The following is a 115,343-nucleotide window of genomic DNA, read 5'->3' on the forward strand; positions in this document are numbered from 1 at the left end:
TCGTCGAACACGCCCACGTCGCCCGTCTTGAGCCAGCCGTCCTCCGTGAACAGCTCGGCCGTCTCGTCGGGCATGTGCAGGTAGCCCTTCGTGTTGAGCTTGCCCTGCACCTGGATCTCGCCTTCGTCCGAGATGCGGATGTCCGCGCAGCCGAGCGGGCGACCCACCGTGCCGAAGCGCGGCCGCAGCGGATCGGTGAGCGTGCAGAGGCCGCTCGTCTCACTCAGCCCGTATGCCTCGTGGATGCCGATGCCGAGCGACGCGAAGAAGCGCTGCGTGTTCACCGCGATGGGGGCGGAGCCCGTGATGGCGACCTGCAGGCGGTCGAGCCCCAGCGCCGTCTTGACCTTGTCGACCACCAGCTTGCGGGCCGCGAAGCGCCGCGGGGTCATGTGGCTGCGCAGTCCCCGCGCCACCTGCGTGTCGAAGGCCGCGAGCTCGGACGCCATCCCGAAGTCCACCAAGCGCTTGGCGAAGCCCGTCTTTTGGCCGAGGTTGGCGCGCAGCGCGGCCTCGAACTTCTCCCACACCCGCGGCACCCCGAGGAAGACCGTGGGACGGACGTCGGTGAGGTACTCCTTGATGTGCGCCAGGTCGGGGCAGAAGTAGACCTGCCCGCCCACCATCAAGGTGGCGACGTTGGTGATGAGCTGCTCCGCCTGGTGGCACAGGGGCAGGTAGCTGATGCAGTGGTACGCGTCGGGCTCCGACATGAACGGCGCCCACGCGAGGATGCTGCTGCCCACCGCGAGCTGACCCTCGTGGCTGAGCTCCACGGCCTTGGGCACGCCCGTGGTGCCGGACGTGTAGATGAGCATGCAGGTCGCCGCCGGGTCGATAGCCGCGATGCGCGCGTCGATACGCGCTCGGGTGGCCGCCCGCCCGTCGCCGAGCAGCTGGTCGAACGAGCGCAGGCGACCCTTGGCGCGCGGATGTAGCGCCGCGTCGAGCAGGTCGAAGGTGATGATGTGCTCGAGCTCGGGGAACGCCCCCTCGGCCTCGGCCGCGAGCAGCTTGTCCACCTGCTCGGCGCCGTCGGCGACCAAGATGCGCGCCCGGCTGTGCTTGACGATGTAGGCGGCCTGCGCGCTGGTGTTGGTGACGTAGATGGGCGCGGGGATGCCCTGCGCGGCCTGGATCGCGAACTGGCACTGCACCCACTCGGGCCGGTTGGCGCCCACGATGGCGACGCACTCTCCCGGTTTGTGACCGAGCTCGATCAAGGCCGCGCCGAGGGCTCGCACGCGCTCGTGGTACTGCGACCAGGACAGGGCCTGCCACCGACCGGCACGCTTCTCGTGCAGCGCCGGGGCGTCGGGGGTGGTGTGCGCCCAGTGAGCGAGTCGGTCGACGAGGGTGCTCGGTGCCGTCATGGGCCTGCAACGTGGCACGCGCGCCCTGTCCAGTCGACCGCGCGAGGCTGCGATCGACGAGGGAAAACGCACGTCAGTAGTGCTGCATCTGGTCGCAATACAGGTTCTGCCCCGTGGTGGTCCCGAGCATGTTGGTGAAGCGCTGGTAGAAGGCCACGCGGTCCTCCACCTTGGTGTTGGTCGGCTGCTGACACTCGAGCCCGCCGTTGATGATGTTGATCGTCATGCCGAAGCCAGGCGCCCGCCCTGCGCTCACGTCGCCGGCCGTCGGCGTCCAGCCGCCCGTCATCACGTCGTGGGCCGAAGGCTTGGGCGCCTGCGGTGTCATCCAGAACCAGAGCGCGGTGCGGAAGGCGACGACACCGTCGGAGGTCACGAGCCCAGGGTTGTTCAGCAGGTCGAGCCCCAGCACCGCGCCGACCTGCCCATAGTTGTAGTTCCAGGAGAGCTGGATGGGGCCGCGCCCGTGGTACGTGCGCCCTGGCGCGCAGGGGTACTGCGCGTTCCCGGCGTCACAGTAGCCCGTGCACGCGCCCCCCTCGCAGCCGACCTCCTCGATGAAGTAGAGCCCCCACGCCTGTGGACCGCCGGGGGCCGTGGGCCAGCCCCCCGTGGTCTCGTGCGCGATGTTGGCGAGGAAGGCAGCGAGCTCTTGGCGTCGCTGCGCAGCACTCCCCGTGCTGGCAAACGCGGGATAGTAGGCAGCCGCAGCGACCAGCGCGGCCCGCGTGTAGAGCGCGTTCGCGTTGGGGAACATCGCGTCCCAGTCCGCCGCGCTCAGCAGCTCGGCCACGCCGCTCCCGCTGGGCGTTCCCTCATCCGTGGTCGTCTGCCCCTGGTCGGTGAGCAACCCGGCGTCGCCGACGTGACCAGCATCACCGTGCGTGCCGTGGTCCACGTCGATGCCCTCGTCGACGCCCACCCCCTGGTCTCCTCGAGGCAGCGACCCGTCGCGAGCAACGGACGCGTCACCGACTTGGCCGCTGGGGTCGTCCTCGCAGCCGAGGGTGACGCACGGGAGAGAGCTCAGACAGAGAGCGAGGAGCACGTTCGGGAGGCGCATGCCCAGATAGAGGGAGGCCGCCGGGGAAACGGGTCAGCGGCGCACACCATTTTTCCTGCGTGGCCACGCGCGCGACCGGAACCGCCGCCACGCGCGGGGACGGCGTGCCCTCCGCTGGCCGCGCTCAGGTCGCCGCGCTCATCTTGGCCATCTTCGACTTCATCAGGCACTCCATGATGATCGGCTGCGCCAGGATGAGCCCGTTGATGCGGTCGTCGAGAGCCGTGAAGACCCCCGCCAGCAGCCCGAACATGCGGCCGTACAGGATGATGTCTTGCGGGATGGTCACGTTCTCGATGCGCCCCACGACGCCCTGCACGTCCGCCTTGATCTTGTCGAAGTCCAGCTGCTTCGCGTCGGCCGGGGACATCTCGAAGTACTTGTCGAAGAACTCGACGATCAGCGGCTTGGCCTGGCTCATGTCGCGCTCGCTCATCACGCCCATGTCGACCACGGCGCGCATGAAGCCCTCCACGTCGCGCACCATGTAGGCGAAGGACGCGGTCAGCATCTTGTCCTGGAACGCGGCCGGGAGCTCCTTCACCTGGCCGAAGTCCAGGATGCACACCTCGGGCTGCCCCCCCTCCCCGCGGAACAGGATGTTGCCCGGGTGGGGGTCGCTCTGGAACACGCCGTCCACGAAGACCATGTGCGTGAAGGCGTGTGTGATGCGGCGCATCAGCTCGTGGATGTCCACGCCCAGCTCGTCCACCTTGGCGCGGTCCGTGATCTTGTGGCCTTCGAACCACGTGGTGCAGATGACGTTGCGCGTGGTGTACTCGGGCAGCACGCGCGGGATGACCACGTTGGGCAGGCCCACCAAGTTTCTGTGGATGGTCTGCGTGAAGCGCGCCTCCTGCTCGTAGTCGAGCTCGGCGGTCAGCGCCTTGCTCATCTCGTCCGCGATGACGCGCAGGCCCACCTTGGGCACGAAGATGTTGAAGAGCGGCACCACGCGGCGCATCAGGCCGAGGTCCACCGCCAGCTGTCGCTCCACGTCGGCGTACTTGACCTTGAGCGCGACGTCCTGCCCGTCCTTGGTGCGTGCGCGATGCACCTGTCCGAAGCTCGCGGCGTTGCGCGCCTCGTGCTCGATGGTCGCGAACAGCTCGTCCGGCGGCGTGCCCAGCTCGGACGTGAGCCGACCCTCGACGTCACTCCACGGCAGCGGGTCGACCTTGTCCTGCAGCTTGGACAGCGTGCGGGTCCACTCCACCGGGGCCACGTCCACGCGCACGCTGATGAGCTGCCCGATCTTGATGAGGCCACCGCGCATGCGTACCGCCAAGCGGTAGAAGCGGTCGGCGCTCCACTGGTGCACGCGCGACCACGTGGCGCGACGCGCAGGCACGCGCAGCTTGCCGCGCAGCCAGAGGTAGAAGTACGCCACGTAGATGGGGAAGAGGGCGGCGGCGACGCGGGCGCCGCGCCCGACGGCCAAGAAGAAGCTGCGCATGCTCGGTGATAGATCCAACTGTGGAGAGAGCAAGCAGGCGCGGCGGGCCGCCCTGCCTGGGTGAGTGCTCGACTAGGCGCTCACGGCCTTGGCCGGGATGTAGGACATGGCCCGCTCGGCGAGCGCGGCGATGGTGAGCGAGGGGTTGACGCCAGGGTTGGCGGACACGGCCGCGCCGTCGACGACGTACAGCCCGGGGTAGCCGTGTACCTCGTGCTTGTGGTCGATGACCCCCTCGGCGGCATTCTTGCCCATGCACGCGCCGCCCAAGATGTGCGCGGTGGTGGGCGTGGCGCTGAGGGTCTCGGTGATGGTGCCGAGCGGGAGGCCGCGCACCTTCTCGGCAAAGCGCCAGGCGATGTCCGTGGCCTCCGGCAGGAAGGCGAGCGGCCTGGGCTGCCCGGGCGCGAGCTTGGTCACGAGCCCCTTGCGGAAGCCGTTCATCACGCTGCGCCCGAGGCGCAGGCTGATGCTCCCCTCGAGGGTCTTCATGTACAGCATGATGGTCGTCTGCGCGGCGGCGTCCTTGGCACGGCCGATCTTCCAGTAGCGCCGCGGGTGCTTCAGCAGGAAGCGCCCCGTCTCGACCACGCGCGCGAGCAGCGTGTCCCCGGGCGCGTGGGGCACGCCGAGGAAGTTCTGGAAGTTGGACCCCGCGCCGTTGCGCACGATCTCGAAGTGGCTGTCCTCGTCGGTGTGCACGATGGACGAGATGGAGATGCCCTTCGAGTAATCGATGGCGTCATCCTCCGCGCACACCCCGATGATGGACTCGCTGTTGGTGCGCACGAAGTCCCCCACCCGCGGCGAGAGACGCGGAAGGCCCCGTGGGTCCTCCTTGAGCGCCAGCAGCAGCGGCACCGTGCCCAGCACGCCACCCGCGAACACCACGTTGTCGGCCGTGAAGCGGCGCTCGCCCCCGTTCCGGGTGGAGCACGTGGTCTCCACCACGTAGCGGGCCCCGACCCCGCCCGCAGCCTCGCGCACGGCCCGCACCTCGGTCTCGGGGAGCACCTCGCAGCCGCGCCGCTCGGCCAGGTACAGGTAGTTGAGGTCCAGCGTGTTCTTCGCCCCCACGCGGCAGCCCGTGCCGCACGCGCCGCACTCCGTGCACCCCGCCCGCGAAGGTCCTTCACCGCCAAAGTACGGATCGGGCACTTCCTTGGCCGGCTCGCCGAAGAAGATGGCCACGCGCGTCTTCTCGTAGTGCGCCTCGCGCCCGATGTCGGCCGCAATCTCCCGCACGATACGGTCGCCCACCTTCTCGCTGGGATTCGGCTCGGTGGCCCCCAGCATGCGCGACGCCGTCGCGTAGTGCGGCTGGAGCTCGCGCTTCCAGTCCGCCAGGTGCGCCCAGGAAGAGGCCTCGAAGAAGCCGTCCTTCGGCGTGGGGTGCGTGCAGCAATACACCAGCGACCCCCCGCCCACCCCGACGCCATGGAGCACCGTGACGTGGTCGAAGAAGCTCATCTGGAAGATGCCCTTCGCGCCGATGGCGGGCATCCAGTACCACTTCTTGAACTCCATGTTGGTCTTGGGGAAGTCCTCGCGCCCGAAGCGCAGCCCCTTCTCGAGGACCAAGACGCGGTAGCCCTTCTCGGTCAGGCGCAGCGCCGACACGCTGCCGCCGAAGCCGGAGCCGACGATGATGAAGTCGTAGTGGGCGGTCGCCATGTGCGCTGAGCTTAGGAGCACCCGTGAAACAATCAAGCCGATATTGTATCATCGGCCCATGACGGACCTTACGCTTCCCCCCCGTGATGCCCTCGCGACCCTCACCCGCCAGATGGCGGACGCCACGACCTACGACGAGTGGCTCGCGCTGGCCCGTGACCACGACGCCCTCAGCGGGGCGGCGGACTGGCGCGCACGCGAGGGCTCCTCGCTCTACGACTACCGGGCCATCCAGAGTCGGCTCGCTCGCCTCCGCGCGGTGCTGGACGAGGAGCACTGCCACGAGCTGCTGTACACGCTGAACGAAGGCGTGCACGGCAACATGGGCGGCATGGGTCGCCCGGTGCTCTACGGACGCGCGCGGAGCGGCACGAAGCACCTGATCGACGACTACGTGGCCGCCATCGCCGAGGGGCTCGAGAGCATCGCGCGCGCCCCGGACGCGCAGATCAGCCACGCCGACAAGCTCGACTTCTTCCGGCGCGCCAGCCACTGCTACGGGCGCTCGGCCCTACTCCTCTCGGGCGGTGCGGGGCTCATCTACTTCCACCACGGCGTGGTGCAGGAGCTGCTCGAGCACGGGCTGCTCCCGAACGTCATCTCCGGCTCCAGCGCCGGCTCGGCGGTGGCGGCTCAGCTCGGCATCTACAGCGACGAGGAGCTGGCGCACGGACACTTCCGCGAGAAGCGCTACGTGGCCGTGCAAGAGGTACGCATCGCCGACGTGCTGCGCGACGGGCTCAGCGCCAGCTTCGTGAAACAGGCGCGGGAGCGGGCCCTGGACGAGATCATCCCGCGCGACATCACGTTCGGCGAGGCCTACGAGAAGACCGGGCGCTACATCAACATCTCCATCTCGCCAGCCGAGAAGCATCAGTCGTCGCGGCTGATGAACGCCATCACCTCGCCCAACGTGTACATCCGCTCGGCGGCCGCGGCCTCGTCGTCCATCCCCGGCGTGGCGCCCCCCGTCCGCCTCTACGCCAAGGGCTTCGACGGAAAACCGCGTCCCTACCTACGGAACCGCCGGTGGGTCGATGGTTCGTTCTCGCACGACCTGCCGGTGCAGCGCCTGACCCGGCTCTACGGGGTGAACCACTTCATCGTGAGCCTGATCAACCCGGCCGTGATCCCGTTCATCGAAGACGTGACCACACAAAAGAGCGCGGGACTCAAGGCGGCGACCGCGACGGGGGCCATCCGCGTCACGAACGAGCTGCTGAGCGCCACCGAGCGGCTGCTGTCGCGGGCAGGCGGTCTGCGCGGACGCGTCGCGGTGCCCCTGGCGCTCTTGGTGGCGCTCCTGGACCAGAGCTATCTCGGCGACATCAACGTCCTCATGCAGAAGAGCGACTTCCGCTGGCGCCAGATCTTCTTCGAGTTCGAACCAGGCGAGATCGACGAGATGGTGCGGGCCGGTCAGCGTAGGACGTGGCCGAAGATCGCGCAGGTGCGCAACGCCGCGCTCATCTCGCGCACGCTGGACCGCATCCTCGAGGAGCTCAGCCAAGATGGCCTCACACGGGCGCAGCGGACCAAGCACCATCAGTACGTGTGAACGTCCGACAGACCACGCCTGGCCGGGTCCTGGGCAGCACGCAAACGACGGCCGCAGGGGAGGTGCCGAGATCTCGCGCGCACGCACGGTTCCCCTTGATGGGGTATCGTCAACCCCACAAAGGGCGCGCTAGATGGCTGACAGAAGGGCTCGGGTTCAGAGGGTCATCACACGGGGCGCACCGCGAACACCTCGACGTCGACGCCCGGAGAGTAGTGCACGTGGTCGGGCGGGCGCGTCCCGACGGGCGGCAGGCCTGCCGCGCCGATGAGCTCGTCACGCACGGACAGCGCCTCCGCCGAGTGCGCCGGATACGGGACATGGTGGACCTGCCCGCGGTGCAGGCGCCCTCCCCGCACGTTGTAGAGGTAGTAGCGCTCCAGTAGAAAGTGTTCGAGCGTGCCGAGCGCTGGGGCCGAGAGCGGCTGCCCGACTCGGCAGCGCGCCTGGAACGTCACCGCACCTGCGTGACGCGTGCTCTCGTAGGTCAGCTCGGCGCCCGGCACGACGCGCCCCTCGTTGTCTGCGCCGGTCATGCGCGCGTGGTGGTAGGGCAGGCCCCAGCCCTTGCGTGCCGCCTGCACCGCGAGCCAGCTGCTGGCCTCGAGGGAGAAGAAGTAGACCCCCGGGTCGTCCCCCGCGCGCTGCACATAAGTACGTAGGTTGGTCTCGTAGAAGTCGAACGCGGGGCCCGGCCACCACGAAGGGCGGATCCCGCGCATCAAGAAGGGCACGACACCGACGAACGCACGGCCCTCGAACAGGTCCAGCTCGAGCGCGGTGGGGACGAGCGGGCGCAGCACCGAAGGGTCCACCTCCCAGTGCAGGAAGAGCAGGTCTCGCCAACGCTGCGTACCGGCGTTGCGTCCGGGCGGTCGAATAGAGGGGGCCAAACGATCCATCGCGACAGCATGCCCCAGCACCCCGCTCGCGCGCCGGCCTTTCCGACGAACGCGCGGCCCGCGCCCTACGGCGCTTCCACGATGGACCGCACTCGGTCGAGCTGCGCCCGCGTGTACAGCCGCCCCACCAACGCGTCGCGGGCCCTGGTGGCGACCGCGTCCCAGGCCGCGCGGTAGGGCTCCATGTCCACCACCTCCATGCGGCGGAAGAGCGTCTGAGAAGCGCGCTCGTCCAGACGTCGCCCGGCCCTGCGGAACGCGCTCTGCTGGCTGCGCCCCTGCGCCAGCATGTGATCGCGGATGGCGGCGGGCACCTGCGCCAGGCGGTCGCTGCGCACCACCACACCGCCCACGATGACGCCGCTCGCCTGCTGGCTGATGGTGCGCAGACGCCCATGCCACTGCATGCCGATGGCGCTCACGCTCGAGGTGATGACCGTGTCGACCATGCCCGTCGAGAGCGCGGGGAGCACCTCGTTCACGCTCAGGGAGACCCCCGTGGCCCCCGTCGCGCTGACGAACGCCCCCATGGTGGGCGAGTCGCGCCAGACCCACGGACGCATGCTGCGCATGTCCCCCGGGCGCTCGATGCGCCGTGTCGAGAAGAGGCGGATGCGCCCGGCGTCGCCCCAGCCCAAGATGGTGAACCCCTCGCGCTCGAAGGCGCGCGCGAGCTCGGCCTGCAGACGCCCGCGGACGCGATCGAGCTCCTCGTACGACGTGATGAGCCCCGGCGCTTGCAGCACCAACACCTCGCGCGCGATGGCGCCGAGGCCGACGGACGTGAGCGCGGCGCCATCGAGCTGCCCATCGCGCAGCTTGCGCACGATGGTGCGTTCGTCCCCCGCCGCGCCGCCCCCGAACAGACGCACGCGCACCGCACCCGAGGAGCGGTCGGAGAGGTCACGGTCCATGTCCGTGAAGCCGCGACCCAGCGGTGAATCGACGGGCGCCAGCGTGGCGAAGCGCAGCTCGACGGGCCCCGCGGCCTGCGCGGCCGACGGCGCGGTATCGGGCACGGCTCCCAGCATGAGCGCGAAGGCCAAGGCCAGCGCCCGGGGCCCTCGGCGAGGACGCGTCACCCTCCCCCGTAGCGGGCCAGCACCAGGTCGAGCAGCGGCGCGATGCCGTCCACCTCGTCGATGCCCACGCAGTGCGTGCCCGTGCTGCGCAGCATCTCCAGCACCGACCGACCATAGGTCGTGTCATCCCCCCAGACCACGCGCAGCGCGTTGTCGGGCAGCTCCTTCATGCACTTGGCCAGCAGCTCGTCGTCCATGGCGGGCGCGGCCGTTCCGTCCACCACCACGAGCAGCGGCTGCACCGTGAACACGCTCTTGCGCAGCTCACGCTCGTCCATCGCCGACGTCACGTAGACGCGCTCGTCGCCCAGGGAGGCCACCAGACGCTCGGCAAAGCGGAACTTCGACGACACGACCAGGACGCTGACGGGGGCCGCGAACACGATGGGCATCATGGCCGTGACGTTCACGTCGTCGTCGAGGTCGACATCGATCTCGAGCGGGACTTCGGTGCCCGTGCGATCCCCGCGCACCAGCACCTGCTCGATGCGCGCCAGCACCTCCTCGGTCACGTCGACCCCCACTTTCGCGGTCAGCGCCTCAGCCAGGGGCCCACGACACAGGGCGAGCACGGAGGGAGTGTCACGTGGCAGCTCGTCCACCTCGCGGAGGGCACGGAAGATCATCACGGTGGCCAGCTCGGGAGGCAGCGCCCCCTCGAGCACCTCCCGTACCACGTGCACCTCTTGCTGGATCTCCATCGCCCACCAGCATACCCGAACCGGCCCCGCGGGTGTGCGGGTACCTTTGGGCGTGCGAGGAGGAGCCGAACTTGCTAGATCCCGGGCCCCCTGAACCCTCCCCACCTACGGAGCGCGCTGTGACCGTCTCGAACGAAACCCTGCACCAGGGCCTCAAGGCCACCCTCGATGAGACCGATCTGGACGTCCTCGGCGAAAAGTACGAGGGCAAGGTCCGCGACAACTACACGCGCGACGGCAAGCGCTACATCGTGGTGACCGACCGCATCAGCGCGTTCGATCGCGTGCTGGGGACGCTCCCGTTCAAGGGGCAGGTGCTGAACGGCCTCGCCGCGTGGTGGTTCGAGCAGACCAAGGATCTCGTCCCCAACCACGTGCTGGACGTGCCCGACCCCAACGTGATGGTGGGCATCGAGTGTGAGCCGCTGCCCGTCGAGATGATCATGCGCGGGTACATCACCGGCGTGACCTCCACCAGCATCTGGACGCACTACGCGGCCGGCTCGCGCTCCTTCTGCGGCCACGAGCTGCCCGAGGGGCTGAAGAAGCACCAGAAGCTGCCCGAGGCGCTGCTGACCCCGTCCACCAAGGCGCCGAAGGGCGACCACGACGTCAGCGCGTCGCGCGAGGAGATCCTGGCCATGGGGCGCATGTCGGCCCGTGACTTCGACGAGGCCGCCGAGTACGCGCGCGCGCTCTTCGCGGCCGGTCAGAAGCACTGCGCAGAGCGCGGGCTGATCCTGGTCGACACCAAGTACGAGTTCGGCAAGACGCCGGACGGCCGCATCGTGGTCATCGACGAGATCCACACGCCCGACTCGTCACGCTTCTGGTACCAGAGCACCTACGGCGCACGCTTCGAGGCGGGCGAGGACCCGGAGTCGTTCGACAAGGAGTACGTCCGCCGCTGGCTCAAGGCCGAGGGCTACTCGGGCGACGGCCCGGCGCCGACCATCCCGGACGACGTGCGGGTGGAGGCGTCTCGCCGCTACATCGAGGCCTGCGACCAGGTGCGCGGCGACGCCTTCGTGCCGGACACGCAGGCCCCGCTCGCCCGCATCCGCAAGAACCTCGGGCTCTGAGCCGCGGGGCTCCACATCCGTGGCGCCGGCCGTAGACCCGCGCCGTCCGCCTCAGGCACCCACGCCCGTGAGGAACGCCTCGAGGCTCCGCACGAGCCGCGCACGGTACGCAGGGTCGACGCACAGATCTTGCCGCACCTCGAGCTCCACCGCTCTCCGCCTGTGGCGTAGCGAGTGGGTGTCGGCCGAGTGCATGAAGCCGTCCTTGCCCGAGTAGGGCTCGTTGGCTAGCGCGCGGTAGCCGTCGGAGACGAGGTGGGCGTGCAGCGCGAGCCCGAGCGCGTCCTCGTGGTTGTAGAGCACCCCGAGCTCCATGGCCCGCGGCTGACCTTCGTACTCGTCCGTGAACGAGTGCACGGAGAACAGCACGGGCGCGAGGCTCGCTTGGACCGTGGCGTCGAGCGCGGCGTGGTAGGGCCGGTAGAACTCCGCGAGGCGCTGCACACGGTCCTCCTCGCGCAAGCTCACGTTCAGCTCCACGGGCAGGCCCTCGGCCACGTCTCGGAAGAGCGTGGGAGAGTCCTCGGGGCGGTTGGGGTCCACCAAGAGGCGACTGAAGCGCGCCAGGACGGCCGGCGCGCCGAGCCTGTCCGCGAGCTCGCGCGTCAGGTCCGCCGCGCCGAGGTCGAATGCCCAGTGCGTGCCCGCGAGGCGCGCGTCGCTCGGAGACCAGCGCCACCGTCCCGGGAGGCGCTCAGAGGCGTGCTCACAGCACAAGACCACCGAGACGTCGGCGCGGCCGCCGATGACCTCGGCCGCGTCGCCGAGCGTGGAGAGGATGGGTGCCATGGACCCCATTGTTGGGGAGCGCGACGTGCGAGCAAGGCGGCGCGCCGCGCCCGCGACACCACGACGTAGGCGATGCGTGTGTTGGCGCGTACAGGAGCGTTCGACCCGTCAGGTGGGCAGCGTGGCCACGAACCGTTCGAGGATCACGGCCGTGTCGGCCGCGCGCTCGACCAACGGGTAGTGTCCGCACCCCGGCAGGTGCTCGCGGCGCGCGCCCTCGATGCGAGACGTGACGGTGGCATCCAGGAGGTCGGGCGGCAGGAACGGATCGTCCGTGGACACGACCAGCGTGGGAGCGCGGATGTCGGCGAGGCGAGACGTGAAGCCCCCGGCGGTCCAGACGCCGAGCATGGCCCGGATGGTTTCAGGAGCGATGGACAGCGCCACGTCGAGCAGCCGCGCGCGGTCGGCCGCCGTCAGGGCCGTGCAGGCCATGTCCAATATGGTGCCGAGCTTCGTCGCGTCCCCTCCAGCGCTCGAGAACAGCGCGAGCGCGTCGGGAGGCAACGGGAGGCCCGACGCGGGCACCGGGTTGAGCAGCACCAAACCCGAGAACGCGGACGGATGCTCCGCGGCGATCCGCTGGGCGAGCTGTCCCCCCATGCTGTGTCCCACCAGTATCGGGCGGTCCAGGCCAGCAGCCCGCGCGACGCGCCACACATCGGCAGCGTACGTGTCGAGGTCGTGCGGCCCGCTCACCGCCGCGCTGAGCCCGACCCCGCGGAGGTCTGGGACGACGCAGCCGAGCGCGCCGAGGTCGAGCCCCTGGAGCAGCGGATCCCACACGGCCCCCGTCGTCATCCACCCGTGCAGCAGCAGCACCCCGCGGCCGCCCCGCCCGCGCGCGACCCACCCAAGCTCGTTCTCGACCACGTTCGACTCGCTCATCGTCCGTACCTTCAGCGCTCATGCCCCTGGGCGACGATATCACGCCCAGCAGCCCGCAAGGCGGCGCGCACCTGGCGAGCGAGCTGCTCGCGCGTGGCAGGTTTCTGCACGAAGTACGCGTCCCCAGCCTCCACCCGTTCACGCAGCTCGGGGAGGTCCAGGTGCGCCGACATGAAGATCACAGGGAGGCCGGGATGGGTCTGGTGGAGCTCCAGCGCGAGCCCAGGCCCGTCGAGCCGCGGCATGGAGAGGTCCGTGAGCACCAGCGCCACGTCGGGGTTCGCCGCTAGCGTCGAGAGCGCTTCGAGTCCGTCGCAAGCGGTGGTGCAGCGATAGCCGTACGAGGCCAACATCTGGGCCGTGACGAGGCGCACGACGACCTCGTCCTCGACGATCAGCAGGAGCTCGTCGCCGCGCAGCAGGTCCTCGGTCACAGGAGCATCCGCACCCGTCGCAGACACGCTCTCGTCCACGAGCGGAAAAGTGACGCGGAAGCACGTCCCCTCACCGAGGCGACTCTCCACGTCGATCGACCCGCCGCTCTGCTGCACGATGCCATAGACGCTCGCCAGACCCAGCCCCGTCCCATCTTCCTTCGTCGTGAAGAACGGGTCGAACACGTTCGGGAGGACCTCCGGTGAGATCCCAGCCCCCGTGTCGCGTACCTCGAGCAGCACCTCGCTGCCCAGGCGTCCATCCGCCTGTGGTCGCGCCTGCCGGCTCGCGCGGACCGAGAACGAGCCACCCCGCGGCATGGCGGCGCGCGCGTTGACCGCCAGGTTCACGAGGAGCTGATCGAACTGGTTGGCGTCCACGCGCACCGGGAGGCGGGCCTCGCCCGGCACGACGCCGACCGACAATGTCACCTCCTCGCCGAGGACACTGCGCAGCAGCGCGCTCGTGTTGGTGAGCAGCTGTCCGACGTCGCGCACCTCGGGCCGAAGCACCTGCTTCCGGCTGAAGGCGAGCAGCTGGGCGGTGAGCTTCCGCGCGCGGTCCGCGCACGCCACGATGTTCCGCAGCCCCTGCTGCATGGCCTCGCGGTCCATGCCGGGCCGCAGCAGGAGGAGCTCGCTCGCCCCGAGGATGACCGTCAGCATGTTGTTGAAGTCGTGCGCGACACCGCCCGCCAGGCGCCCGACGGCTTCCATCGTCTGCGCGTGTCGGACGCGCTCCTCGAGCTTGCGGCGCTCGCTCAGGTCTTCCAGCAACGCGAGCGCGCCGACCACGTCACCGTGCAGGTCGCGCATCGGCGCGGTGTGGATGCGCAGATCCAGCAGCCGACCGTCCTTGTGCGCGCGTCGGCCTTCGACGCCCGTGAAGCCCTCCCCGCCGATGGCGCGCCGGAAGAGCGCCACGAACTCCTCCCACTCGGCGGCAGGCACAAGCGGGTACGGCTTGCCGAGCACCTCGTCTCGGGTCCAACCGAACATCTGCTCGGTCGCCGGGTTCCAGCGGCTCACGCACATGTCGGGGTCCAGCGTGACGATGCCGACGGGGCTGGCGTCGACCAGCGAACGGAGGTTGTCGTCGGCCAGCCGCAGTGCTGCTTCGAGCTCGCGCAGCGGACCTCGGTCCTCGATCACGACCACCGCGTGGACCGGCGCCAGCTCACCTGGTGTGGGAGTCCAGGTGAGCCGAAGTGACCTGCCGGACGAGACCCCCTCGCACGTGCCCTCCTGCGCGAACGACGCGGGTGCGAAGGGGAGGCTCGCGACGAGGCGACCGCCCACGCGCAGGCCCTCTGCCAGCTGGAGCGCGCGCCCGTCGTGAAACAGCAGCGTCCCGTCGACCGCGATCAGGCACGTGCCCGGCGTGTCGCGCGCGAAGTCGTCGCCTCGAGGTTCGGCTACCACGATGGCGTGAGGATACACACACCCGGCCCCCCGCGCGCGCTCCCCTCGCGTGGCTGCCGCGCGAGTCGACGTCGCGCGGACGCGGCGCGCGCGGGTTGACGTCGCGCACCCTTCGCAGCCACCGTGCGAGCCCATGGCCGCCCTCGCCGCCCTCGTGGTCCTCGCATGCTTCGCGCTCGCGTATCGTGTGTATGCTCGCTTTCTCGGCGAACGTGTGTTCGATGACGAAGAGCGCCTCGTCACGCCCGCCCACGCTCTGGCCGACGGGCACGACTTCGTCGCGACCCCGATGCACCTGCTCCAAGGACACCACTTCACGTCCATCGCCGGCGCGGCGCCCATCATCGGCCCCTGTGTGGCCGCCTACTGGGGCTGGGCACCGGCGCTCGCATGGGTGGTGCTGGGCACGGTCTTCATGGGCGCGGCGCACGACTTCGGCGCGCTGGTGGTCAGCGCGCGGGAGCGCGGGCGCTCCATCGCGGACATCGCGGGCAGCGTCATCGGGAGACGCGCGCGGCTGCTGTTCCTGTGCTTCGTGATCATCATCGTGTGGCTGGTGTTGGCGGTGTTCGCCATGGCCATCGCCGGCCTGTTCGTCGCACAGCCGACCAGCGTCATCCCCATCAACGTCGAGATCCTCGTAGCCGCGGCGGTCGGCTACTGGATCTACCGCGTCCGCGGCGGCGCCCTGTGGCCTTCTCTGCTCGCGCTCGCGGTGCTGTACGGCGCCGTGTTCGTGGGTGTCGCGGTGCCGGTCGACTTCGTGTCCGCGGGGGTCTCGCGCAGCGTGGCGCTGCGCGGTTGGATGCTCTTCCTGTTCGGCTACTCCGCGCTTGCCAGCCTGCTGCCGGTGTGGCTGCTCCTGCAGCCGCGCGACCTGATCAACTCCCACCAACTCGCCGTGGGGTTGGTGCTGCTGTTCGCTGGACTGCTGGTGGCGCACCCCGACTTCGACGCACCGCCGGTGCGCACCGCGGGCGAGGGGGCCCCGCCCATCTTCCCGGTGCTCTTCGTCACCATCGCGTGCGGCGCCATCAGCGGGTTCCACGGACTCGTCTCCTCGGGCACGACGAGCAAGCAGCTCGACCGGCTGCGCGACGCGAGACCCATCGGCTACGGGAGCATGCTCGGCGAGGGCACCCTGGCGCTGCTCGCCACCCTCGCCGCCGTCGCGGGCATTGGTCTCGTGGACCACTGCACGCTGCCCGGCCAGGGCGCCGTGGCCGACCTCAGCTGGGGCGTCTACTACGAGAGCTGGGCACACGCGTCCGCCAACAACGCGTCAGCCTTCGTGCTGGGGGGAGGCGCGTTCCTGGAGGCCATCGGGCTGCCCACGGAGGTCGCGCGCACACTCATGGCTGTGCTCGTCATCTCGTTCGCCGCGACCACCCTGGACACCGCGACGCGCATCCAGCGCTTCATCTTCGCCGAGCTGGGGACCGCGCTCTCGTTGCGACCGCTCGAGAACGCGTACGTGGGGACGGCCCTCGCCGTGCTCCCGGCCATGGCGCTGGCGTTTGCCGAGACCACGGACCCCGTCAGCGGCCAGAGCCGCGCGCTGGGCTGGGTGCTGTGGCCCATCTTCGGGGCGAGCAACCAGCTTCTGGCAGCGCTCACGCTGATGGTCGTGGCGCTGTACGTACACCGCCGCGGGAGGCCGACGTGGCCGCTCTCGATCCCCATGGCGCTGGTAACCGTCATCGCCTCGCTCGCGTTGATGGGGGACATCGCCACGTTCTTCGCGCAGGGCAACACGGTGCTGGCCGTGGTTGCGCTGGGCCTGCTCGTCCTCCTCGGCGCGATGCTGGTGCTCGGCGCGCGCGCTGCGCGACGGGGCCCGCCGGAGGGCGAAGCGTGACGGTTGCTCGGGCTCCCACTCGATTCGCCGCCACCGCGGACCGCAGCGACGTCGACAACGGCGAGCCGCCCGTGTACGGTCGCGCGGTGCGACGAGAGCCTCGCGTGAAGCCCTCCTACTCGGTCCAGAGATGACCGCACGAACCGGCGAGAGCCGCGCGGACCGCGTCTGGCTCGGAGTAGCCCTCCTCGTCCACACGGGCCTCTGGTACCTCGGGACGAGCGACGCGGCGCTCGACGTCGACGTGCCGAACCTCTGCTGCGGGATGGTGGAGTTCGACGTCACGCGACACTGCCCCCACCCTCCCGGGTACCTGGTCTACACGCTCCTGCTCAGGGCGTTGCATGCGCTGCGTCTGGGCGCGGACGCTCCCGTGGCGCGCATCCACACGGCGCAGCTCCTCTCGTTGTCGTTCGCCCTGGGCACCATCGCGCTCACGTACGTCTCGGCCCGCCGCGTCTTCACCCGCCCGTCCGCAGCGGGATGGGCGGCCCTTTTGGTGGCGCTCCATCCGCTGCTCCTCTTCCACAGCGTCGATGCACAGTCGCACACGTCGGAGGCGTTCGCCGCGGCGGCGTTGGGCCTCGTGTCGCTGAGCTACGTCGCAGCGCCGAGCTATCGACGCGCCAGCGCGCTGGGCATCTTGCTCGCGCTCGGAGCCTCGTTTCGGCCATCGTTCATCGTGTTCGGGGTCCCCTTCGTCGCATCCCTGATGGGGGTACGACGCTTCAACCACCTCGTCGTGACGGGTGCGGTGAGCGTCGTCGGTGCCGCTGCATGGCTGCTCCCGACGTTCGCGCTGGCGGGGGGCTACGAGGTGTGGTCCCAAGCCACCAACGCGCTGGTCCGCGACGGCTTCCTGGCGCTCACCAGCCCGCTGTCGACGACATCCGACGAGGTCATCACAGGGGCGAACCTGATGGCGCTCGGGGTCGCCGCGGCGCAGCTCCTCGCACCACCTGCAGTCGCGTGGCTGTTGTGGCGGCTGGGCGGCCGCGCCAAGGGCGAACTAGCCGTCCCTCTTGGGCCGTTTGCGCGAGCCGCAGCCATCGCGGCGGCTTGCACGTTCGCCTACTACTCGGTGACGTTCTTCTCGGAGCCGGGCTACGTCTTGGCGCTGCTGCCGGCCTGCGCGATCGCCAGCGCTGCGACCGTCGAGGGTCCGCGCGTGGGCCTCCCGGCGTTGGTGGCGCTGCTCGTCACGCTGACCGCCGCGTTGCTGGCTCCACAAACGGGCACGCTGAAGATGGCGACGCTGGACAGCTGGCAGGTGCGACACGCGATGGTCCACCTGCAGCAGCACGTCTTCGACGAGGCGCTGGCGACGGTCCCGCCGGACTCGCGCGTGCTCTACGTGACGGACAGCACCGACATCACGCTCGCTCGTCAGATGCCTCTCCTCCGCGAGGACATGGACGTGCTGCTGATCCAGAACCGACGTCACGGGTGGTCACCACGCTCGCGCCTGAACTACGTCACGCGGACGACGGTTCATCCTGTGCCGACCGACTACGTCCTCGGCGACACAGGCGCGACGTCGGTCGTCGCCGAGCGCCCCTACGACTTCGTCCTGGTCGACAATCGCGTCAGCACGTCGGCTCTGCAGATCATCGCCGAGCAGCTACGGTGCCCGCTCGGCCGCCTGGACGACGCACACCTCTACCAGCTCATCCCTGTCGCGTGCTTCCGCGAGCCGAAGGTCCAGTTCGACGGTCTGGCCTTGGAGCTGCTGGCCCCCAACGCCCCCCGCTGACGGCCGGCCGTGCTGCGGGTGAGCCGGCTCAGCCGTGCAGCATGAAGTAGATGACCACCCCGGTGACCGAGACGTACAGCCAGAGGGGTAGCACCACCCGGGCCACGCGGCGGTGACGTAGGAACGCGCCGCGATACGCGAACCAGAAGATGGTGAGCGCGCCAGGCACGATGGCCAGCGAGAGAAGGATGTGCGAGCCCAGGATGGCGAGGTACACCCCGCGCAGGCTCCCCTCGTAGTGCGTGTCGCCGTGCACGGAGTGGTAGAGCACGTAGCCCACCAGGAACACCGCGCTGGACGCAAAGGCGCCCACCATGAGGCGCTTGTGGAGCTCGCGCCGACCGCTTCGGATGGCCAGCAACCCCGCGGTGAGCAGGACGGCCGAGAGCGCGTTGAGGGACGCGTTGACGCCAGGCACGAAGGACAGGTCCACGTCGAGCCCCGCCACGCCGTTCTGGATCAAGGTGAGCCAGATGAGGAACGCGAACGCGGCGCTGGAGACGACGGCGTTGAACACGAAGAAGCGGCGGTCGGGGCTGAGGCTCATGGTCATGACGTTCGGCAGTCGGCGAGGGCCGCGCGCGCAGCGTCGAGCACACCCGGGATCTCGCGCGCGTGATTGTAGAAGTGAGGGGAGAAGCGCAGCACCCCATCCGGCAGGCCGCACACCACGGATCGGGCACCGAGCGCCGCGTGGAGGCGTATGGGGTCGACCCCCGACGGGGGCAAGAGCGACAGGATGGTCGAGCGCCCGGAGCGCGCGGCGGAACGCAGCGAGCGAAAGCCCAGGCCCACGAGCCCCGCTTCCAGCTCGTCCAGATACGCATTGACGTGGCCGTGGATGGCCGCGACGCCGAGCACCTCGGCCGGGATGATGCCGGCGCCCAGCGCTTCGTAGCCGAGCAAGTTCAGCGTACCGGGCTCGAAGACCTCGGCGTCCGTTCTCAGCGGCGCGTCGTAGTGGAGGTGGCCTGGGCCGCGCGTGAGGAAGTCGAACGCGTGTTCGTGGCCGAGCCAGCCTGCCAGCCGTGGCTCGAGCGTGGCCATGCGCTCCCGGCGAACGTAGAGCAACCCCGCTCCCTCCACACCCATGAGCCACTTGTGCCCCCCGGCGGCGAGGTAGTCGAAGCCCATGTCCACGTGCAGCGGCGTGCCGCCGAGCGCCTGGATACCGTCCACGAACAGCTCCGCGCCGTGCGCGTGGCAGCGCTCGGCCATCGCACGGAGCGGCATGGCGAGCCCACTGCGAAATTGCACCGCGCTGACAGCCACCAAGCGGACGCCACGCGTCAGCTCGTGCTCGAGGGCTGACAGTCCCTCGTCGAGGTTCCGCTCGAACGCTTCGAGAGGGACCCACGCGAGCGCGAGGTCGTACTGCTTCGCCGCCAGCTGCCACGGGGTGGTGTTGGCAGGGAACTCGCCGTGGAAGAGCACCACCCGGTCCCCCGGGCGCCAGCGGATCGACTGCGCGATCGTGATGACGCCGGCGGTCGTGTTGGGCACGAAGGCCACCTCGTCGGCGCCACCCCCGACGAGCCCTGCCAGGCGCCCACGCAGGGCGTTCCGGCGCGCGAGCGTGGCGCCGAAGCCGCCGATGCCTTCCGCTGCATACGCGCCCATGCCGGCGTTCACCGCGACCCGCAGGGGCGCGCTGTGCGGGCTGACCGCGGCGTGGTTCAGGTAGGCGAAGGGGCGCAAGTCCTCGAACCAACCCGCACGCGAGCCGAGCTGCGGGGCGGGCGGGGTCGGGTCGGCTGCGCTCATCCCCCTACTCTTCCATCGGCGCGAGCTCGTCGCCACCCAGGATGAAGAAGGCCTCGCCGTAGATTTTCAGCAGCTCGAGGGCCTTGTCCATGTCCTCGTAGGTGTGTCCGCGGGTGACGTTCAGGCGCAGGCGCTCCTCGCCCTTCTTCACGCCCGGGTACGTGATGGGCACCATCATCACGCCGCTCTCCATCATGGCCACGTGCGTGAACAGCGCCTTGCGCTCGTCGCGGCACATCACGGGCATGATGTGCGTGTTGCTCAGACCCAGGTCGAAGCCCAGGTCCGTCAGGTTCTTGCGCATGTACGCGGCCTTGGTGTGCAGCTCGCTCACCAGCTCCTCGCCGTGGTCCTCGAGCATGTCGAGGATGGTGGCGGCGGCCGCGACGATGGGCACGGGCAGCGACGCGCTGAACAAGAACGAGCGCGCGTAGTGCTTGATGTGGTCCACCACGTCCTTCTGGCCGAGCAGGATGCCCCCGATGCCGCCGAAGGTCTTGCTGAACGTGCTGACGATGACGGGCAGCTCCGCGCGCAGGTCGTACTTCTCGAAGATGCCGCGCCCGCCCTTCCCCAGCGTACCCGTGCCGTGCGCGTCGTCGCACACGATGACCGTGTTCTCGAACTCGCCCGCGGCCTTGCAGAGCTCCTCGATGGTGGCCTCGTCGCCGTCCAGCGAGTAGATGCCCTCGAGCAGCACCAGCGCGTTCTTGCGCTCACGCGTCTTCAGGATGCGCGTCAGCGAGCGGGCGCTGTTGTGGTTGAAGAAGCGCACCTCGGGCGCCATGCGCGGCGTCCCGGCGGCAAGGAAGGTGCCGTCGAGGATGCAGGCGTGGCTGAGGTTGTCGAGCACCAGCGTGGTGTCTTGATCGGCCAGGGCCATGATGGTGCCCACCATGGCCTGGTAGCCCGTGGTGAACAGCAGGCAGCTCTCGTAGCCGTACCAGGCGGCGAGGCGCTCCTCGAGCTCCACGTGGGCCGTGGTGGTGGCCTGCACGCGGCTGCTGCTGAGCCCGCAGCTGAAGCGCTTGACGGCCTCGATGGAAGCCTCCTTGACCTTCGGGTGCGTGGTCAGCCCCAGGTAGTCGTTGGAGCTGAAGTTGACGATGGGCTGCCCGTTGATGGTGCTGTGCAGACCGCCCGACTCGAAGGGCTTGAAGTAGGGGTAGACCTGCTTCTCCTTCGCCTCTCGGATACGCGCCAGCTCTCTGTACGACTTGTCGACGATCCAGCTCATGCTCACTCTTTCGTGACAACGACCGCGCTGACGTTGCCGTAGTAGCCGACGGAGACCACGACGACGGTCGCGACCTCGCCCGGCTTGGGTCCGGCCACGCGCGGCTCGGGCTTGTGGCCCTGCATCCACGCGAGCGCCATGATCATGCCGAAGGCGCCCGCCGCGCCGAAGTTCTCGCCGGTGAGCTGCTTGGGGGCGACGACGCACACGTCGTGCCCGAACACGGCGCGGATGCCGTGCAGCTCGGCGTCGTCGATGCTCGGCAGGCCGCAGCGCGCGGAGGCCACCACGTCGACCTCCTCCGCGTCGATGTCCGCCTCGTCGAGCGCCATCTGGATGGCCGCCTGCACGGCGTCGCTGCTGGCGTGCACGAGCACGGCTTCGCTCTGGGGCGCGTCGAACGCCGTGCCATAGCCGCGGATGACGCCCAAGACGCTGGCGCTGCGCTCCCACGCCCGGGCCTCGTCCTCGACCAGCAGGAACGCCGCACCCTCGCCGACACTGATGCCGAGGCCGTCGTTGCGCATGTCCGCGAGCACGCCGAGCTTCGCGAGCGCGACGTACAGGGACTCGCACACGATCTCGCCCCCCCCCACGAGCATCGCGTCGGCGCGTCCGAACGCGAGGTGCGTGTGCGCGCTGAGCACCGCGTCGAGGCCACCGCAGTTGCCGTCGACGATGGTGGTGTTGGGGGCCATCAGGCCCTCCCAGATGCTCACGTAGCCGGCCGCCGCGTTGATGACGGTGTTGGGGAACCGCTGCGGGTTGATGTACCGCGGGTCCTCCAGCTCGGCCACGCGGTTGAGCTCGCCGATGGCGTCGAGCGAGCCGTAGGCCGTGGCCGAGGAGATGCCGACACGCTCGCCCGAGTAGCGCAGGAACACGCCCTCGTCGTCCTTGATGCCCGCGTCGATCAGCGCGAGCTTGGCGGCCGTGATGAGGTACTTGGTGAGCTGGTCGTTGTTGCGGTGACCCTTGTCGCCCAAGTACGCCTTCGGGTCCCAGTCCCACACCTCCGCGGTGTTCGCGTCCGGGAACGCCTCGAGCAGATCGCTCGCGCCGCGAAAGGCCTTCGCGCGCGCCGCTGCCACGTCGGCCAGGGCATGGACGAACGCCTCCCGGCCGACACCGAGCCCGCTCACCACACCGACGCCCGTGATCGCCAGCTCCATCAGGGTGCCTCCTGCACGGCCACGTCCACTCCGGCGTAGGGCTCGGGCAGACGGCCTGGCTTCGCGAACGTGACCACAGCGTCGTAGCCCCCGAACGCGAGCGAGTTGTTGAGCACGATGTCCACGGGTCGCTCGGTGGCCTCGGTCACGACGTCGACGTCGCACACCGGGTCCAGCGTCTCGAAGTTGATGGTGGGCGGGATGACGCCGTGCGCGATGCTCAGCACGCAGCTGACTGCCTCGATGGCGCTGGCCGCGCCCATGCAGTGCCCGATGCCGCCCTTGAGGCTGGTCAGGGGCACGCGATGGTCACCGAAGATGTCCCGCACGACGCGGCTCTCGACCGTGTCGTTGGTGGGCGTGGCCGTCCCATGAGCGTTGACGAAGGTCACGTCGCGCGGCGTGATGCCGCTGGCCCGGATGGCTTCGCGCATGGCGCGCGCGCTGCCCGCGCCGCTGGGCTCCGGGCGCGTGATGTGGTGCGCGTCGCACGCGAGCCCGTAGCCGCCGACCTCCGCCAGCAGCGTCGCCCCGCGTGCCGCCGCGTGCCGCTCGGACTCCAGCACCAACGCGCCAGCCCCCTCGCCCACCAGGAGCCCGCCGCGGTCCTTGTCGAACGGCCGCGCGCGGTCGGGGGCCATGGCCCCGAGGCGCACGAAGCCCGCGTACTGGAGCTTCTCGATGACCTCGGCCGCGCCGCAGATGACGACGTCCGCGCGCCCGAGCCGGATCTGGTCGGCGGCGTAGCCGATGGCGTAGTTGCCCGCCGCGCAGGCCGCCGGGAGCGTCTGCACCATGCCCGCCGCGCCGAACGCGCGCGCGACGTGGATGGGCAGGAGCGTGGTGCCGTAGGCCGGCAGGCGGGCGAGCGAGACGGCCTGCTCGCCCTCGTGGATCCACTTGCGGTCGAGCTGACCGAGCAGGTTCGCCTCGCCCATGGTCGTGCCGAAGATGACCGCCGTGCGCCTGCCCGCGAGCTGCTCCTCGGTGAGCCCCGCGTCTTGCACGGCCATGCGCGACGCCACCAGCGCGAACTGCGAGCAGCGCCCCGTACGACGCGTCTCTGCGGCCGTGAGGAAGTCACGCGGGCGGAAGTCGTGCACCTCGCACGCGATGTGGCGATCCATCCCGCTGGTGTCGAAGAGCGCCACCTCGCGCGCGGCGGAGCGGCCCGCCACGGTCGCCTCCAGGAACGCCTCACGGCCATACCCGAGGGAGCTGACGACTCCAACGCCGGTGACGAAGACGCGCTGCATGGCGGGGGCTATAGCCCGCGCGAGCGACCCCGCGCAACCCCGTCGACCCGGCCACGCGGTCGGTTTTCGTCTGGCCGATCGGCCTTTTTTTCAGGCACTTCCTGCGTCCGGAGCGTGGGCACGCTCCGCTTGACAGCCCGCGCGGCGGCACCCTATGACGCCCCCACGATGCAGCTCGACGAAACGCTCACGCTGGTCAGCACGCTGGCCCGCCTCCCGCGAGGCGAGGGCCGCGGCTTCACGTTCATCGGTCGCGACCGGACGGAGCGCTACTACCCCTACGAGGCCATGGAGGCCGAAGCTCAGCGCCGCGCCGCGAAGCTGGCCGAGCTTGGGCTCGTCAAAGGGCAGCGCGTGGCGCTCGTCCTCCCCGAGCCGCACGAGTTCGTGCTGACGTTCCTGGGCGCGGTGTTCGCGGGGGTCGTGCCGGTGCCCATCTTCCCTCGCGCCAGCTTCAAGAACGCCGACGCCTACGTCGACATCCTCGCGCACATCATCGCCACCTCCGGCTCGCGCGTGGTGTTCTGCATGGAGGCCAACCAGAGCGTGGTCGAGCGCGTGCGCGAGCACGACTGCGGGGTCGAGCAGATCCTGGACGTGACGCACGCCTTCGAGGCCGACCCCGTGCCGCCGCCGGGCTGGTCGCTGCCCACCGTCACGCACGACGACACGTGCTTCCTGCAATTCACCAGCGGCTCCACGAACAAGCCCAAGGGCGTGGTGGTGACCCACCGCAACCTGGTGGCCAACACGCAGTCGTTCATGAACGAGCACGGCCTGAAGCGGAACGACCAGGACAAGGCCGTCAGCTGGCTGCCGCTCTACCACGACATGGGCTTGATCGGCTTCGTGCTGGCGACCCTGCTGTTCGACATCCCACCCACCATCCTGCCCACCGAGCTCTTCGCCCGCGCACCCGGGCTGTGGCTCGAGACCATCAGCCGCATCGGCGGCACCATCACCTACGCGCCGAACTTCGCGTTCGACCTGGTGGTGAAACGCGTGAAGGACAAGGACCTGGCCGCGCTGGACCTGAGCCGCCTCCGCGTGGTCGGGAGCGGCGCGGAGCCCATCCGCCCCAAGACCCTGCGCGCCTTCGCCGAGCGCTTCGCCCCCGCTGGGTTCCGCGCCAACGCCTTCCTGCCGAGCTACGGCATGGCCGAGAGCACACTGGCCATCACGTTCCATCCGTGCGGGACCGACATGGTCACCGACCTGGTGGACGCCGCCGCGATGCGCGAGGGGCGCGCCACACCAGCGGCTCCCGGCGCGAACCCGGACGACCCGGCCGTGCTCGAGCTGATGAGCTGCGGCGTGCCGTTCCCCGGGCACGAGCTGCGCATCGTGGACGAGGCGGGCAACCCGCTCCCCGAACGACAGGTAGGCCAGGTGGTGACACGCGGCCCCAGCGTGACGCCCGGCTACTTCGAGAACGAGGACGCGACACGGGAGGCGCTGATCGACGGGTGGCTCCAGACCGGAGACCTCGGGTACATCGCCGAGGGGAACCTCTACATCTGCGGCCGCCTGAAGGACCTGATCATCATCCGCGGGGCGAACCACTACCCGCAGGACATCGAGTGGTCCGTGGGCGAGCTGCCCGGCATCCGCCGCGGCAATGTCTTCGCGTTCTCCGTGGACATGGACGGGCAGGAGGCCCTGGTGGTGGCCGCCGAGGCCAACCGCGCGGACGCGGCCGAGCTCAAGGAGCAGATCAAGCGCCGCGTGTCGGAGGAGTTCGGGCTGGTGCCGGGACACATCGCGATCGTGCCGCTGGGCGAGCTGCCCAAGACGAGCAGTGGCAAGGCGCAGCGCCGCAAGACGAAGCAGCTGTTCGAAGCTGGCCAGCTGCCCGAGCACCCCGCAGAATGACCGCGCCCGCCGCTGCGGCGCCGTGAGACCCCGAGAGACCAGGAAAGCGAACGAACCATGTCCCAGGAACTCAAAGATGCCCTCCGTGAGATCGTCGCCGAGGTGGCCGAGATCGACGACGTGCCGGACGACGCCAAGTTCGCCGACCTCGGCATCGACAGCATGATGGCCATCGAGATCGTCGCGGACGTGGAGCGCAAGTACGGCATCAGCATGCCCGAAGAGGAGCTCCAGGACCTGGTCACGCTCAACGCGGTCTACGAGAAGGTCCGCGCGAAGCTCGCCGCCTGATGAGCGCGTCCACATCGCCGTCCGCGGCGCCGCACGTCTACCGCCTGCGCACCGGGTACGGCGACACCGACCAGAGCGGCGTCATCCACCACGCGGTGTACATGCGTTACCTCGAGGACGCGCGCGCGGACTACCTCCGGCAGCGTGGCCTGGACTTCGCGGCGCTCGAGCATGGTCAGCGCATCGGCATGGCCGTCGCACGCGCGACCATGCGCTTCTTGCGGCCCGCACGCTTCGACGACTTGCTGGACATCGAAGTGCGCGTCGAGACGCAGCGCGCCACGATGCTGTTCGACTACCGGGTGCTGTGCGGTGACGTGTTGCTGCTGGAGGCGCAGCTCACGCTGGCGTGCATCGACCTCGAGAAGATGCGGGCCATCCGGCTGCCCCCCGAGGTCGCGCTCGCCTGTCGGCCCTGAGCCAGACCTTCGACCCCCGAGCCGCGTCGAGCGCCAGGCGCCGGGGGCGTGGCGTGCGTCAGCCGCCGAACGTCAGCTGGAATTGGCAGCTCACCCCGGTCGACGCGGCCACTACCGCCCTGCGCACACAGTCGGCGCCGGCCCCGGTCACGGAGACGGCGCGCAGCTGGCCACCCTCGAAGGAGGCGGCCACCGTCACCCCAGCGCGGTCGGCGCAACTCGCCGTCGCGCCCGCGATGACCTGCACGACGGGCATCATCGCGAACATCCCGCAGGTCGCAGACACATCACGCACCGTCACGCCGTCGACCGTCAGCTCGCCCAGCGTGGTGTTCCACGACGCAGGCGGTACCGGCTCGGGGAGGGCGTCCGTCGGGGTAGGCGCTGTCGCCGTGCCCCCACCCAGCGCTGGAGGCACCGTGGCCGGGACGGTCGCTGGCGCCGAGGGGGCGCCGGACGACGCCTCGGGGGTGGAATCGCTCCCGCAGCCCACGAGCCCCGCGCTCGGCAACACGCACAGAACGCTCGCGAGCAGCGCGGCGCCATGGCCTGGTACGCGAGCGCGGACACCGCATGGAGCTTGACGCATCGGGAGGGGCATGAATTTCCGTCTCATCCGCGCAGCCTAGCGCAATCGCCGGCTCCACCTCCACCCGCGTGTATCGCGGCCGCCGATGGGCTGCGTTACTCCGCGGCGCGCTCGAAGTCGGGGTGCGGCCGTACGGAGACGCGGTCGCGGAGCGTGCGCACCCAGCGCGCGACGGCCCCTTCGAGGCGCGCCTGCATGATGTAGGCGCGCAGCGGCTCACGCACGTCTTCGAGCGCCAGGTCCACGAACGGATGCTGGCCGGTGGCGTACACACGCTCGACCTCCGCCTCCGAAGGGACGCTTGCGTCCAGGTTCGCCACGAGGAAAACCGCGACGCTCGCGCGACGCACGGCCGCCTCCTCGATCTCGGCGGGGTCGGCGCCCAGAGCCGCCAGCAGCTGTCCAAGGCGCTGTGGCCCACCCGAGAGCGTCGTGAGCCGCGCACGTTCCCGCGCGATGTCTCGCTCGGTGGGCGCCCCGATCTGCACGCGCGCCGCCTCCATGGCGATCAGCGTCTCCCCGACGAGCTCGTCGAGCGTCGCGACCAGCAACTCCTGGGGCAAGGGGCCGAGGGGCAGCGTGTCGTCGTCCCGGCTGCCCGCGAGGTGCATGCGGGCACGCAGGTCCACGTCGCTGCGCAGGATAATCGTCTGCGTGGCGCCAGTGTCACCGACCACTGCGGCGATGCCTTCGACGCGGTGGGCGGTCTGTGCGCGGACGCCCGTCGCAGCGCCGAACGTCGGGATCAGCACCCCGAGCGCGACGACCAGGCAGCGGCGGCGCACCCCCGCGCGCACTCACTCGTCTCCCGCGCCCGCCTGCGCCCGCGGCCGGCGCGAGATGAGGAACGCCGCGAACGCGAGCACCATGTCGCTCTCGCTGGGCGTGAGGGAGGCGATGACGGAAGACACGGTCCGCCCCCCCCCTGCCGCATCGGCGCTCACGTCGCCAAGCTCGATTGGAGCCCCATCCAACGCGACCGTCGAGCCCTCGGGGACGCGCCACGCGGGGCGCTCGGCGGCGGTGATCCCGTGCGTCGTGAGCCACGCCTCCATGCAAGCGCGCAGCCTCTCCGAGCGGAACGTGAACCAGCGCTCGCGATCCACGGGGTGCCCCATGAGCGCGTCCTTGAAGCGACGAAACGCGCCCTTGCCGTCGATGGCGGCGAGTAGATTGTGGCGCAGATCGAGGTCGTCCACCGTGGCGATGAAGCGCTCCATCCAGCGGTATTGCTCGCGGGACGAGACGGGGTCGATGCGGAGATAGAGCGGGTCCGCGATGACACGGGCGTGCATGGCCGGATCGGCCACTCCGTCGACGATGCGGAGCACCTCGCCCGACTCCAGCTGCAGATAGCTGTGCACCTCCGGCGAGTTGTTCTCGAACGCATCCTCGAGCGCCTCCCAGGCGACGGGCACGACCGGCGGGTTGGTCTGCTCGACGCTCACGACGCACCTCGATCGCTGCGAGCGCGGAGCACCGCTCCCTGCCAACGCGCGTCACGGGCTGCGCGTTCGTCCGCTGCCATCGCCGGGTCGAAGCTTCGGTCGATGGCGTGCGCGGCCCGGATGTCGTCGAGGCTCTCGAAGAGCCCCACGCCCAGCCCCGCGAGGTAGGCCGCGCCGAGCGCGGTGGTGTCGGTCATGACCGGGCGATCGACGGGCGCATCGAGCATGTCGGACTGGAACTGCATGAGTAGGTCGTTGTTGCACGCTCCGCCGTCGACGCGCAGGCGCGCCAGGCTCTTGCCCGCGTCCTGCTCCATGGCGCGGACCAAGTCCATGATCTGGTACGCGATTCCGTCGAGCGTGGCCCGGCACAGGTGCGCGACGTTGGTGTCCCGCGTGAGTCCGTAGATGAGACCTCGCGCGTGAGGATCCCAGTGCGGCGCACCGAGGCCCGCGAGGGCGGGAACGAAGACCACGTCACCCGCGCTCTCCACCTCGCGCGCGCGCGCCTCGATGTCCGCAGCGCTCGCGATGACGCCCAGGCCATCACGCAGCCACTGCACCGCAGCCCCCGCGATGAACGCGCTGCCTTCGAGGGCGTAGAAGGTCTCGTCGCCCAGACGCCACGCGACCGTAGTGAGCAGGCCGTGCTCCGAGGGCACCGCCGTCTTGCCCGTGTTCATGAGGATGAAGGCGCCTGTGCCGTAGGTGCACTTGGCGTCCCCCACGTCGAAGCACGTCTGACCGAAGAGCGCTGCCTGCTGGTCGCCGGCCATGCCCGCGATGGGGATGCCATCCGCCATGGCGGGCACGCCCTTGGTCACGCCATACACCTCGGAGCAAGAGCGCACCTCGGGCAACATCGACATGGGCACACGCAGGAGGCCCGCCAGCTCTTGGTCCCAGACACCGCGGTGGATGTCGAAGAGCAGCGTGCGCGACGCGTTGGTAGCGTCGGTCACGTGGACCGCGCCACCCGTGAGCCGATGAACCAGCCACGAGTCGATCGTGCCGAACGCCAGCTCCCCGGCCTCCGCGCGCGCTCGCGCCCCAGGGACGGAGTCGAGGATGTGCGCCACCTTGGTGCCGCTGAAGTATGGGTCCAGCACCAAGCCTGTCCGCGCGCGGAAGAGCGGGAGGTGACCTGCGTCACGCAGCGCCTCGCACGCAGGCGCCGTGCGCCGGTCCTGCCAGACGATGGCGCGATGGATGGGCTGCCCGGTCGCGCGATCCCACACCACCGTGGTCTCCCGCTGGTTGGTAATACCGATGGCGAGACACTGGTGGCCCTGCACCTCCGCGCGCGCGAGGGCCTCGGCGGACGCCTCGGTCACGCTGCGCCAGATCTCGGCGAGGTCGTGCTCCACCCAGCCCGGCTGAGGATAGTGTTGGGAGAATTCACGGTTCGCCCGTCCGAGAACGCGCGCGTCCTCGGACAATACGACGACCGTCGAACCAGTCGTACCCTGGTCGATCGACAAGATGAAGCCCGGCATATAGGCCGATAGCCTAGCAGGCCGGGAGCGATTGCGGAACCGCTCTCGGCGCTGTGTATCTGCGGCTGCCGGCTTGGGTCAGGACTCGCCGAGCTCGGCCAGGAAGTCGCTCGCCGCTTGCAGGTCGGGGTCCTCGGACTTCGCCTTGCGCGCCCACAACAGCGCGCGACGCGCCTCGCCTCGGTCGTGTGCGATGCGCGCCTGATAGAGGAACGCCATGGCGCGAGACATCTCGCCCTGCGTCTTGGCCAGCGTCACCGCCCGCAGCGCGCTGAGGGCGGTGTCGAGGTCACCCAACTCCATGGACAACATGGACAGCTCGGACGCGATCTGACCATTGTTCTTGTCGCTCTCGATGGCGGCCTGCAGCCACTGCATCGCGAGGACGCGCTCCTCCGCCGCGATGGCCAGCTTCGCCATCCGGTGTTGGAGCTCGGCGAGCTCCGGCGTACGGCGCCGGGTCTGGCGCGCGATGGCGGCCTCGAGCAACGCCCCAGCGTCTGCCTGGCGGTCGTGCGACATGTAGGCGTCGGCCAGGAAGAGCGTCGTCTCGTGGTCGTCGGGCCGGATGTGCGCAGCCGCCTCGAGCGCCGGGATGGCCGCGTGGGCGTCCCCGAGTCCGTCGATCAGCAGTCGCCCAGCGCGGCGGAACAGCTCGAAGCGCTCGTCCTCGGGCGCGCCCTCGGCGTCGACCAGCAGCATGTCGGCCAGCTCGCGGTAGGCACCGATGGCCTCGTACAGCGCACGCAGGCGCTCCACCAGGGCGGGGATGCCCGGCTGTACGCTGCACACGTACTCGAGCCCCTCCTTGGCGTACTGCGGCACGCCCGCGCGCTCGGACGAGTCCGCGAGGAGCAACGCAGCGTCGACCTGCTCCTGCCCCTCGGTCACTCCGAGCAGCCGCGCACAGTCGTGAGCCACGCCGTCCCAACGCTCGCTCGCGACGTCCATGTCGCGCAGGCGGAGCAGCGCTTCACGGTCGGTCGCGTCATGCTCGACCCAGGCGGCGAGCTCTTCCCGCGCCGCTGGGGCGTCGACGGGCGCGTAGAGCTCCACCAAGCGCAGCGTCGCGGCGCGGCGTGTGGCGTCGTCGCCACGGCCGACGGACTCGTCGCGAGCCGTCACGAGCGCGCCGACGAGCGCCGTCTGGACCTCTGCGGCCAGCTCGGCTTCGTGGAGGTCCTGGCTGGCCGTGAGCGCCGCCTCCAGGTCGTCCACGGCCGCAGCCGCGTCGTTGCGCGACAGGCTGAGGGTGGCGCGCATACGCAGCAGCGCCACGAGCTTGGCGTCGCGCTGCTCGCTCTCCTGGTGCCGCTCCAGCGCTCCCGCCACCTCGCGCACGGCGCCATCCACGTCACCGGCCGCCTCGAGGCTCTGCACGAGCTCCCGCAAGATGGCGAGCGATCGCGAGGCCGCATAGGCCACGCGCAGCACGTCGACCGCTCCAGCCGGGTTGCCGAGTTGGTCACGCTGGATGGACGCGGCCTCGAGCAGCAACGCCCGCGAGGTCTCGGGGTCGTCCTCGACGCGCGCGGCCTCCGCCGCCAGGTAGTTCGCGAGACCCTCGTACTCGCCGCGCTCGCGATACCAGTGCTCGAGCTCCATGCGAATGGAGCCGTCGCCCGGGTTCCCGCGATACCCGCCCTCCAGCGCGCGACGCATGCCCGCCTCGTCCCCGAGCGCCTGCCACTCGGCGTAGACCTGACGCGCCAGGGCGGAGGCCGCCGCGCCGGTCTCGGTGGCGAGCAAGCGCTCACGGAGCTCCGTGAGCTCGCGGGGGTCGTCGTTCTCGCCGTGCAAGCGCAACAGCGCCTCGATGATGGGGCGCTCACTCGGCACCCACTCGAGAGCGCGGCGATACACCTCCATCGCGTCGACGCGTTCGACCTTCTCCAACAGGCCGCCCAGCTTCAGGCTGGCGTTGGCGATGACCTCCGTGTCGCCGTTGTCGCGCGCGACGTCGAGCTGTCGGTGCAGCAGCTCCACCAGGTCCTCGTCGTAGCCCGAGCGCTCGTACAGCGTGGTGAGGAGGGTCGCGGCCTCGCTGTGGTCGGGCTCTTCGTCGAGCACGTTGCGGAGCACGTCCACGGCGTCGTACTCACGCCCCTCGAGTCGCGCGAGGTAGCGCCCCTTGATCATGCGCGCGCGGTTGCGCAGCTGCGGCGAAAGGAGGCCGTCGATCAGCGAGCTGACGCGGTCGTTCAGCCGGTCGGCTTCGTCGAGCTGAGCGTACACCTCGAGCAGCGGCTCCCACAGGGTGACCTCCATCGGATCGTCCACGAGGAGCTGCTCGTAGGCCTCGGCGGCCAGCCGGAGATCCCCGCCGTCTTGCCGAGCCGCGGTCGCGACGCGCAGCCGCAGGTCGCGAGCCTCGTCTCCCTCGGCCGACGCTGCGGCTTCCTTGAGGCTCTCGAGCGCGCCACGCACATCGCCGCGAGCCTGACGACGGTCGGCTGTCGACAGGAGCGCCCAGCGCACGGCCGCGCTGTCCTCCGACGCTCGCGCGATGGCGACGGCGCGTGCCAGGAAGGCCTCGAGTCGCTCCACGTCTTCGGCGTTCGTAGCCCGCTCGACCCCCTCGCGGACCTGCGCGAGCGTCGCGTCGGGGAGCGTCGCGCGCAGGCTCAGGAACTCGAGCACCGCCTGCTCGTCCCCCGACCCGCGGGCCACCTCTTCATAGAAGCTCATGACGCCGTGGACGGCAGGATCCCGTCGTGCCGCCGTCGAGAGCAGCGTGACCGCCTGATCGTACCGGGGATCGAGCGAGAACGCGCGACGCAGGTTCACGACACCACCCTCGGCGTCGCCGTCGTCCCCGAGCTCGATCGCCGCGAGGCGGTACAGCGCGTCCACGCGGTCCACCTGCGGGACCGACTCGGCCTCGACGAGCGCCTCGAGCACCCTCGTCTGCTCCCTCAGATCGCCCGCGCCATCCTCGAGTCGCGCCAAGGCCAACCAGGCTCGTGTCGGGTCCGTCAACGCCTCCTCGGCGCGGCGGAACGTCTCTGCGGCGCTCGCAGGCTGGCCCAGGTCCTCGGCCATCACGCGTCCGAGCCGCAGCAACAGGTCGCCCGAGTGCTCCGCATCCTCCGCCCGACGGCACGCGTCCACGCTGCTCTCCAGCGCGGCGACGTAGAGGTCGGTCTTGCCCAGATCGCGCGCGAGCACACGCGTCTTCTTGTGTAGCGCCGCCGCGCCGGAGTCGGCAGCCAGCGCGCGCAGGTACTCGGAGAGGGCCTCCTCGCCGCGCCCGAGCGGGCCGGCCAGGACGTCGCCGAGAGCCGCCCGGAGGGCAGCGACGCTGGCAGCGCTACCCTCCCCTTCATCGACGGTCGCGCTGCGTCGCCGCAGGCCCTCGAGCGCCAACGTGGCGTCGCCGCGCGCCACGAGCGCCTCGCCGAAGCGCAGCGCCTCGGCGTCGCTGCTTGCGGCCGCTTCCAACGCGCTGTCGCGCAGCTCGAGCGCCTGCGTCTCGTCCGAGCGGGCCGCCGCGATGGCGTGGAGCTCGAACAGGACCTCGCCGACCCCGACATCGACGACCTCGTCCGCTCCGCGGCGACGGACCGCCATGAGCAGCGTCCGATACGCCTTCTCCGCTCGGTCGAGATCGCCAGCCTCGCGTGCCAGGTCGCCGAGCGTCTGCAAGATGGGCGCGCTGGCCATCGCCATCTTGGTGGCCAGCTCCAGCTGCTCGATGGCTGCGGGCAGGTCCCCCTGCTCGCGGGCGACGAGGCCGAGGCGATGGTGAACGGCCGCGCGCTCCGCGCTGCGGCGGCGACCATAGGACTCGACCAACGCCTCGAGCGTGGCGCGAGCGGCGTCCAGCTGCCCCGCCTCCCGCAGCCCATCGGCCAGCTTCAGAGCGAGGTCCTTGTCTTCGGGGTCCAGCTCCACACCCCGCGTGAGCACGGCGATCGCCGCCGCGGGAGTGCCCAGACGGTCACAGAACAGCTCCGCCGCCTCGCGCACGTAGACGAGCGCAGCTGCGGTGTCCTGGGTCCCGAGGGCCGCGTCGGAGATGAGGCGCGCCAACGGCTCCAGCGCGTCTGCCTTGCGGTAGTGGTTCGCCAGCAGCACGTGGATCTCCGCGTTCTGGGGAGCCTGAGCGCGAGCCGCCTCGAGCACCTCGGCCGCCCGTTCGTCGCGCCCAGCGTGGAACAGGGCCTTCGCCAAGCGCAGGCTGATGGCGGCCTTCTCGGCGTCGGACGCCAGCCCCAGGCGGCGCTCCAGCCAGCGGGCAGCGGCCGCATACTCTTCGCGGCCCTCATGGATGCGGGAGAGGGCGTCCAGCGCCTCCGGCGACGGCGAGAGCTCCACCACCCGTCGGTAGTTCTCGAGCGCTCGCTCGTCGTCGTGCAGCTGCTGCTCCGCGATGCGCGCGGCGCGTTCGAAGAGCCCGCGCGCGCGCTCGCTGTCGGCCTGATTGGCTTGCGCGGCGAGCATGTCGGCCAGATCCTCGTGACGGCCCTGAGCTTCGTAGACGGACGCAAGCATCGCGATGGACGCCTCGTGCCCCGGGACCTCTTCGAGGTTCTTGCGGAGAGCCTCGAGGCGCCCGCCGCTCGCTTCGATGGCCGCCACGAGGCGCGCGATCTCGAGGCGCAGGTGAAGGCGACGCGCCTGATCCTGCGTCGTCCCGAGCTCCTCCTGGCATAGCTCCAGCAACTCGGGGTGGCGCTTCGCGTCGGTCAGCAACGCGCTGAGGGCGTCGGTGGTCTGGGTGTCTGCGGGCGCCGCGGCGTGCACGAGCCGGTACTGCTCGATCGCGGTGTCCCGGTCACCGCTCTCGGCCGCCAGCGCCGCTGCGTCGCGCCGATACTGGAGGCGGGTCGCCTCGTCCAAGGGCAGCTTGGCCGCCTCGAGCTGGATGGCGATCTGCTCGCCAGTGGCGGACGCGTCGCGGTACAGGGCGACGAGCCGCTCGATGGCGGTCGACGCCGCCGCGACGGCGTCCGCCGCTCCCGCGGAGCCCGCACGGCGCACGAGCCCGACCGAGCGCTCGTACAGCGCCTCGTACGTGCTGCGCGCGAGGGCAGCGTCCGCGAGCGTCTCGTCCGCCAAGCGCGCCGCCTCGAGGAGCACGGAGAGGTCGGCCGCGTCGCGCTCCGCGAGCCTCATCAGCGTGTCGAAGAGGGGCCTTCCAGGCGCACGCCGCTGCAACCCCGCGAGCAGGCGGAGGTGGCCCGTGGGGGGCTCACCCTCGCACACCGCCTGCAAGGCCAGCTCGACGACGTCCTCGGAGCCTTCGCCTGCGAGCGGCCCGAGCCGCACGACGGCGTCCGCATACGCCGCGCTGCGCGGCATGGCCGACAGCGCGCCCGTATACGCGCCCAGCGCGGCGGCGTGATCGCCCATCGACTCGAACAACGCCGCGGCCTGCTCGAGGAGCGCGGCGCGGCGGTCTGGGTCCTCGTCGACGCGCTGCGCCGCCGCTTCGAACGCGGTCGCCGCCGCGAGCGGCGCTTCCGCCTCGGTGGAGAGTCGCCGTACCTCTGCCTCGACGCGGCGGTCGAAGGGCCGAAGCTCGAGGACGCGACACATGGAACTCAACGCAGCCGCCTTTGCGCCAGCGCGCTGCTCCTGCAGGGTCGCAGCCTCCGTCAGCAACTCGACCACCTGGTCGTCTCCGCTCGCCAGCGCCAAGCGCTGATCCAGCAGCGCGAGCAGCGGCTCCCACTCGTCCGCCAGCTCATAGGAGCGCGCGAGCCCGCGCACGGCGTCGGCCTTGACGGTCGGGTCCTCGGAGAGCATGGCGAGCCCGCGGCGCGCGCTCTCGTTGATGGGGTCGGCCAGCAGCGCGCGTCGGTAGGCGGCGAGCGCCAGCGGAGCGTCGCCCAGCTGGGTGAAGTAGGTCTCGCCCAGGCGACACCGCACGGCGGCGAGGTGCGCGTCCTCGCGCTCGGCGGCCCGGCTCAAGAGCTCGGCGAGGGCGGAGTGAGCCTCCGTGCGCGTGTAGAGCTCGGAGAGCGCATCCACCACGTCGGCGGACTCGCCGTAGGTCTCGCTGACCTCTTTCCAAGTCGCGATGGCGTCTGCGGGCGCGTCCAAGTGGGTGGCCTGGATGTCTGCGATCCGCACGAGGTCCTGGCGCTGTTGCCAGCCCGTGCCACCTGCGCTCCGGCGGCGCAGCGCGGACACCAGCTCGGGCCAACGCTCCTGCGCCGACAGGACGTCCACGATGGCTGCGAGCGCCTGGGCGTCCGACGGATCGAGCGCCAGCGCCGCTTCGTACGCCCGCAGCGCGCGGTCGGGCGCCCCCTGCGTCTCCGCGACCCTGGCGACCTCGCCCCACACCTTCCGCTGGGCAGCGGGTTCGGTCTCGAGGCCGGCCAGGCGCTCCAGTGCGGTCAGGTGTTCCTCGTCACGTCCCGCGAGCGCGTACAGCGCGCTGAGGTTGCGCGCGCAGGTGAGCGCCGTGGACGGCTCGAGGGCGGGCTCGACCAGCACCGCCTCCAGCAGCGCGGTCGCACCGCCCACGTCTCCTGCCGCGCGCAGCAGCTCTGCCGACTCGACGCGCAGCGCGGTGCGGAGGGTGGCGTCCTCCGTACTCTCGGCCACCTCGGACAACACGGCGACTACGCGCGGCACGGCGCCGAGCTGCTCGCCGAACGCGCGCAGCTTCTCGCGCGCGACCGCGTCCTTGGGGGCCAGCAGGACGGCGTCGGCGTAGTGAGCGAGTGCCTCGTCGTTCCGCCCCTGCGCCTCTAGCCTCTGGCCCGCCTCCTTGTGCAACGCTGCGCGGTCGTCTTCGGCGGCGAGCGCGAGAGCCAGGTCCAGGGTGCGCACGACGTCCGCGGTGAGCCCTTCGGCCGTGTAGTGGTCCTTCAGGCTCTGGAGCGCCTCGCGGCGAACCTCGGTGTCCCCGGAGTCGTCGGCGACGACGCGCTCGAGCGTCGCGACGGCAGGGCTGGCGTCCGACGGTTCGTCCGCGAGCAGCGCCTTGATCTCGCGCAGGGCGCCGGCGGCGTCGGCCAGCTTGTCGAGGTAGGTGCTCGCAATACGCATGCGCAGCGCGTGAGCGTCGTCCCGGGTACGAGCCGAAAGGGTGGCGCGCCAGAACTCGATCAGGTCCGCCCAGCGCTCCGCGCGCTCCAGCAGGCGCTCGAGGTTCGCGGCGACGCCCGCGTCGTCGGGCCGGAGGGCACGCAGCTGCCGCAAGAAGTCCACCGCCCGATCGGAGCGGCCGGCGAAGTCCTTCGCGGTCTGCGCGGCCTCCTCCAACAGCACCGCCTTACGGTCGTCACCGCTGGCGGCGATGGCGCGGTCGTACAAGGTGAACAGCTCATCCCAGCGCTCCGCGCCCGTGTAGATGACCGTCAGCCGCTGGAACGCCCAATCCGAAGCGTCGGGGTCGACGACCATGGCGCGCTCGAGCACCTCGATGATCTGGGGCGCGTCCTCCCCGAACCACTCCTCGTGGAAGTTGAGCGCGCGCTGCGCGAGCGGCCCCCCAACGGCGGCGCTCGTGACCTCGTTGAGCGCAGCGCGGTAGAGGGCGCTCACGTCGTCTGGGCGCTGCGTCGCGCCGGCCCAGTCCTCGAGGGTGTCCCAGGCGGCGTCGTCCGACGGGTTCGCACGCGCGGCCACGCTGGCCTCGACGAAAGTGGGGTCGTTGCTGGCTGATTCGTCGAACGTCTCTTCAGTCGCCATGAGTCCTCTTCGGGGCACGCGCAGTCGCTTGGGGGGACGTGATGGTACCAACGTCGAAACAAAACCGAACTGCAAATTACGAAGCGCTCATCCCGCAACGCGCGTTCAGTGCTTGGCTCACCGTCGACGACGGGCGCTTCATTTCTGCTAGAAGGCGGTGCATGAACCTCACGGACCTGAAGATCATCGTCACCGGCGCCGCCCGGGGAATGGGCGCGCACTTCGCGCGACGCTTGCACGAGCTAGGGGCGCAGGTCGCCGCTGGCGACGTGGACGAAGCCGGCCTCGCCGAGCTCCCCGAGGGCGTCCACCGGCGACGCCTCGACGTCTCGAGCGACGCAGACGTCGCAGCGTTCGTCGCCTGGGCCGCGGAGTCCATGGGCGGTGTCAACGCGCTCGTCAACAACGCGGGCATCATCCGCGACGCGCTGCTCGTCCGAAAGAACCGCGAGGGCGTGGTCGAGCGCATGTCCCGCAAAGACTGGGACAGTGTCCTGGCGGTCAACCTCAGCGGCGCGACGATGATGGCCCAGGAGGTCGTGGCGTACATGCTGGAGCACGACGTCACGCCGGGCGTGATCGTCAACATCTCGTCCATCGCGCGACATGGCAGCCGCGGGCAGAGCAACTACGTGGCCGCCAAGGCCGCGCTGGCGGCGAACACGAGCACCTGGATGCGCGAGTTCTCTCGCTACGGCATCCGCGTGGGCGCCGTCGCCCCCGGCCTGATCGAGACGCCCATGACGGCCGGCATGAACGAGAAGGCGCTCGAACGCCTGCGCGCCGCGGTACCGCTCGGGCGCATCGGGAAGCCAGAGGACATCTTCATGGCGGTGAAGTTCATCCTCGAGTGTGACTTCTTCACCGGCCAAACCATCGACGTGGACGGCGGCGGCGTCATGGGGTGAGGTGAGGCACGCTCGGGTGCCCGGGCGCGTCCGACCAGGAGGACGGCAGCCCTCACCGCAAGCGGGCGCGTGGGCTCAATGCGTGGACAGCGCCGCCGCGTCGTCCGGGCGCGCCAGCACCTGGTAGCAGGCGGACAGCGTCTTCAACGCGGCCGCCTCGCCGCGGGCGTCGGCGTCGGCCCTGGCCGCCTGCAAGGCGCGCAGCGACTCTCGCACCGCCGCCTTGGTGTCGCCCTCCTGCAGCAGCAAGAGCGCGTGGGTCAGCGCCGCGCGAGCGCGCTCGCCCGGCCGGTCCCCGCCGCCGCGTTGCAGCATGTGCTCGTACGCCACACGCGCTGCATCCGTCGTGCCCCGCAGGACGGCCAGGGCCACCCGCATGCGATCGGCTGCGACCAGGCTGCGGCCCTGAGCGATGCCCATCTCCACGTACCGCTCCGCGCGCTCGTAGTCGCGCGCCTGGATGGCGTCGATGGCCCGCACCGTCGCGGCCGCGCCGACCACCGTGCTGACCTCCATGCTCTCGCCCGCGAACGACGTTCGCGCTGGGTTCGCCTCGCGCTCGCGGCGTTTGATGGTCTGGGAGACGTGCGCGGCCACCCGCCGCGTGTCGTCGTCCGGCAGGAATTGCACCGCCGCAGCCGCAAGGCGCAGCGCACCGCGTAGGTGCTGGGTGTCCGCCGCGGCGACGGCCGCGGTCAGGAGCCCACGCGCGCCAGCCTCCACGTCGCCGCCCTCCGCTTGGAAGTAGGCGAGGCTCACGCCAGCGAAGACGCCCGCGCGCACACCCGCGGCAGCCTCGGCGGCGAACCGGTACAGCTCCGCGCGTCGCGCGGGCGGCATGGCACCGAGGACCACGTGGCGCAGCTGCTCCGAGGTAGTACGCCACTCGGTCCGGCGCTCGAGCAACCAGGCCGCTGCGAGGTCGGCGACCGCACCCTCCAGCTCATCGGCCGCGACGCCGTCGAGCGCGACGATGGCCGCGAGCGCCCGGTCTCCCGCCCCCTGCGGCAGCAACGAGACCGTCTCGAGCACGCGGTACGCCGTGGGGTCGACGCTGCGGAGGCGGTCGGCGAGGAGCCGCTCCAGGGGCACGGCCCCGTCCACCGTCGGCGGTGACAGCCGGAAACGGAAGCGACCACGCTCGTGGATCAGGTCGCCGGCCGCGACCAGCGAGCGGGCAGCCTCGATGACCCCGAGCGGCGTGTCCCCGCCGATGGCGGCCACGCGCGCCGCGAGCCCACTCCCCTCGGGCTCGCCGAGCACCTGCGCCGCCAGCGTGCGAGCCAGAGACGGGCTGAACCGCGGCAACGTGGACTCGATCACGCCTCGGGCGGAGATCGCGGCGGGGACGCGGCCCTCCTCGGACAGCCGCACGACGACCACGGCGGCGGCGCCGGGCTGGTCGATGGCCTCGTTCAACAGCTTCACCGTGGAAGGGTCGATGCCGCCCACCGGATCGAGGAGGATGACCGGCTTGCCCCCCTCTGCGCCAACCAGCGCGAGCATGCGGCCGAAGAGGGTGGTGGCGTCGACGAGGCTGACGACCTCACCCTCGGTGAGGGCCCGGAGCGCCTCTCGGTCCACGGGCGTCAGACCCGCGAAACGCGAGAGGACGGCGTCTCCCGTACCGAACGCGTGCAGCAGGGCGTAGCGGAGACTGCCGAGCGGCTCGAGCCCTCCCGGCACTCCCGAAACGTGCAGAGAGAGAGGAGCCGACAGCGCTTCGATCAGCCGCGCGCACAGCCGTCGCGCGCCAGCGCCGCTTGGCCCTCGCAGCACGAGGCGCAGACTCCCTGGCTTCTCTGCGCTGGCGATGATGGACCGCGAAGCGTGCTCGATCGGCGCCAGCAGGCCCGGCTGACGCAAGTGCATGAGCCCGGCGCGGCAATCCGCCAGGAAGGGGTGCTCGCGGTCGATGGCGTCACCACGCAGACCAGCCGATCCCGTGTTGACCGTGCGCGCGAACAAGAACGCATCCCGCGCAACGGCGTGGCAGGCGGGATCGAGCACCAGCTCGCCAAAACGCGCTCGGTTTGCGAGCAGCTGCGCGCGATCGAAGGCTGCCCCCGAGAGCCCGTTCTCGCGCTGCTCCACCTCGCCCACGGCGACCCCGAGCGCCACGCGCAAACCGGCCATGCTCGGGTCGAGGGCGTCGGCGCGCCGCAGCGTCTCGAGCCCCCAGCTGAGGGCCGAGTGCGCGTCATGCATCTCGAACAGCACGGCCAGCGTGGAACCAACGCGCAGCACCACGCGGCCCCCGGCGTCCTCTGCGCGCGCGGCAAGGTCGTCGGTCCACGCGTCGTGCGCGCCGCTCTCCTCCTGCTCGTCGAGCACCGGGATGGCGCGATGCCACAGGACCAGACACTCCATGCGTCGGCTCAGTCGCGCAGGCGCGCCTTGAGCGCCTCGAGTTCGTCTTCGATGGCCCCATCCCCGCCCGCCCGCTCGAGGCGCCGGAACTTGGCGTCCACCTCGGCCCGGGAAGGGTCTTCGAGCACGGCGTGGGCCTCCACCTCCGCGTCCAGCTGCGCGATGCGCCCGCTCATGCGCTCCAGCTCGTCGAACGTGCCTCCACCGAGGCGTGAGGAGGCGCTGTCCCCCGGCACCTCCCGAGCCCGCCGCACCTGCTGGGCGAGGGTCGCCTTGCGCGCCTTGAGGTCTTCGATCTGGCGCTCGACGCGCTCGAGGGTGTCGCGCATCTCGTCGGCCGCCACGAGCTGCTGGTTCGCGCGGGCGGAAGCCTCGCCGGCCTTCTTGGTGAGGCGCGCCTTCTGCTTCAGCGCCTCACGCGCGAGCGCGTCGTCCCCGTTGCGCAGCGCGAGCACGGCGCGGTCCTCCCATACCGCCACCTCCTTCTGGATCTCCTCTCGCTCCTTCTCGATGCGCTTCGACGCGCCGAGCGTGGAGATGAGCTCCCGCTTCGCGCGCTTCACCTCGGCCTCCATCTCCACCACGGTCTGCGAGATGAGCTTGTCCGGGTCCTCCGCGTTGTCCAGCATGGAATTGAGGTTGGATTTGATGACTTGATTGAGTCGGGAGAAGATCCCCATGGTGCTCCGCCGGTCGAGAGGTTCGTGCTGTCGGAATCGTTCCATGATGCGCGACGCCTGTAAATGGTCGCGGAGGCTCGCTGATCCGTGCACACCGCGTTACAACGAGGCGCCATGTCCGATGCCATAGCCGCGCTGTGCGCGCTGGTCCCCGCCACCACCCGAGCCCTCAGCGCGTATCGCGTGCCCGCCGCGCCGCCGCCCGTGAAGCTGGACGCCAACGAGAGCCCTTGGCCGCTCCCGCAGGCCGCGCGCGAGCGGCTGTCCGAGGCGCTCGCGAACGTGGAGCTGCACCGCTACCCGGACGGACGCGCGCAGGGGGTGCGGGACGCGTTGGCGCGCAAGCTCGGCGGGCAGCCGGACGACTACGTGCTCGGCTGTGGTAGCGACGAAGTCATCGCCATGCTCATGACGGCCTGCTCGCAGCCGCGCGCAGGAGCCACGCAGGCCAAGGTCCTCTACCCGGTCCCGACGTTCGTCATGTACGGCATCACGTCCCGCGCGCTGGGCCTCGATCCGGTCGAGGTGCCGCTGACGGACGACTTCGAGCTGGACGAGGCCGCGCTCCACGCCGCGTTCGAGCGAGAGCGGCCGAACCTCGCCTTCTACGCGACCCCGAACAACCCGACGGGGAACCGCTTCGACGACGGCATCCTCGAGCGTTTGGTGCGAGCGTTCCCCGAGACCCTGCACATCGTGGACGAGGCCTACGGGCCGTTCGCGTCCACGTCGCTCTACGGGTGGTGCGATCGCTACCCCCAGGTCGGCCTGCTCGGCACCCTCAGCAAAATCGGCGTCGCCGCAGCGCGCGTGGGCTGGGTGCGCCTGCACTCGGAGCTCTCGGCCGAGGTGGAGAAGGTGCGTCAGCCCTTCAACCTGAACGCCCTCGGGCAGCTCACCGCCGAGCTGGCCCTCACCGAGCTCGCCCCTCTCCTCGACGAGCAGGTCGCGGCCATCGTCGCGGAGCGCGACATGCTGGTCGCCGGGCTGCGCGACGACCCACGCCTCACCCCCTACCCCACCGAGGCCAACTTCGTGCTGGTGCGCGTCGCCGACGGTGACAGCCAGGGCCTCGCGGAAGACCTCCTCGCCCGCGGCGTCGCCGTGCGCAGCTTCCACAAGTACGGAGGACGCCTCGCTGGCCTGATCCGGATCACCGTGGGCACCCCCGACGAGAACCAAGCCCTCCTCCGAGCGCTCCGAGCCTCCCGCTGAGCCCCACACTCAGGTGGACCTCCCGCGGCAAAGCGGACCTCGCGCGTCCACCGCACTCCGTCGCGCGCCATAGGCAAGGACACGTCACCGAGGGAGGGGGAGCTCCGGGCACGGGTGTCGGGGGGCCCCATTGCAAGCGCCCTGGCGCGCCGCAATGGGGGAGGCACCGCAGGGAGCGCCTGCGCGACCGAGCCCGTGCCCGGAGCTCCCCCCTCCCGTTCGCGACCAAGTCCCTCGCCTGCGACGCATCCGAGCCCAGCCAGACGCGTGAGACCGGCGCCCCGCCGCGCGGCTTGCACCATGAGGCGTAGGCTCTATGTTCACCGACCCCCGTGCCCCGACCCTCCGTGACACCGCCGGCAGCCGAGAGCTCCATGTCCCCCAAGAACGCGAACGCCCACGCCACCGACGTTGACCCCGCGTGGCAGCAGCGCGCCACGGAGGCGCTGCGCTGGGCGGAGTCCACCTGTGCGCGTCCGGACACCACGTCGGCTGACCCGCAGAGCCCCGCCGTCGGACGCGCCAGCGGGGACGACTCACATGGCGACGACGCGGCCGCGCCGTACGAGGGCTTCGACGACGACACACCGCAAGGCGCGCCCGAGCTCGCGGAGGCGGCACCGGAGAAGCTCCCGCCCGAAGCCTTTCGGGCTCTCCCCCTCGTCACCGTGCGGCGCAGCTTCGACGCCATCCTCCTCTCGCGTCAGCCTGACGTCGGCCTGGACGCGCTGCTCGCGGTCGGGGCGCTCGACGCCATCCTCCCGGAGGTCTCCGCCATGGTCGGCTTCGGAGACGGGGAGTGGAAGCACAAGGACGTCTGGCTGCACACCAAGCAGGTGGTCAAGCAGTCGGTCCCGCGCCTCGAGGTGCGTTGGGGCGCGCTGCTGCACGACATCGGCAAGCTGCGCACGCGGCGCATCGACGAGAGCGGCGCCGTGACCTTCTACGGCCACAGCGAGGTGGGCGCGCGCATGTTCGAGCGCAAGGTGGCCGCGCGCCTCGGGTTCGAGGGCGAGCTGCGCGAGCGCGTGCACTTCCTCATCCTGCACCACCTGCGTCCTGGTCAGTACAAGGAGTCCTGGACGGACGCGGCCGTGCGCCGCTTCTACAAGCAGATGGACGACGGGCTGACCGACCTGCTGGATCTCGGGCGCGCCGACATCACCACCAAGCGCCCCGAGCGTCGGCGCCGGGGTGTACGCCAGATCAGCTTGCTCAAGAAGCGCATCGAGGGCATCCGCGCAGAAGACAACAAGCTCCCGCCGCTGCCGAAGGGCCTCGGGACGCGGCTGATCGCCGACCTGGGCATCCCCGCCAGCCGTGAGCTCGGTGACCTGGTGAAGGCCCTCGAGGCCGAGGTCGCAGAGGGCCTGATCGAGGCCCGGCAGGACGCGGACTACTACGTCGCGCACGTGCGCGAGAACGCCGCGCGCCTGGGCGTCACGCTGCCCAGCGCACCGGGCGAAGATCCGACCGAAGGCTGAGCCCGGGCGACACCCGGCACGTCGAGCCCGGCGCAGAGCGCGGTCGAGCGGAGCCGACCTTCTACGGAGCGCTCAGCCCCAGGTAGTCGAACGCCGCGACCCAAGCAGGCTCCGAGATGGCCGTCGGGGTGGACACGAAGTCGTTGAGCAGCACGGCCACGCACACGCCGCTCTCGAGGTCGATGAACACCTCGCCCCGAAAGCCCATCGTGCTCCCCGTGTGACCGACTACTGGCCGCCCCCCGCGCGTGCGCAGCTGGGTGCCGTAGCCATAGGCGTCGCCTGCGCTGATCGACTCCGCGCTCGCGACCACCAGCTGCGCACGGGCGTCGGCGCCCAGCACGTCGCCCAGGTACAGCGCGTCCAGCCAGCGACACAGGTCGACGCCGCTGCCCACGAGACCCCCCGCAGCCCACGTCCAGCTCATGTCGATGTCGTCCGTGGACGCGGCGCCCGTCACCACGTAGCCCTCGCTCATCGCGCAGTCGCGCCCCTCGTGCTGCTCTTCGCTCATGTCGTCCAGCGCGAGCGGGTCCAGGAGACGCCGCCGCACCTCACGGTGGAACGGGCGGCCGCTCAGCTCCTCGATGGCGAGCCCGAGCACGAAGAAGCCCGTGTTCGAGTAGAGGTACTGGGCGCCCGGGTCCCCGACGGCTCCGTGGTCGAGCGACCAGGAGACGATCTCGACCGGCGTCCAGGGGTCGCGGCTGAGACCCAGGAACCCCACGTCGTCGGTGTAGTTGAACAAGCCGGCGCGGTGGCCCAGCACCTGCGCGAACGTCACGGTCGGATCGAGCGACAACCCGAGCGCGGCAAGAACCTCCGCCGGGTGGTCATCGAGGGAGACGGCCCCCTCCGCCACCAGCTGGAAGAAGACCGCCGTCGTGAAGGTCTTCGTCACGCTCCCCACCCGCAGGCGGGTGCGCGGCTCCATGGGCAGCTCGCCGAGCACGTCGCGAAAGCCTGCAGCTCCTGCGAAGGTGCCCTCCCCGGGGATGTGCACGGTCAACGTGGCGCCGGGAGCGCTCGACGAAGGCAGCCTGTCCGTCACCATGGCCTGTAGCGCTCCAGCGAGCGTCGGGTCGAACGTGTCGGGTAGCTCGTACGTCCCATCGCAGCGCCCGCCTTCGCCGGACTCACTGCACGCGGCGCACAGCAGGGTGAGGAGCACGAGGAGTGAGCGCGGGTGATGCGAGCGACGTAGACGGGGCGACATGACGATGACCTCACGGTCAGCATACACGCGAAGGAGACGGACGACGAAGGCCCGCCGAAGCGGGCCTTGCCGGAACGAAGGAACCTGGAGGACGCCTCAGTCGCGGGTCGCGGCGGGCGTGCTGCGGCGCATGTAGGCCGGGATGTCGAGCACGGCCTCGTCGTGCAGCGCGCTGGCCCCGAAGGCGCGCGTCGGGACGGGCGGCGCCGGCGGCACCGACGCCTGGCGAGGAGCCTCGTTGGGGCGACGCGAGGGACGCGAACTGGTGATGGCGTCGCGGAAGCCCGGCGAGCTGGGACGGGACCCGCGCGCCGCCGGCATGCTGTAGCGGCCGGGCTGGCTCAGCTGCGCCTGCACCGCGCTCTGCACGCCGTGCGCCTCGCTCGACGCGCGGGCGTCGTCCTCGAACCCGGTCGCGATGACGGTCACCTTCACGGTGTCGTTCATGTCGGGGTCGGTCACGACGCCGAAGATGATCTCCACGTCCTCGTGCGCAGCGGCCTGCACCAGCGACGCCGCCTCATTGATCTCACGCAGGCGGATGTCCGGCCCGGCCGTGAAGCTGAGCAGGATGCCCTTGGCGCCGTCGATGCTGATGTCGTCGAGCAGCGGCGAGTTGATGGCGTACTGCGCGGCGTTGAGCGCGCGGTGGTCGCCCTTGGCGTAGCCCGTGCCCATCAGCGCGCGGCCCGTGTAGCTCATGATGGTCTTCACGTCGGCGAAGTCGACGTTGATCATGCCGTGGTTGATGATCAGATCGCTGATGCCCTGCACGGCCTGCAGCAGCACGTCGTCCGCGCGCTGGAACGCGTCCAGCATGGAGAGGTCGTCGTCGCCGAGCAGCAGCAGCTTCTCGTTCGGGATGGTGATGATGCTGTCCACCGAGTCGACCAGCTCACGCACGCCGTAGAGCGCGTTCTTGCCGCGCCGGTTGCCTTCGAACGCGAACGGCTTGGTGACCACACCGACCGTCAGCGCGCCGGCGTCACGGGCCACCTGCGCCACGATCGGGGCCGCGCCCGTGCCGGTGCCACCGCCCATGCCGGCCGTGACGAACACCATGTCGGCGCCCGCGAGCACCTCGGCCAGACGCTGAACGTCCTCGAGCGCCGCCTTGCGACCGATCTCGGGGTTGCCACCCGCGCCGAGGCCCTTGGTCAGCATGGGCCCGAGCTGGATCTTCGTGGGCGCGAGGTTGCTCTCGAGCGCCTGCGCGTCCGTGTTGGCGGCGATGAACTCGACGCCCTCGAGACCGCTCGCGATCATCGTGTTGAGGGCGTTGCCGCCGCTCCCGCCCACGCCCACTACCTTGATACGCGCCTGGAGGTCCGCGTCGTCTGCAAACTCAATCGAGATGGCCATTGTTTTCCTCCCGGCGCTGTTCGCCGGCTCCACCAATTTCGGTGTCACGAGTTCGCCCACCCGCGGTCACCGTACTGTTCCGTCGTTCGTTCTCGAGAGACGCGGGCCCGCCCGCATCCGTCAGCTGTTCAGAAGACCTCGCGGAACCAGGCGCTGATGCGCCCGCCGAGGCCCGTCCCCTGCGGGACGTGGATGATCTCTTCCTCGACCGGCAGCGTCTGCAGCCGGTTCACGCCGTACTTCACGAGGCCCACCCCCGTCGAGTACGCAGGGCTCTTCACGACGTCGATCAACCCACCGATGCCGATGGGCGCGGCGCGGCGCACCGGCAGCCCCAGCACCTGCTCGGCAAGCTCGGGCATGCCGTCCAGCAGCGTGGTGCCGCCGGTGATGATCGCGCCGGACGCCAGCATGTCCGCGTAGCCGGTCTCCGCGATGACGTGGCGGCACGCGACGAAGATCTCCTCGACGCGTGGCTCGATGATGTCGCACAGCGCGCGACGCGACAGCGTGCGGGGCGCGCGGCCACCCACGGACGGCACTTCGATCACCTCGTCCTCGTCGATCATGAAGGTCGCGGCGCAGCCGTACTTGATCTTGATGCGCTCGGCCTCCGCCATCGGTGTCCGCAGGCCCGTGGCGACGTCGTTCGTGAGGTTGATGCCGCCGATGGGGATGGAGCTGGTGTGCACCACCGCGCCGTCGACGTAGACGATGATGTCGCTCGTGCCGCCGCCGATGTCGATCAGCACGGCGCCGATCTCCTTCTCGTCGTCGCTCAGCACAGCGTGCGCGCTGGCGAGCGGCTGGAGCACCACCTCGGCCACGTGCAGGCCGCAGCGCTCCGCGCACTTCACGATGTTGGCGACGCAGCTGCTGGCCGCGGTGACCATGTGCACGCGCGCCTCGAGGCGCACGCCGGCCATCCCGACGGGCTCCTTGATGCCATCTTGCGCGTCCACGATGTACTCCTGCGGGAGCACGTGGATGACCTCGCGGTCGCCGGGCAGCGGCACCGCTTTGGCCTGGATGAGCACGCGGTCGACGTCGTCCTGCGTGACCTCGCGGCTGCCGATGGCGGCCACGCCCTCTTCGTTCATGCCACTGACGTGGCTGCCGGCGATGCCCGCGAAGACCGTGTTGATCTCGACGCCGGCCATGGCCTCGGCCTGCTCGACGGCGGCGCGGATGGCTTGGACGGTCGACTCGATGTTGACGACGACGCCCTTCTTGAGCCCCTTCGCGGGGACGGATCCGATGCCGATGACATCGAGGCCGTCGTCCGTCAGCTCGGCGACGATCACGGTGACCTTCGTGGTCCCCAGATCAAGTCCTGCAATGATTTCGCTCGCGGCCATTTGTTCTTACTCCGAGGGCTCGGCCCTGACCGAGCGATACATGAGTGCGAACCCGCTGCCAAAAAAGTTGCAGCCAAAAAACGCGCGCTCAGTTCGCGCCCTGCGAGGCCACCAGCGCGCGCTCTTCGCGGAGGCGCACCGTCACCCGATCGGGGCGGCGGACGTTGTCCGCGTAGATGTACGCGGCGCGCGTCTCGCGAGCGTCGAGGGCGTCGAACACGCGACGGATCTTCTGCAGCTTGTCGCGGAACGGCCCGCGCCCGAGGCGCACGTAGGTGGCGTCCTCGCCGACGTACAGGCTGAGCGAGTCGTCCGCCTCCACGTGCACCTCGGCGATGGGCTCGCGGCGCCACAGCCCGACGCCGCGGTAGTCGTGCATGAGCGCGACGATCTCGAGCAGCACGCTGGCGCGATAGGCGCGGTCACGCACGAAGCGCTCACGCGGGATGCCGACGATGACGGGCAGGTCGACCAGATCTTCCTCGCCGAGCTGCTTGAACACGGTGCCGTCCTCGCCCACCAGGTACAGCTGCTCGAGCGCCAAGATGGCGACCGCCCGGCGCTCGCGCACGTCGATGGTGAACGTCCCGGGGAGGCGCCGCTGCACCTCCACGCTGGCGATCCACGGGTGCCGTCCGAGGCGGTCGCGCACGTCCTCCGGAGCCAGATCGAAGACGTTCTGGCCGATGGCGAGGCCGCTCGTGCGCAGCAGCTCCGCCTCCTCGAGCTGCTCGTGCCCCGAAAAGGTGATGGAGCGGATCGCAAACGCCGGGGACGTGCGCACATGACGCTCGATCAGGCGGCCGACCGCGACGGTACCGACCACGCACGCGGCGAGCACAATCAGCTTCCCCACCACCCGAACGGGACCTCGGACGCGGAGCCAGCCACGCGCGGCGCCTTCGCGCAGGGCAGCCTTCACCGCGACGAGACGAGCCGCCATGACGCGCGGTGACGGCTTCTCGCGGGCCGCAGAGACATCGCGCGCAGGCTCGGGCTCCGGAATGCTCGGTCGCGTGCGGACGTTGCGCCGTGGTCCCGGGGGAGGCGCGGAGGGAGCCTCCGCGACGCGCTTGGACGCACGGCGCCGGGCCGGCGGCGAAGGCTGCCCGCTGTCACCCTCCGACTCCGCGGGGGGCTTCCGTCGTCTGTTGGTGGCGACCATTCGAAGCGTACTCGAGGGGCGTGCGGCCAGTGCGCGGCGCCCCTCGGGACTTCTCCCGCGGACGTCCCGCGTTGGTCAAGAAAGCTGGGATGAGCGCGCCGCCCAGCGGGAGCACGCCGCCCGTGTCAGCGCGCTTCGAGGGCGGCCAGCAGCTCACGCCCAGTCTTCGTGATGTCCCCCGCGCCCAGCGTCAGCACGACGTCGCCGGGCCGCAGGCGCGCACGCAACGCATCCACCAGGTCCGCCCGGTCGGGCACCAAGGCCACGTCCCGGTGACCATGTGCGCGGATCGCCTCCACCAGCGCCGCCGAGTCCGCCCCTTGGATCGGCTCCTCGCCCGCAGCGTACACATCGGTCAGCAGCAGCACGTCGGCGCGGTTGAAACAGCGCGTCAGGTCGAGGAAGCAGTCGCGCGTGCGCGTGTAGCGGTGCGGCTGAAACGCGACCACGAGGCGTCGACCGTACGCGCGCTGCGCGGCGTCGAGGGTCACCTGCACCTCGGCTGGGTGGTGCCCATAGTCGTCGACGATGGTGACCCCCTCGTGCTCGCCCACGATGGTGAAGCGCCGCTGCACACCACCGAACGTCCGCAGGGCCTCACGCACGCGCTCGTGGGGCACCGCCAGCTCGTCGGCCACCGCGATGGTGGCGAGCGCGTTGAGCACGTTGTGGATGCCGGGCATGCGCACCTCGAACTCGCCCAGCGGCTCGCCACGACGCACGACCGAGAACGTCATGGCCAGGCCTGAGAAGCGGGGGTTGAGCGCGCGGTAGTCGGCCTGCGCCGCGAGCCCGTAGGTCACGATGCGCTTGTCGATCGCGGGCAGGATGTCCTGCACGTTGGGGTGATCGAGGCAGGCCACCACGAGGCCGTAGAAGGGCACCCGGTTGGCGAACCCGACGAACGCGTCCTTCACCGCCGCGAGCGTGCCGTAGTGGTCGAGGTGCTCGGGGTCGATGTTGGTGATGACCGCGATGCCGGGCGTGAGGTGCAGGAACGATCCGTCCGACTCGTCGGCCTCGGCCACCAGCAGGTCGCCCGCGCCGCTCGCCGCGCCGCTGCCGAGCGCGTTGAGCTTGCCGCCGATCACGACCGTGGGGTCGAGCCCGGCGTCGCGCAGCACGGTCGCCACGAGCGAGGTCGTGGTCGTCTTGCCGTGCGAGCCCGCGATGGCGATGCCGTCCTTCAGGCGCATCAGCTCGCCGAGCATCTCGGCGCGCGGGATGACGGGCACGCCACGGCGCTTGGCCTCCACCACCTCGGGGTTCTTGGGGGAGACGGCAGACGAGAAGACCACCACGTCCGACGTGGCCACGTTGGCGGCCGCGTGTCCCGTGGCGACCTTGGCGCCCTTCTCGATCAGGCGCGCCGCGTAGTCGTTGATGCGCAGATCGGAGCCGGTCACCTCGAAGCCGTAGTCGAGCAGCACCTCGGCGATGCCGCTCATGCCGACGCCCCCGATACCGATGAAGTGAATGGACCGAATCTTGCCGCGAAACATGCTGTGTTGCTCTCGTGAGGTCGCGCGCGGCCGGCGTCTACTCCCAGCTCGCGTCGCCCACCGTCAGCCGTCGACGCAGCGCGGGGGAAGGAGCGGAGAGCACGGCGCGGGCGTCTCGCACGCGGGGGATGTAGGGGCGAGCCCCGCGCAGCGACTGTGAGACACGCTCGGCCTCTTGGCCAGCGGCCGACGCGGGGTCGTCGTGCTCCTCGGTCTCGTCACCCTCGGCCAGCTCACCGGGCTCGGTCACTTCGCCGCTGCCACCACCCCGCACGTCGTCCCAGCCGAGCCAGTCGCAGACGTCGTCGACGATGGCGGCCGCCGCGTCGGGTCGCCCCAAGCCGCGCGCCGCGTCCGACATGGCGCGTCGCCGCGGAGCGTCCGCCAAGAGGTCACGCACGAGCGCGCCGAGGCCTTCGGGGGTCAGTCCCTCCTCGCGCACGCACACCGCCGCGCCGGCCGCCTGCAGCGCCTCGGCGTTCTTGCCCTGGTGGTCGTCGGCCGCGAAGGGGAACGGGATCAGCACGGCAGGGCGCCCCACAGCGCAGATCTCCGCGAGCGTGGTGGCCCCCGCACGGCCCACGATGATGGCGGCGTTGGCGTAGGCCCGCGCCATGTCGTCGATGAAGGTCTTCACCTCGGCGTTCACGCCCAGCTCACGGTAGCGCTGCTCGACCTCGTCGCGCATTGCAGCCCCCGACTGGTGCACCACGCGCACGGTGCCTCCCGCGAGGCCCGCCTTCGCCAACGCCGCGGGCACGGTCTGGTTCAGCGCGCGCGCGCCCTGCGAACCCCCGAGCACGAGGATGTCCGTGGCGCGCGCCTCGAAGCCGACAGGGTCCGTCACGGCGCGCTGTGCGGCGCTCACGAAGTCCCGACGCACGGGGTTGCCCACCAGGCGCGCGCGCTGCTCACCGAAGCGGGCGAACGTCTCCTGGAACGTGACGTAGGCGCGCCCCACGCGGCCCGCCAGCAAGCGGTTGGTGAGCCCGACGTGAGCGTTCTGCTCCAGCAGCGCCGTCGGGACCCCGAGGCGCGACGCCGCGAGCAGCAACGGCCCCGACGCGTAGCCACCCACACCGAGGACCAGGTCCGGCCCGAAGTCGCGCACCAACGCGGAGGCGCGACCGAGAGCCCCAGGGAGCCGCGCGACGCTCTTCATCAGCGCAATGGGGCTCTGTCCCTTGAGCGGCGTCACCTCCATGGTCTCGAGGCGCTCGCCCCTCGGCGGAAGCACACGCGCCTCGATGCCACGCTCGGTGCCCACGAAGAGGATCTCCACCTGGGGGTCACGGCGCCGGAGCTCCTCGACCACCGCCAACCCGGGGAACAGATGGCCGCCCGTCCCGCCGCCCGCCACGATGACTTTTCGACTCATACCGAACTCCCTCGCGCGCGCCCGCCCGACGAACGTGGCGCGCGCCCGCGCTTCCCCGTCCCGTCGGCGGGTCGCCCGCCGCCCGCTGCTTCCTTGGTGTTCCGAACGCTGGGCTTCGCCCCCCAGCGCGACGTCTTCTCTTCCGGCGTTCCCACCGCCTCTCGCTCGACCTTGCCGTTGCGGTTTGCCTGCCGCTCGGCCGCCTCCGCTGCCTCGCGCAAGAGCGCGCTCACGTCCCGCGGCCGCGACACGTTCAGCAGCAGACCCACGGCCGCGCAGTTCACCAAGAGCGACGACCCACCGTAGGACACGAACGGGAGCGTGAGCCCCTTGGTCGGCAGCAAACCCAGCGCGACCGAGAGGTTGGTGAAGGCCTGCAGCCCGACGAACAGCGTGACGCCGGTCGCTAGGTAGGTGCCGTAGTCGTCGGCCGCGTTGAGCGCCGCGCGCAGGCCGCGGTAGACGACCAGCACGAAGCCGAGCAGCAGCAGGGTGACACCCACCAGGCCCAGCTCTTCGCCGACGATGGCGCTGATGAAGTCCGTGTGCGCCTCGGGGAGGAAGGCGTGCTTCTGGCGGCTGTCCCCAATGCCCACGCCGAACGCGCCGCCCTGGGCGAAGCTGATCAGCGACTCGGCGATTTGGTAGCCGACGCCCGCGCGATCCTGGAACGGGTTCACGAAGGCCTCGATACGCCGCATGCGGTACTCGGAGCCCGTGATGAGCAGGTAGACCATGGGCAGCGCGATGGCCGCGGCGCCGAGGATGTAGTTGATGCGCGTGCCGGCGGTGAACAAGAGCACCACCGTGAGCAGGCCGATCATGACCGCGCTGCCGAAGTCTGGCTGCTTCAGGCACAGCACCATGAACACGCCCGCCACGAGCACGTGCGGCAGGAAGCCGATCTTGAAGTCGCGCAGCTGGTCGCGCTTCTTCGAGAGCGAGTACGACAGATAGAAGATGATCGCGAGCTTGGCGATCTCTGCGGGCTGCACGCGCACGACCTTGAGGTCGATCCAGCGCGCGGCGCCGCCGACCGTCCGGCCGCCTCCGAGCGCGACGACCACGAGCAGCGCGAAGGCCGCCATGAGGATGGGATAGGTGACGTACGACGCCTGGTAGCGGTGGTAGTCGATGCGCGCGAGGACCACCATCAGGCCCAGCCCAGCGACCGCGTAGATGCTCTGGCGGACGAGGTAGTGGTACCCGTCGTGGAACGTGCGGGCCGCGAGGGAGGCGCTCGCGCTGTACACCATGACCACGCCGAAGAAGACGATGGCGATGATCGTCGCGGCGAGCACGACGTCAGCCGTGCCAGTCACGGGCGGAAAGCGCGTGGTCTTTCGAGGTGACGCTGGCGCCGTGGTGGGCGCGGGGGCGTCGGCCGCCGCAGGCCGCAGGGAGACGTTGCGCACGTTCACGACCCGCCTCCCTGGGCGAGCGCCCGCACGGCGCGCTGGAAGTCTCGTCCCCGCTCGGCGTACCCGCCGTACCAGTCGAAGCTGCTGCACGCTGGCGCCAGCACCACCACGTCGCCTGGCTCGGCCAAGTCCGCGGCCGCGCGCACCGCGGCGTCCATGTCGCGGGCCTCGACGCGGGGCAAGGGCTCGCCAGCGAAGGCGTCGCGCAGCAGGGGCGTAGCGTCCCCGATCAGGACGGCCCCGCGGCCACGCGCGCGCATGGCCTCCACCAGCGGCTGGTAGCTGCCGCCCTTGTCGCGCCCGCCCGCGATGAGCACCACGCGTCCGCCGTGCGCGTCGAGGTCCGCGAGCCCGTCGAGGGCGGCGACGGCCGCGCCGACGTTGGTGGCCTTGGAGTCGTCGTAGTACGTCACCCCTTGGCGCTCGAGCACGTGCTGCATGCGGTGCCCGAGCCCACCGAAGTCGCGTAGCACCGCTTCGACGACGCTCGCAGGGACGCCCAGCAGACCGCACGCGAGCGCCGCGGCGCAGGCGTTGTCCACGTTGTGCCCGCCGCGCAGCTTGAGGGCGCTCGTGGGCAGCGAGAGCCCGGTGCGCGCGTCCGTCAGCACCCCGTCTGCGGCGTACACGCCGTCCGCGCCTGGCTCGGTCACGCGCCCGAAGTAGCGTGCCGCGGCTACGGCCCCCTGCTCCTCGAAGGCCCGCCGGCAGCGTGCGTCGCCCGCGGGGAGCACGGCGAAGTCCGCTGCCTGCTGACGCTCGAAGATGCGCGCCTTCGCCGCCACGTACGCGTCGAAGTCGGCGTAACGGTCGAGGTGATCGTCGGTCACGTTGAGCAGTAGGGCCACGTGCACGCGCAGGCGCGTGACGCGCTCCAGCTGGAAGCTGCTGAGCTCCACCACCACGACGCCGTTGGGCCCCGCCGCGTCGGTCCCCACCACCTCCACCAGCGGCCGCCCGAGGTTGCCGCCCACGAACGTCGGCAAGCCCGCGCGCTCGCACATCTGCCCGACGAGCGTCGTCACGGTGCTCTTGCCGTTGGTGCCCGTGATGCCGACGATGCGCCCGGCGACGAACCAGGACGCCAGCTCGATCTCGCTCGAGATGGGCACGCCCGCCCGCTCGGCGTCGTCCAGCGCCGGCAGCGGCGGAACGCCCGGGGACACGACGATGTGGTCGACGCTGGTGAAGAGCGCGCTCGGGTGCTCGCCGCACACCAGCTCCATGCCCAGCGCGCGCACCTCGGCCGCGCGTTCGCCGAGCTCCGCCTCGGAGCGCACGTCGTTGACGCTCACCCTCGCCCCGCGCTCGCACAGCAACTTCGCCGCGGCGAGGCCGCTCGCGCCGAGCCCCACCACGAGGAAGCGCTGATCGCGCAGGTCAACGGTGTCGTTGGACGTGCTCACGCGCTCACCGCAGCTTCAGGGTGGCGAGGCTCGCCACGGCCAACATGATGGAGATGATCCAGAAGCGGACGATGACCCGTGGCTCGGGCCAGCCCTTCTTCTCGAAGTGGTGATGGATGGGGGCCATCAGGAAGATGCGCTTGCCCCCCGACACCTTGAAGTAGCCCACCTGCAGGATGACGCTGACCGCCTCGACCACGAAGATGCCGCCCAGCAGCACACTCAGCAGCTCGTTCTTGGTGGTGACTGCCAGCGCGCCCAGGCCGCCGCCGAGGGCCAGCGAGCCCACGTCCCCCATGAAGACCTGCGCGGGGTACGTGTTGTACCAGAGGAAGCCGAAGCCGCAGCCGATGACCGAGGCGCAGAAGATGGCGAGCTCGCTCGCGCTCTCCACGTGCGGGATGTGCAGGTAGTCGGCCACGTTGTTGCCGAAGAACGAGAGACCCGCGAGGTAGGCCAGGATCGCGTACGTGCCCGCGTTGACCATCACGGGGCCGATGGCGAGGCCGTCGAGGCCGTCCGTGAGGTTCACTGCGTTGCTGGTCCCGACGATGACGAACGAAGCGAACGCCACGTAGAGCCACGGTGGCAGCTCGATGGGGTACTTCCCGAAAGCCAGGAAGGGCACGGAGAGGCGCCAGCGCACGGCGAGCCAGTCGGCGGGCAGCCCCTCGGTGCCCATGAAGAGCCAGCCGCACACGGCGAGCGCCACCGCGAACTGCAGCAGCAGCTTGTAGCGCCCGGCCAAGCCGCCGGTGCTCTTCTTCTGCACCTTGGCGGCGTCGTCGATGTAGCCCACCACGCCGTAGGCGGCGGTGACGGCCGTGACGACCCACACCAGCGGGTTTGCCGGGTCGGCCCACAGCACGGTGGCGGACACGAGCGCCAGCAGCATCAGGGCGCCGCCCATGGTGGGCGTGCCCGCCTTGCTGAAGTGCGACTCTGGCCCCTCGGTGCGCACCACCTGGCCGATCTGCTTGCGCTGCAGGCTGCGGATGAACCACGGGTAGAGCCCGAAGGTCAGCAGCATCGCCGTCATCGTCGCGCACAGCACGCGAAAGGGCACGTAGCGCAGCACGTTCAGGAACGAGAGCTGCGGGTTCTCGTGCAGCGGGTAGAGCAGGTAGTAGATCATCCGGCGGCCTCGCGGTGCGAGTGGGGGGTCCCGGTGAGCGCAGCCACGACGCGCTCCATGCGCATCGAGCGAGAGCCTTTGACCAACACGACGTCTCCGTCGCGCACCAACGCCAGCGCCGCCAGCGCCGCCGCCTCGCTCGAGCCCGTCTCGTGGACGGTCACGCCGCGCTCCCGAGCGGCGCGCGCCGTGGCGCGCATCTCGGGACCGGCGGTGATCAGACGCCGCACGCCGGCACGCGCGAGGTGCGTGCCCACGGCGCGGTGCTCCGTGACGCTCTTCTGTCCCAGCTCGCGCATGTCACCCAGCACCGCGACGAACGGCTTCCCGGCCTCCTTGGCGAGCCGCGCAGCGGTGTCGATGGCCATCGCCATGCTCGCCGGGCTGGCATTGTACGTGTCGTCGATCACGAGCCGCCCGCCTGGCACACGGATGGCCACCAGCCGACCTGGCTCGGGGGTCATGGCGGACAGGGCCGCGGCGGCGGCACCGAGATCGTAGCCCAGCACCTCCAGGACCGCCGCCGTGCCCGCCAGGTTCTCGGCCGCCGCGTCGCCCAACAGACGGACGCTCAGCTCGCGTCGCACGGCCGGGCGCTCGCCGTCCGCCTCGCGCTCGAGCACCACGCGGGTGCGCTCACCCTCGAGGCCCAGCACGCGACCGCGCCAGACGTTCTGCTCGCTCGTGCCATAGCGCACCTTGCGCGCGGGACGCGACGCCGCGAGCGCCTGCGCCACGTGCGCGTCGTCTCCGCAGCCGATCGCGACACCCTGCTCGCCGAGGTGCGCGAAGAGCGCACCCTTCTCACGCGCGACGTCCTCGACCGTCCCCAGCCCGGCCGTGTGGGCCAGCGCCACGTGCGTCACCACCGCCACGTCGGGATCCGCGATGGCCGCCAAGCGAGCGATCTCGCCGGGCTCGCTGGTGCCCATCTCGATCACGGCGACCTCGGTGGGCGCCTCGAGCGCGAACAACGTCATGGGCACACCCACGCGGTTGTTGAGGTTGCCCGGCGTGGCCCACACGCGCGCCCCTGCGCCCGTGAGCGCGGTCGCGATCAGGCGCTTGGTGCTGGTCTTGCCGACCGAACCCGTGATGCCCACCACCCGACCCGTGAAGCGCTTCCGGTGGGCGCGAGCGAGCTCTCCGAGCGCGAACAGCGGGTCGTCCACCGCGACCCCGCGCAGCTCGGGGTGCGCAGTGAGCATGGCGTGACCCCGCTGCACCAGCGCGTACGCGCCCATGGCCGTCACGGCCGAGAGAAAGGCGTGGGCGTCGTGTCGGTCGCCGCACAGCGCGACGAACAGGTTGCCCGTCGTGAGTGCGCGCGAGTCCAGACGCACTCCGACGACGGTGTCGTCGGGCGCCGTACCCGGCAGGAGCTCACCGTTCGTGAGGCGGGCGACCTCCCCCAACGAGAACGACGCGCAGTTGTTCGGCAGGGCGGTGGCCATCAGCGCACCTCCTGCGCGCGCGCGGCGAGCGCCTCGCGGGCCTCGACCCGATCGTCGAACGGGTGCTTCGTTGTCCCGAGGATCTGGTAGTCCTCGTGCCCCTTGCCCGCGATCAGCACGCTGTCCCCGGGCCGGGCGCTGCTCACCGCCAGCGCGATGGCCGCGCGGCGGTCGCTCACCCGCGTGTAGCCACGCGCAGCCGCGGACAGCTGCTCTGGGGACACGCGCGCGATGTCCACGCAGCCCTGCTCCACGTCGTCGAGGATGCTCTCGGGCGCCTCGGTGCGCGGGTTGTCGCTGGTGATGACCACCAAGTCGCTCGCCCCGCACGCGGCGCGGGCCATCAGCGGTCGCTTGCCCTTGTCGCGGTCACCACCGCAGCCGAACACCGTGATCAGCCGCCCTGGCGTGAGCGCCCGCAGCGCGCGCACAGTGCGCTCCAGCGCGTCCGGTGTGTGTGCGTAGTCGACGAACACGGCCACGTCCTCGTCGCAGGGCACGCGCTCGAGCCGACCCGGCGCGCCAGGCAGGTGCGCGCAGGCGGCGACCGCCACGTCCCACGGCACGCCGAGCGAGGCAGCACAGCCCACGGCCACCAGCAGGTTCTCGAGGTTGTGCGCACCGACCATCGGGCTCATCAGCCGCAGCTCGCCGGCGGGCGTCTCGAGCGACGCTTCGATCCCGGCCCGCGACATGGTCCACGACACCGCGCGCAGCGGCGCGTCCGAGTCTGCCCGAACCGAGCAGCGCAGCACCTCGCCCACCGCACGCTCGGCCAGCTGCGCGCCAAACGGCGCGTCCACGCAGATGACGCTGACGCGCGGCGCGTATTCCGTGAAGAGGCGCGCCTTGGCCTCGCCGTAGGCCTCCATGCTGGGGTGGAAGTCCAGGTGGTCCTGCGTGAGGTTGGTGAAGCCGCACACGTCGAAGCGCACCCCCGCGACCCGCTCCAGCTCGAGGCCGTGGCTCGAAACCTCCATGACGAGGTGCGTGGCGCCCGCGGTCACCGCCTGTGCCAGGTAGCGCACCAAGTCGTCCGCCTCGGGCGTGGTGTAGCCCGAGCTCGTCACGTAGCCCGGGCCACGCACCGCCACCGTCCCGATCAGCGCGACCGGCCTGCCCGTCGCGGCCAGGATGCCCTCGAGCAGGTAGCTGGTGGTGGTCTTGCCGTTGGTGCCGGTCAGCCCCACCACGGTGAGCGCGCGCGAGGGGTCGCCATACACGGCGTGCGCCGCGCGCGCGAGCCCGCTCCGGACGTCCGCGCTGATCAGCTGCGGCACCGCCAGCTCCGGGACCTCGGCGCCAGTCAGCACCGCCGTAGCACCGGCCGCCACCGCAGCGTCCACGAACGCACGCCCATCCACATGCTCACCGGGAAGCGCCACGAACAAGTCCCCGACCGCCACCCTTCGGGAGTCGCGCTGCACGCCCGTCACCACGGCATCGCCATCACCGAGCACCGTCTCTGCCACACCCAAGCGCACGAGGTCCGCTAGCGTGCGCGCCGCCTGCGCGACTCGCGGCGCGCTCATGGGGTCCTCCCCGCGGGCACACCCGCCACCCCTTGCGCGCTCGCCACGGTCCCGGTGTCGTCGCCCTCGATCGCCTCGTCCACGTCGAAGCGCGGGCGCTGCATGACCACGCGTACGGCGGCACCGAGGGTCCCGAACGCGCCGGGCGCGGGCTCCTGTGTCATCACGACGCCCGAGCCCTCGAAGCGCGGCACGAGCCCCGCACGGTGCAGCGTGATCAACGCGGCGCGCGCGCTCATGCCGCGCACGTCCGGAACCAGGGTCTCGTCCTCGCGGGGTTCGCGGCGGGTCACCGCCGGGCCGGGCTGCGGTGTCCCCGCGTACGCATTGCGCGCCGCCACGACCCCCTCTTCACCATCGACGTCGTCCCCCTCGCTGCGCGCCTCGGCGCCCACCGCGCTCCCATCGCGCGCCGCGCGCGCCGCCTCGCGTGCCGCGATGCGGGCCTCGCGCCGGGCCTGCCGCAGCCGCGCTGCGTGCTCGGCCAGCGCCTGTCCGCCACCGTTGGGAGGCACGCCCAGGTGGCGCAGCGTGGCCTCTCCCACACGTCGAAACACCGGGCCCGCGACGATGCCGCCGGCGTGCGCGATGAGCGGCTCGTCGATCACCACCGAGATCACCAGGCGCGGGCTCTCGGCCGGCACGAAGCCCACGAACGACGCGAGCCACTGGTCCTCGGCGTAACCGCCCGTGACGTAGTCGGCCTTCTGCGCCGTGCCGGTCTTGCCCGCGACCAGGTAGCCGTCGATGGCGGCCTCGATGCCCGTGCCACCCGGACCCGTCACCGCGGTCATCATGTCGGCCACCAGCCGCGCGGTGGCGGTGGGGATGACCTGACGGCGCACCTGCGGCAGGTTGTCGTCCACGAGCGCCCCGTCGGCGTCGTGAACGCGCCGGACGAGCGTCGGTCGCATCAACCGCCCACCGTTGGCGATGGCCCCCATCGCGGTCGCGAGCTGGACGGAGGTGACGCTCATGCCCTGACCGAACGAGATGGTCGCGGCGTCCATTTCGTACCAGCGCCGATAGTGGCGCAGCACGCCACCCGTCTCACCGGGCAGCGGCAGGCCCGTCTGCTCACCGAAGCCGAAGCGACGCATGGCGCGGTAGAGGCCGCTGCGCCCCATGGTGGCGGCGATGCGCGCCGTCCCGATGTTGCTCGAGAACGCGATGATCTGCGCTGGCGTGAGCGACGTGTAGCGGTGCGAGTCGCGGATCGTGTTCTCTTCGTCGACGGACATCTGACCGTCGCCGCAGTCGAACACCTGGTTTGCGCGGATGGTGCCGGCGGCGAGCGCGCCCGCCACCGTGAAGGGCTTCACGGTGGAGCCCGGCTCGAAGCGATCGGTGACCGCCCGGTTGCGGCGGGCGCCGACGTCGAAGCGGCCCGGTGCGTTCGGGTCGAACGTGGGGTAGTTGGCCAGCGCCAGGATCTCGCCCGTGTTCGGGTCCATCACCACCACGTGCCCGGCGCGCGCCTCGAAGGTCTGCACCGCCAACGCCAGCTCGCGCTCCGCGATGTGCTGGATCGTCTTGTCGATGGTGAGGGTGATGTCCTGCCCGCGCTGCGTCGTGCTGTCGAGCAGATGGTCCGAGTAGACCACGCGCCCACGCCGGTCGCGCACGGCCTCGAACTCGCGCTCGGGCCCGCGCAGGCTGTCCTCCATGAACAGCTCGATACCCTCGATGCCCTCACCGTCGATGTTGGCGAAGCCGAGCACGTGCGCCGCCAGCTCGCGGTTGGGGTAGAAGCGCCGCGCCTCCTGCTCCAGCCGCACACCGGGGATGGCCAAGCGCTCGACGGCGGCCCCCTGCTGCGGGGTCACGTGGCGCTTGATGAACGCGAAGGCGCGGTCGCCACGCAAGCGCTCCGTGACCGTCTCGACGTCGAGCCCAGGGATGACGCTGGCCAGCTGCTGCGCCGTGGCGAGCGGGTCGCGCCCAGCCGCGCGCAGCTCGCGCGGGTTGGCCGTGACCGAGTCCACGTCCACGCTGACGGCCAGCTCGGCGCCGTGCCGATCGTAGATGGTGCCGCGCTTGGGCGACAGCCGGACGTTGCGCGTCTGCAGCCGCTGCACGTGCTCGCGGATGACGGGCGCCTCCGCGATCTGCACCGAGTACGCGCGCAGCAACACACGCCCGGCATACCCGGCCAGCAGCAGACCCAGCAGCGCGATGCGCACCTTGAGCCAGCGGCGGCGCTCGACGGGCAGGTTGTTCATCGCACCCGCCCGGCTGTGGCGCGCCGGTGCGCCTCCTCGTTGCCGATGGGCACGATGCGCGATGGCGTGGGCACGCTCATGCCCAGCGAACCGCGCGCCACCGTCTCGATGCGCGCGGCCTGCCGCAGCGTCGCCGCCTCGAGCGCCAGCTGTCGCCGACTCTCCACCAAGCCACGCTGCTCCCGGCGTGCGTCGCCGACGCTGTAGCCCAGGCGCACCACCTCGGCGCGAATGGAGAGGTGCACGACCACGGCCGCAGCCGTCGCCACCACCGCCGCGAACCACAGGACCAGGAAGCGCGCGCTCATGCCGCCACCTCCCGCGGCACGCGTCGGGCGACGCGCAGCTTGGCCGTCCGCGCCCGAGGGTTCGCCGCCAGCTCGGCCTCGCCCGCGATGACGGGGCGCTTGGTGGTGGGCGCGAGGCGCGCGTCGTCGCGGAAGGCCCACTTCACGATGCGGTCCTCGAGCGAGTGGAACGAAATGATCGCTGCCACGCCTCCGTCGTGCAGCACGTCGGGCAGCGCCGCCGCCAGCGCGCGCAGCTGCTCCAGCTCGCCGTTGACCGCCAGGCGCAACGCCTGGAACGTCCGGGTGGCCGAGTCGATCTTGCCGCTGCGGGGTCCCATCACGCGCACCACCGCGGCGCGCAGGTCCGACGTGGTGCCGAGGCGGCCTTCCGCCTGAGCGTTCTTGATGGAGCGCGCGATGGGCCGCGAGCGACGCTCCTCGCCGAGCTGATAGATCACGTCGGCCAGCTCGTCGGCGTCGAGGCGCGCGATCAGCTCGGCCGCCGTCTCCCCCGACGACGTGTCCATGCGCATGTCGAGAGGCCCGTCCTGCCCGAACGAGAAGCCACGCTCCGCGTGGTCCAGCTGCGGGCTGCTGACGCCCACGTCCGCGAGCACGCCGTGCACGCGCGCGACGCCCAGCTCGTCGAGCACGCGCGGCAGCGCGTCGAACGATGCGTGCACGATGCTCACCCGGGACTCGTACGGCGCGAGCCGGGCGCGACCCGCGGCGAGCGCGGCGGGGTCACGATCGAGCGCGATCAAACGTCCGTCGGGCGCGCTGCGCTGCAGGATGCCTTCGCTGTGACCAGCCCCGCCCATCGTGCAGTCGGCGTAGACCGCGCCGGGCCTGAGCTCGAGCGCCTCGAGCGTCTCCTCGTACAGCACCGGAACGTGCTCGAACGCGCTCATAGCCCGAGCTCCGCGAGACGAGACGCCATCGCGTCGCGTGTGTCCTCGGCCGCGAGCGCGCCTTCGCGCATGGCGTCGAACGTGGCGAGGTCCCACAGCTCGATGTAGCGACCCATGCCGGCCCAGAGCGCCTCGCGCCCGAGGTTCGCGTGCTTGCGCAGCCCCGCGGGGATCAAGAGCCGGCCGACCTTGTCCACCTCGCACTCGACCGCGCCCGAGACGTAGATGCGCCGCAGCATCGCGACGCTGCGGTCGAACTGCGGCAGCGCAGCCAAGCGGTCCTCGAACGCGAGCCACTCACTCATCGGGTACGCGACGAGGCACGCGTCGAGGCCCGTCGTCACCACCAACCGCGCGTCGCCCTTGGTGTTGAGCACCTCACGGAACGCCGCAGGAAAGGACGTGCGTCCTTTTGCATCTACTGCGTGTTCGTAGCGCCCGCGAAACAACGTGGTGTCCTTTGACTTCGGCTCTTGGTGTGACCCGCTGGGGAGTCCGGCTGGCGATCATGGCACCGCTTGGCACCTTTTACCACCAGTGCCAGGAAACTACGGCCGTATATTTCGACAAGTCAACTTCCTATGAGAGCATGAACCCTGGAATGAAGGGGTCGATCGCACCGCCTGTCCCAGGGGATCAGGGTGGATCGAAGTGGATCGCGGCTGCTACCACGCAACACTTGATCAGTGTCCAGGACGCGCGAGCACCGAGTACAGTGGCGGCCATGCTCCCGCCCGACCCCCCCCTACCCGACGACCTCGCCGCCGCGTGGGAAGCCGTGCAGCACGACTGGGACACGGACTCCCGACACGCCGCGTTCATCGAGCTGTGCGCCGCGCAGGGGCGGCTCCCGGACGCCGGCGCGCTCTATCGACGGGTGAGGGAGGAGCTGCCGGAGCACGCCACCGTCGCCGAGCAGCAGCAGCAGCGCATCATGGCCCGAGCATTGGTCATGCTGGCCCAGCACGCGCCCGAGCGCGCGGGCCCTGGGGCGCGGCGGGTGGTGCTGGCCGCCGCCGTCGTGGTCGCCATCGTCATGATGACGTCCGCCGTGTGGGCGGCGAGCCGCTTGCTTGCGAACAGCGGATGATGCAATCGCGACGACACGCTGATAGCCTCGACGAAAGATTCCATGCAGCTGGACTTCAACGCGCGTGAGCTGACGATCAAGCTCGTCTACTACGGGCCCGCTCTGAGCGGGAAAACCACCAACCTCCAGGCCATCCACACCCTCGTGGACCCACAAGCCAGCGGTCGCCTGATGACCCTCGAGACTCGTGACGACCGCACGCTGTTCTTCGACCTGTTGCCGCTGACCTTCCAAGCCGGTGGCCTGACCATCCGCATCAAGCTGTTCACGGTGCCTGGCCAGGTCATCCACAACGCCACGCGGCGGCTGGTGCTGCAGGGAGCCGACGGCGTGGCGTTCATCGCCGACTCGCAGGTGGCCGAGACGGCGGCCAACCGCGACGCGTTCCTCAACATGCAGGAGAACCTGCGCGAGAACGGCTTGGACGCCGACGAGATGCCACTCGTAATCCAGTTCAACAAGCGCGACATGCCCAACGTCCGCTCGGACGCGGAGCTCGACCGTATGGCGGAGCGCGGCAGAGAGCCTGTGTACAAGGCGGTCGCGCTGCGCGGCGTGGGCGTGCTCGAGACGCTCCTCGGGCTCTTGGACCACACGTTCGCGCGGCTCGAGCGGCTGCACTCCCTCGAAGCCAAGTTCGGCATCAATCAGGCGGCGTTCATGAGCGAGGTGCGTCAGCGCCTGGAGCCGGGGCGCGTATGAGCGGCCCGAGCAACACCCAGCGGGGCGCCATCGACATCGCCCTGGGCGACGTGGCGAAGCTGGAGGAGGTCGTCGACCGCGAGGCGCTGACGCAGGTGTGCCGCTCGTTCTTCGAGCTGTTCTCGCTCAGCGTGCGCATCTTCTCGAGCTCGGGTGTGCTGCTGGCCGACGTACACGAGGAGCAGAGCATCTGTCGCTACGTGAATGGCCTCACGGGCGGGCGGGACGCTTGCCGGTCCGTGGTCGCCGGTGTGCGCAACGCGCCTGCATCTGCCGAGATCGTCACGCACCCGTGCTTCACGGGCGCCGTGTACCGCATCGTCCCCATCACGTACCAGGGGCGCGGCGTCGGGCGCATCGTGCTAGGCCCCTACCTGCCCGCCGACACACGCGAGGTGCCCGCGGCGCTCCTCGAGGTGGACCCGAACATCGAGCAGCACGAGGCCCGCGACCGCCTCGCCGAGCTCCCGCGCGTCCGCACCGAGACCAGCGACCGCATCATCGAGCACCTGCGCGGCATCCTCGACCTGCTCCTCTTCAGCAGCCACCGCGCGCACCTCACGAGCGAGATGCACGTGGCGAGCGTGCGCGAGAGCTTCCGCGAGCTGGCGGAGAAGAACGACCGGCTGACCGCGGCCTACGAGCGCCTGAAGGAGCTGGACCGACTCAAGAGCAACTTCCTCGCCACCGTGAGCCACGAGCTGCGGACGCCGCTCACGAGCATCATCGGGTACTCGGAGATGCTGGAGTCCGGCATGGTGGGCGACCTCAACGAGGAGCAGAAGGAGTTCGTCCACACCATCTTCGAGAAGGGCGACCAGCTGCTCGCGCTCATCACGACGCTGCTCGACCTGTCCAAGATGGACCAGAGCGCCATCCGCCTGGATCGTGTCCCCGTGGACGCAGCCCTACTCCTCGGCGATGTCGACGCGAACATCACGCCCACGGCGCGCAAGCGCAGCATCCGCATCGACACGCGGGTCGAGGCAGACCTTCCCCACCTCGATGGGGACCTCGTGCGGCTGAGGCAGGTGCTCTTCAACCTGGCCGACAACGCCATCAAGTTCACCCCTGACGGTGGTCACGTCGAGCTCAGCGTGCAGCGCGACTTCATCGAGGACGAGACCTCCGGCATGGGTGCCGTGTTGATGGGCGGTGACGCCATCCCGGCCCTGCGCTTCGACGTGAGGGACTCCGGCATCGGCATGGCCGCGCAAGAGCTCGACCGCATCTTCGACGCGTTCTACCAGGTGGACGGAAGCTCCACCCGTGAGCACGGCGGGGCGGGCCTGGGCCTGAACATCGCCAAGCGCATCACCGAGGCCCATGGGGGCAAGATCAGCGTCAGCAGCGAGGTCGGGGTCGGCACCACGTTCAGTGTGCGCCTCCCGCTCGCCCCCCAGTGAGATGGACGAGTTCGCGCTGATCGAGGCGCTGCAGGCGCGCTTCACCCGAGACCCCTCGGACCTCGCGCCGTGGATCGACCTGGGGGACGACGCCGCGGTGCTGCGCGGTGACCCGCGCCCCAGCGTGCTCAGCGTGGACGCGTCGGTCGAGGGCGTGCACTTCGAGCGCACGTTCGCGCCGCCCGAGGACCTCGGCTACCGCGCCCTCATGGCGGCCGCCAGCGACCTCGGGGCCATGGCGGCCGAGCCCGAGGCGGCGCTGTTGGCGTTGACGATCGCACCCGGTACGGACGACGCGTGGCTGCTCGCCATGGCGGACGGCTATGCGCAGGCTGCGGCAGCATCTGGACTGCGGGTGGTCGGCGGCAACGTCAGCCGCGGCGCGCAGGTGTCGCTGACCACCACTGTCACGGGTCGCGTCCCCAGCGGGGCCTCCCCGCTCACCCGCGCCGGAGCGCGCGTTGGCGACGACGTGTACGTGAGCGGCCGGGTCGGGCTCGCGGCGCTCGGCCTCGCCGTCATCCGCAGCGGGTCGCCCCCACGCTCCGCTGCCGCACAGGAGGCGCAAGCGCACTGGCGACGCCCACGCGCACGCATCGCGCTCGGCGCCGCGCTCCGTCCGTACGTGTCGAGCGCCGTGGACCTGTCGGACGGTCTCCTCCAGGACGCCGCGCACGTCGCGCGCGCCTCCGGCGTAGGCTTCGAGCTGGTGCTCACCGCGCTGCCGACCGCCCCGGGCTTCCACGCGGCGTGCGAGGCCCTCGAGCTCCCTGGCGACGCCACAGCACTGCATGGAGGCGAGGACTACGAGCTCTTGTTCACGGCACCGCCGGCCCACCGCGGCGCCATCGCGTCGCTCGGCGCGGACGTCACTCGCATTGGCTGCGTGTGGAGCGCGCCCGACGTGATGGTGGTCTGCAGAGACGGAAAACCCCGCGCGCTCGGCGAGCACGCGGGGTTTCGGCACCGCTGGTAGCGGGCTCGGTTGGTCACTCCTGCTGACCGCTGCGGCGTTGCGTGCCCGAGATGTGATCGGCCACATCGCTGTGCGGGTCGCGCACCTCGGCGTCGGGGTCCACCATGACCGAGTCGACCAGCGCGTGGCCTTGGTTCGTGCGGCGAGGTGGCACGGGACGCAGGGTGGACAGGTTCGCGACCGTGGCGAGATCCTCGTAGACCAGCGCGTACGTGTGCCCGTTGTCGATGAAGCGCAGGCGCGTGGTGCGGTCGCGCCACTCGTACCAACGCGTCTCACGGCCGATGTCCTCGTACAGCTGCCCTTCCTGAATGCGCGACGGTCCGAAGCGCTCAATCATCTGGGCGCCGTAGTCCTCGAAGCTGGCCCCCGCCACGATGCTCGGCAGGAACTGCTTGTAGTACTTCCACAGCCGGTTCTGGATGAAGAAGTAGTAGTTGTCCGCATCCGCCGTGCGGCGCTGCATCATCGCTTCTTGGTTGTTGTGCGTGAATTCGCCGCGCAGGTTGTTCGAGTCGTGGCCGCTCACGGTGCCGTCGAACTCGAAGTAGCTGTCCATGATGCGACGCACGGCGCGACCCATCTCGGCGCGCACGTTGTCCTCTTCGATGGCGCCCGGCGCCGTCCGGATCATGGGCTCGTACTCGGTCTCGATGGCCTCACGCAAGAAACGCAGCGTGCGCTGCCGAGACCAGCCCCACTGCAAACCGTCCAGCGAGGGCGCGATGGCTGCGCTGAGGCGCGTGGTCGTGCGAGACGAGCCGCTCGCTTGCGCGCTCTGACCGCGCTGCCGGCGGCGCTGGGCGCCCGCGTCCCCGCTGGGAATCAACGTGGACAAGCCGAGAGCGACGATGCCCGCGCGGATGAGAGTGGATTTGGTGATGGACATGGGACCTCCGAGGCCAGCATTCAACGGCAAGTGTGCGTCCTACGCAAGTTGTGGATGGGTGGAGCAACGGCGCCAGGCGCACCTGCATAGAGCAGGATACGCGCCCCCGCAGCAGACGCCCACTGCGGGGGCACGTATCCAACAGGCACGCTCCCCGGCCGAGGAGAGCCGCGGAGCACCCCTCCGACGGGCGCGAGCGCCCATGCATTCACAGGCTCAGTCGCTCGGCGCGGGCTCCGGCTCGGCCTCGCGCTCGAGGTCCAGGAACAAGAGGGTCCCCCCCGCCACGGCCGCCGGCATGAAGAACAGGTTCACGATGGGGATGAGCAAGAAGAGGTACACCCCCGCGCCAAACCCGAACATGGGCAGGAAGCGAGAGCGCACCAGCGCGGCCCGGCGACGCACCCCGTAGCCGCGCCGCGTCGCGGGCCAGTCCACGTAGTCGACCGCGAAGTAGGTGGCAGTGAACACGAATCCGAAGGCCGTGTACAGCAGCGCGCCCACCACGGGGATGAGGAACTGCAGCACGAAGAGGGGCAGCATCACGCAGGCGTAGAGGACCAGCTTGGTCACCTCGACGCGCACGGTGCGGACGGTGTCGCGCAGGAGCGCCGAGAGCGTGAAGGGGGGCCCCCCCACGCCAGTCACCCGACGCTCCACCTCCTCGCTCAGCAGGTCGTTGAACGGAGCGGCGATGATGCTCGCGAGCGCGGCGACGACCAGCACGCCAGCCGCCGCGAGCAGAAACGTGAGCCCCCAATCGAACACCGCATGGAGCCCACGCTTGACGCTGGCCCACACCCCCTCTCCTTCGGGGCTGGCCCAGATCGCGTCCGTCCACTCCGCGTGGTGCGAGCCCAGCTGATAGAAGACCAGCGTCAGCAGCAAGAAGGTGATGAGGATGGGGACGATCCAGAAGCGCACCAGCCCCGGGTGCTGGAGGTACACGAAGCGCGCGCCACGGAACGGATAGCGGAAGCCAGCGAAGAACCCGAGCCCGAGGCGCGCGGGGGCGCCCGCGACTTCCTTGACCGCCCCGAGGACCCGCCGCGCGACGGGCGGCTCGTCGGTCACGGGGTCAACCCCCCGGCGAACGGCAGGATGCTCTTCAGGTCATCGTCATTGAAGCGCAGCATGAGCCCGAGGAACACGTCGCGCGTGCCGTTGAGCGCATCGTCCACGCCCGCCACGAGCCAGAAGCGGTTGACCAGCTCGAAGTTGAGGCGCGCACGCAGACGGGGCAGCGCCTGCACGCCGATGGCGAACGCGTCCAGGTTGAACTCGAAGCGGTCGTCGAGGAGGTGCAGGTCGAGTCCGAGGCCGCCGGTGGACTCCATGATACCGACACGGAACGTGGCGACGGAGACGCGCTTGGCCAGCATGATGGTGAAGCGGAGGGCGTCCGAACGCGTGATGGTGGTGCGCGTGTAGACGGGCGGGTCCTCGCTGCCCGCGGGGTTCTGGAACACCGTCTCACGCCGCGTGGACTCCGAGCCGCGCGGGTCGTCGACGACCTGGATCAGGAAGTATCGGCTCTCACGCGGCTGCAGGCGCAGCGAGAAGTACGTCTTGAACGTGTTGGCGAGCATGTTGTACTCGCTGCGGATCTCGAGGATGGTCTGCAGGCGCCCGATGCCGCCGATGATGTCGCCGAGGCCCTCCGTGATGCCCTCGACCTCGTCGATGAGCGTCTCGTCGTTGGTCAGGCGGCCGACCGTGCCCTCGCCGCGCGCCGTGCGGTCGGTGACCTGCCGCACGTCTGCCAGCACGCGCTCCAGCTCCTCGGAGGCGCGGTGGATGGACGCGACGGTGTCGTCCGCCTCGCCCACGGCCCGATCGATGTCGGGGCGGCGCTCGTCGATGACCTGCTCGAGGTTGCGGGTCGCCGACTCCACGTTGTCGAGGATGCGGATCAAGCGCGGGCCTGCCGCCTCGGTGGCGTTCTCGACGTTGCGCAGCGTGTTGCCCACCACCGCCTCGTTGGACTGGATGGTGCGGTTCACGGCCTCGAGCGCTTCGCTCAGGTTGAGCAGCGCGTTCTGCATGCGCTCGCCTGCCTCGTCGGTGCCGAAGGAGCGCTGCATCTGCACGCTGACGTCCCGGACGTTCGTCGCGATCTCGCTGACGGTCTCGAGGATGGCGTCCATGGACGTCGGCTCGCGCGCCTCGAGGATCTGCCCCCCGTCCGGGATCTCCGGCTCGGTCACGCTACCCGGGTTGATCACCAGCAGCTTCTCGCCGAGCAGCGACGCGCTCCGCATGGCGATCCGGGCGTCCTCGTACAGCACGACGTCGCTGTTGATGCGGATGTCCACCCGGGCGCGGTGTCCGTCCAGACGAATGGTGTCGATGTACCCCACCGGGATACCCGCGATGAGCACACGCGACTTGGGGATGAGCCCCTGGACGTCGTCGAACATCGCGTAGACCGTGTACCCGTCGTTGGCGCCGGAGCGCTCGTCCACGTAGCGGTACACGGCGATGGCCACGAACGTGCCGACGATTACCATCAGGCCTACGCGGGCCGCCTTCCAAGTCTCTTGCATCGATGCCGCGCCATCCTAGCCGAAAACTGGCACCGAGGGGCAAAGACACGTCACCCATTGGAGAAAGGGGGGACCTGCGGCGGCACCCGGGCGCGTGCGCACGGACGGTTGACCCCGTCACCGGGTGGCCCGTATCGTGCCCCGACGCTCAACCCCGGACCGCCGTTGCCACACTCGCTCGCCTTTCGCCTGCCCTCGCGGCACCTCCTCTTGTCCTTCCTACTGCTGGGCGCAGCGCATGGCTGCGACTTCCGGCCCAGCCCCCAGGATCCGGTGTTCTCGTCCGAGGACGAGGGCACGGCCACGCCCCCGCGCATTCCGGGCGGTACGTGCAGCGGCCCACGGGACTGCGCGACGGATCAGGTTTGTTCGGAGTCGGTGTGCGTCGCGGCGCGGACGAGCGTCCGGGGTGAGCTCCTGAGCGCCGCCGCCGTCCAGCAAGCGGAGGCGGGCGATGCCTCGGGGGCCGCCGAGACCTACGTCGCCTCCATCGCGGCGTACGACACGGCCGAGCTCCAGCCGCCCGGCGCGACCCTCTGTCGCGCCGCGTTGTCGATGCTCAACGCGACGCTGCGCGCCGACGCGCGCGAGGCCGCCGCGCGCATGGGCGACCGCTGTCTGCGCAGCACTCTGCCGGGCGATCCGCTGCGCACGCGCGTCATCGCCGCCCTGGGCCGCATGCGCTACGACGGGCTGAACCTTGCCGCCTTCGATCAGCCGGAGCCGCCAGAGCGCTTCTTCACCGAGACGCCCGCGCGCCCAGACCCGAACCGGGTCGCCGTGACGTTCGAGGTGGCGCCGGTGGACAGCCGCTCGTTCGATCCCGTGATGACCGCCCTGCAAGGAGACGCCGCGCGAGCCGTCGCCCAAGACTGCTTCCTGCAAGACTGGGAGGTCCGCCACGAAGCGCAAGCGCAAGCGGGGTTCCAGGTGCGCTACTTCTCGCGACTGCGCGACATGGGGAGCTACGACGCCTACCCAGCCGAGCTGGAGCTCGAGCAACAGTCGCTGGCGCAGGAGGGCTTCGAGCCGTGTCTGGCGCGGGCCCTCCCAGGCGTCGTGGAGCTCCCTCGCAGCCTCTCACGGTCGGTCTCGTACGAGACCACGATGACCGTCCAGGCTTCGCTGGGAGGCTCCGAGTAGTCGCGCTGCGGCGCGCGAAACCCAACCACGCCCCGTTCGAACCCGCTGGGGTCTGGCGCACGGCACGTCTGCTCGGGCGCCGCATGGCCGCGACGACCCCGCGCTGCTACCACCCCCCGTGCTCGCCACCCTCGACACCGTCTCCACACTCGCGCTCGGCCTCATCCAAGGGCTGACGGAGTTCCTGCCGGTCTCGAGCAGCGGCCACATCGCCATCGGGGAGCGGCTGTTCGGGATGCACGACGCACCGCTGACGCTGAGCGTGGTGCTGCACGCGGGGACGCTGCTAGCGACCCTGGTGGCTTTTCGGGAGGACCTTCGGGGCGTCACGCGCGAGGTCGTCGCGCTGCGCAGCGACCTGGCGCTGCTCCGCGCGTCGGACTCCGGGAAGCTCGTCGCCGCCGTCCTGCTGGCGTCCATCCCGACGGCCATCATCGGCCTGCTCATGAAGGACGCGGTCGAAGCCTACACCCACGACCCGCATGTCGTGGCGCTGTGCCTGCTCGGCTCCGCCCTGGCGGTGGTCCTGACGCGCCTCGGCCGCGGCGAGGCCGTGGTGCCCACGCTGCCGCAGGCCTTCGCCATCGGCGTGGTGCAGGGTCTCGCGGTCCTGCCCGGGCTGACCCGCAGCGGCTCCACCATCGCCGCCGCGATGCTGCTCGGGATGAGCGGCGCCGCCGCCTTCCGATTCAGCTTCCTGCTGTCGCTGCCCGCCGTCGGGGGCGCCATGCTGCTCGAGCTGCGTCACCCGGAGGAGCTCACCGCCCTCGGGCTCCCCGCCCTGCTCGGGGGCGCGGTTGCCTTCGTGTCGGGCTACGCCAGCCTGCGGTTGCTGCGCGGCGTGGTCCATCGCGGCAACCTGTACCTGTTCGCGCTGTACCTGGTCCCGGTCGCGCTCCTCCTCTACGTTTCCTGAGGCTCCATGTCCCGCACCGTCTACGCCGTCATCATGGCCGGAGGCTCCGGCACTCGCTTCTGGCCCGCATCGCGGGGCTCGCGCCCCAAGCAGCTCCTGCCGCTGGCGGGTGGCGAGCTGTCCTTGATCGCCGAGACGGTCGCGCGCATCGCGCCCATCGTGCCGGCCGAGCGCGTGCTGGTGGTCACGTCCGAGCTGCTCGCCGACGCGACGGCGGCCGAGCTCCCCGCCGTCCCACGTGAGAACATCCTGGCCGAGCCGATGGGGCGGAACACCGCTCCATGCGTGGGCTGGGCGGCTGCGCATGTGCGCAGACGCGACCCCGACGCCCTGATGATGGTGCTCCCCGCCGACCACCACATCGGCGAGCCGGACACGTACCGAACCCACCTGCGCACGGCGCTCGCTGCAGCGGACGACGGCGCGTTGGTCACGGTGGGCATCGAGCCGACGCGCCCCGAGACCGGCTACGGCTACATCGAGCGTGGCGCCTCCCGCGCGGGTGGGGTGCACGCAGTGACGCGCTTCGTCGAGAAGCCCACGCTCGAACGCGCCGAGGAGTTCCTCGCGAGCGGCCACTTTCTTTGGAACAGCGGGATGTTCTTCTTCCGCGCAGACGCCGTGCTGGCCGAGATCGAGCGGCAGCTGCCGACCCTCTCGCAGCGCCTCGTCGAATACGACGCGGCCGCGAGAGAGAGCGCCGCGCGCGAGCGAGAGGTGGTGACCGCCACCTACGGCTCACTCGAGAGCGTCAGCTTCGACCACGGGATCATGGAGAACGCCGAGCGCATCTCGGTGGTGTCCGGCAGCTTTGGTTGGAGCGACCTCGGGAGCTGGACCACAGCCTACGAGCTGGCCTCGAAGGACGGCGCCGGGAACGCCGCGCGCCCCACGGACGTCCTCGTGGACAGCATTGGCTGCTACGTGAGCGCGCCGTCGCAGAAGCTGGTCGCCCTGGTGGGAGTGCACGATCTCGTCGTGGTCGACACCGAAGACGCGCTCCTGGTGATGCCACGCGAGCGCGCCCAGGATGTGCGCGCGGTGGTCGACGCCCTGAAGGCGCGCGATGATCCGCGTGCGTGAACCCGCTCTCGCTCGCGCCACCGCCACCAAGCTCCGCGTGGCGCGCGTCGTGTGAGCGACTTCAGGCGAACGCTCCCGTGTGGTGCCTAGGCGCTGCCCCTGGCCGAGGCCCGCACCGACCCGCTCACAGGGACCCGGCGCTCGCAGGGGACCCGGCATTCGTGGGGGCGTTCCCCACCGAGGTCTCGGCTGGGGAGGCAGCGCCGCGCGCTCCCGATGCCGTGCGGGCCGCAACCGCACGCGCCCGCAGCGCGTCACGCGCCTTCAACCACGAGATGGAGCCGACGACCAGCGCCGCGCCTGCCACTTGGATGGGGGTGAGCAGCTCTCCCAACAGCACGTAGGCTGCGACGACGGTGATCGGCGGTCCCACCAAGGTCAGCAGGCTCGCGGGCCCCGCCCCGGCGCGCTCGATGCCCTGCGACAGCAGGAAGAAGGGCAACACGGTGCAGAGCGCTACCATGAGCGTCAGCCAACCAAGCCCTTCGACGTCGAGCACGAAGTCGGCACGCGACGCAACGAAGGGAAGCGCCACGACGAGGAGAGCGCAGGTGCCCACGTTCGAGTACATCGTGAAGCGCACGGCCCCGAGGGAGCGCATGCTGCGTTGACTCGCGGTCACGAAGATGGCGTAGGCCACGGCCCCCCCGAGCGCGAAGAACACGCCGCTGAGGTCACGGTCCGCAAGCGTCCTCAATCCATCCGGAGCAGCCACGCCCACCAAGCCCAGCCACGCGAGCGCGAACGTGACGAGCTCGGCCGCGCGCGGCCGAGTGCGCGTGCGCGCCGCCTCGATCAGCAGGACGAAGCCCGGGAAGGAGAACAGGATCACGCGCGAAGGGCCCGCGCCGATGCGGTGGATGGCGCTGAAGTCGCAAGCGGCCGCGAACAAGAAGAAGGCGCCGGTCAGCATGGCCTCCACACGCGCTCCGAGCGGCGCCGGGGGCGACCCTCTGCGGCGCACGAGGAGCGCACCGACGCCCAAGTAGAGAGGCGTCGCCAGCAGCACGCGCAAGCTGACGACGGCGACGACGCTCATGCCTGTGGCCAACACGAGCCGCGCCAGGATGCCCTTGAACGCGAACAGCACTGTGGCCACCAGCACGAAGGTGGCGCCGTGGCTGGGGCTCGTCGGGGCGCGGTCCTCACTCATGAACACCACCATGGGGGTGCCCATGCCATGCGTCCAACGAAAGTTCGTCCTATCAGCTATGCGTAGGACGTATATCGGTGCGAACCTCCCCCTCATGGCCAGCATGAACCTCGACCAGCTGCACGCCTTCCTCCACGTCGCCGACCTCGGCAGCCAGAGCGCTGCCGCCGAGCGGCTACACCTGACGCAGCCCGCCCTCAGCCGGCGCCTGCGCGAGCTCGAGAGCGGCGTCGGTGTGGCGCTGTTCCGTCGCACGGGGCGGGGATCGGTGCTGACGCCCGCGGGTGTCGAGCTGCGGCGCCGCGCCGCGCCGCTGGTGGAGGAGCTCGAGCGCGTCGGTCGTGACCTCGCGGACGACACGGGCATCCTGCGTGGCGACGTGCGGCTCGCCACACCACCGAGCGTCGGCGTCGAGCTCGCGGGCGAGGTCATCACGCAGCTGCGTGCGGAGCACCCGGAGGTCCGGCTGAGCGTCTCCGTCGCGCTCACGGGCGAGGTGCGCGAGGGCCTGCTACGCGGGGACCTGGACCTCGGTGTCCTCTACCACCCGGTCGCGAGCACCCAGCTGCACACAGAGCCGCTGTTTCGCGAGGAGCTCGTGCTGGTGAGCGCGCCGGGCACCCCAGCACCGGAGCGCATCGGTCTGCGTGAGGCGCTCGCCCTCCCGCTGGTGCTACCCGCCCGCCAACACGGTCTGCGGGCGCTGACCGAGCTGCACGCGCTGCGCCTCGGACTCTCGCTGGACGTCACGGTGGAAGCCAACAGCCTGCGCCTCCTGAGCGAGCTGGTGAGCCGCGGCCTCGGCCACACGCTGCTGCCCGTACGCGCCGTCCAGGACGAGCTGCGCGCCGGTCGCCTCGTCGCGACGCCTCTGCGCGGCGGCGGCCTACGTCGCGAGAGCCTGTTGGCGTGGGGGCGGGATCGGGCGCTGTCCGCGAGCGCCCTCGAAGTCGCAGCGCGCATTCGGCGGGTGGCGAAGCAGCAGCGCGGACAACTGCGCCGCTGAGCGTTCGCGACCAGCGGCCGTTGCGTCACGCGCCTGACCCGCCCAAGGCGAAGATCCGGTACCTTCGAGCTCATGCCGACCCTCATCGCCGCCCCCACCCGCGTCGAAGCCGCGGGCAACAAGCCCAAGCTCATCGACGAATACTTCGGACGCGTCAACTCGGGCCACAGCGCGCTGAGCGTCGCGCACATGCGCTCGCCAGGGGGCTGGGTGGAGCCTGGGCAGACGCCCGAGTTCGACGAGTACACGCTGGTGCTGCGCGGGGTGCTCAAGGTGGAGCACCGCGACGGAGAGCTGCTGGTGCAAGGCGGACAAGCGGTGGTCACCGCGCGCGGCGAGTGGGTCCGCTACAGCACACCCACGGACGAGGGAGCGGAGTACGTGGCCATCTGCCTCCCTGCGTTCTCCATGGACACGGTCAAGAGGGATGAGTGACGCGCCCGCGACCGCCGCTGGCCCCTCGCCGCGCGGTGCGCGCGCGCGGCGTCGCGTGACCTGGGCCATCGCGCTGCTGCTCGTCACGCTCGCACTGCTGCTGGTCCCGGACCCGCGGCCAGACGCGCCGATCCCCGCAAGCGGCGTCGCGTTCACATGGAACCAAGACAGCCGCTGGGAAGCGCTGGAGGCGCGCTCCGCCGCGCTGCGGGCCCTCCCGCCGGACGAGGCCGCGCCCACGGTCGAGACGGCGCTGAGCGAACTGACCTTGGCCCTCGACGAGCTCGCGACCCTCGCGGCCGACGCGCCCGCCCCGCTGCGCCCGCCGCACCTCGAGCTGCTCGCCCGCGTCGAGGAGAGCTTCTTCGAAGCCGCGGCGGTCCTCTCGGCGCATCCAGCGCGGGCGCCGGAGCTGGTCGCGGCGCACAGCCTGCTGCGGCAGCACATGAAGCGCCTGTCACTCGTACATCGTCCGACCGACGATGGCGCACGCCGGCTGCTGTATCGCGCGCTCTACGGCAGCCGCGCCGCACTCGAGGAGGTGTTGCTGCAGATGCCGGCCGATGAGATGCCCGTGCTCGGCCTCGGGGTGGACGAGCCCTCCGCCACGCCCGGCGCGACGCTGCGCGGCGTGCGGGTCCACAGCGGCGACATCCTGGTGTCGCGGGGTGGCGCGCCTACGTCGGCGCTGATCGCGCGCGGCAACGACTACCCTGGCAACTTCTCGCATGTGGCGCTCTTGTCCATCTCCGAGGACGGCACGATCGAGACCGTGGAGTCGCACATCGAACGTGGCGTGGTGGTGGCCGACATCGATCACTACATCCACGACCGGAAGCTACGGGTGATGCTGCTTCGACCACGAGCGAGCGACCCAGCGCTCGTCGCGGAGCCCCTGTTGCCCGCACGGGCCGCCGCGCGCGCACGAGATGCCGCCCTGACCCGGCACATCCCGTACGACTTCGCTGGCGACCGCGTCGACCACAGTGAGCAGTTCTGCTCCGAGGTCGTGTCGAGCCACTACGGCGCGGAGGGCCTCCAGCTGTGGGAGGGGCTCACGACCACGAGCGACCCCGACACGGCGCGCTGGCTCGCGGCGTTCGGGGTGCGCGAGTTCGAGACGCACGGACCAAGCGACCTCGAGTACGACCCCAAGTTGGTGGTCGTCGCGGAGTGGCGCGACCCAGGCGCTCTGTTCGACGATCACATCGACGCCGCCGTCGTGGATGCGCTGTTGGAGGGCGCGCGGCGCGGGGACACCCTCACGCATCGTTGGTGGATGCTCCCGGTCGCGCGGGTCCTCAAGGCCTACAGCTGGGTCCTGAACCGCCTCGGGCGCGTCGGCCCCGTGCCCGAGGGCATGAGCGCGACGGTCGCGTTGCGAGTCCAAGCGCTCGGCGCGCGGCACGCTGCCCTGCGCGCCCAGGTGGAGCGGGCGGCGGCCGCATTCCAGGAAGAACACGGCTACCGTGCTCCGTACTGGGACCTGGTCCGCCTCGCGCGAGAGGCGCACGACCGCTGAACGACGCGACGTGCGATGGGTCGCGTGGTCAGACGTGGGCGCGGATGTCCGCGACGACCCCCTCGACCTCGCGCCGGATCTCGCCGAGGCGCTGCTCCGAACCCGCCTCGAAGCGCATCACGAGCACGGGCTGCGTGTTGGACGCCCGCACCAGCCCCCAGCCGCCGTCGAACAGGATGCGCGCGCCGTCGACCTCGACCACGTCGTGCGTCGCGCGGAAGCGCTCGAGCACCTTGGTCACCACGTCGAACTTCTCCGCGTCGGGGCAGTCCACGCGCAGCTCCGGGGTGACGAACGTCTCGGGCACGTCGGCCAAGAGCTCGTGCAGCGGACGGTCCGCCTCCGCCACGATCTCGAGCAAGCGCAGGGCCGCATAGACGGCGTCGTCAAAGCCGAAGAAGCGGTCGGCGAAGAAAATGTGGCCGCTCATCTCACCCGCGAGCAGCGCGCCCTCCTCCTTCATCTTGGCCTTGATCAGCGAGTGCCCCGTCTTCCACAGGATGGGACGACCACCACGCTGCGCGATGTCGTCGTAGAGCGTCTGCGAGCACTTGACCTCGCCCAACACCGCCGCACCGGGGTGCTGCGCGAGCAGCGCGCGCGAAAGCACGATCAGCAGCTTGTCGCCCCAGATGATGTCGCCGCGAGCATCGATGACGCCGATGCGGTCCGCGTCGCCGTCGAAGGCGATGCCCAGCTCGAGGCCCTCGCGCAGCACCGTCTCACGCAAGAGCTCGAGCGTGTGCGGGTCGCTCGGATCCGGATGGTGCACCGGGAAGTTCCCGTCCATCTCGCACAAGAGCGCGATGGGAGAGAGCCCCGCGGCGTCCATCGCGGCCAGCGCCTGCGGGCCGCCAGCGCCGTTGCCCGCGTCGATGGCGAAGCGCAGGTCCTTGCGCGCGACCCGGACATTGCCGCGCACGAACCCGGCGTAGGCGCTCATCAGATCGAGCGACGTGACCGTACCGTCGTGGCTCAGGTCGAAGTCGCGCCTGGTGATCATGTCCCTCAGCGTGATGATGTCGGGGCCGTACAGCGAGCCCTTGCCCTTCATCATCTTGAAGCCGTTGTCCTCGGGGGGGTTGTGGCTGCCCGTGATCTGCACGCCGCCCTCCAGGTCGAGCTGGAACACGGCGAAGTACATCATCGGCGTCGCGCCGACGCCGATGTCGGTGACCGTCATACCGGTCTCCATCAACCCGCCGAGCAGCTCGCGGTGCAGGCGCGGCGAGCTCAGGCGGCAGTCCCGCCCGAGCGCGAGGTGCCGGCGCCCAGCGCGCTTGTGGAAGGTTCCGAGAGCGCGGCCCAGGTCGCGCGCCAGCTCGTCGGTGAGGTCGCGGTCGGCGACACCGCGGATGTCGTACTCGCGGAAGATGTGCAGGTTCATGCTGGATTCCTCGATTGCTGCGGCGGCTCAGCGAGCCCCGCCGAACCACAGATAGGCGACGACGACGACGCCCACGATGACGATGACGCCGAGCCAGGCGAAGCGCCCCGCGCCGCCGCGACGCTCTTCGATGCCGGTGAGGTCGGGCGCTCGGCCGAGCGCTGCCGAGCCGGCGCGGGCGTCGGGCGCGGACGTCCCTGGCGACATGGCGCTGGACGCGTCCAGCGCGCTCGTCACATCGCCAGCGGACTCGGTCCCGCCCTGAGCGCCGTCTGGCGTCTCCTCCGACGCCAGCGCCTCATAGCCCAGCAGCGCGTCCAGATCGGCGTCGGCGGCCGCCACGATGGCGCTGTCCACGGAGGCGTCTGCGCGAGGCCGCGCGAGCTCGCGCAGCTGCCGCGACAGCACCCGGCGCGCCGCAGCCCGGTTCAGCGGGACGAGCGCAGCCTCGAGCTCGTCGCGGTAGCCAGCGAGCTCGAGGCGCTCGGCGTGCGTGACGTCCACCAGGTGGAGCAGCATTGCGGGGACCTCCTGCCCCGCCACCACCAGCACCCCCGCGAGCAGGCGCGCGAGGGACGCCGCAGACTCGGCGCTCCCACTGGTGCCGCAGGCGGCGAGGTCCACGCGCGTCTCGCCCGTCGGCGCGATCCACACGTCCGTAGGCCGCACGACACACGGGCTCTCGAGCACCGCCTCACACGCCTCGAACACCACGAACGCGCCGATCTCGTAAGCCAGCCGGGCCTCACGCTCGCGACAGCGTTCGATGACCTGGGCCAGGCTGATCTCGGCGGCGTCGCTCATGGCGCACGCCCCCCGACGAGCGCCTCGCGCTCCTCGGCGTCTGGCGGCCGCACGCGCACGCCCGCAGCCAGGAGGTAGTCCTTCACCTCCGCCACGGTGTGCTGACCATCGTGGAAGATGCTCGCCGCCAACGCGGCGTCCGCGCCTGCCAGCAAGAATCCGTCTCGGATGTGGGCCTCGTTGCCCACACCGCCGGACGCGATGACGGGCACGCTGACGGCGTCCACCACAGCGCGCGTGAGCTCGATGTCGTAGCCGTCTCGCGTTCCGTCGCGGTCCATGCTCGTGAGCAGGATCTCTCCCGCCCCGAGGTCCACGACGCGCCGCGCCCACGCGATGGCGTCGAGCCCCGTGTCACGCCGGCCGCCGTGGGTGAAGACGCTGAAGCGCGCTGGCTCGCCCGGGGCGCTCACGCGTTTGGCGTCGATGGCCACGACGATGGCCTGGCTCCCATAGGCCCGTGAGGCCTCGGCGACGAAGTCGGGGTTGGCGACGGCGCCGCTGTTCGTGCTGACTTTGTCCGCGCCAGCGTGCAGGAGGTCGTGTACGTCCCGTCGCTCACGCACGCCGCCGCCAACGGTGAGGGGCACCGCGATGGCGCGCGCAGTGCGCTCGACCAGCTCGAACAGCGTTCGGCGCCCGTCGTGCGACGCGGTGATGTCGAGGAAGCAGATCTCGTCCGCGCCCCCCTCGCTGTAGCGCGCCGCGCACTCCACTGGGTCGCCTGCGTCGCGCAACCCAACGAAGTTGATGCCCTTGACCACGCGGCCGTCCTTCACGTCGAGGCAGGGGATGATGCGTCTGGCGAGCATGCGGCGGGGTCCTACTGCGAAAGGAAGCGCTCGATCAATCGTGCGCCGGCGTGGTGGCTCTTCTCGGGGTGGAACTGGCACGCGAACACGTTGTCGCGCGCGACCGCCGCGCAGAAGCGTGAGCCGTACTCGCTGGTGGCGGCGACGAGCGCGGGGTCCTCGGGGACCACGTGGTAGCTGTGGACAAAGTAGTACCAGCCGCCCGGATCCAACATGGGGCTCGCCGTGTCCACTTGGTTCCAGCCCATGTGCGGCACCTTCAACCGCTCTCCCGTGGTCTCGTCGCGCATGTCGCTGGCGAAGCGCACCACGTGCCCTGGGAACACGCCCAGGCCGCGCCCCTCGGACTCCTCGCTGGTGTCGAACAGCGCCTGCATGCCGAGGCAGATACCGAGGTAGGGCCGCCCGGTGGCGATGAAGTCGCGCAGCGCGGGGCCGACCTCACCAGCGAGCACCTCGGCGCACTCACGGAACGCGCCCTGCCCGGGGAAGACCAACCGCTCGGCCGCGCGCAGCACGTCGGGGTCGGCCGAGATGGTGGCGCTCACCCCCGCGCGCGTGAAGGCCTGCGCGACGCTGTGGAGGTTGCCTAGGCCCAGGTTGGCGATGGTGACGTGGCGTGGGTTCACGGGCATCACTCGGTGAGCGTGCCCTTGGTGCTGGGCACGCCGGTCTGACGGGGATCGATCTCGGTGGCCTCGCGCAGCGCCTTGGCGAACGCCTTGAAGCCGATCTCGATGATGTGGTGGAGGTTCTCGCCCTCGTGGAGGCGCATGTGCAGGTTGCACTGCGCGCCGCGCACGAAGCCCTCGAAGAACACCTCGGCCAGCTCCGTGTCGAAGCCGCCGAGCGTGGCCTTGGGCATCGGCACGCGCCACACAAAGTACGGTCGCCCCGACAGGTCGAGCGCGCACGTCATGCAGGCCTCGTCCATCGGGAGCGTGGCCGAGCCGTAGCGGCGGATGCCGCGCTTGTCACCCAGCGCCTCGGCCACCGCCTTGCCCAAGGTGATGGCCAGGTCCTCGGTGGTGTGGTGCCCGTCGATGTGCGTGTCCCCCTCGGCGACGACCTCGAGGTCGAACAGCCCGTGGCGCGCGATCTGCTCGACCATGTGGGTCAGGAAGCCAATCGGCGTTGCGACGCGCGCCTGGCCCGTACCGTCCAGGTCGACGACCACGCGGATGTCGGTCTCGCTCGTCTTGCGATGCAGCACGGCTCGTCGGGTCATGAGGCCCGGACCATAGCTCGAAACCCGGGCGCCCGCAGGTTAACGGCCCCGGGCAGGTCGCATGTCGCCCCCCCGTCGCTCCGGCCCTGGCCGCGTCAGCGTTGGGACTGCACGAAGGCCATGCGCTCGGTGAGTACGGGGTGGTCGGGGTCGTGACCGAGTGCGATCTGGAGGTTGAGCTTGGCTTGGCCCCACTGCCCATCGCGGATGGCGGCCTGAGCTTTGGCCCAGAACGGGCGGGCCTTCGCGTTGACCGTTCGCTTGACCGCCTGCGCGCGCGAAGAGGACTCGTCGGTGGCGGCCTGCGCGACGTGGCGGAGCCGCCCCTCGGCCAGCCCCGCGTCGTACGCGGCGCGCGTCGCGGTGTTGGACAGCACCCGGTACGCCTCCCCGCCGCGCCGGTAGATCTGATTGACGCGCGCCTTGTCCGCCTCGCTCGCCATCGTGTACCCGTCCGGGTGATAGCGAAGCGCGAACTTGTGGAACGCCGCACGCACCGCGTCCGCAGAGGCGTCCTGCTCGATCTGCAGGAGGGTGTAGTAGTCCAACGCGTCGAGGGGGTCGCTCATGCGCGTGGCGCCTCCTGCCGCTCTGTTGGCGCCACCTCGCCACCTGGTCGATAGCGGGCCTCCATCCGCGCACGCAGCGCGTCGAGCTCCGACTCGTCGATCTCGCCCAGACGCCGGATGCGCACCTGCTGCTCGCGGCCCGTCTCGAGATCGCGGGCCTGCACGGACAGCGCCCCGTCGGCGTCGATCACGAACGTGACGTCGATGCGCACGGCGCCGCGGGCGGCGTCCCGCAACCCATCCAGCTCCACGACGCCGAGCACTTGGTTGTCCTCCAGGCTCTTCTCCTCGCCTTGGCAGATTCGGACGGAGATGAAGGTCTGACCATCGCGACCCGTGCTGAACGTCTGGGTGTTCTCGGCCGGCATGGCAGTGTTGCGGGGGATGACCGTGTGGCAGAAACCGGACACCGTCTCGACCCCAAGCGACAGAGGGGTGACGTCCAGCAGCAAGGGCGGCGGCCCAGCGGGCTCGAGCTCGGGCGGAGGCTGCGGAGCCGCGGGGCGGTCCGAGGGCGCGGACCCCCGCACACGGACGACGGGCTGAATCGCGACCGGCCGCGCCGGCGCCGTAGGTGGCCCGACCCGAGCCGCGGGCACGGGCACGAGCTCCTCCAGCTCCAGCGCGTCGAGCTCCTCCGAAGGGTCGGGCGCGGGGGCGCGCTCGGAGAGGCGTCGCGTCGCGGCTGCGAGCGGCGGGGGAGGCTTCGCGGCTGCGGGCGCCATGAACGCGCTCGGAGGCGCGGGCTTGTACCCGTCTCCCCCGGAACCGCCGGCGAGCCCAGGGACGTAGGCCCCGGGAGCGGCCACCAGCCGGTCCGTCGCCACCCGCTCCATGTGCACCTTGCGCAGCGCCACGCGGGCCAGCTGCGAGCGGCGCCCACTCGCCAAGGAGGCCGCCTGCAGCGCGGCGCCGTGCGCGACGACCACGTCGGGATCGATCTCCACGCGCGGCTCGGTGGCGAAGTACTCGGCCACCATGGTCCGCACCAACGGCATGCGCGTGGAGCCGCCCACCAGGATGACGTTGTCCAGCTGAGTCGGCCGGATACCCGCCGCCCTCATCGTCGTCTCGCAAGCGTCGAACGCGCGCGCGATGATGGGCCGCGCGATCTCGTGCAGCTTGGCCCGCGAGAGGGTGTAGCGCAGGTCGAGCGCCTGCCCAGAGGCCCCGACCGCGAGCTCCTCGACGCGCAGGTCCACCTCGTCCTGGTCGGTCAGCTCACACTTGGCCCACTCGGCGGCAGCGCGCAGGCGCTCGAACGCTTCTGGGTCGGTGCGGGGGTCCACGCGGTGCTCGCGCAGGAACGCTTCCGCCATGAGGTCGGCCACGGTGCCGTCGATGTCGTCGCCCCCGAGGTAGCTGTCGCCCGCCGTCGCGATGACCTCGAAGACCTCCCCCGAGAGCTCGAGGATGCTGACATCGAAGGTGCCGCCGCCCATGTCGAACACCGCTACCCGCTCCCGCCCCTGCTGGCCGTAGCCGTAGGCTAGCGCCGCTGCGGTCGGCTCGTTCAGCACGCGCAGCACCTCGAGGCCCGCCACGCGTCCGGCGGCCATGGTGGCGTTGCGCTGTAGGTCGCTGAAGTTCGCGGGGACCGTGATGACCGCCTTGGAGCAGCGCTTGCCAGTCGCCCCCTCGGCCACCCGCCTCAGCTCGCGCAACACGAAGGCCGAGATCTCGCTCAGCGCGTAGGTCTCGCCGCGCGTGCGCACCACCGTGCCGCCGTTGTCGCTCTCGGCCAGCTCGAACGCGAAACGCTCGCGCGCCCGTCGCACCTCGTCCGAGCGGAAGGGTCGCCCCAGCAGGCGCTTCACCGAATAGAACGTGTTGCGCGCGTCCAGCATGCGACGGTCGCGGGCTGGGTAGCCCACCAGCACGTCCCCCGTGGGATGGAACGACACGACGGAGGGCAAGAGCTCGCGGCCCTCCGCGTCGGCGAGGATGCGCACCGAGCCGCCGTCTGCGACCGCGACCACCGAGTTGGTGGTGCCTAGATCGATGCCCAACACCAATTCCGCCATGCGCTCTCCGAGGACTGCGAGACGCCGCTACGATACCATCGCCGCTACCATCGAGGCCGCAAAACTCTCGTGGCCTGGTACTCCGACGACTACGCGTCGTCGTTGTCGTCGTTGTCGTCGTTGTCGTCGTTGTCGTCGGAAGCCGGGGCACCGGCCGCAGGGGTCTCGGCGCCCACGGAAGGCACCTGATCGGCCAGCGACGGGGCGTTGCCCTCCCCGGTCCCGTCCGCGTTGGCGGCGCCAACGGTGTCGCCGTCGACGTTGCCTGCGTCGCCGTCGCTCTCGTCGTCGTCGCTCAGCGGCTCCACGTCCACGACCCGCTCGCCGTCCTTGAGGCGGATGACGCGCACGCCCTGCGTGTTGCGCCCCGTCTCGCGAATCTCCGCGACGCGTGTCCGGATGACCAGCCCGCCGTCCGTGATGACCATCAGGCCGTCGCCCGGCAGCACCAGGCGCAGGCACACGAGCTCGCCGTTGCGCTCCGAGGTGTCCATCGCGATGATGCCCTTGCCTGCGCGAGACTGCACACGCCACTCGCTCACGGGCGTGCGCTTGCCGTAGCCGTTGGCGCTCACGGTCAGGACCTGCTGCGTGTCCTCGGACTCGACGACGTCCATGGCGATGACGCGGTCGCCCTCGCTCAGGTCCATGCCGCGCACGCCGCGCGTGTCACGCCCCGTGGGGCGCACGTCGTCCACGCCGAAGCGGATGCTCATGCCCTGCGCCGAGCCGATGAGGACCTCCTGCCCGTCCGACACCACCCGCGCGGCGAGCAGCGAGTCACCCTCGTCGATGCCCACGCCGATGATGCCCGTCTGCCGGATGTTCTCGTACGCGGAGAGCGCGGTGCGCTTGACCTTGCCGCCGACCGTGACGGTCAGGAGGTAGCCGTCGTCCACGAACTCGCGGATGGGCACCATAGCCGCCACGGCCCCGCCCTCCTCGAACCCGACGAAGTTCACCATCGGCCGGCCGCGCGCCGTGCGCGCCATCTGCGGGATCTCGAAGACGCGCCGTGTGAACGCTTTTCCGTCGGCGCTCAAGAACAGCATGTGCGCGTGCGCGTTGACGACGTAGACCCACTTGACGAAGTCCTCGTCGCGCGTGTCCATCGCGCGCAGGCCCTTGCCGCCGCGGCCCTGCTCGCGGTACTCGCTGAGCGGCACGCGCTTGATGTAGCCGCGGTGCGTGACGGTCACCACGACCTCTTCGTCGGGCACCAGGTCCTCGATGCTCAGGTCGCCCTCGGCCTCGACGATCTCCGTGCGGCGCGGGTCGCCGTACTTGTCGCGCACCTCCTGCAGCTCGTCGACGATGACGCCCAGCAGCAGCTTCTCGCTGGCCAGGATGGCCTCGAGGTGCGCGATCAGCTCGCACAGCCCGCCATACTCGCCAGCCAGCTTCTCGCGCTCGAGGCCGGTCAGCTTGCTGAGGCGCATCTCCAGGATGGCCTTGGCCTGCCGCTCGGACAGGTAGTAGTCGCCCCGCGCGGCGGCCTTCTGGATCTCTTCCTCGGGCCGGCCCGCGCGCCGCACGAACTCCTCGAGCCCCTTGAGCGGCAGCTGCTGCAACGCCGAGCGCGCCTCGTCCGTGGTCTGCGACGCGCGGATGGTGGAGATGACCAGATCGATCTCGGTCACGGCCATACCGAGACCCTCGACCAGCTCACGCTGCGCGAGCGCCTGCCGCAGGTCGTAGCGGGTGCGGCGGGTCACCACCTCGCGGCGGTGGTCGATGAAGTGCAGGAGCCCGCTGCGCAGGTCGAGCAGCTTCGGACGCTGCCCCACGATGGCGAGGCAGTTGTAGCCGAACGTGCTCTGCAGCGCGGTCATCTGGTAGAGCGTGTTGAGCACGATCTCGCCGTGGGCGTCGCGCTTCAGCTCGATGACCATGCGCATGCCCTCGCGGTCGCTCTCGTCGCGCAGGTCGGCAATGCCCTCGATGCGCTTCTCGCGCACCAGCTGCGCGATCTTCTTGAGCAGCTCGGCCTTGTTGACCTGGTACGGGATCTCCGTGACCACGATCATTTCGCGGTCGCCCTTGCCCGGGATGGGCTCGATGCTGGCACGCGCGCGCATGACGACGCGACCGCGACCCGTGCGGTAGGCCTGGATGATGCCGGCGCGTCCGTAGATGTAGCCCGCGGTGGGAAAGTCGGGCCCCTTCACGCCCAGGCGGCCCGTCTCCGGGTCGTCCTCCATGAGCGCGTCGTTCGAGAGCCGGGGGTTCTCGATGAGCCGGATGGTGGCGTCCACCACCTCCGCCAGGTTGTGTGGCGGGATGTTGGTGGCCATGCCGACCGCGATGCCGCCGCTGCCGTTGATCAGCAGGTTGGGGACACGGCTGGGGAGCACCAGGGGCTCGTGCTCCGACTCGTCGAAGTTCGGGCCGAAGTCGACCGTCTCCTTGTCGATGTCGGCCAGCAGCTCGGAGGCCAGGCGCGACATGCGCACCTCCGTGTAGCGCATGGCCGCGGCCGGATCGCCGTCCACCGAGCCGAAGTTGCCCTGCCCGTCCACCAGCGGGTACCGCAGCGCAAAGTCCTGCGCCATGCGCACGAGCGCGTCGTACACGGCGCTGTCACCGTGCGGGTGGTACTTGCCGAGGACGTCACCGACGATGCGCGCGCTCTTCTTGTACGAGGAGCTGGCGGTGACCTTCTGCTCGTGCATCGAGTAGAGGATGCGGCGGTGCACCGGCTTGAGGCCGTCACGCGCGTCCGGGATGGCGCGCCCGATGATGACGCTCATCGCGTAGTCGAGATACGACTTGCGCATCTCGTCTTCGATGGTGACGGGGAACTTCTTCTGAGTCTCGGCCATGGGCGTGACGGTACCTTGCACGGGGTGCGCGCGGTCCTCGCGGGAGGGGCTCTCTGCCGGCCCCCGGGACGCGTGAAAGTTGCGCCGACATTAGCATTTCCGGCGCTCGTTGGCCCGCTCCACGACGTGATTTTGCGTCCTCGCACCGAAAACGAAGTGGCCGCCGACTGCCAACTTTGTTGACGCACGCGCCACGGCGCCCGCCGAGATCCAGGTCACCTCCCGCGGGCCTCCGCTTTGCAGGGTGATCTTGGTATGTTGGCCCCCATGCGCCCCCCTCGCCGTCCCTCCCCCTCGCGCTGCCTCGCCGTGTTGGGGCTGCTGCTGCTCACTCAGTGCTCTGGTCCGGTGGTCCCCATCCTGCCCCCGCTGACGATCTCCGCTCCCGACATGGACGGCCTGGTGCGTATCGACGGTGACGCCGAGCCCGACGCGTTGGTGTTCGGATACAACGAAGCGCGGCTCGCCGGGGTCATCGCGACGGCGGACGCGGCTGGGCGCTATCAGCTCACGCTGGGCGCCGACGCGGGCGACGAGATCTCCGTGTGGCAACGAGTCGGCACACAGGAGGGCCCGCCTCGCATCGTGACCGTCACGGCGCCCTGAGTCACGGCGGGCACGTGGCTCCGGGAGCCACGCTGGGGCCCCTGACGCCCCGAGCCGTGGCTCCCATCATCCGCTCGTCATCTTGCTGGCGCCCGCCGATCAGTTGCCGAGCAGCGCGCGTACCAGTGACGCGACGTCGTTGGGGCTGACGTTGCTCTCGCAGCGGATGAACCGCCCCTGCCCTTGGCCCAGCGCCACGACCTCCTGCTCGAGCGCCGCCGAGGCCCCCCACAGCACGATGCTGGAGCCCTGAGGGAGGTCTGGCACGAGGGTCGCCACGGAGATGGGGTTCACCGAGGGGGACATGCAGTCCAACACCAGCACGGGGTGGGCCACGACAGAGGCGTGCACTTGGTCGAAGAGCGCCATCAGATCGTCGGCCTCGAGGGCGATGCAGTCGCGCCCGAGGTCGCGCAACAGCCCACCGCGCCGGCCGACGTTGGCGCTCGCGACGATCGCGACACCGAGCGGCTCCCCGATCTCCGTGCGCGGGAACTCGTCCGAGCGGGTCGGCTTGATGGTGGCGCGCACCTGGCTGTGTTCCGATGGGTCGCTGATGCGCGGCAGGATGGGCATCAGCCCGTCGACCACCATGCTGGCCTCGTCCTCCCCCAGCATGCCCGCGATGGACGCGAAGAGGGGTCCCTGCACGAAGCGGGTCAGCTCGTCGCGGTCGGTCGGGAGCGCCGGCATGAGCGCGGAGCGCAGCGCGCCTTCCAGCAGCTTGGCTGCAATGTTCGGCGTCACCACGGCCTCGACCGCTTCCGCCAATACTCGCTGAATGCGAGCTGCGTTCGGCGACGATCGATTTGCGAGCGAGGTCGACATGTATCCAGGCTCGACTTTGACATACCGCTTCGAGAAGTACAAATAGTGCACATCGTGCCAGTTCTTGGCCGCACGGCCGATAATTTTCCCGTGAAAGCACTGGCCCCGAAGGAAGGCGCTGCTATCTGCGCGGGCATGCGAGTGTTCGGCGTCGATGAGAACGGGCTCGGACCTCGACTGGGGCCGCTGATCGCGACTGGCGTGGTGCTGGAGCTGCGCCAATACCGCGCAGCCACCCTCTGCCGACGAGGCGAGGCCCTGGGCATCACGGACTCCAAGGCCAGCTCGGCCTTCGGCCGCATGGCGCTCGCGGAGGGGTTCACGTTGGCTGTGCTGGAGCGGTTGACGGGTCAGGTGCCGCGCACGGCGGACTCGCTCTTCGCCGAGCTGGCGGTCGACGGGATGTTGGGGCTGCGGTCGCCCTGCCCCGGCGGCGAGACCTCGCGCCAGTGTTGGTCCAAGGCGCCTACCCTGCCCCTCTTCGGAGGTGACGTGTCCGACGGCCGCGAGCGACTCCGCGCCCTCGAAGGTCGCGCGTTGCGGGTCATGCGGGCGCGCTCCGTGATGGTGTGCGCTGGCGTGCTGAACCACGAGCTCTCGCTGGGGCACAGCAAGCTCGCCGTGGACCTGCACGCGTTCGAGCGCTTGGTGCTCGAGGCACGGGCGGCGGGCGACGAACCGCTGCTCGCCATTTGCGGAATGGTGGGGGGCATCCGGAAGTACGAGGGGTACTTCGGGCGCTTCCCTCGTGCGCACGTGCACCGTGTCGAGGAGAGCAAGCAGCGCTCCGTGTACGCGGTCGACGGCGTCGGCGAGGTACGCTTCGAGGTGGACTCCGACAGGCACCACCTACCGGTCGCGATCGCGTCGATGATCGGCAAGTACCTGCGCGAGGTGGCCATGGAGCGACTCAACGCCTTCTACGCGGACCACGACCCGACGCTGCCGCGCGTCAGCGGGTACCACGACCCGAAGACCCGCGCGATGGTCGAGCGGACGGAGGCGCTGCGCTACAGGCTGCAGATCGCGGACGCTTGCTTCGAGCGCCGCGGCTGAGCCCTCTGACGGTCCGCGGCGGCGCCTCAGCCCTGGGGTAGGTCGACCGAGAAGCCCTCGGCGGCCAGCAACGACTTCATGAGCTGCTTGTCGTTGGACTTCATGTAGGCCTCCTCCGGCGTGACGAGGTCGTTCTTGACGTGCTGCAGCAGGTGGTCGTTCATGGTCTGCATTCCGAGGTTCCGGCCGGTCTGCATGACGCTCTTGAGCTGCACCGTCTTGCCCTCGCGGATGAGGTTGGCGACCGCGCTGTTGCCGATGAGCACCTCGTAGGCCGCGATGCGACCGCCGCCTTTCTTCTTGCAGAGCACCTGGGCGATGCAGCCGCGGAACGACTCGCTGAGCATGATGCGGATCTGCTCCTGTTGGTCGGCCGGGAACTGATCGATGATGCGGTCCACGGTGCTCGCCGCGCTCGTGGTGTGCAGCGTCCCGAACACCAAGTGTCCGGTCTCCGCCGTCTCGATCGCGATGGCGATGGTCTCGAGGTCGCGCATCTCGCCCACCAACACGATGTCCGGGTCCTCGCGCAGCGCGGCGCGCAGCGCCCGCTTGAAGCCCGTGGTGTGCTCGCCGATCTCGCGCTGGTTCACGAGGCAGCGCTTGTTGGGGTGCACGAACTCGATGGGATCCTCGATCGTGATGATGTGGTCCGCCCGGTTCATGTTGATGAAGTCGATCAACGTGGAGAGCGTCGTCGACTTGCCGCTACCAGTCGGGCCGGTGACCACCACCAAACCCTTGGTGAGCCAGCACAGATCCAGGACCTTGGGTGGCACGCCGATCTGCTCGACGGAGAGCAGCTCGAATGGGATCTGGCGGAACACGGCGCCCACGCCGTGCCGGTCGCGAAAGACGTTCGCGCGGAAGCGGCACAAGCCCGGGATGTTGTGTGCGAAGTCCGCGTCGTTGGTCTCGTCGAACTCGATGCGGCTGCGCTCGGGCATGATCTCGGCGATCATGGCGGCGATCTCGTCCGAGCTGTAAGCCTCGCGGCGCTCGAGGGGGTGGATCTCACCGTCCTTGCGCACCATGGCCACGACGTTGGCCGAGAGGTGCAGGTCGCTGGCGTTGACCATCTTCATCAGGCGCAAGAGGCGGTTGATCTGCGGCTCACCGGGTTCGAGCTGGACGTGCATGCCGTCCGCGGCCGCGTGATCGGGGATGCCGCCGTCGATGTAGCCGCGTGCTTCGCCGCTTGGCTTGGGGCTCGCCTTGGGAGCCTGGACGGGCGCCGCCGGCGCTGGGGCGGCAGCTGGAGCCCGCACGGCGGCGCGCGGCGGCGCGTCTGCCGCCGGGAACGGGATGGCTTCGACGTCGGCCGGCGCGATGCGCGCAGGCTTCGCCGGAGAAAGCAGCAGCGCCCACGACGACGGCCCCGCAGCGCGCACCTCCACTTGCACCCGCATACCGGCCTCGGAGTCGTGCTGGAACGCGCAGCGCCCTTGGGCCTGCAGTTCTTGCAGCGCCGCCGGTGGCGCAGCCTCCTGAACCATCGCGACGACCATGTCGTGATCGATGGGCTTGCTGGACTGGCGGTCCCCTGCGTCGAAGTGAAAGGTGACCGGCATGTCGGACACCAACCGGACGCCGTTGGCCTTGTGCTTGAGCAGGTGCTGAACGTAGAAATCGATCCGTAGCATCGGGTGGCGAAGGTATCATCGCGCGTACGGGCCTCAGCGAAAAAATGCGTCGAGGCTGTGCCCGCGAGCGGCCCCCGAGTGTCCCCACGCAGGGCCCCTGCCCTCCAGAAAGACGCCCCACATGACCGACGGCTCCGACCCCACTGCGCCTCCGTCTCCTCCCACACGCGCGCTGCCGCGCACCCTCATCGTGGCCGCCGGCGTCGTCCTCACGCTGGTGATGGTGTGGGTGCTGCGCGCCGTCTTCACCCCTCTCTTCTTCGCGTTCTTCATCGCGTACATGCTCGACCCGTTGGTCGACCGCTTCGAAGCGCGCGGCCTGCCGCGCGGAGCGGGCATCGCGGTGCTGCTCGCGGGAACGCTCGGGGCCCTGGTGGTGGCGATGTTGCTGGTCCTCCCTGGCATCGTGTCGGAGTTCACCGCGTTCGCGCAGGCGCTCCCCGGAAAGCTGCAGGACTGGGTGGCGCGGCTCGAGCCGCTGCTCACGCGCTACGGCGTGCCAGTCCCCCACACGCTCGACGAAGCGCTCGCCAGCCTGCAGGTCGACGCGCGTGAGGTCGCCAGCAGCGCCGTGACGCCCGTGTCGTCCGCCCTGCGCTGGGTGGCGGGGGGGACGGCGTCCGTGTTCAGCGCCGTCGCAGGTGGGCTGATGGTGCCGGTGTTCGCTTTTTATCTCCTGTACGACTTCGACCGCATCGTCGCGGCGGGCGGAGAGCTCGTGCCCTACCGGCACAGGCCCATCGTGTTCCGCATGGCCGCCGACATCGACGAGGTCCTCGGACACTGGGTGCGGGGACAGTTCCTCGTGATGGTCGCGCTGGGCGCTCTGTATGCCGTGGCCTTCTCGCTCGCAGGCGCGCCCTTGGCCATCCCGATCGGGATCATCGCGGGGTTGTTGTCCTTCATCCCGTACGTCGGCGGCGCGCTGGGTCTCGGGCTGGCGCTCCTCACGTGCGCGGTCGAGGGTCGCCTGTGGCCGTCGATGGGCTACGTGGTCGTTGCGTTCGGGATCGTGCAGGTGCTCGAGGGCTTCGTGATCACCCCGAAGCTCGTCGGCGACAAGGTGGGGCTGAGCGCGGTGGTGGTGCTGCTCGCGTTGATGATCGGCAACGAGCTCTTCGGCTTCCTCGGCGTGCTTATGGCGGTGCCAGGGGCAGCGGTGGTGAAGATCTTCGTGGTGCGAGCCACGCGTGCCTACCGGGCCAGCGACTTCTTCGGGACTCCGACCGACGAGCCCACCCCGATGCCCGACACGCTCGCGGCAGCCCTGGACGACGACGGGGACGGCGGCGGCGAGCCGCACGAGCCGGACGGTGCCGCTGACGACGGCGCTGGCGCGAGCCACGACCCGAGCCCGCGGAACGAGCCTCACGAGCCGCAGAGCGAGCGGCGTGATGACGACGACCCCGCCGCCAGACCAGGCGACGTCCCGCGAGCAGGCCCACGAGACACCTCGGATCCGCAGGCCGAAGCCTCCCCCGCCCGCAGCGATGGGGGGGGCGTGGGAGCATCGCCGCAGCGCCCCGCCGAACCCACCGACGACGACGCTGCATGAGCCCCGACAGCGCGCTTTACAGATTTACAAGCAGAAGACGATCTTCACCGCTCGTTTCCGCGTTGGCTTTATAGTTTTCAGCAATATCCGACTGACAGCGTAACAACCCGAAATCCCACGAGGGATCGGGCACTTGGCTTTGAGCGGGCTGCCATGGGTCTGAAATCGTGTCGCCTCCGCGGTAGCGCACCCCTAAAATGTGAGCTACGGAAGGGGCTCTTTTCGGTCCTCACATCCCCCTGGAGGGAAGACCCGATGGCTCAGCAGAATCCACGCCCATACAACGTCGAGTACCTGAACAACCCGAGCCAAGAAGAGCTCCGGGAGCTGGCGCTCGCGCACACGCCCGCCGTCCAGCAGGCCAAGTCCGGCTCCGTGAACAAGGTCTCGCGCAACAAGTCGCGCGTCGCTGCGTACACGTACATCATCGACGGCTCCGGCCTCGACCGCTGGAGCCACCAGGTCATCGACCCGGACAAGGCCCGCGACATCATCGCCCGGCAGGAGGCCTACATCGCGGAGAAGGGCAAGCTCATCGCGATCGACGGCTACGTCGGCTTGGGCCGCGGCGCGTTCGGAGCCACCTGGCTCTACACGCTCGAGGGCGCGAACATCGCCGGCATGCAGCAGATCCTCGCGTTCCCGCGTGAGGACGTCGAGACGCCCGCGCAGCTGAAGGAGGCGTTCAAGCCGGTCTTCAAGCTGGTCTACACCCCGGACCTGCGCCTCGAGGACATGCCCGGTCGCCAGGCGATCATCGTCGACATCGAGAACTGGACCACGTACGTCATCGGCGCGGACTACTTCGGCGAGTCGAAGAAGGGCGTGCTCCGCATGCTCAACGAGTACTCGTACCAGAAGGGCGCGCTCGTCCTGCACGCCGGGGCCAAGTCGGTCACCCGCAAGGACGGCACCCGCGTCGCCATGACGGTCATGGGCCTGTCGGGCACCGGCAAGACCACCACCACGTTCTCCAAGCAGGGCGACCGCACCGAGCCAATCCAGGACGACATGGTCACCCTGTGGCCCAACGGCGCCATCAGCATCACGGAGAACGGCTGCTTCGCGAAGACCGAGGGTCTGTCGCTGGAGTCCGAGCCCATCATCTACGAGGCCACCATCCGCGGTGACGCGTGGCTCGAGAACGCCTACCTGGGCGAGGACGGCGAGTACGACTTCAGCAAGGGCGTGCTCTCGGCGGCCGAGGTGAAGCGCGTGCGCGAGATCCTGCTGCTCACCGGCGCCAACGGCGCGAACGTGGACAAGTACATCGCGGGCGAGGTCAAGGCCGAGGACGTGCTCGACGCGCGCGGCGTGCCGGCCGACGGCTGGGACTTCGTGGTGTGGAGCCAGAACGGCCGCTCCATCGTGCCGATGAGCTCCATCCCGGGCGCGGCGGACTTCGGCAACCTGCCCGAGGTGAAGTCCATGGGCGTGCTCAACCGTGACGAGGGTCCGGACGCGGCGATGCCCGGCATCCTGCGCTTCACCTCGCCGGAGCAGGCCGCTGGCTTCTTCATGCTGGGTGAGACCAGCAAGACCAGCGCCGCCGGCAAGGACCGCGGCAAGACCCGCTCGCCCTTCACGCAGCCCTTCTTCCCCGCCAAGCACGGCCTCCAGGCGCAGCGCTTCGCGGAGCTGGCCTCCACCATGAGCGGCGTGACCATGTGGCTCATGAACACCGGCTACGTCGGCGGCGACGCCAACGACGTGAAGGCGGACAAGGCCCTCAAGGTCAAGATCCGCCACAGCTCGGCCATGCTCGAGGCCCTCCTCAGCGAGGACATCAAGTGGAAGGTCGACCCGGACTTCGGCTACGAGATCGTGGACGTGGACGCGCCCGAGAACGCCGCGCTGGTGGACAAGGTCCCGGCCGACATCCTCGAGCCGCGCCGCTACTTCGAGAAGGTCGGTCGCGCGGAGGACTACAAGAAGTGGGTCGCGAAGATGAAGTCCGAGCGCCGCGAGTTCTTGGGCCGCTTCGCCGTGGCCGCGCCCATCATCGAGGCCACCTGCGCGTGAGCCAGTCACCACCCGCGGGCCTCGCGGGTCGTGGAACCTGAACGAACGCCCGGCCTCGGCCGGGCGTTCGGCGTTTGGGCACGTGTGCGACGCGCAAGCGTCCCCCCACGGCCATGTGCAACCCAGGCGCGCCGTCCGACAGAGCGATGGGCCACACCGACACGGCGCGAACAGGCGGGCCCTCGGCGGCTGACCGGGGACGTTCGTCAGCAGGCGGTGAGGAGTCGCGCGACGAGGCCCCGGGCGACCTCCGCTCGAGGCTCGGCCAGCTGCAACCCAAAACGCTCGGCCACGGCGCGCGCAGCGGGGCTGAACGCCAGCGGCGGCAACCCACCCGTCAGGGCAACGACCACGTCCGCACGTGCCCGCGCCGCGAAGTCCGCGCCCAGCGCGAGGTGCAGCGCCCCTGGAGGCGCGTCCTCGGCCCACGCGCGCAGCTGGGCGTCGATGACATCCGCTTCCGCAGGCACGCTGGCCCCGCGGTACGAGAGCGCGCCTGCCGCGACGTAGTCCTCGCCTCGCGCCGGTGCGTCCAGCGTGAGCGGCCCCGAGGCACGACGCAGAGACGAGATCACCACGGGCACAGAGCGCCCGACACCCGCCTCCGCCAGCTGCAGCAGGAAGCGCTTGGCCGCGAGGTCGCCGCGGCGAACGCCGAGCACGACCACCGTCGGCCCCCCCAACGCGATGAGCTCGGCCGGCACACTGCACGGTACGGCAGCGTCGCCGCGCCGGGGGTCCCCGAGGTCGCTCAGCTTCACCCGCGCTCGACCTCGAGCCCGTCGGCCTCCCAGTGGAGGAACCCGCCCGAGAGGAAGCCCACCTCGACACCCTGCTTGCCGAGCGTGTCCGCGAGCTGCTTCGCGTCGTCCTCGGTACGGGAGTAGAGCACGCGCAAGCGACCATCCGTCGGCGCCAGCTCCGCAACGCGCGTGGCCGCGGTCTCCACGGGGACGTTGATGGCGCCCGGGATGCGGAAGCGCCCGAAGCTGCGCTCGTCACGCACGTCCACGGGCAGAACCTGACCCTGCTTGAGCAGCTGCGCGAGCTCGGCCGGCTTGAGGGCCGTGGCGGCCTGCGGCAGGAACGGCGCGAGCATCTCGAGCAGCTGGGCGCGGTCCAGCACGCCCTGCTCGGCCGCGACGGGCCGACCGCCGTGCATCACGACCAGCATCGGGATGCTCTGGACGCGGAACATCTGTGCCACGCCCGGGCTGCGCTCGATGTCGATTTTGACGACCTTGATGATGCCTTGCAGCTCACCCGCGATGCCCGCGACGACGGGCGCCAGCTGCTTGCATGGTTGGCACCAGTCGGCGTACAGGTCGATCAGGACGGGCAGCTCGGCGGCGAGGACTTCGCGCTCGAAGGTCGCGTCGGTCACGGCGATGACGGTCATGGCGGAGGTGTAGCAGGGCTGCCGAGGCGCTCCAACCGCTCCTCGACGTGGACGACATGACCGCTCGGGCTCGTGGGTCGCGCGCCTAGGACGGCGCCAGCGCAGGTCGGTTCAGTACGCGCCGCCGCCGGCCCCACCCTGAACGATGGCCACCCCCGCGCTGGTCCCGAGCCGCGTCGCTCCGGCGGCCACCATGGCCTGCGCGCTCTGGATGTCGCGGATGCCTCCCGACGCCTTGACGCCGATCTGTGAGCACACAGTGGCGCGCAGGAGGGCGACCGCCTCGACGGTCGCGCCCCCGGGGCCGAAGCCCGTCGACGTCTTCACGAACTGCGCACCGGCCGACTGCGCCACGGCGGCCCCGACGCGTATGAGCTCGTCGCTGAGCGCAGCGGTCTCGAGGATCACCTTCACGATGCGCCCCTCCGCGGCCTGCACGACGGCGGACAGGTCCAGCGCGACGGTGCGGTAGTGACGGTCACGCAGCGCGCCGAGGTGCACCACCACGTCCAGCTCGGTGGCGCCATCGCGGACCGCTTGCTGGGCCTCGGCGACTTTGGCGGCGGTGCTGACGCATCCCAGGGGGAATCCGATGACGGTCGTGATGCCCGGCGCGGCGTCCGCCAGGCGCTCCGCGCAGAAGCGCACCCACGCAGAGGGGACGCACACCGTCGCGAACCCGTGTGTGCGAGCCTCCACGCACAGCTGGGAGTAGTCGGCGGACTGCGCGTCGGCGCGCAGCAGTGTGTGGTCGATGAGGGACGCGAGTTCGTGCACGCAGCGAGGCTACACCAAGCTCGCCGAGCGAGGCCGGAGGAACGCCCGAGCGTTCGTCAGAGGCCGCGCAGCACCAGGGCGCGCTCACACGCGTCGAGGCTCTCGCGCATGACCGCGCGTGAGCCGTGCAGATCGGCCGACAGCGCCCGCGCGAGCGACGCAAAGGGGACCGCTGCGCTCGCGCGTCGTCCGAGGCGCTCGATGAGGCCCAGCAGCTCGCGCTTCGCGGCGGCTTCGTCCTCGATGCCGTCCCCGGCGCGCTCGGAGACCAGCTGCAGGGCGCGCTCGGCGTCCTCACGCGCGTTGGCGGGGAGGTCGTTCAGTGCGGAGCGGCAGCGCGTGACGCAGTCCCTGTAGGCCTCGGGCTCAGGCATCGCTCACCCCGGCGCCGCGCAGGAGCTTCTCGCTCAGCTGCCAGAGGCGCCTCCCAGCCAGCTCGTCGAGCGCGGCCTGCGACGGGCGCGCTCGACGAGCACGCGCGAAGTACTGGCCCGTGGTGTCGTCGAGCGCGGGATGCGTGGCGGCGTGGATCGACGTGGCGGCCCCCTCTGCGGGCGTGAGGAGGACCAGCCCAGCCACCTTGTCGCTGAGGAAGCTGAGCACCCCGCTGTCGCGCGTGATCTCCGTCGCGACGGAGCCAGGGTGCACGGCGTTCGAGCGGACGTGGCGGTCCTCGCCGTGGAGGCGGCGAGCGAGCTCGGCGCTGAACAGCAGGTTCGCGAGCTTGCTCTGGTCGTAGGCGCGCAGCCCGGAGTACCTGCGCTCCAGCATGAGGTCGTCCCACTGCATGGCGCGGCAGTGCACGTGGCGGCGCGAGGAGACGTGCACGATCCGCGCTGGCAACGACGGACGCTCCGCGAGGTGGTCGAGCAGCCCCCGCGTGAACGCGAAGTGGGCGAGGTGGTTCACCGCGAACGTGTCCTCGAACCCATCGACGCTGAGCGTGCGCTCCGCGTGCCACACGCCCGCGTTGTTGACGACGACCGAGAGGGGCGCCAGCTGCCGCTTGACCTCCTGCACGCACGCCTCCACCTGGGCCAACGAGCTGAAGTCCGCGCGGATGGCCACGGCACCTGGTCCGAGCGAGTCGACCGCGCGTGCCAGGCGGCCCGCGTCGCGTCCGATGATGGCGACGCGCTCGAAGCCGCGCCGCAGGAGACCGCGCGCAGTCTCGAGGCCGATGCCCGCGCTGCCACCCGTGACCACGGCGTGTCGCGTCCCGATCGTTTCATGCTGGGTGTTTCGCATCGGGCGGAGGGTAGCAGTCCAGCGCTGGTGGTGTACGGGGCGCGCCACCTCGGACCGCGCCACGACGGTCCGGGCGACGTGCGACGGCGCCCCGAGGGGCCACTGGGCACTTGCGGCGACGCGCGGGAACGGGCATCACACCCCGCGTGAGCGACACGATTCGAGGCAAGGTACTGATCACGGGCGCGAGCGGGTTCATCGGGAGCTGGCTGCGCGACAGGCTGTTGGAGGAGGGCTCGGACGTGCTCGCCATCCGCCGGCCGGGCTCGCCCGAGGCGAAGACGGGGCGCAGCGTCGAGGCCAGCTACGACGACGTGGCGTCGCTCGAGCGGCTGATGGACCGCGAGCGCCCCGACTACGTGCTGCACGTCGCGGGCGCGACGAAGGGGCGCACGTACCAAGACTTCGAAGCGGGCAACGTGATGCCCACCGAGAACCTGCTGCGCGCGGTCGCGTCGCAGCACCCGGGTCTGAAGCGCTTCGTGCACGTGTCGTCGCTCGCCGCGTACGGCCCGGGGAGGCCCGGCGCCCCCCTGCGCGAGAGCGACCCGCGCCGGCCCGTCGAGTTCTATGGCGAGAGCAAGCTGGCTGCCGAGCGCGTCGTCGAAGGGGCGAACGTGCCCTACACCATCATTCGGCCGAGCGGCGTGTACGGCCCGCGCGACGTCGACATGTTCGAGCTCTTCAAGCTCGCTCGGAGTCGCGTGAACCTGTTCTTCGGCAACCGCCGGAGCTGGGGCAGCTTCGTCTACGTCGACGACGTGGTGGACGCCATCCTGCGGGTCCCCACCGTGGCGGAGACCGAAGGCCGCGGCTACTTCCTCTCGGACGGCGAGCCGATCACCTGGGAGACGCTGCAAGCCGACATCCTCTCCGTCGTCGGGCGTCGCGCGCTGACGGTGTCCCTGCCCCGACAGATGCCGTTCATCGCCGGCGCGCTCGGCGAGCTGGCCACACGCGTCGATGGGCAGCCGCGCCTCATGAACCGGCAGAAGGCCATCATGGGGGCACAGGAGGCTTGGACCTGCCACGCCGACGCGGCGGCCGCGGACTTCGGCTTCGCGCCGTCGATCGGGCGACGAGAGGCCCTCGCGCGCACTCACGCTTGGTACGAAGCGAACGGCTGGTACGGGCGCTGAGCCCCGCGGCGCACGCGGCAGAAAGCCTTCGCGCGCGGTGTGACTGTGATAACTTCCGCGCCCATGGATTCACCGTCGGCGCTGGTGCCCGGACCGATCGCGAGGACCCTCCTGGAGCTCGCGGAACGTCGGGCCAGCGGAGAGATCGCCATCGGGGGCCGCAAGCTCGTGCTCCACGAGGGCCAGGTGACGGGCGTGCTGCCGGCCCCTGGCGACGAGCCGCTGGACACGTTTTTGGTGAAGGCCGGTCGCCTGGACGAGGGCGGGGCGCGGCAAGCTCGGTCGAAGTCGGAGATCTCCGGGAGACCGCTGATCCAGGAGCTGGAGCAAGTCCTGACGCCGACGCAGCTGACGCAGGGGCTGCGCGCGCTCTGGCTCGATCGTCTCGTGTTCGGACTCCAGGTGGACGTCGACGCCGGGCAAGGGCTCAACGACTTCGAGCCCTCCCCCGCCCTGAGCGCACGCGCGGGCGAGCACCGTACCCCGCTCCTGGAGCTGCTCCTCGACGCCCTCGCGCGCCGCGCGGGGGAGCGCGACGCCGGGCTCGTGGGGTCACAAGCGGGCAAGCTGTTGATCTGGCACGAGGGGTCACACCGCGCCGCGGCCGAAGCGTGGGCCGAGCTGCCCGTCCTCGACCCGCCACGCGTCGCGCGGCTCCTGGCCACGTCGCCGGCGGCTGCCTCGCGGATCGCAGCGCTGCTCCGAGCAGGGCTCGTGTACCTGAGCGCGCGAGTGGACTCCCCCCCTCCTCCACCGCCACGCCCCACGACCATCGCCCCGCCGCCCGCGGCACCGGTCGCGGCCGGGCCCGCCGCGGGTTCGGTCGTCCAGCTCATCCCGCAGCCCCGAGACGCGACGGGACGCCCCAGCGAGTTCGGCATCAAGCTGCCCCCGCTGCCGCCCATCCTGATGCGCCTCGACGACCCTCTCGATCCGCTCGAGAAACGCATCGCCAACCTGGAGGCCAGCAGCGCGCCGGCCCGCGAGCGCGCGACGGCGTGGCTCGAGTTCGGCCGCGCATGGCAGCGCCACCACCGCTCCCTCGAAGAGGCCTGCCGCGCCTTTCGCGAGGCAGCCGCGGCGGACCCGACGTTCTACGATGCGCTCGACGCCGCAGCGACACTGTGCACCGCGATGGGCCGCGTGGAGCTCGGCAACGCCTACGCGCGCGCAGCCGCTGCGGCCGCCGGCAGCCCGGCCGAGCGGGCCCGCGGCCTCAAGCTCATCGCGCGGAACGCGCAACGCTTCGGCGCTATCGACGAGACCGAGGCCACCCTGGTCGAGGCGCTCGCGGCGGACCCCACCGACGGTGACGCGTTCGAGGCGCTAGCGCGCGTGCGGGTGCGCCGCGGGGACCTCAGCGGCGCCGCTGAGGCCGCCGAGGCGGGTGCGGCCGCTGTACGACGGCCTGAGCGCGCCTGCGCGTTGCTGGGCTTCGCGCGCAGCCTAGAGGATTCCCCCGCGCGCACCAGCGCCTACGCACGCGCGCTGCACGAAGGTGGTTTCGGTGAGGCCGCGCTCAGCGAACTCCGCCACGCGTCCGCGGCAGCGCGAGAGCCGGACGTGCGGCGCGGGTTTCTGTTGGAGGCTGCCGAGCTGGCGGAGCTCGCCGAGCACCCGGACCTCTCCTGCGGGTTCCTGCTGGACGCGTTCGTGGCCGAGCCGCAGCTCGAGGTCTTGCACGACCCGCTGGCAGAGGACGCCCGCGCGGCGGGCTCCGACGGGACGCTGTCGGTCGTGCTCGAGGCCGTGGGTGCGGCCACGTCCGGCGTCGCGCGCGCCCGCTGGCTGCTGGAAGCCGCCAGCGCGTTCTCGAGGAGCGGCGAGGACACGGGGCGGGACACGTGGGCCGGCGAGCTGCTCACGCGCGCCCTGATCGCCGACCCTGGCTCCGCCGAGGTGCTGGCCGCGATCGAGGCCGAGGCCGAACGGTGGGCGCACCCGACGCTGCTCCTGGACGCACTGGAACGTGCGGGGCGTCTCCTCGAGGACGGCAGCGCCCAAGAGGACCGTGAAGCCCGGGCCGCGCTCTTGCGCCGCGCCGCCGCGCTCGCGGAGGACGCTGGCCAGCCCGCGCGGGCGCTGAGCTGTCTCGGTTGGGCGCGGGAGACGGGACGCACCGGCGACGGGCAGCCCAGCGCCCCCGACGGCGACACCACGCAGCAGGAGCGGCTCACCAGCCTGGCCACCGCGCGCGCCGACTTGTTCGGTATGGCCCGGAGCGACCTGGACGCAGCCTCGGGCGACCAGCGCGACGCCCTCTCGCTGCGGCTCGGGCAGCTGCTGCGAGACGTCCCAACGCACCGTGAGGAGGCCATCAGCTGTCTACGGGTCGCCCTCGCCGGGTCGGCCGAGCACCGCCCCACCGCCTTCGCGTCGCTCGCGCGGCTTTACCGACTCGAAGGCCGAGACGCAGACTTGATCGAGCTGTGGCTCGAGGCCCCTTCGATCCTGGGCGCCGAATCCGCCTCCGAGGCGCTCGGCCACGCGTCTGGCGCGCTCGCGCTCGCCAACGATCCGCTGGGGAGCGCAGGCGCCGCCCTACGCGTGCTGGAGCTGGCTCCCGCGTCCCGCGTGGCGTGGGCGCGCCTCGATCTCGCGGCGCGCCAGGTGGGCGACCCAGAGCTGCGACTCCAGGCCTTGCGCGCGCGGCTCCGACAGGACCCAGAGCCGCAGGAGGCGGCGCGACTCCAAGGGCAGGTCGCGCTCCAAGCCGACGCCGCAGGCTCTCCCGACGAGGCGATCGCGGCGGCGCGTGCCGCCCTCGCCCTCGACCCGCGCTGCGCGGACGCGCTGGCGCTCTTGGTGCGCTACTTCGACGCGCTGCCGGAGCGCGAGGCCCTCGAGTGGGTCGGCCCGGCTCGCGCCGCCCTCGGGGACACGCCCGCCTTGCTCGAGACGTGCCTCGCGCTGGCCGAGAGAGCCGACGACGAGGAGCTGGCGAGGACGTTGCTGGACGCACACTTCCGCATCCTGCCGACGCCAGCCGTCGCCCTCGAGCGCGTGCGTCGCGCGATCACCGCCTCGGAGCGCGACCCGGAGCGCGACGCCGACGCCCTGCTCGAGCGAGCGGACCAAGCGCTGCTCCCGCTCTGTGTCGCGCCCGAGACCGCCGCGGTGGTGTCGGACGCCCTCAGTACGCTGCGCAAGCTGTCGCGCGAGAACGCCGCCTGCACGCTCGCGCTACGCGCCCTGGACACGCTCGGGGAGAGGGAGCTGCTGAAACAGAGCTGGGAGCTCGCGAAGTCTGGCGTGGATCAGGCCTCCAAGATCGCCACTCTGGAGCGCATCGTGGCGTGGACCGAGGCGTCGGCGCGCGTGGATCCGCTGCGGCGGCTCGCGGCCATCCAACGAGAGCTCGGGAACGCCGCGGCCGAGGCGCGGACCCTGCTGCGGGTGTTGGCCGAGGAGCCGCACGACCCACCAGCCCTCGAGCGCTTGGCGGAGTTGTACACGGAGACGGGGGAGACCCAGCGGCTGATGGCCGTGCTCGCCCTGTCGCTGGAGGCTGCCGTGGGCGTCCTGCCGCGTCGGCAGCGGCTGCTCTGCCTCGCGCAGGCCGCCATGCAGCGCGCACACGATCTCGAGCGGGCGAGGGGCTTCGTCGAACAGGCCGTCGAGGAGAGTGGCTTCACGGACGCCCGTGCACAGCGGGCGCGCGAAGAGTGGCTGGCGCTGGTCGCCCAAGCACCGGCCCACGCCGAGGGGACCCCTCCACGGGAGATCGGGCTTCGCACGCCAACGGAGCCGGGGGACGCGGCAGTCGGCCCGTTCGACGCCGACGCATGGGAAGCCGCGGCGCGCGACGCGGCGGGTGACGACACGGACGAACTGGCGCGGCGGTTCGCGGCGACGGTGCGGGCCCTCGAGGACGAAGGGGAGCTGCTGCAAGCGCTCGACCTGGCCACCCGAGGCCTTCAGCTGGACCCACCGCATCCCGAGCTGCTGGTGACCTTCGAGCGCCTCACGCTCGCCAGCGACGCGGTCGACCGCGCCAAGGCCATGTACGAGGACCTCTGCGCGCGAGCGATGGGCCCCCACGGATTGCGTGGTCTGCGCTACCGCCAAGCGCGCTGGCTGGAGAGCGCTGGCGCCAACCGTGAGGCCTTGGACGCGTACGCCCTGGCGTTCGCGATGGCGCCCGGGGAAGGGGTCGTCTTCAACGCCATCGAGCGACTGTCCGTCCTGGTGTCCGACTCGCACGCCATGGTGGACGCGCTGGCCGCGCTGGCCGAACGCGCCACGCTGGCCGACCGACGCGTCGAGCTGACCCGCCGCGCAGGGGGGCTCGCGGAGAAGGTGCTGAAGCAACCGCTGCGCGCGTTCGACCTGTACGAGAAGACCTTCAAGCAGACGAACCGCAGCGAGCTGCTCCCCACCCTGCGGCGCCTGGGCAACCTGACGGAGCAGGAGCAGCCCGAGCGGGTGGCGAGCATGCGCGAGCGCGTGGTCGAGGGCCTGCGCAGCCGGATCGAGATGAGCTGGGACGCGCCGGATCAGCTGGAATCGCTGGCCGTGATCGCAGCCATCGCGGGGGAGGACCGCCGCGATCTCGACGCCGAGTGCCGAGTGGCGGAGGAGGCGCTGGCGATCGTGCGGCGCGAGAACGAAGGACAGCGCGTCGCGGCGGCCCTGTGCCGCGCGTTGGCCGGGCGCCTCTCTGCCGCGGGACGGTCGGATGAGGCCTCGATGTTCCAGACACGGGCCGACGAGCTGGATCCTCGCGAACCGGGCGAGACCCACGACTCAGGAGGCGCGCCGCGTACGGCGTCGGACTCGTCGCGGCCTCCGTCGGACGAGGTTGGCACGGACACCGACGCAGGAGCGGAAACGGAAGGGAGGGCGCCGCGACCACGCACGAGCGCCGCGCCCGAGGCCCCGGAGGGCTGGACGCAGGCCCCCGAACGCGGAGGCGTGGAGAGGCCCTCGGCCGGGCCCACAGCAACGCTCCCCGCCGCGCGGGACACGGCGACGTTGACCTTGGCCGAGCTCGAGGCGCTACCCCCCGAGGCGGCCGGCAGCGCGGACGCACGCGCCATCGCCGCCTTTTTCCGGGTGGGCACGCTGGAGCAGGCCATCGGCCCAGCGCCGGAGCCCGGTGTGGTGGACGCCATCCGGCGGGGGCCACGCGAGCTCGACTTCGGCGTGCTCTCTGCGGTGTGGCACTGCGCGCTCCCCATCTTCCGCAAGACCCTCCGGCAGTACGGAGCGGCTGACGGTCGCCGCGTGAGTGGCATCGGCAACCGTCCCCTCGCGCTGGCCGTGCGCGAGGCCCTGGCGCGCACACGCTCGCACGACGTGGCCGTGTACGCGTGCGACCCGAGCGCCGGAACGATCACCGTCGCGCCCACGCATCCGCCGTCCGTGTTGGTGCGTACCCTGGACGACTCCCCGGCGCGGCTGGTGTTCCGCCTCGCGCGCGCCATGCACCTCGCGCGCCCCGAGAACATCCTGCTGAGCAGCCGCTCGGCGGATGAGGGGCGCATGCTGATGAACGCCATCCAGGGCGCGTTCGGCCCCCACGACCCGGGTCAGTCGATCGATCCGGACACGGCGACGCTGGCGGCCGATCTCTGGCATACGATCGCCTCGCGCGACCAGGCGGACATCCGCCACGCGCTCCAGGATCAACGGCTGGACTTCGAGGAGCTGGCGCTCCTCACCCAGTCCCGCGCCGCGCTCGTAGGGCTGGCGTGCTGCGGCCAGGTGAGCGCTGCGGTCGCGGGGCTGTTCGCAGACGACCCAGACCTCGCCGAGTTGGTCGAAAGCCCTCCGGACGAGCGCTTCGCGCTCGCGCTCGAGCGCTCGCGTGGGTTCAGGGCGATCATCGAGCACACACTAGCCGCCCGTCGGTGACCTGCGCTTTCCGTCGCGCCAGCGCCCGGGGCTCAATCGTCTCACGGTGAGCGAACAGACCCTCGAGGGTTCTGCGACCGAGGCCGGCGGCACGTGGGCCTCGGTCCCATCACGCCGCCCGCGACGGTCGGCGTGGCGCCACCGCGCGAAGGACCCTCAGAGGGAGGGGATCACGGCGTGCACTCGAGGATGGTCTCCTCGTTCTGGCCGGGGGTGCACGGGATGACCGCCGTCTCGTCCCCCTCGGCGCAGCGGGTCAGGCAGCCATTGCAAATGCGAATCTCGTAGTGGAAGTCGAAGTTGCCCTCGACCTCGATGCCGCCGTTGGTACGTCCGATGGGCCGCAACGCCACCAGCGCGCGTCCGCCCGCGACGGCCGCGACGGCCTCGGGGTAGCTCGGCGGCAAGACCTCGACCGCCCCCGAGCCGGTGCTCGGCGACCCGCTCCCCCCGAAGCTCTCGATGAACACGCTCGTGGGGACGCGGAACGGGTTGGGCAGGCCCAGGTTGAGCGTGTTGCCGCCGAGATCCTCCAAGCGGACGTCGACCCACCGCACGTGCATGTCGGCAGGGTTCGCCGCGTTGGCGCCGACGCGGTCGCGCAGCTGCGACGCGAAGACAGGGAAGATGGTGAGGCTCGGCGTCTGGCTCACGTCGACGATGGCGGAGAGGAGCCTGACGGAGTCGTCCACGACGCACTCGTCCGACAGCCCAGCCACGCCAGTCACGAAGAGCGAGGAGCCATCGGAGGCGCAGCCGGTGAGCACGAGTGTCGAAGTGATGAAGGCGGAGAGCAGAAGGTGGCGCATGGAGTCCTCGCGGAGTCGGGTCGACTGCGCCTTCAGCATACGCCCTCTGCGCAGCATCCCCAAGAAAGCGACAGATCAGGAGCGGCGCACGGCCGCTCGAATGGCGCCCAGCGACAGCGGCACCACCCGCGTGTCCCCAGGGCGTCCTGGGACGACGAAGCGCACCAGCCCACCGGATTTCTTCTTGTCCGAGGCGACGAAGTCCAGCGCCGCGTCGCTCAGTCGGTCGTCCAGGTCGACCGGCAGGCCCAGTGTCCTCAGCAGCTCCGTGAGCCGCGCGACGCTCGTCGCGTCGGTCGTCCCCTGCGCGACGCCAACGCGCAGCGCCGCGATCATGCCGAGCGCGACGGCCTCCCCGTGCCGCAGCCCCACGTAGTCGTGGGCCGCCTCGAGCCCGTGGCCGACCGTGTGCCCCAAGTTGAGCCACATGCGCTTGCCACCCTCGCGCTCGTCCTGCCGCACGACGCGGGCCTTGAGCCGAACGCTCATCTCGATGGCGCGGATGGTCGCTTCGCGCTCACCCACCCGCAGGGCCGCCGCGTCCTCCTCCAGCTGCGCCACGGCCGCCTCGCCGTCGAGCCAGGCGCTCTTCACGACCTCCGCCAGGCCCGAGATGCGCTCGTCGTCTGAGAGGGTCGCGAGGGTGAGCACGTCGCACAGTACGAAGCTGGGCTGGTAGAAGGTGCCGACCAGGTTCTTCCCGCGCGGACGGTTGAAGCCCGTCTTACCGCCCACCGAGCTGTCGACCATGGACAGGAGCGTGGTTGGCACTTGGCCGAGCGCGACCCCACGAAGGAGCGTCGAGGCCGCGAAGCCGGTCAGGTCCCCGACCACCCCGCCGCCCACACCCAGCACGAGCGCGTGACGGTCGACCCCGGCGTCCAGGGCTGCGTCCCAGATGGTCTCGACGGACTGCACGTGCTTGAAGCGCTCGCCGTCTTCCAGGCACACCGAGACACACCGACGCCCGGCCGCCTCGACGCGCTCCGCCACGTCGCGTGGCCAGGGCCGTTGGACGGGGTCGGGCACGTCGTGCACCAAGACCACGTCTCCCTTGGACGCCTCCGTCACCCGCGCGCCGACCCGCTCTCGAACGCCGGCGCCGATCTCGACGCGGTAGGTTCGTTCGCCGAGGGGCACGACGACCATGACGTCTTCGCTGGCCTGCGCCACCTGCAGCGCCGCTTGCTCCGCGGTTGCCAGGCCGGTGTCCACCGTGAGGTGTGCCTCCGCGTAGGCGGACGCGCGAGCCGAGAGCAACCCCTCGAGGCGCTCTCGGCGCTGCTCGGGGCTCAGGCCGGCGAGCAGCGGACGATCCGTGGCGTCCCCCACCCGCTTCAGAAGCTCGTCGGTGTCCGCGCGAAGCGTGACCACCAGACCACGTTCCAGCAGGTCGTGACGCAGCGCGTCTTGGGTGAGCGCGCCGCCGCCGAGCGCCACCACGGCCCCCTCGGACGCCGTCGCGCGTGCGTGCTCGGCCTCCAGCTGCCGGAACGCGGCCTCCCCGCGCTCGGCGAAGATGCGCGTGATGGACGTCCCAGCCGCCGCCTCGATGCGCTGATCGAGATCGATGACCGGGCGACCGAGCTGCTGCCCGAGGGCGCGGGCCACGGTGCTCTTGCCAGCACCCATCGGCCCAGAGAGGTAAATCGTCCGCATCCCTGCTGCGTAGCAGACCGCGCCCGAACGAGCATGGCGCGGCCGCTCGAACCCGAGCGGTCGCGCCATGGCGGAGTGGGACGACGGGACCGGCCGCGGGCCGTCGTCCGCTCTCGAGCGAGCGCTACTGCGGGAGGGACTCCGCCCGGTTCACGATGCGAGGCGTGATGAAGATCAGCAGCTCGTTGCGGTCGTCCCGCACCTGGCGGTTCTGGAACAGCACCCCCAGGACCGGGATGTCGCCGAAGAACGGCACCTGGCGGACGTTGCGGCTGGTGGTGCGTGTGTAGATGCCACCGATGACGGCCGTGTGCCCGTCGGGGATCAGCAGGTCGGTCTCCGCCTCGCGCTTGAGGATGGTCGGATCACCGCGGACGCTGGTGCGGCTGAAGTCCGGCTCGTCACGCGTGACGCGCACGTGCATCGAGACCGAGCCGTCGGCCGTGACGTGTGGGCGCACGTTGAGCTCGAGCTTGGCCTCCTGGAAGGCGGTGTTGACGCCCTGCGCGCTGACGACCGAGTAGGGGATCAGGGTGCCCTGCGCGATGGTGGCCTCGTGGTTGTCGAGGGTCAGGATGCGGGGCGAGCTGATGATGCGCACGGTACCGCGGGCCTCGGCGGCGCTGAGGCGCACGTTGAGGTTGAAGTTGCCGCCGACGCTCCCGAGCGTCATGCCGAGCGCGCCACCGGCGCCGGTTCCGACCGCGGCGGGCAGGTTGACGACGTAGTTGGGCGTCGGGAACACGTTGGAAAACGGGGACAGACCGGCGGTGGGCGTGCCCTGTGCGCTGGTGGCGCCGCCGGCGAGGCCGACGTTGCTGGGGAACACGAGGCCCGTCGGGTTGCCCGTCGCGCTGCTCATGGAGACGTCGCCGCCCCACTGGATGCCGACGTCACGCGAGTATTGGCTGGTGGCCTCGACGATGCGCGCCTCGATCAACACCTGGGGGGTCTGCGTGTCGAGCGAGCGGATGAGCTCCTCCACCGCGTCCAGGTTCTCGTCGATGTCTCGCACGATGAGGATGTTGGTGCGCTCGTCCACCGAGACCGAGCCGCGCTCGCTGAGGAGGTCGGAGACGCGCGGGGCCACGTCCGTTGCGGTCGCGTAGCTGACGGGCACCAGGCGCGTCTCGATCGGCGCCAGCTCGATGTTCTGCCGCTGACGGGCGATGGCGGCGTCGCGCTCCTGCTGGAGCTGCGAGAGCGGGGCGACGCGGATGAGGTTGCCGCGGCGCACCATCCCGAGCCCCTTGGCCTGCAGCACGACGTCCAGCGCCTGATCCCAAGGGACGTTCAAGAGCCGGAGCGTGATCTGACCCTGTACGTTGTCCGCAGCGATGATGTTGACGCCGCCGACCTCGGCCAGCAGCCGGAGGATGTTGTGGATGTCCGCGTCGAGCACGTCCAGGTCGATGCGGCGACCGGAGTACCCCCGACGCCGCGCGCCCGCGACCTGCAGCGGGACGTCGGTCAGGAACGCGGCGGCCTCATCGGTCTCGGCCGTCGACACCTCGACGCCCTCCAGTTCGCTCGCCTCCGTGTCCGTGCCCACCTGGAGATCCGCAGCGTCACGGTAGTCGCGCTCGCGAGCGACGGTACGAGCCCTCGGTCGCTCCGCCACCTGCGGGTCCCCCGAGAAGACCCACAGGATGCGGTTGCCAGCGCGCACGGCGGTGCCGCGTGCGCCCGGGCCACGCACCACACGCACGACCACGTCCTCGCCGCGCTGCTCGACGCGGACGCGCCGGACGAGCCCGGCGGGGTTCCCGCGGGTGTGGTTCGACACGCTGGGATCGAGGACCGCCCCACGCACCTCGAGCACATGCTCGCCGCCGCGCTCGACGACACGAAACGCCGACGCCCGGTCGAACTGCAGGATCACGCGCTCGCGTCCATCGCGTGCTTCCACGGTCACGGCCCCGAGCGTGCTGGCCGGCTCCGCGGCGGCGCCCTCAGTGCGCGGGCGCGGCGCTTCGGGAGCGACGTCGGCCGAGACCGTGTCCGCCCAGAGCGCGGGCAACATCACTGCAAAAAGGGTCGCGGAGAGGGCGCGCATATCAGGACTCCTGAGGTGAGTAGCGAGAGCTTCTATCGAGTTGGCCACTCGTCGCAAAAAAGACGCGAAGCGAAAATCAGTCATGGATGTTGGGCGGAGGGAGACACGCATCATCCACCACTCGGGATGGTGGGGATCGTCGGGATGGCCGGTGTGGCCGTCTCTCCTTGAATCGGCGCGACACCGCCGATGCTCATCAGCATCATCTGGTCTTCGCTGCGCAGCGTCAGCGTGCGCGTGAGGGGCGGTTGGTCTGGCGCCGATGGGTTCTCACGCGTGAGGATGACTTCATTCGGGCGGATGCGGTCGACGCGCCATACCAGCGGCACCGCGATTCCGTCGGCGCCACCCACCTGTACGGCCTCCGGCTGCCCAATGTACTGACGCGGACGGACGGTGTGTCCGAGTCCGCCACGGTCCGCGATCATCGCGCGCGGCCCCACGCCGCCGAGGACGATGCCGAGCACGCGCATCTGGTCGACGGGCGTGTCCGACATGACGCTCTGCACCGTGGGCGCCTCGACCACCTCGATCTCGAAGCGCCGGAACGGGTCGCGCTGCTGAACGTCGATCTCGACGAACGCTTCGTCGGCGTAGGTCACCGTCGGAGGGCCTGCGTCCGGTGTCCCCTCTGGCGTGGCGTCGGGACTGTCGGCGGGCGGCGGGGCAGTCGGGGTGGGCGTCGCGACAGGTCGCGGGGTAGGTGCGGTCCCACCAGACCCGGTCTGGATGGGGTCGTCGCAACCCAGACCGGCGAGCGCGAGCGTCGCGCACAGCGCGCCGGTGGCCAGCGGTCGACGATACGTGAGGTGCCTCATGTTCGCCCTCCTTCACGGCCTTCTCCCTCGGGGGGCGCGTCGGGGTCCGGGCGCTTGTACGTGATGGCGCGCACGGTGATGGTCAGGTCTTGCGTGTCGCCGCGCGGCAGGGTGAGCGAGATGTTCTCCATGCTCACCGCGCGGTCGAGCCGCGACACGCTGTGGAAGAAGCGCGCCAGCTGGTGGTGCGTTCCCGTGAGGCTCAGGGCCACTGGGATGCTGGTGTAGAACTCGCCCGGCTCCTCCGTGCCCGGCTGCACGTTCACCATGCGGATGCCGCACAGCTCGGCCGCACGGTTGATCTCTTCCAGGAACGCGGCCATCTCGGCCTGCTCGGGCAGCACGCGGCGGCTCCGGATGTCCACGGCCTCGCGGGCAGTGAGCTGCTGCTGGATCTGGACGAACTCTTGTTGCCGCTGGAGAGCCGCGTCGCGCTCGCGGGTCTTGTTGCGGTGCGCGGCCTGCGCGGTGTCGATGTCGTCCGTGATCGGCTTGTGCAGAACGAAGAAATAGAGGCCTGAAACGAGCGCGATGATGACGAACAGAATGCCCACCTTGCCCGCGACGGGTACGGTGGCGAACGTCGCCGCTTGTTTGTTGGTAGCCATCTCAGTACCTCACCCGGCAATTCAGGTTGAAGGCGACGACGTCGGCGTCCGCGCTCCCTTGAGTGCGCTCGAGGACGACGTCGGCGAAGAGCTCGGAGAGGGACAGGCGTCGTAGGAACTCGGCCACGTCCTCGTTGGTGCGGGCCTCCCCTGTGATGCGGCACACGCGCTCCGCCTCCGTGAAGCTCTTGAGCCACAGCCGACGCACGTCCCACCCCTCGCGGAAGCCCGCGTAGGGGTTGACCTGGCGCTGTCGCTCCAGCGCCTCGGGGTCGATCGTCGGTCCGCCAGGCACGCTCAGCATCTGCGAGAGCTCCATCATGACGCGCAAGGGCCCAGTACGCGCCCGGTTGAGCTCGGCGACGACCTCCTCGAGCCGGATGCTCCTCGCCAGCTGCGCCTGGAGCTCCTCCAGCCTCGACGTCCGTTGTTGCAGGTCGGCTATCTCGGTGTCGAGCTCGCGGTTGCTGCGCTGGATGGCCTCGAGCTCCCCCTTCTGCTGGAAGTAGAGCAGCGCGAGCAGGATGCCCCATACGAACGCCGCGAGCAGGTAGATGCCAGCCCACAGCGGGCCACCGCCCGATGACTGCGCCGCGGCCTGCTTCTTGGTCTTCGGGAGGAGGTTGATGCGAATCATGACGTGCGCTCCCGTTCCTTGCGCAGCGCAAGACCCATCGCGACGACGGCCTGCGCGGTCCGGCCTTGGAGCGCAACGGGGTCGATGGCCTTCCCCCCCGGCTGCGCCACGAGCAGCGGGTCGAGCAGGCTGACGCGGGCGCGCGAGCGTCGGCCCAGCGCGTCGAGCAGCGCGCGGATGTTCGCGGTGCCCCCCGAGCAGTAGATGTTGGTGATCTCGCGGTCCCCGCTGGTGGCGAGGTAGAAGTCGAGGGACCGCTGGATCTCGCCGGCGAGCTGCTCCACCGACTGATTGATGATGGTGGGCACCTCCTGCGGGACGATGCCGCGTCCATCGCCGCCGCACTTGTAGGCCTCGGCCTCCTCGCGGCTGATGCCCAGCTGCCGCTGGATCTCCTCCGTGATGGCGTTCCCGCCGTTCGCGATGTCACGCGTGAACGCCGTGGTGCCGTCGGCGAGGATGTTCACCGTAGTCAGCGACGCGCCCACGTGGATCAGCACGATGGTGTCGGTCGGCGACGGCGCGCCGTGCGCGCTCTCGTACACGTTCTGGACGGTGAAGGCGTCGAGGTCGACGACCACGGGCTGCAGCCGCGCTTCGATGGCGAGGTTGTAGAGGTCGTTGATCTCTTCCTTCTTCGCGGCCACCAGCAGCACGTCCATCTGCCCCTGGTCCTCGCGGCGCGTGAGCGTCTGGTAGTCGAGGGTGACCTCCGCCAAGTCGAAGGGGATGTGCTGCTCCGCCTCCCACTTGATCTGCTCGGCGAGCTCCGCGGGCGTCATGAGCGGCATCGCGATCTTCTTGATGATCACGCTGTGGCCGCTGGCCCGGAGCGCTACCTTGCGGGACTTCGACCCGTGGAAGAGCTTCTCGAGCCCCTCGACGACGGCGCCGGAGTTGATGATGTGCCCGTCGACGATCGTGTCCGCGGGGAGCGGATGGAAGCCGAACCGGACGAGCTGACGGGGGCCCTTTCCGGCCTCCTTGATTTCACAGACCTTGATGGCCGCGGAACCGATATCCACGCCAACCAGGTTCTTGCCTTCCGATGCCATCGACCCGCATCACTCCTCCTCGCCGAATACTCGAACTCGATCCGCGAGGCTGAGGCCTAGAGCTTCGAGTATTTTCCGCTTGGTATCCACGCGGCACCCGAAACCTTTTTCAACACGATCGATCGTCAACACCGAGAGATTCGCACTGCGCGCCAGCTCTGCCTTGGACATCATCCTTTCGATGCGGATGCGGCGGACCATGTTGGGCTTGCCGCCCTCCGTGGTCTTGCTCCGCTTCTTCTCCACCCGCTCGGCTTTCTCGGTCTTTTCGACCTTGTCCGCCTTGTCCGACCTGTCCGACCTGTCCGCTTTGTCTGCCCGCTCGAGCTTTTCGGCTCTTTCGGGCTTGTCGGCCTTGGGCTCCGAGCCCTTGTCCAGCCCCTTGACCTGCGCGGGCGCCGGAGCGACCGAGGAGGCAAGCACTGAGCTGGATGCCGCCGGCGAAGGGCTCGCCGGAGCAGCCGCACGACGACCACCTGCTCCCTGAGGGAGGGTCGTGTCGTCCGAAGACACCTCGGAGGAACCCGCCGCATGCTCGGCAGGGAGGTTGGCCTCCTGGTTTTGGTCGTCTTCCATCATGGCTCGGGCAGATATCTAGCAGCGGTGTGAACCACCCTGGGCCGATTCACAAGCCACGCTAGATGTGAAACCTAGAATCGTCAAGCAAGTTAGCGTCACTTACCCATAATTTATAGGTAAGTGATGGGTATGGGTGCCCTCTGCCTCGATGGTGTCCGCGGGGCGATCGTGGGGGTCACGATCGTTTCCGCAGCAGCGAGACGCTTTGTGCTCATCTTTCGGATGTCAATGAACGAACAGACTGAGGTCATGCTCGCACCCCCGAACACGCAGGGCAAAAAAACGCACATCCGCGGGACGCGTGGACGCGCGGCACCCGCGCGGTTGCCCCCGTCCGTTCGACGCGTTAGACCCTTCTGGCCGTGCTGCTGGAACCGACCGAGACCTCGCCCCCCCGTGCCCCCCGTCACGCGCCGCGTGCGGAGCCTGTGCGCGGCTGGGCCGTGGCCGGGACGCTCGCAGTCCTGGCGCTTGCGTTCAGCGCCATCGTCGCCGGGACCCTCTCCCTCGCGTCGGCGCAGCGGCAGTACCGAGTGCGCTCGGGCCAGACCTTGGCGGCCATCGCGCAGCGGCATCACGTGTCGGTCTCCAACCTGGCCGGCGCGAACCGGCTCCGCACCACCGCACGCCTGATGGTCGGGCAGATGCTCGTCATCCCCGAAGAGGGAGTGGCCTACGTGGCGGTCGGTCAGACCCTCTCGCACGTGGCGCGCGAGAACAACGTGACCGCCGAACAGCTCGCGCGGGCGAACCGTATCGACGTCGATGCAACGCTGCAACCGGGACAGCGGCTGGTGCTCCCCGGGCACGAACACACGGCGGCGGCGCGGCAACAGTACGGGCGCCCTCGCAACCCGGGCGTGGTCACGTTCTTCCGCTTCTCCAGCCGCGAGACGCTGCGCATCCGCGTGCTCGACAGCCGCGGCCGGCCACGGCGAGCGGCGCGCACCCAGCTCTCGCGTCTCATGCGGGAGCGCCAGTCGGACGCCACCCACGAGGTCGATGAACGCTTGATGCGCTTGCTGGTCCAGGTCAGCGACAACTTCGGCGGCCGCAAGCTCTACATCATCAGCGGCTTCCGAACGGCGGGTGGCTACACGCGGGAGTCCAGCCGCCACACGCAGGGCCGCGCGGTGGACTTCCGCGTCGACCGCGTGGCCAACACGGAGGTGCGTGACTATTGTCGCCAGCTCCCCGACACAGGCGTGGGCTACTACCCGAACAGCAGCTTCGTCCACCTCGACACGCGCTCGGACTCGGCCTACTGGGTCGACTACTCCCGCTCGGGAGAGGCCCCACGGTACCGGCGAGGTGGAGCCGCGAGCGCAGGCGGGGACGACGACGGCGCGGCAGACGCTTCCGAGCCAGACTGAGGCGGTCGAGCCACAGCGAATCGCCCGTGAACGGCTACTCGGGGCAGGGGCGATAGAGGGAGGGGGTCGCCTCACACACGCCATCGACGCAAGCGCGCAGGCTGCCACAGGTGGGCGTGTCCACGGGCGCGCAGTCATCCAGCGTCTCGCACGGGGTTCCGGCTGGCGCGGCAGGCGGGACGAGGTCCTGTGCGCACCCCATGAGCAGCGTGAGCAGCATGAGCAGCGTGCGCAGCATGAGGGCGCAGGTCAGGGGCACCATGGCGCGGCGGGAGAGCACGGGCATCGCTCAGAGGATGCCATGCTCTTTCAGGCGCCGGTAGAATGTCCGACGCGGCATGCCCAGGTCGAGCGCCGCCCGCGCGCGGTTCCACCCGCTGACCTCCAGCGCAACCAGGATCCGCTCCCGCTCGAGGGCCTTCCAGTCCGCCTCCGTGGCGGGCGGCGCGACTGCCGCGCCGAACGGCGGTGCGTCGGCTCCTGCGGCTCCGACGACATCGCCGCGGAGCGCCTGTGAGGGTGGCTCGTCACGCGCGCCGCCCGCGTTGCCCGGTGTGCGCAGGAGCGCCTCGAACAAGGGGGCGTCCAGCACGTCGCCATCCGCGAGCAGGCTGGCGCTGGCCAGCAGGTGCTCGAGCTGCCGCACGTTGCCCGGGAGCTCGGAACGCGCGAGCAGCGAAAGGGCGGCGGGGGAGAGGCGGCGGCGCTCGCCGCCATGCACCTTCCGCAGCCGACCGAGGAGGTGCGCCGTGAGCTGTGGCAGATCCGTCACGCGCTCGCGGAGAGGCGGCACGACGACCTCCACCACCTGCAAACGGTAGAACAGGTCTTCGCGGAACCGCCCCTCAGCCACGCACTCACGGAGTGGT

Annotated in this window: 93 protein-coding genes (1 of these 93 running past the window's edge); 27 read left to right on the forward strand and 66 right to left on the reverse strand. The window is 70.5% G+C overall.

Annotation, left to right across the window (positions count from 1 at the left end; genetic code table 11):
- From H6726_04910 to H6726_04925, 4 genes are all read right to left on the reverse strand, one after another.
- The coding region (locus H6726_04910) for an AMP-binding protein (protein ID MCB9656972.1) at window positions 1–1,373 on the reverse strand (1,373 nt) is incomplete at its 3' end.
- Window positions 1,374–1,446: 73 nt separating this feature from the next.
- The gene (locus tag H6726_04915) at window positions 1,447–2,436 is read right to left on the reverse strand and encodes a hypothetical protein (protein ID MCB9656973.1); all 990 of its coding nucleotides are present in this window, start codon (window positions 2,434–2,436) and stop codon (window positions 1,447–1,449) included.
- 124 nt (window positions 2,437–2,560) lie between these two features.
- On the reverse strand, window positions 2,561–3,892 hold the full coding sequence (locus H6726_04920; protein MCB9656974.1) for an AarF/ABC1/UbiB kinase family protein: 1,332 nt from the start codon (window positions 3,890–3,892) through the stop codon (window positions 2,561–2,563).
- A gap of 72 nt (window positions 3,893–3,964) precedes the next feature.
- Window positions 3,965–5,566: a GMC family oxidoreductase gene (locus H6726_04925; GenBank protein MCB9656975.1), complete on the reverse strand. Its 1,602-nt coding sequence runs from the start codon at window positions 5,564–5,566 to the stop codon at window positions 3,965–3,967.
- A 58-nt stretch (window positions 5,567–5,624) separates the two neighbouring features.
- On the opposite strand from H6726_04925, the gene H6726_04930 reads away from it, so the two are divergent.
- Window positions 5,625–7,124 carry a DUF3336 domain-containing protein gene (locus H6726_04930; GenBank protein MCB9656976.1) on the forward strand — a complete coding sequence of 500 codons (1,500 nt, stop codon included), beginning with the start codon at window positions 5,625–5,627 and terminating at the stop codon, window positions 7,122–7,124.
- A gap of 167 nt (window positions 7,125–7,291) precedes the next feature.
- On the opposite strand, the gene H6726_04935 is transcribed toward H6726_04930, so the two are convergent.
- The 3 genes from H6726_04935 to H6726_04945 all read right to left on the reverse strand — a co-directional run bounded on the left by H6726_04935 (window position 7,292) and on the right by H6726_04945 (window position 9,809).
- Window positions 7,292–8,026 carry a DUF2071 domain-containing protein gene (locus tag H6726_04935; GenBank protein ID MCB9656977.1) on the reverse strand — a complete coding sequence of 245 codons (735 nt, stop codon included), beginning with the start codon at window positions 8,024–8,026 and terminating at the stop codon, window positions 7,292–7,294.
- Window positions 8,027–8,091: 65 nt separating this feature from the next.
- Window positions 8,092–9,045 (reverse strand): TRAP transporter substrate-binding protein DctP, encoded by a 954-nt coding sequence (dctP, locus tag H6726_04940; GenBank protein ID MCB9656978.1) that lies wholly within the window; start codon window positions 9,043–9,045, stop codon window positions 8,092–8,094.
- Window positions 9,046–9,104: 59 nt separating this feature from the next.
- Window positions 9,105–9,809, reverse strand: coding sequence for a hypothetical protein (locus H6726_04945; protein MCB9656979.1), 705 nt, complete (start codon window positions 9,807–9,809; stop codon window positions 9,105–9,107).
- A gap of 140 nt (window positions 9,810–9,949) precedes the next feature.
- Here H6726_04945 and H6726_04950 point away from each other — a divergent pair, with 140 nt between their 5' ends.
- Window positions 9,950–10,891 carry a phosphoribosylaminoimidazolesuccinocarboxamide synthase gene (locus H6726_04950; GenBank protein ID MCB9656980.1) on the forward strand — a complete coding sequence of 314 codons (942 nt, stop codon included), beginning with the start codon at window positions 9,950–9,952 and terminating at the stop codon, window positions 10,889–10,891.
- A gap of 51 nt (window positions 10,892–10,942) precedes the next feature.
- On the opposite strand, the gene H6726_04955 is transcribed toward H6726_04950, so the two are convergent.
- The 3 genes from H6726_04955 to H6726_04965 all read right to left on the reverse strand — a co-directional run bounded on the left by H6726_04955 (window position 10,943) and on the right by H6726_04965 (window position 14,424).
- On the reverse strand, window positions 10,943–11,680 hold the full coding sequence (locus tag H6726_04955) for an N-formylglutamate amidohydrolase (GenBank protein ID MCB9656981.1): 738 nt from the start codon (window positions 11,678–11,680) through the stop codon (window positions 10,943–10,945).
- A gap of 108 nt (window positions 11,681–11,788) precedes the next feature.
- Window positions 11,789–12,568 carry an alpha/beta hydrolase gene (locus H6726_04960; GenBank protein ID MCB9656982.1) on the reverse strand — a complete coding sequence of 260 codons (780 nt, stop codon included), beginning with the start codon at window positions 12,566–12,568 and terminating at the stop codon, window positions 11,789–11,791.
- A gap of 11 nt (window positions 12,569–12,579) precedes the next feature.
- Window positions 12,580–14,424 carry a response regulator gene (locus H6726_04965; protein ID MCB9656983.1) on the reverse strand — a complete coding sequence of 615 codons (1,845 nt, stop codon included), beginning with the start codon at window positions 14,422–14,424 and terminating at the stop codon, window positions 12,580–12,582.
- A gap of 133 nt (window positions 14,425–14,557) precedes the next feature.
- On the opposite strand from H6726_04965, the gene H6726_04970 reads away from it, so the two are divergent.
- A complete protein-coding gene (locus H6726_04970; protein ID MCB9656984.1) occupies window positions 14,558–16,282 on the forward strand; it encodes a carbon starvation protein A in 1,725 nt (574 codons plus the stop codon).
- A gap of 130 nt (window positions 16,283–16,412) precedes the next feature.
- Window positions 16,413–18,035 (forward strand): hypothetical protein, encoded by a 1,623-nt coding sequence (locus H6726_04975; GenBank protein ID MCB9656985.1) that lies wholly within the window; start codon window positions 16,413–16,415, stop codon window positions 18,033–18,035.
- A gap of 28 nt (window positions 18,036–18,063) precedes the next feature.
- Here the strand turns inward: H6726_04975 and H6726_04980 are convergent, their stop codons facing one another.
- From H6726_04980 to H6726_05000, 5 genes are read right to left on the reverse strand one after another with little or no spacing between them, the layout of a single operon-like run.
- Entirely contained in the window at window positions 18,064–18,588 is a 525-nt protein-coding gene (locus tag H6726_04980; protein ID MCB9656986.1) for a DUF420 domain-containing protein, read from the reverse strand.
- The gene (locus H6726_04985) at window positions 18,585–19,799 is read right to left on the reverse strand and encodes an aminotransferase class V-fold PLP-dependent enzyme (protein MCB9656987.1); all 1,215 of its coding nucleotides are present in this window, start codon (window positions 19,797–19,799) and stop codon (window positions 18,585–18,587) included. The genes H6726_04980 and H6726_04985 overlap by 4 nt, the downstream gene beginning before the upstream one ends.
- Window positions 19,800–19,803: 4 nt before the next feature.
- Window positions 19,804–21,036, reverse strand: a complete 1,233-nt coding sequence (locus H6726_04990) for a pyridoxal phosphate-dependent aminotransferase family protein (protein ID MCB9656988.1) — start codon at window positions 21,034–21,036, stop codon at window positions 19,804–19,806.
- 2 nt (window positions 21,037–21,038) lie between these two features.
- Window positions 21,039–22,208: a hypothetical protein gene (locus H6726_04995; GenBank protein MCB9656989.1), complete on the reverse strand. Its 1,170-nt coding sequence runs from the start codon at window positions 22,206–22,208 to the stop codon at window positions 21,039–21,041.
- A complete protein-coding gene (locus H6726_05000) occupies window positions 22,208–23,464 on the reverse strand; it encodes a beta-ketoacyl-[acyl-carrier-protein] synthase family protein (protein ID MCB9656990.1) in 1,257 nt (418 codons plus the stop codon). The genes H6726_04995 and H6726_05000 overlap by 1 nt, the downstream gene beginning before the upstream one ends.
- Window positions 23,465–23,632: 168 nt before the next feature.
- On the opposite strand from H6726_05000, the gene H6726_05005 reads away from it, so the two are divergent.
- The 3 genes from H6726_05005 to H6726_05015 are packed head-to-tail and all read left to right on the forward strand — an operon-like array spanning window position 23,633 to window position 26,046.
- The gene (locus H6726_05005; GenBank protein ID MCB9656991.1) at window positions 23,633–25,336 is read left to right on the forward strand and encodes a fatty acyl-AMP ligase; all 1,704 of its coding nucleotides are present in this window, start codon (window positions 23,633–23,635) and stop codon (window positions 25,334–25,336) included.
- Between the two features lie 57 nt (window positions 25,337–25,393).
- Window positions 25,394–25,627: an acyl carrier protein gene (locus H6726_05010; protein MCB9656992.1), complete on the forward strand. Its 234-nt coding sequence runs from the start codon at window positions 25,394–25,396 to the stop codon at window positions 25,625–25,627.
- Window positions 25,627–26,046, forward strand: a complete 420-nt coding sequence (locus H6726_05015; GenBank protein ID MCB9656993.1) for a YbgC/FadM family acyl-CoA thioesterase — start codon at window positions 25,627–25,629, stop codon at window positions 26,044–26,046. The genes H6726_05010 and H6726_05015 overlap by 1 nt, the downstream gene beginning before the upstream one ends.
- Before the next feature lie 58 nt (window positions 26,047–26,104).
- Here the strand turns inward: H6726_05015 and H6726_05020 are convergent, their stop codons facing one another.
- From H6726_05020 to H6726_05040, 5 genes are all read right to left on the reverse strand, one after another.
- Complete coding sequence (locus H6726_05020; GenBank protein ID MCB9656994.1) at window positions 26,105–26,635, reverse strand: hypothetical protein; 531 nt, start codon at window positions 26,633–26,635, stop codon at window positions 26,105–26,107.
- Between the two features lie 95 nt (window positions 26,636–26,730).
- Entirely contained in the window at window positions 26,731–27,420 is a 690-nt protein-coding gene (locus H6726_05025) for a hypothetical protein (GenBank protein MCB9656995.1), read from the reverse strand.
- Between the two features lie 12 nt (window positions 27,421–27,432).
- Entirely contained in the window at window positions 27,433–28,083 is a 651-nt protein-coding gene (locus H6726_05030; GenBank protein ID MCB9656996.1) for a hypothetical protein, read from the reverse strand.
- Window positions 28,080–29,579, reverse strand: coding sequence for a glycerol kinase GlpK (gene glpK, locus H6726_05035; GenBank protein ID MCB9656997.1), 1,500 nt, complete (start codon window positions 29,577–29,579; stop codon window positions 28,080–28,082). Before glpK ends, H6726_05030 begins: the two co-directional genes overlap by 4 nt.
- Before the next feature lie 78 nt (window positions 29,580–29,657).
- Window positions 29,658–37,229: a tetratricopeptide repeat protein gene (locus H6726_05040; protein MCB9656998.1), complete on the reverse strand. Its 7,572-nt coding sequence runs from the start codon at window positions 37,227–37,229 to the stop codon at window positions 29,658–29,660.
- 161 nt (window positions 37,230–37,390) lie between these two features.
- Between H6726_05040 and H6726_05045 the strand changes: the two genes are divergently transcribed.
- On the forward strand, window positions 37,391–38,137 hold the full coding sequence (locus H6726_05045; protein ID MCB9656999.1) for an SDR family oxidoreductase: 747 nt from the start codon (window positions 37,391–37,393) through the stop codon (window positions 38,135–38,137).
- A gap of 75 nt (window positions 38,138–38,212) precedes the next feature.
- On the opposite strand, the gene H6726_05050 is transcribed toward H6726_05045, so the two are convergent.
- Both H6726_05050 and H6726_05055 read right to left on the reverse strand, forming a co-directional pair.
- Window positions 38,213–40,507 carry a hypothetical protein gene (locus H6726_05050; GenBank protein ID MCB9657000.1) on the reverse strand — a complete coding sequence of 765 codons (2,295 nt, stop codon included), beginning with the start codon at window positions 40,505–40,507 and terminating at the stop codon, window positions 38,213–38,215.
- Window positions 40,508–40,515: 8 nt separating this feature from the next.
- Window positions 40,516–41,187 (reverse strand): PspA/IM30 family protein, encoded by a 672-nt coding sequence (locus H6726_05055; protein ID MCB9657001.1) that lies wholly within the window; start codon window positions 41,185–41,187, stop codon window positions 40,516–40,518.
- A 114-nt stretch (window positions 41,188–41,301) separates the two neighbouring features.
- On the opposite strand from H6726_05055, the gene H6726_05060 reads away from it, so the two are divergent.
- Window positions 41,302–42,402: an aminotransferase class I/II-fold pyridoxal phosphate-dependent enzyme gene (locus tag H6726_05060; GenBank protein MCB9657002.1), complete on the forward strand. Its 1,101-nt coding sequence runs from the start codon at window positions 41,302–41,304 to the stop codon at window positions 42,400–42,402.
- 374 nt (window positions 42,403–42,776) lie between these two features.
- Window positions 42,777–43,886, forward strand: a complete 1,110-nt coding sequence (locus H6726_05065) for an HDIG domain-containing protein (GenBank protein ID MCB9657003.1) — start codon at window positions 42,777–42,779, stop codon at window positions 43,884–43,886.
- 61 nt (window positions 43,887–43,947) lie between these two features.
- On the opposite strand, the gene H6726_05070 is transcribed toward H6726_05065, so the two are convergent.
- The 15 genes from H6726_05070 to mraZ all read right to left on the reverse strand — a co-directional run bounded on the left by H6726_05070 (window position 43,948) and on the right by mraZ (window position 62,687).
- Window positions 43,948–45,102 (reverse strand): beta-lactamase family protein, encoded by a 1,155-nt coding sequence (locus tag H6726_05070; protein ID MCB9657004.1) that lies wholly within the window; start codon window positions 45,100–45,102, stop codon window positions 43,948–43,950.
- Between the two features lie 96 nt (window positions 45,103–45,198).
- Window positions 45,199–46,464 carry a cell division protein FtsZ gene (ftsZ, locus tag H6726_05075; protein MCB9657005.1) on the reverse strand — a complete coding sequence of 422 codons (1,266 nt, stop codon included), beginning with the start codon at window positions 46,462–46,464 and terminating at the stop codon, window positions 45,199–45,201.
- A gap of 128 nt (window positions 46,465–46,592) precedes the next feature.
- Window positions 46,593–47,822, reverse strand: coding sequence for a cell division protein FtsA (ftsA, locus tag H6726_05080; GenBank protein ID MCB9657006.1), 1,230 nt, complete (start codon window positions 47,820–47,822; stop codon window positions 46,593–46,595).
- 88 nt (window positions 47,823–47,910) lie between these two features.
- Window positions 47,911–48,678, reverse strand: a complete 768-nt coding sequence (locus tag H6726_05085; protein MCB9657007.1) for an FtsQ-type POTRA domain-containing protein — start codon at window positions 48,676–48,678, stop codon at window positions 47,911–47,913.
- A gap of 434 nt (window positions 48,679–49,112) precedes the next feature.
- Entirely contained in the window at window positions 49,113–50,489 is a 1,377-nt protein-coding gene (locus H6726_05090) for a UDP-N-acetylmuramate--L-alanine ligase (GenBank protein MCB9657008.1), read from the reverse strand.
- Window positions 50,490–50,526: 37 nt separating this feature from the next.
- Entirely contained in the window at window positions 50,527–51,867 is a 1,341-nt protein-coding gene (gene murG, locus H6726_05095; GenBank protein ID MCB9657009.1) for an undecaprenyldiphospho-muramoylpentapeptide beta-N-acetylglucosaminyltransferase, read from the reverse strand.
- Window positions 51,864–53,288 (reverse strand): putative lipid II flippase FtsW, encoded by a 1,425-nt coding sequence (gene ftsW, locus H6726_05100; GenBank protein ID MCB9657010.1) that lies wholly within the window; start codon window positions 53,286–53,288, stop codon window positions 51,864–51,866. Before ftsW ends, murG begins: the two co-directional genes overlap by 4 nt.
- Window positions 53,285–54,694, reverse strand: a complete 1,410-nt coding sequence (murD, locus tag H6726_05105; GenBank protein MCB9657011.1) for a UDP-N-acetylmuramoyl-L-alanine--D-glutamate ligase — start codon at window positions 54,692–54,694, stop codon at window positions 53,285–53,287. Before murD ends, ftsW begins: the two co-directional genes overlap by 4 nt.
- Before the next feature lie 4 nt (window positions 54,695–54,698).
- Window positions 54,699–55,829 carry a phospho-N-acetylmuramoyl-pentapeptide-transferase gene (locus H6726_05110; protein ID MCB9657012.1) on the reverse strand — a complete coding sequence of 377 codons (1,131 nt, stop codon included), beginning with the start codon at window positions 55,827–55,829 and terminating at the stop codon, window positions 54,699–54,701.
- Window positions 55,826–57,283: a UDP-N-acetylmuramoyl-tripeptide--D-alanyl-D-alanine ligase gene (locus H6726_05115; GenBank protein ID MCB9657013.1), complete on the reverse strand. Its 1,458-nt coding sequence runs from the start codon at window positions 57,281–57,283 to the stop codon at window positions 55,826–55,828. The genes H6726_05110 and H6726_05115 overlap by 4 nt, the downstream gene beginning before the upstream one ends.
- Window positions 57,283–58,815, reverse strand: a complete 1,533-nt coding sequence (locus H6726_05120; protein ID MCB9657014.1) for a UDP-N-acetylmuramoyl-L-alanyl-D-glutamate--2,6-diaminopimelate ligase — start codon at window positions 58,813–58,815, stop codon at window positions 57,283–57,285. Before H6726_05120 ends, H6726_05115 begins: the two co-directional genes overlap by 1 nt.
- A complete protein-coding gene (locus H6726_05125) occupies window positions 58,812–61,037 on the reverse strand; it encodes a transpeptidase family protein (protein ID MCB9657015.1) in 2,226 nt (741 codons plus the stop codon). The genes H6726_05120 and H6726_05125 overlap by 4 nt, the downstream gene beginning before the upstream one ends.
- Window positions 61,034–61,345 (reverse strand): cell division protein FtsL, encoded by a 312-nt coding sequence (locus tag H6726_05130; GenBank protein ID MCB9657016.1) that lies wholly within the window; start codon window positions 61,343–61,345, stop codon window positions 61,034–61,036. The genes H6726_05125 and H6726_05130 overlap by 4 nt, the downstream gene beginning before the upstream one ends.
- Window positions 61,342–62,238, reverse strand: a complete 897-nt coding sequence (rsmH, locus tag H6726_05135; protein ID MCB9657017.1) for a 16S rRNA (cytosine(1402)-N(4))-methyltransferase RsmH — start codon at window positions 62,236–62,238, stop codon at window positions 61,342–61,344. Before rsmH ends, H6726_05130 begins: the two co-directional genes overlap by 4 nt.
- A complete protein-coding gene (gene mraZ / locus H6726_05140; GenBank protein ID MCB9657018.1) occupies window positions 62,235–62,687 on the reverse strand; it encodes a division/cell wall cluster transcriptional repressor MraZ in 453 nt (150 codons plus the stop codon). The genes rsmH and mraZ overlap by 4 nt, the downstream gene beginning before the upstream one ends.
- A gap of 275 nt (window positions 62,688–62,962) precedes the next feature.
- On the opposite strand from mraZ, the gene H6726_05145 reads away from it, so the two are divergent.
- Genes H6726_05145 through thiL form a run of 4 tightly spaced genes read left to right on the forward strand, consistent with a single transcriptional unit; the run spans window position 62,963 to window position 66,412 of the window.
- Window positions 62,963–63,328 (forward strand): hypothetical protein, encoded by a 366-nt coding sequence (locus H6726_05145; GenBank protein ID MCB9657019.1) that lies wholly within the window; start codon window positions 62,963–62,965, stop codon window positions 63,326–63,328.
- A gap of 42 nt (window positions 63,329–63,370) precedes the next feature.
- Complete coding sequence (locus H6726_05150) at window positions 63,371–64,030, forward strand: GTPase domain-containing protein (protein ID MCB9657020.1); 660 nt, start codon at window positions 63,371–63,373, stop codon at window positions 64,028–64,030.
- Window positions 64,027–65,436: a PocR ligand-binding domain-containing protein gene (locus tag H6726_05155; protein MCB9657021.1), complete on the forward strand. Its 1,410-nt coding sequence runs from the start codon at window positions 64,027–64,029 to the stop codon at window positions 65,434–65,436. The genes H6726_05150 and H6726_05155 overlap by 4 nt, the downstream gene beginning before the upstream one ends.
- A 1-nt stretch (window position 65,437) precedes the next feature.
- Window positions 65,438–66,412 carry a thiamine-phosphate kinase gene (gene thiL / locus H6726_05160; GenBank protein MCB9657022.1) on the forward strand — a complete coding sequence of 325 codons (975 nt, stop codon included), beginning with the start codon at window positions 65,438–65,440 and terminating at the stop codon, window positions 66,410–66,412.
- Window positions 66,413–66,425: 13 nt separating this feature from the next.
- On the opposite strand, the gene H6726_05165 is transcribed toward thiL, so the two are convergent.
- From H6726_05165 to H6726_05175, 3 genes are all read right to left on the reverse strand, one after another.
- Window positions 66,426–67,301 carry a hypothetical protein gene (locus tag H6726_05165; GenBank protein ID MCB9657023.1) on the reverse strand — a complete coding sequence of 292 codons (876 nt, stop codon included), beginning with the start codon at window positions 67,299–67,301 and terminating at the stop codon, window positions 66,426–66,428.
- Between the two features lie 216 nt (window positions 67,302–67,517).
- On the reverse strand, window positions 67,518–68,375 hold the full coding sequence (locus tag H6726_05170; GenBank protein MCB9657024.1) for an EI24 domain-containing protein: 858 nt from the start codon (window positions 68,373–68,375) through the stop codon (window positions 67,518–67,520).
- The gene (locus H6726_05175; protein ID MCB9657025.1) at window positions 68,372–69,847 is read right to left on the reverse strand and encodes an MCE family protein; all 1,476 of its coding nucleotides are present in this window, start codon (window positions 69,845–69,847) and stop codon (window positions 68,372–68,374) included. The genes H6726_05170 and H6726_05175 overlap by 4 nt, the downstream gene beginning before the upstream one ends.
- Before the next feature lie 165 nt (window positions 69,848–70,012).
- Here H6726_05175 and H6726_05180 point away from each other — a divergent pair, with 165 nt between their 5' ends.
- The 3 genes from H6726_05180 (at window position 70,013) to H6726_05190 (ending at window position 72,989) form a co-directional block, all read left to right on the forward strand.
- A complete protein-coding gene (locus H6726_05180; GenBank protein ID MCB9657026.1) occupies window positions 70,013–70,990 on the forward strand; it encodes a hypothetical protein in 978 nt (325 codons plus the stop codon).
- Window positions 70,991–71,108: 118 nt separating this feature from the next.
- Entirely contained in the window at window positions 71,109–71,906 is a 798-nt protein-coding gene (locus H6726_05185) for an undecaprenyl-diphosphate phosphatase (GenBank protein MCB9657027.1), read from the forward strand.
- Window positions 71,907–71,912: 6 nt separating this feature from the next.
- Window positions 71,913–72,989, forward strand: a complete 1,077-nt coding sequence (locus tag H6726_05190; protein MCB9657028.1) for an NTP transferase domain-containing protein — start codon at window positions 71,913–71,915, stop codon at window positions 72,987–72,989.
- A gap of 124 nt (window positions 72,990–73,113) precedes the next feature.
- On the opposite strand, the gene H6726_05195 is transcribed toward H6726_05190, so the two are convergent.
- Window positions 73,114–74,142, reverse strand: coding sequence for an EamA family transporter (locus tag H6726_05195; protein ID MCB9657029.1), 1,029 nt, complete (start codon window positions 74,140–74,142; stop codon window positions 73,114–73,116).
- A gap of 103 nt (window positions 74,143–74,245) precedes the next feature.
- Here H6726_05195 and H6726_05200 point away from each other — a divergent pair, with 103 nt between their 5' ends.
- The 3 genes from H6726_05200 (at window position 74,246) to H6726_05210 (ending at window position 77,105) form a co-directional block, all read left to right on the forward strand.
- Complete coding sequence (locus H6726_05200; GenBank protein MCB9657030.1) at window positions 74,246–75,148, forward strand: LysR family transcriptional regulator; 903 nt, start codon at window positions 74,246–74,248, stop codon at window positions 75,146–75,148.
- 72 nt (window positions 75,149–75,220) lie between these two features.
- On the forward strand, window positions 75,221–75,583 hold the full coding sequence (locus H6726_05205; GenBank protein MCB9657031.1) for a cupin: 363 nt from the start codon (window positions 75,221–75,223) through the stop codon (window positions 75,581–75,583).
- Complete coding sequence (locus H6726_05210) at window positions 75,576–77,105, forward strand: hypothetical protein (protein MCB9657032.1); 1,530 nt, start codon at window positions 75,576–75,578, stop codon at window positions 77,103–77,105. The genes H6726_05205 and H6726_05210 overlap by 8 nt, the downstream gene beginning before the upstream one ends.
- Window positions 77,106–77,133: 28 nt before the next feature.
- On the opposite strand, the gene H6726_05215 is transcribed toward H6726_05210, so the two are convergent.
- The 8 genes from H6726_05215 to gyrA all read right to left on the reverse strand — a co-directional run bounded on the left by H6726_05215 (window position 77,134) and on the right by gyrA (window position 86,751).
- Window positions 77,134–78,492, reverse strand: coding sequence for a phosphomannomutase/phosphoglucomutase (locus H6726_05215; GenBank protein ID MCB9657033.1), 1,359 nt, complete (start codon window positions 78,490–78,492; stop codon window positions 77,134–77,136).
- A 27-nt stretch (window positions 78,493–78,519) separates the two neighbouring features.
- Window positions 78,520–79,296, reverse strand: a complete 777-nt coding sequence (locus tag H6726_05220; GenBank protein ID MCB9657034.1) for a hypothetical protein — start codon at window positions 79,294–79,296, stop codon at window positions 78,520–78,522.
- On the reverse strand, window positions 79,293–80,108 hold the full coding sequence (hisF, locus tag H6726_05225; protein ID MCB9657035.1) for an imidazole glycerol phosphate synthase subunit HisF: 816 nt from the start codon (window positions 80,106–80,108) through the stop codon (window positions 79,293–79,295). The genes H6726_05220 and hisF overlap by 4 nt, the downstream gene beginning before the upstream one ends.
- Before the next feature lie 11 nt (window positions 80,109–80,119).
- Complete coding sequence (gene hisH / locus H6726_05230; protein ID MCB9657036.1) at window positions 80,120–80,743, reverse strand: imidazole glycerol phosphate synthase subunit HisH; 624 nt, start codon at window positions 80,741–80,743, stop codon at window positions 80,120–80,122.
- Window positions 80,743–81,336, reverse strand: coding sequence for an imidazoleglycerol-phosphate dehydratase HisB (hisB, locus tag H6726_05235; protein ID MCB9657037.1), 594 nt, complete (start codon window positions 81,334–81,336; stop codon window positions 80,743–80,745). Before hisB ends, hisH begins: the two co-directional genes overlap by 1 nt.
- Before the next feature lie 95 nt (window positions 81,337–81,431).
- A complete protein-coding gene (locus H6726_05240; protein ID MCB9657038.1) occupies window positions 81,432–81,905 on the reverse strand; it encodes a DnaJ domain-containing protein in 474 nt (157 codons plus the stop codon).
- Window positions 81,902–83,929, reverse strand: coding sequence for an Hsp70 family protein (locus H6726_05245; GenBank protein MCB9657039.1), 2,028 nt, complete (start codon window positions 83,927–83,929; stop codon window positions 81,902–81,904). The genes H6726_05240 and H6726_05245 overlap by 4 nt, the downstream gene beginning before the upstream one ends.
- Window positions 83,930–84,018: 89 nt before the next feature.
- Window positions 84,019–86,751, reverse strand: coding sequence for a DNA gyrase subunit A (gyrA, locus tag H6726_05250; protein MCB9657040.1), 2,733 nt, complete (start codon window positions 86,749–86,751; stop codon window positions 84,019–84,021).
- Between the two features lie 267 nt (window positions 86,752–87,018).
- Here gyrA and H6726_05255 point away from each other — a divergent pair, with 267 nt between their 5' ends.
- Window positions 87,019–87,357 (forward strand): hypothetical protein, encoded by a 339-nt coding sequence (locus tag H6726_05255; GenBank protein MCB9657041.1) that lies wholly within the window; start codon window positions 87,019–87,021, stop codon window positions 87,355–87,357.
- A gap of 99 nt (window positions 87,358–87,456) precedes the next feature.
- On the opposite strand, the gene H6726_05260 is transcribed toward H6726_05255, so the two are convergent.
- Complete coding sequence (locus tag H6726_05260; protein ID MCB9657042.1) at window positions 87,457–88,104, reverse strand: hypothetical protein; 648 nt, start codon at window positions 88,102–88,104, stop codon at window positions 87,457–87,459.
- Window positions 88,105–88,275: 171 nt separating this feature from the next.
- Between H6726_05260 and H6726_05265 the strand changes: the two genes are divergently transcribed.
- Window positions 88,276–89,241: a hypothetical protein gene (locus tag H6726_05265; GenBank protein ID MCB9657043.1), complete on the forward strand. Its 966-nt coding sequence runs from the start codon at window positions 88,276–88,278 to the stop codon at window positions 89,239–89,241.
- A 26-nt stretch (window positions 89,242–89,267) separates the two neighbouring features.
- On the opposite strand, the gene H6726_05270 is transcribed toward H6726_05265, so the two are convergent.
- Window positions 89,268–90,380: a type IV pilus twitching motility protein PilT gene (locus tag H6726_05270; protein MCB9657044.1), complete on the reverse strand. Its 1,113-nt coding sequence runs from the start codon at window positions 90,378–90,380 to the stop codon at window positions 89,268–89,270.
- Window positions 90,381–91,005: 625 nt separating this feature from the next.
- Between H6726_05270 and H6726_05275 the strand changes: the two genes are divergently transcribed.
- Both H6726_05275 and H6726_05280 read left to right on the forward strand, forming a co-directional pair.
- Window positions 91,006–92,439, forward strand: a complete 1,434-nt coding sequence (locus H6726_05275) for an AI-2E family transporter (protein MCB9657045.1) — start codon at window positions 91,006–91,008, stop codon at window positions 92,437–92,439.
- Window positions 92,440–92,694: 255 nt separating this feature from the next.
- Window positions 92,695–94,461 (forward strand): phosphoenolpyruvate carboxykinase (ATP), encoded by a 1,767-nt coding sequence (locus tag H6726_05280; protein ID MCB9657046.1) that lies wholly within the window; start codon window positions 92,695–92,697, stop codon window positions 94,459–94,461.
- A 206-nt stretch (window positions 94,462–94,667) separates the two neighbouring features.
- Here the strand turns inward: H6726_05280 and H6726_05285 are convergent, their stop codons facing one another.
- The 5 genes from H6726_05285 to H6726_05305 all read right to left on the reverse strand — a co-directional run bounded on the left by H6726_05285 (window position 94,668) and on the right by H6726_05305 (window position 97,885).
- Window positions 94,668–95,222, reverse strand: coding sequence for a hypothetical protein (locus H6726_05285; protein ID MCB9657047.1), 555 nt, complete (start codon window positions 95,220–95,222; stop codon window positions 94,668–94,670).
- Window positions 95,219–95,860, reverse strand: a complete 642-nt coding sequence (locus tag H6726_05290) for a thioredoxin (protein ID MCB9657048.1) — start codon at window positions 95,858–95,860, stop codon at window positions 95,219–95,221. The genes H6726_05285 and H6726_05290 overlap by 4 nt, the downstream gene beginning before the upstream one ends.
- 111 nt (window positions 95,861–95,971) lie before the next feature.
- Window positions 95,972–96,637: a deoxyribose-phosphate aldolase gene (gene deoC, locus H6726_05295; protein ID MCB9657049.1), complete on the reverse strand. Its 666-nt coding sequence runs from the start codon at window positions 96,635–96,637 to the stop codon at window positions 95,972–95,974.
- A gap of 56 nt (window positions 96,638–96,693) precedes the next feature.
- Window positions 96,694–97,011 carry a hypothetical protein gene (locus tag H6726_05300; GenBank protein ID MCB9657050.1) on the reverse strand — a complete coding sequence of 106 codons (318 nt, stop codon included), beginning with the start codon at window positions 97,009–97,011 and terminating at the stop codon, window positions 96,694–96,696.
- Window positions 97,004–97,885, reverse strand: a complete 882-nt coding sequence (locus tag H6726_05305; GenBank protein MCB9657051.1) for an SDR family NAD(P)-dependent oxidoreductase — start codon at window positions 97,883–97,885, stop codon at window positions 97,004–97,006. The genes H6726_05300 and H6726_05305 overlap by 8 nt, the downstream gene beginning before the upstream one ends.
- A gap of 146 nt (window positions 97,886–98,031) precedes the next feature.
- On the opposite strand from H6726_05305, the gene H6726_05310 reads away from it, so the two are divergent.
- Together H6726_05310 and H6726_05315 are read left to right on the forward strand one after the other, a co-directional pair.
- Window positions 98,032–99,024 carry an NAD(P)-dependent oxidoreductase gene (locus H6726_05310; GenBank protein MCB9657052.1) on the forward strand — a complete coding sequence of 331 codons (993 nt, stop codon included), beginning with the start codon at window positions 98,032–98,034 and terminating at the stop codon, window positions 99,022–99,024.
- Window positions 99,025–99,087: 63 nt separating this feature from the next.
- Window positions 99,088–104,880: a hypothetical protein gene (locus H6726_05315; GenBank protein ID MCB9657053.1), complete on the forward strand. Its 5,793-nt coding sequence runs from the start codon at window positions 99,088–99,090 to the stop codon at window positions 104,878–104,880.
- Between the two features lie 170 nt (window positions 104,881–105,050).
- Here H6726_05315 and H6726_05320 read toward each other — a convergent pair whose 3' ends face one another.
- The 8 genes from H6726_05320 to H6726_05355 all read right to left on the reverse strand — a co-directional run bounded on the left by H6726_05320 (window position 105,051) and on the right by H6726_05355 (window position 112,723).
- Window positions 105,051–105,689, reverse strand: coding sequence for a hypothetical protein (locus H6726_05320; protein MCB9657054.1), 639 nt, complete (start codon window positions 105,687–105,689; stop codon window positions 105,051–105,053).
- Window positions 105,690–105,764: 75 nt separating this feature from the next.
- The gene (aroB, locus tag H6726_05325) at window positions 105,765–107,348 is read right to left on the reverse strand and encodes a 3-dehydroquinate synthase (protein MCB9657055.1); all 1,584 of its coding nucleotides are present in this window, start codon (window positions 107,346–107,348) and stop codon (window positions 105,765–105,767) included.
- Between the two features lie 124 nt (window positions 107,349–107,472).
- On the reverse strand, window positions 107,473–109,518 hold the full coding sequence (pilQ, locus tag H6726_05330; protein MCB9657056.1) for a type IV pilus secretin PilQ: 2,046 nt from the start codon (window positions 109,516–109,518) through the stop codon (window positions 107,473–107,475).
- Complete coding sequence (locus H6726_05335) at window positions 109,515–110,222, reverse strand: hypothetical protein (protein MCB9657057.1); 708 nt, start codon at window positions 110,220–110,222, stop codon at window positions 109,515–109,517. Before H6726_05335 ends, pilQ begins: the two co-directional genes overlap by 4 nt.
- The gene (gene pilO / locus H6726_05340; GenBank protein ID MCB9657058.1) at window positions 110,219–110,830 is read right to left on the reverse strand and encodes a type 4a pilus biogenesis protein PilO; all 612 of its coding nucleotides are present in this window, start codon (window positions 110,828–110,830) and stop codon (window positions 110,219–110,221) included. Before pilO ends, H6726_05335 begins: the two co-directional genes overlap by 4 nt.
- Before the next feature lies 1 nt (window position 110,831).
- Window positions 110,832–111,467, reverse strand: coding sequence for a PilN domain-containing protein (locus tag H6726_05345; GenBank protein ID MCB9657059.1), 636 nt, complete (start codon window positions 111,465–111,467; stop codon window positions 110,832–110,834).
- On the reverse strand, window positions 111,464–112,522 hold the full coding sequence (pilM, locus tag H6726_05350; GenBank protein MCB9657060.1) for a type IV pilus assembly protein PilM: 1,059 nt from the start codon (window positions 112,520–112,522) through the stop codon (window positions 111,464–111,466). Before pilM ends, H6726_05345 begins: the two co-directional genes overlap by 4 nt.
- Window positions 112,523–112,531: 9 nt before the next feature.
- Entirely contained in the window at window positions 112,532–112,723 is a 192-nt protein-coding gene (locus H6726_05355; protein MCB9657061.1) for a helix-turn-helix transcriptional regulator, read from the reverse strand.
- A gap of 740 nt (window positions 112,724–113,463) precedes the next feature.
- Here H6726_05355 and H6726_05360 point away from each other — a divergent pair.
- Window positions 113,464–114,474 carry a LysM peptidoglycan-binding domain-containing protein gene (locus H6726_05360; GenBank protein MCB9657062.1) on the forward strand — a complete coding sequence of 337 codons (1,011 nt, stop codon included), beginning with the start codon at window positions 113,464–113,466 and terminating at the stop codon, window positions 114,472–114,474.
- Between the two features lie 34 nt (window positions 114,475–114,508).
- On the opposite strand, the gene H6726_05365 is transcribed toward H6726_05360, so the two are convergent.
- Window positions 114,509–114,760: a hypothetical protein gene (locus H6726_05365; GenBank protein MCB9657063.1), complete on the reverse strand. Its 252-nt coding sequence runs from the start codon at window positions 114,758–114,760 to the stop codon at window positions 114,509–114,511.
- Window positions 114,761–114,763: 3 nt separating this feature from the next.
- Window positions 114,764–115,343 carry the end of a sigma-54-dependent Fis family transcriptional regulator gene (locus H6726_05370; protein MCB9657064.1) on the reverse strand. Its footprint extends 1,868 nt past the window's final position, so 580 of the gene's 2,448 nt are visible here — the last part of the coding sequence; the start codon falls outside the window, past its right edge; the stop codon is at window positions 114,764–114,766.

It is taken from the genome of Sandaracinaceae bacterium, from assembly GCA_020633055.1.
Taxonomy (GTDB): Bacteria; Myxococcota_A; Polyangia; order Polyangiales; family Houyiibacteriaceae; genus JADJJE01.

Bases quoted from the DNA above. Each gene is read 5' to 3' on its own strand.
- H6726_04915 (MCB9656973.1), bottom strand. From the start codon at position 2,436: ATGCGCCTCCCGAACGTGCTCCTCGCTCTCTGTCTGAGCTCTCTCCCG.
- H6726_04920 (MCB9656974.1), bottom strand. From the start codon at position 3,892: ATGCGCAGCTTCTTCTTGGCCGTCGGGCGCGGCGCCCGCGTCGCCGCC.
- H6726_04925 (MCB9656975.1), bottom strand. From the start codon at position 5,566: ATGGCGACCGCCCACTACGACTTCATCATCGTCGGCTCCGGCTTCGGC.
- H6726_04930 (MCB9656976.1), top strand. From the start codon at position 5,625: ATGACGGACCTTACGCTTCCCCCCCGTGATGCCCTCGCGACCCTCACC.
- H6726_04935 (MCB9656977.1), bottom strand. From the start codon at position 8,026: ATGGATCGTTTGGCCCCCTCTATTCGACCGCCCGGACGCAACGCCGGT.
- H6726_04945 (MCB9656979.1), bottom strand. From the start codon at position 9,809: ATGGAGATCCAGCAAGAGGTGCACGTGGTACGGGAGGTGCTCGAGGGG.
- H6726_04955 (MCB9656981.1), bottom strand. From the start codon at position 11,680: ATGGCACCCATCCTCTCCACGCTCGGCGACGCGGCCGAGGTCATCGGC.
- H6726_04960 (MCB9656982.1), bottom strand. From the start codon at position 12,568: ATGAGCGAGTCGAACGTGGTCGAGAACGAGCTTGGGTGGGTCGCGCGC.
- H6726_04970 (MCB9656984.1), top strand. From the start codon at position 14,558: ATGGCCGCCCTCGCCGCCCTCGTGGTCCTCGCATGCTTCGCGCTCGCG.
- H6726_04975 (MCB9656985.1), top strand. From the start codon at position 16,413: ATGACCGCACGAACCGGCGAGAGCCGCGCGGACCGCGTCTGGCTCGGA.
- H6726_04980 (MCB9656986.1), bottom strand. From the start codon at position 18,588: ATGACCATGAGCCTCAGCCCCGACCGCCGCTTCTTCGTGTTCAACGCC.
- H6726_04985 (MCB9656987.1), bottom strand. From the start codon at position 19,799: ATGAGCGCAGCCGACCCGACCCCGCCCGCCCCGCAGCTCGGCTCGCGT.
- H6726_04990 (MCB9656988.1), bottom strand. From the start codon at position 21,036: ATGAGCTGGATCGTCGACAAGTCGTACAGAGAGCTGGCGCGTATCCGA.
- H6726_04995 (MCB9656989.1), bottom strand. From the start codon at position 22,208: ATGGAGCTGGCGATCACGGGCGTCGGTGTGGTGAGCGGGCTCGGTGTC.
- H6726_05000 (MCB9656990.1), bottom strand. From the start codon at position 23,464: ATGCAGCGCGTCTTCGTCACCGGCGTTGGAGTCGTCAGCTCCCTCGGG.
- H6726_05005 (MCB9656991.1), top strand. From the start codon at position 23,633: ATGCAGCTCGACGAAACGCTCACGCTGGTCAGCACGCTGGCCCGCCTC.
- H6726_05010 (MCB9656992.1), top strand. From the start codon at position 25,394: ATGTCCCAGGAACTCAAAGATGCCCTCCGTGAGATCGTCGCCGAGGTG.
- H6726_05015 (MCB9656993.1), top strand. From the start codon at position 25,627: ATGAGCGCGTCCACATCGCCGTCCGCGGCGCCGCACGTCTACCGCCTG.
- H6726_05020 (MCB9656994.1), bottom strand. From the start codon at position 26,635: ATGCGTCAAGCTCCATGCGGTGTCCGCGCTCGCGTACCAGGCCATGGC.
- glpK (MCB9656997.1), bottom strand. From the start codon at position 29,579: ATGCCGGGCTTCATCTTGTCGATCGACCAGGGTACGACTGGTTCGACG.
- H6726_05040 (MCB9656998.1), bottom strand. From the start codon at position 37,229: ATGGCGACTGAAGAGACGTTCGACGAATCAGCCAGCAACGACCCCACT.
- H6726_05045 (MCB9656999.1), top strand. From the start codon at position 37,391: ATGAACCTCACGGACCTGAAGATCATCGTCACCGGCGCCGCCCGGGGA.
- H6726_05050 (MCB9657000.1), bottom strand. From the start codon at position 40,507: ATGGAGTGTCTGGTCCTGTGGCATCGCGCCATCCCGGTGCTCGACGAG.
- H6726_05055 (MCB9657001.1), bottom strand. From the start codon at position 41,187: ATGGGGATCTTCTCCCGACTCAATCAAGTCATCAAATCCAACCTCAAT.
- H6726_05060 (MCB9657002.1), top strand. From the start codon at position 41,302: ATGTCCGATGCCATAGCCGCGCTGTGCGCGCTGGTCCCCGCCACCACC.
- H6726_05065 (MCB9657003.1), top strand. From the start codon at position 42,777: ATGTCCCCCAAGAACGCGAACGCCCACGCCACCGACGTTGACCCCGCG.
- H6726_05070 (MCB9657004.1), bottom strand. From the start codon at position 45,102: ATGTCGCCCCGTCTACGTCGCTCGCATCACCCGCGCTCACTCCTCGTG.
- ftsZ (MCB9657005.1), bottom strand. From the start codon at position 46,464: ATGGCCATCTCGATTGAGTTTGCAGACGACGCGGACCTCCAGGCGCGT.
- ftsA (MCB9657006.1), bottom strand. From the start codon at position 47,822: ATGGCCGCGAGCGAAATCATTGCAGGACTTGATCTGGGGACCACGAAG.
- H6726_05090 (MCB9657008.1), bottom strand. From the start codon at position 50,489: ATGTTTCGCGGCAAGATTCGGTCCATTCACTTCATCGGTATCGGGGGC.
- murG (MCB9657009.1), bottom strand. From the start codon at position 51,867: ATGAGTCGAAAAGTCATCGTGGCGGGCGGCGGGACGGGCGGCCATCTG.
- H6726_05110 (MCB9657012.1), bottom strand. From the start codon at position 55,829: ATGATCTACTACCTGCTCTACCCGCTGCACGAGAACCCGCAGCTCTCG.
- H6726_05115 (MCB9657013.1), bottom strand. From the start codon at position 57,283: ATGGCCACCGCCCTGCCGAACAACTGCGCGTCGTTCTCGTTGGGGGAG.
- H6726_05120 (MCB9657014.1), bottom strand. From the start codon at position 58,815: ATGAGCGCGCCGCGAGTCGCGCAGGCGGCGCGCACGCTAGCGGACCTC.
- H6726_05125 (MCB9657015.1), bottom strand. From the start codon at position 61,037: ATGAACAACCTGCCCGTCGAGCGCCGCCGCTGGCTCAAGGTGCGCATC.
- H6726_05130 (MCB9657016.1), bottom strand. From the start codon at position 61,345: ATGAGCGCGCGCTTCCTGGTCCTGTGGTTCGCGGCGGTGGTGGCGACG.
- rsmH (MCB9657017.1), bottom strand. From the start codon at position 62,238: ATGAGCGCGTTCGAGCACGTTCCGGTGCTGTACGAGGAGACGCTCGAG.
- H6726_05145 (MCB9657019.1), top strand. From the start codon at position 62,963: ATGCTCCCGCCCGACCCCCCCCTACCCGACGACCTCGCCGCCGCGTGG.
- H6726_05150 (MCB9657020.1), top strand. From the start codon at position 63,371: ATGCAGCTGGACTTCAACGCGCGTGAGCTGACGATCAAGCTCGTCTAC.
- H6726_05155 (MCB9657021.1), top strand. From the start codon at position 64,027: ATGAGCGGCCCGAGCAACACCCAGCGGGGCGCCATCGACATCGCCCTG.
- thiL (MCB9657022.1), top strand. From the start codon at position 65,438: ATGGACGAGTTCGCGCTGATCGAGGCGCTGCAGGCGCGCTTCACCCGA.
- H6726_05165 (MCB9657023.1), bottom strand. From the start codon at position 67,301: ATGTCCATCACCAAATCCACTCTCATCCGCGCGGGCATCGTCGCTCTC.
- H6726_05175 (MCB9657025.1), bottom strand. From the start codon at position 69,847: ATGCAAGAGACTTGGAAGGCGGCCCGCGTAGGCCTGATGGTAATCGTC.
- H6726_05190 (MCB9657028.1), top strand. From the start codon at position 71,913: ATGTCCCGCACCGTCTACGCCGTCATCATGGCCGGAGGCTCCGGCACT.
- H6726_05195 (MCB9657029.1), bottom strand. From the start codon at position 74,142: ATGAGTGAGGACCGCGCCCCGACGAGCCCCAGCCACGGCGCCACCTTC.
- H6726_05200 (MCB9657030.1), top strand. From the start codon at position 74,246: ATGAACCTCGACCAGCTGCACGCCTTCCTCCACGTCGCCGACCTCGGC.
- H6726_05205 (MCB9657031.1), top strand. From the start codon at position 75,221: ATGCCGACCCTCATCGCCGCCCCCACCCGCGTCGAAGCCGCGGGCAAC.
- H6726_05210 (MCB9657032.1), top strand. From the start codon at position 75,576: ATGAGTGACGCGCCCGCGACCGCCGCTGGCCCCTCGCCGCGCGGTGCG.
- H6726_05215 (MCB9657033.1), bottom strand. From the start codon at position 78,492: ATGAACCTGCACATCTTCCGCGAGTACGACATCCGCGGTGTCGCCGAC.
- H6726_05220 (MCB9657034.1), bottom strand. From the start codon at position 79,296: ATGAGCGACGCCGCCGAGATCAGCCTGGCCCAGGTCATCGAACGCTGT.
- hisF (MCB9657035.1), bottom strand. From the start codon at position 80,108: ATGCTCGCCAGACGCATCATCCCCTGCCTCGACGTGAAGGACGGCCGC.
- hisH (MCB9657036.1), bottom strand. From the start codon at position 80,743: ATGCCCGTGAACCCACGCCACGTCACCATCGCCAACCTGGGCCTAGGC.
- hisB (MCB9657037.1), bottom strand. From the start codon at position 81,336: ATGACCCGACGAGCCGTGCTGCATCGCAAGACGAGCGAGACCGACATC.
- H6726_05240 (MCB9657038.1), bottom strand. From the start codon at position 81,905: ATGAGCGACCCCCTCGACGCGTTGGACTACTACACCCTCCTGCAGATC.
- H6726_05245 (MCB9657039.1), bottom strand. From the start codon at position 83,929: ATGGCGGAATTGGTGTTGGGCATCGATCTAGGCACCACCAACTCGGTG.
- gyrA (MCB9657040.1), bottom strand. From the start codon at position 86,751: ATGGCCGAGACTCAGAAGAAGTTCCCCGTCACCATCGAAGACGAGATG.
- H6726_05255 (MCB9657041.1), top strand. From the start codon at position 87,019: ATGCGCCCCCCTCGCCGTCCCTCCCCCTCGCGCTGCCTCGCCGTGTTG.
- H6726_05270 (MCB9657044.1), bottom strand. From the start codon at position 90,380: ATGCACGTCCAGCTCGAACCCGGTGAGCCGCAGATCAACCGCCTCTTG.
- H6726_05275 (MCB9657045.1), top strand. From the start codon at position 91,006: ATGACCGACGGCTCCGACCCCACTGCGCCTCCGTCTCCTCCCACACGC.
- H6726_05280 (MCB9657046.1), top strand. From the start codon at position 92,695: ATGGCTCAGCAGAATCCACGCCCATACAACGTCGAGTACCTGAACAAC.
- H6726_05290 (MCB9657048.1), bottom strand. From the start codon at position 95,860: ATGACCGTCATCGCCGTGACCGACGCGACCTTCGAGCGCGAAGTCCTC.
- H6726_05300 (MCB9657050.1), bottom strand. From the start codon at position 97,011: ATGCCTGAGCCCGAGGCCTACAGGGACTGCGTCACGCGCTGCCGCTCC.
- H6726_05305 (MCB9657051.1), bottom strand. From the start codon at position 97,885: ATGCGAAACACCCAGCATGAAACGATCGGGACGCGACACGCCGTGGTC.
- H6726_05315 (MCB9657053.1), top strand. From the start codon at position 99,088: ATGGATTCACCGTCGGCGCTGGTGCCCGGACCGATCGCGAGGACCCTC.
- H6726_05320 (MCB9657054.1), bottom strand. From the start codon at position 105,689: ATGCGCCACCTTCTGCTCTCCGCCTTCATCACTTCGACACTCGTGCTC.
- aroB (MCB9657055.1), bottom strand. From the start codon at position 107,348: ATGCGGACGATTTACCTCTCTGGGCCGATGGGTGCTGGCAAGAGCACC.
- pilQ (MCB9657056.1), bottom strand. From the start codon at position 109,518: ATGATGCGTGTCTCCCTCCGCCCAACATCCATGACTGATTTTCGCTTC.
- H6726_05335 (MCB9657057.1), bottom strand. From the start codon at position 110,222: ATGAGGCACCTCACGTATCGTCGACCGCTGGCCACCGGCGCGCTGTGC.
- pilO (MCB9657058.1), bottom strand. From the start codon at position 110,830: ATGGCTACCAACAAACAAGCGGCGACGTTCGCCACCGTACCCGTCGCG.
- H6726_05345 (MCB9657059.1), bottom strand. From the start codon at position 111,467: ATGATTCGCATCAACCTCCTCCCGAAGACCAAGAAGCAGGCCGCGGCG.
- pilM (MCB9657060.1), bottom strand. From the start codon at position 112,522: ATGGCATCGGAAGGCAAGAACCTGGTTGGCGTGGATATCGGTTCCGCG.
- H6726_05355 (MCB9657061.1), bottom strand. From the start codon at position 112,723: ATGGTCCGCCGCATCCGCATCGAAAGGATGATGTCCAAGGCAGAGCTG.
- H6726_05365 (MCB9657063.1), bottom strand. From the start codon at position 114,760: ATGCCCGTGCTCTCCCGCCGCGCCATGGTGCCCCTGACCTGCGCCCTC.